93 protein-coding genes and 2 pseudogenes (1 of these 95 cut by a window edge) are annotated in these 95,985 nt (G+C 64.6%); 43 read left to right on the top strand and 52 right to left on the bottom strand.

Going from position 1 to position 95,985, the window contains the following annotated elements; translation table 11 throughout:
• Positions 1-92 precede the first annotated feature (92 nt).
• Both ACFC25_RS06745 and ACFC25_RS06740 read right to left on the bottom strand, forming a co-directional pair.
• Positions 93-815, bottom strand: coding sequence for a ThuA domain-containing protein (locus tag ACFC25_RS06745; protein ID WP_376044543.1), 723 nt, complete (start codon positions 813-815; stop codon positions 93-95).
• Positions 816-899: 84 nt separating this feature from the next.
• Complete coding sequence (locus ACFC25_RS06740) at positions 900-2,162, bottom strand: ROK family protein (RefSeq protein WP_337345316.1); 1,263 nt, start codon at positions 2,160-2,162, stop codon at positions 900-902.
• A gap of 106 nt (positions 2,163-2,268) precedes the next feature.
• Between ACFC25_RS06740 and ACFC25_RS06735 the strand changes: the two genes are divergently transcribed.
• From ACFC25_RS06735 to ACFC25_RS06720, 4 genes are all read left to right on the top strand, one after another.
• Positions 2,269-3,309 (top strand): Gfo/Idh/MocA family protein, encoded by a 1,041-nt coding sequence (locus tag ACFC25_RS06735; protein WP_376044542.1) that lies wholly within the window; start codon positions 2,269-2,271, stop codon positions 3,307-3,309.
• Positions 3,306-4,124 (top strand): hypothetical protein, encoded by an 819-nt coding sequence (locus ACFC25_RS06730; protein WP_376044541.1) that lies wholly within the window; start codon positions 3,306-3,308, stop codon positions 4,122-4,124. Before ACFC25_RS06735 ends, ACFC25_RS06730 begins: the two co-directional genes overlap by 4 nt.
• 140 nt (positions 4,125-4,264) lie before the next feature.
• Positions 4,265-5,767 (top strand): MFS transporter, encoded by a 1,503-nt coding sequence (locus ACFC25_RS06725; protein WP_376044540.1) that lies wholly within the window; start codon positions 4,265-4,267, stop codon positions 5,765-5,767.
• Between the two features lie 21 nt (positions 5,768-5,788).
• The gene (locus ACFC25_RS06720) at positions 5,789-7,369 is read left to right on the top strand and encodes a GMC oxidoreductase (RefSeq protein ID WP_376044539.1); all 1,581 of its coding nucleotides are present in this window, start codon (positions 5,789-5,791) and stop codon (positions 7,367-7,369) included.
• A gap of 21 nt (positions 7,370-7,390) precedes the next feature.
• On the opposite strand, the gene ACFC25_RS06715 is transcribed toward ACFC25_RS06720, so the two are convergent.
• Positions 7,391-7,762 carry a lipopolysaccharide assembly protein LapA domain-containing protein gene (locus ACFC25_RS06715; RefSeq protein ID WP_337350596.1) on the bottom strand — a complete coding sequence of 124 codons (372 nt, stop codon included), beginning with the start codon at positions 7,760-7,762 and terminating at the stop codon, positions 7,391-7,393.
• Positions 7,763-7,923: 161 nt separating this feature from the next.
• Positions 7,924-9,108 carry an ABC transporter substrate-binding protein gene (locus ACFC25_RS06710; protein WP_376044538.1) on the bottom strand — a complete coding sequence of 395 codons (1,185 nt, stop codon included), beginning with the start codon at positions 9,106-9,108 and terminating at the stop codon, positions 7,924-7,926.
• A gap of 193 nt (positions 9,109-9,301) precedes the next feature.
• On the opposite strand from ACFC25_RS06710, the gene ACFC25_RS06705 reads away from it, so the two are divergent.
• Complete coding sequence (locus ACFC25_RS06705) at positions 9,302-9,886, top strand: TetR/AcrR family transcriptional regulator (protein WP_337345323.1); 585 nt, start codon at positions 9,302-9,304, stop codon at positions 9,884-9,886.
• A 107-nt stretch (positions 9,887-9,993) separates the two neighbouring features.
• Here the strand turns inward: ACFC25_RS06705 and ACFC25_RS06700 are convergent, their stop codons facing one another.
• The 5 genes from ACFC25_RS06700 to ACFC25_RS06680 all read right to left on the bottom strand — a co-directional run bounded on the left by ACFC25_RS06700 (position 9,994) and on the right by ACFC25_RS06680 (position 15,290).
• Positions 9,994-10,251: a hypothetical protein gene (locus ACFC25_RS06700; RefSeq protein WP_376044537.1), complete on the bottom strand. Its 258-nt coding sequence runs from the start codon at positions 10,249-10,251 to the stop codon at positions 9,994-9,996.
• Between the two features lie 205 nt (positions 10,252-10,456).
• Positions 10,457-10,837: a universal stress protein gene (locus ACFC25_RS06695; protein WP_376044536.1), complete on the bottom strand. Its 381-nt coding sequence runs from the start codon at positions 10,835-10,837 to the stop codon at positions 10,457-10,459.
• A 45-nt stretch (positions 10,838-10,882) separates the two neighbouring features.
• Positions 10,883-12,910 (bottom strand): tripartite tricarboxylate transporter permease, encoded by a 2,028-nt coding sequence (locus tag ACFC25_RS06690; protein ID WP_337350599.1) that lies wholly within the window; start codon positions 12,908-12,910, stop codon positions 10,883-10,885.
• Positions 12,911-12,918: 8 nt separating this feature from the next.
• Positions 12,919-14,127: a Bug family tripartite tricarboxylate transporter substrate binding protein gene (locus ACFC25_RS06685; RefSeq protein ID WP_376044535.1), complete on the bottom strand. Its 1,209-nt coding sequence runs from the start codon at positions 14,125-14,127 to the stop codon at positions 12,919-12,921.
• 83 nt (positions 14,128-14,210) lie between these two features.
• Entirely contained in the window at positions 14,211-15,290 is a 1,080-nt protein-coding gene (locus ACFC25_RS06680; RefSeq protein ID WP_337350601.1) for a PrpF domain-containing protein, read from the bottom strand.
• A gap of 277 nt (positions 15,291-15,567) precedes the next feature.
• Between ACFC25_RS06680 and ACFC25_RS06675 the strand changes: the two genes are divergently transcribed.
• Together ACFC25_RS06675 and ACFC25_RS06670 are read left to right on the top strand one after the other, a co-directional pair.
• Positions 15,568-16,482, top strand: coding sequence for a LysR family transcriptional regulator (locus tag ACFC25_RS06675; RefSeq protein ID WP_376044534.1), 915 nt, complete (start codon positions 15,568-15,570; stop codon positions 16,480-16,482).
• Between the two features lie 99 nt (positions 16,483-16,581).
• The gene (locus ACFC25_RS06670) at positions 16,582-17,784 is read left to right on the top strand and encodes an MFS transporter (RefSeq protein ID WP_376044533.1); all 1,203 of its coding nucleotides are present in this window, start codon (positions 16,582-16,584) and stop codon (positions 17,782-17,784) included.
• A gap of 139 nt (positions 17,785-17,923) precedes the next feature.
• On the opposite strand, the gene ACFC25_RS06665 is transcribed toward ACFC25_RS06670, so the two are convergent.
• Positions 17,924-18,676 carry an amidohydrolase family protein gene (locus tag ACFC25_RS06665; RefSeq protein ID WP_376044532.1) on the bottom strand — a complete coding sequence of 251 codons (753 nt, stop codon included), beginning with the start codon at positions 18,674-18,676 and terminating at the stop codon, positions 17,924-17,926.
• A gap of 115 nt (positions 18,677-18,791) precedes the next feature.
• On the opposite strand from ACFC25_RS06665, the pseudogene ACFC25_RS06660 reads away from it, so the two are divergent.
• Positions 18,792-18,983, top strand: a pseudogene (locus tag ACFC25_RS06660) (Ldh family oxidoreductase); the annotation flags it as partial.
• A gap of 141 nt (positions 18,984-19,124) precedes the next feature.
• Here ACFC25_RS06660 and ACFC25_RS06655 read toward each other — a convergent pair.
• The 8 genes from ACFC25_RS06655 to ACFC25_RS06620 all read right to left on the bottom strand — a co-directional run bounded on the left by ACFC25_RS06655 (position 19,125) and on the right by ACFC25_RS06620 (position 26,374).
• Complete coding sequence (locus ACFC25_RS06655; protein ID WP_337345346.1) at positions 19,125-19,571, bottom strand: VOC family protein; 447 nt, start codon at positions 19,569-19,571, stop codon at positions 19,125-19,127.
• A gap of 19 nt (positions 19,572-19,590) precedes the next feature.
• The gene (locus ACFC25_RS06650; protein WP_337345347.1) at positions 19,591-20,454 is read right to left on the bottom strand and encodes a sugar phosphate isomerase/epimerase; all 864 of its coding nucleotides are present in this window, start codon (positions 20,452-20,454) and stop codon (positions 19,591-19,593) included.
• 235 nt (positions 20,455-20,689) lie between these two features.
• Complete coding sequence (locus ACFC25_RS06645; RefSeq protein WP_376044531.1) at positions 20,690-21,925, bottom strand: sugar MFS transporter; 1,236 nt, start codon at positions 21,923-21,925, stop codon at positions 20,690-20,692.
• Between the two features lie 312 nt (positions 21,926-22,237).
• Positions 22,238-22,816, bottom strand: coding sequence for a flavin reductase family protein (locus ACFC25_RS06640; RefSeq protein ID WP_376044530.1), 579 nt, complete (start codon positions 22,814-22,816; stop codon positions 22,238-22,240).
• Between the two features lie 203 nt (positions 22,817-23,019).
• Positions 23,020-23,868, bottom strand: coding sequence for a catechol 1,2-dioxygenase (catA, locus tag ACFC25_RS06635; protein WP_337345350.1), 849 nt, complete (start codon positions 23,866-23,868; stop codon positions 23,020-23,022).
• 166 nt (positions 23,869-24,034) lie between these two features.
• On the bottom strand, positions 24,035-24,313 hold the full coding sequence (gene catC / locus ACFC25_RS06630; protein WP_376044529.1) for a muconolactone Delta-isomerase: 279 nt from the start codon (positions 24,311-24,313) through the stop codon (positions 24,035-24,037).
• A 52-nt stretch (positions 24,314-24,365) separates the two neighbouring features.
• Entirely contained in the window at positions 24,366-25,466 is a 1,101-nt protein-coding gene (locus tag ACFC25_RS06625) for a mandelate racemase/muconate lactonizing enzyme family protein (protein WP_376044528.1), read from the bottom strand.
• On the bottom strand, positions 25,463-26,374 hold the full coding sequence (locus tag ACFC25_RS06620) for a LysR substrate-binding domain-containing protein (RefSeq protein ID WP_337345353.1): 912 nt from the start codon (positions 26,372-26,374) through the stop codon (positions 25,463-25,465). The genes ACFC25_RS06625 and ACFC25_RS06620 overlap by 4 nt, the downstream gene beginning before the upstream one ends.
• 569 nt (positions 26,375-26,943) lie before the next feature.
• Between ACFC25_RS06620 and betA the strand changes: the two genes are divergently transcribed.
• The 6 genes from betA to ACFC25_RS06590 all read left to right on the top strand — a co-directional run bounded on the left by betA (position 26,944) and on the right by ACFC25_RS06590 (position 34,062).
• On the top strand, positions 26,944-28,656 hold the full coding sequence (gene betA, locus ACFC25_RS06615) for a choline dehydrogenase (protein WP_337350604.1): 1,713 nt from the start codon (positions 26,944-26,946) through the stop codon (positions 28,654-28,656).
• 31 nt (positions 28,657-28,687) lie between these two features.
• Complete coding sequence (locus ACFC25_RS06610) at positions 28,688-30,241, top strand: aldehyde dehydrogenase family protein (protein ID WP_376044527.1); 1,554 nt, start codon at positions 28,688-28,690, stop codon at positions 30,239-30,241.
• Positions 30,242-30,361: 120 nt separating this feature from the next.
• Complete coding sequence (locus ACFC25_RS06605) at positions 30,362-31,960, top strand: APC family permease (RefSeq protein ID WP_376044526.1); 1,599 nt, start codon at positions 30,362-30,364, stop codon at positions 31,958-31,960.
• Positions 31,961-32,093: 133 nt separating this feature from the next.
• On the top strand, positions 32,094-32,912 hold the full coding sequence (locus ACFC25_RS06600; protein ID WP_337345357.1) for an HAD family hydrolase: 819 nt from the start codon (positions 32,094-32,096) through the stop codon (positions 32,910-32,912).
• 96 nt (positions 32,913-33,008) lie between these two features.
• On the top strand, positions 33,009-33,254 hold the full coding sequence (locus ACFC25_RS06595) for a hypothetical protein (protein WP_337345358.1): 246 nt from the start codon (positions 33,009-33,011) through the stop codon (positions 33,252-33,254).
• Between the two features lie 64 nt (positions 33,255-33,318).
• Positions 33,319-34,062 carry a glycerophosphodiester phosphodiesterase gene (locus tag ACFC25_RS06590; RefSeq protein ID WP_376044556.1) on the top strand — a complete coding sequence of 248 codons (744 nt, stop codon included), beginning with the start codon at positions 33,319-33,321 and terminating at the stop codon, positions 34,060-34,062.
• Positions 34,063-34,101: 39 nt separating this feature from the next.
• On the opposite strand, the gene ACFC25_RS06585 is transcribed toward ACFC25_RS06590, so the two are convergent.
• Entirely contained in the window at positions 34,102-34,524 is a 423-nt protein-coding gene (locus ACFC25_RS06585) for a hypothetical protein (RefSeq protein ID WP_337345359.1), read from the bottom strand.
• A 130-nt stretch (positions 34,525-34,654) separates the two neighbouring features.
• Here ACFC25_RS06585 and ACFC25_RS06580 point away from each other — a divergent pair, with 130 nt between their 5' ends.
• Complete coding sequence (locus ACFC25_RS06580) at positions 34,655-34,885, top strand: DUF6480 family protein (RefSeq protein ID WP_376044525.1); 231 nt, start codon at positions 34,655-34,657, stop codon at positions 34,883-34,885.
• Positions 34,886-34,928: 43 nt separating this feature from the next.
• Here ACFC25_RS06580 and ACFC25_RS06575 read toward each other — a convergent pair whose 3' ends face one another.
• The 3 genes from ACFC25_RS06575 to ACFC25_RS06565 all read right to left on the bottom strand — a co-directional run bounded on the left by ACFC25_RS06575 (position 34,929) and on the right by ACFC25_RS06565 (position 39,331).
• On the bottom strand, positions 34,929-35,993 hold the full coding sequence (locus tag ACFC25_RS06575) for an EAL domain-containing protein (RefSeq protein WP_376044524.1): 1,065 nt from the start codon (positions 35,991-35,993) through the stop codon (positions 34,929-34,931).
• Between the two features lie 173 nt (positions 35,994-36,166).
• Positions 36,167-37,702 carry an EAL domain-containing protein gene (locus ACFC25_RS06570; RefSeq protein WP_337345362.1) on the bottom strand — a complete coding sequence of 512 codons (1,536 nt, stop codon included), beginning with the start codon at positions 37,700-37,702 and terminating at the stop codon, positions 36,167-36,169.
• 21 nt (positions 37,703-37,723) lie between these two features.
• Complete coding sequence (locus ACFC25_RS06565; protein ID WP_376044555.1) at positions 37,724-39,331, bottom strand: ATP-binding protein; 1,608 nt, start codon at positions 39,329-39,331, stop codon at positions 37,724-37,726.
• A gap of 241 nt (positions 39,332-39,572) precedes the next feature.
• Here ACFC25_RS06565 and ACFC25_RS06560 point away from each other — a divergent pair, with 241 nt between their 5' ends.
• A complete protein-coding gene (locus ACFC25_RS06560; protein WP_376044554.1) occupies positions 39,573-40,382 on the top strand; it encodes a class I SAM-dependent methyltransferase in 810 nt (269 codons plus the stop codon).
• Between the two features lie 9 nt (positions 40,383-40,391).
• On the opposite strand, the gene ACFC25_RS06555 is transcribed toward ACFC25_RS06560, so the two are convergent.
• From ACFC25_RS06555 to ACFC25_RS06545, 3 genes are read right to left on the bottom strand one after another with little or no spacing between them, the layout of a single operon-like run.
• Complete coding sequence (locus tag ACFC25_RS06555) at positions 40,392-41,375, bottom strand: ribokinase (RefSeq protein ID WP_376044523.1); 984 nt, start codon at positions 41,373-41,375, stop codon at positions 40,392-40,394.
• Positions 41,372-42,799: an MFS transporter gene (locus ACFC25_RS06550; protein ID WP_376044522.1), complete on the bottom strand. Its 1,428-nt coding sequence runs from the start codon at positions 42,797-42,799 to the stop codon at positions 41,372-41,374. Before ACFC25_RS06550 ends, ACFC25_RS06555 begins: the two co-directional genes overlap by 4 nt.
• A complete protein-coding gene (locus tag ACFC25_RS06545; RefSeq protein WP_337350609.1) occupies positions 42,800-43,861 on the bottom strand; it encodes a nucleoside hydrolase in 1,062 nt (353 codons plus the stop codon).
• Between the two features lie 234 nt (positions 43,862-44,095).
• Between ACFC25_RS06545 and ACFC25_RS06540 the strand changes: the two genes are divergently transcribed.
• Both ACFC25_RS06540 and ACFC25_RS06535 read left to right on the top strand, forming a co-directional pair.
• Complete coding sequence (locus ACFC25_RS06540; protein WP_376044553.1) at positions 44,096-45,073, top strand: LacI family DNA-binding transcriptional regulator; 978 nt, start codon at positions 44,096-44,098, stop codon at positions 45,071-45,073.
• Positions 45,074-45,224: 151 nt separating this feature from the next.
• Entirely contained in the window at positions 45,225-46,349 is a 1,125-nt protein-coding gene (locus tag ACFC25_RS06535; protein WP_376044521.1) for a glycerate kinase, read from the top strand.
• A 49-nt stretch (positions 46,350-46,398) separates the two neighbouring features.
• Here the strand turns inward: ACFC25_RS06535 and ACFC25_RS06530 are convergent, their stop codons facing one another.
• From ACFC25_RS06530 to ACFC25_RS06505, 6 genes are read right to left on the bottom strand one after another with little or no spacing between them, the layout of a single operon-like run.
• Positions 46,399-47,619 (bottom strand): fumarylacetoacetate hydrolase family protein, encoded by a 1,221-nt coding sequence (locus ACFC25_RS06530; protein WP_376044520.1) that lies wholly within the window; start codon positions 47,617-47,619, stop codon positions 46,399-46,401.
• A complete protein-coding gene (locus tag ACFC25_RS06525) occupies positions 47,616-49,085 on the bottom strand; it encodes an aldehyde dehydrogenase (NADP(+)) (protein WP_376044519.1) in 1,470 nt (489 codons plus the stop codon). Before ACFC25_RS06525 ends, ACFC25_RS06530 begins: the two co-directional genes overlap by 4 nt.
• 30 nt (positions 49,086-49,115) lie before the next feature.
• Positions 49,116-50,303, bottom strand: a complete 1,188-nt coding sequence (locus ACFC25_RS06520) for a mandelate racemase/muconate lactonizing enzyme family protein (protein ID WP_337350613.1) — start codon at positions 50,301-50,303, stop codon at positions 49,116-49,118.
• A 7-nt stretch (positions 50,304-50,310) separates the two neighbouring features.
• The gene (locus tag ACFC25_RS06515; RefSeq protein WP_337345370.1) at positions 50,311-51,144 is read right to left on the bottom strand and encodes a carbohydrate ABC transporter permease; all 834 of its coding nucleotides are present in this window, start codon (positions 51,142-51,144) and stop codon (positions 50,311-50,313) included.
• Positions 51,144-52,130: a carbohydrate ABC transporter permease gene (locus ACFC25_RS06510; RefSeq protein WP_376044518.1), complete on the bottom strand. Its 987-nt coding sequence runs from the start codon at positions 52,128-52,130 to the stop codon at positions 51,144-51,146. The genes ACFC25_RS06515 and ACFC25_RS06510 overlap by 1 nt, the downstream gene beginning before the upstream one ends.
• The gene (locus ACFC25_RS06505; RefSeq protein ID WP_376044517.1) at positions 52,127-53,389 is read right to left on the bottom strand and encodes an ABC transporter substrate-binding protein; all 1,263 of its coding nucleotides are present in this window, start codon (positions 53,387-53,389) and stop codon (positions 52,127-52,129) included. The genes ACFC25_RS06510 and ACFC25_RS06505 overlap by 4 nt, the downstream gene beginning before the upstream one ends.
• Before the next feature lie 111 nt (positions 53,390-53,500).
• Here ACFC25_RS06505 and ACFC25_RS06500 point away from each other — a divergent pair, with 111 nt between their 5' ends.
• Positions 53,501-54,244, top strand: coding sequence for a FadR/GntR family transcriptional regulator (locus ACFC25_RS06500; protein ID WP_376044516.1), 744 nt, complete (start codon positions 53,501-53,503; stop codon positions 54,242-54,244).
• A 52-nt stretch (positions 54,245-54,296) separates the two neighbouring features.
• On the opposite strand, the gene ACFC25_RS06495 is transcribed toward ACFC25_RS06500, so the two are convergent.
• Positions 54,297-55,337, bottom strand: coding sequence for a LacI family DNA-binding transcriptional regulator (locus ACFC25_RS06495; protein ID WP_376044515.1), 1,041 nt, complete (start codon positions 55,335-55,337; stop codon positions 54,297-54,299).
• A gap of 232 nt (positions 55,338-55,569) precedes the next feature.
• On the opposite strand from ACFC25_RS06495, the gene ACFC25_RS06490 reads away from it, so the two are divergent.
• The 11 genes from ACFC25_RS06490 to ACFC25_RS06440 are packed head-to-tail and all read left to right on the top strand — an operon-like array spanning position 55,570 to position 67,144.
• Entirely contained in the window at positions 55,570-56,901 is a 1,332-nt protein-coding gene (locus ACFC25_RS06490; RefSeq protein WP_337345375.1) for an extracellular solute-binding protein, read from the top strand.
• On the top strand, positions 56,898-57,836 hold the full coding sequence (locus ACFC25_RS06485) for a sugar ABC transporter permease (RefSeq protein WP_337345376.1): 939 nt from the start codon (positions 56,898-56,900) through the stop codon (positions 57,834-57,836). Before ACFC25_RS06490 ends, ACFC25_RS06485 begins: the two co-directional genes overlap by 4 nt.
• A 1-nt stretch (position 57,837) precedes the next feature.
• Positions 57,838-58,743 (top strand): carbohydrate ABC transporter permease, encoded by a 906-nt coding sequence (locus ACFC25_RS06480; protein ID WP_376044514.1) that lies wholly within the window; start codon positions 57,838-57,840, stop codon positions 58,741-58,743.
• Between the two features lie 30 nt (positions 58,744-58,773).
• The gene (locus ACFC25_RS06475; RefSeq protein WP_376044513.1) at positions 58,774-59,964 is read left to right on the top strand and encodes a Gfo/Idh/MocA family protein; all 1,191 of its coding nucleotides are present in this window, start codon (positions 58,774-58,776) and stop codon (positions 59,962-59,964) included.
• 27 nt (positions 59,965-59,991) lie between these two features.
• Entirely contained in the window at positions 59,992-60,996 is a 1,005-nt protein-coding gene (locus ACFC25_RS06470) for a sugar phosphate isomerase/epimerase (protein WP_337350620.1), read from the top strand.
• Positions 60,997-61,045: 49 nt separating this feature from the next.
• A complete protein-coding gene (locus ACFC25_RS06465; RefSeq protein WP_376044512.1) occupies positions 61,046-61,744 on the top strand; it encodes a ThuA domain-containing protein in 699 nt (232 codons plus the stop codon).
• Entirely contained in the window at positions 61,729-62,853 is a 1,125-nt protein-coding gene (locus ACFC25_RS06460; protein ID WP_376044511.1) for a Gfo/Idh/MocA family protein, read from the top strand. Before ACFC25_RS06465 ends, ACFC25_RS06460 begins: the two co-directional genes overlap by 16 nt.
• Positions 62,854-62,855: 2 nt before the next feature.
• Positions 62,856-63,854: a sugar phosphate isomerase/epimerase family protein gene (locus ACFC25_RS06455; RefSeq protein ID WP_376044510.1), complete on the top strand. Its 999-nt coding sequence runs from the start codon at positions 62,856-62,858 to the stop codon at positions 63,852-63,854.
• 46 nt (positions 63,855-63,900) lie between these two features.
• Positions 63,901-65,670, top strand: coding sequence for a dihydroxyacetone kinase family protein (locus ACFC25_RS06450; RefSeq protein WP_376044509.1), 1,770 nt, complete (start codon positions 63,901-63,903; stop codon positions 65,668-65,670).
• The gene (locus ACFC25_RS06445) at positions 65,667-66,155 is read left to right on the top strand and encodes a ribose-5-phosphate isomerase (protein ID WP_337350625.1); all 489 of its coding nucleotides are present in this window, start codon (positions 65,667-65,669) and stop codon (positions 66,153-66,155) included. The genes ACFC25_RS06450 and ACFC25_RS06445 overlap by 4 nt, the downstream gene beginning before the upstream one ends.
• Before the next feature lie 2 nt (positions 66,156-66,157).
• A complete protein-coding gene (locus ACFC25_RS06440) occupies positions 66,158-67,144 on the top strand; it encodes a 3-hydroxyacyl-CoA dehydrogenase family protein (RefSeq protein WP_337350626.1) in 987 nt (328 codons plus the stop codon).
• A gap of 28 nt (positions 67,145-67,172) precedes the next feature.
• Here the strand turns inward: ACFC25_RS06440 and ACFC25_RS06435 are convergent, their stop codons facing one another.
• From ACFC25_RS06435 to ACFC25_RS06425, 3 genes are all read right to left on the bottom strand, one after another.
• Positions 67,173-67,499, bottom strand: a complete 327-nt coding sequence (locus ACFC25_RS06435) for a LuxR family transcriptional regulator (RefSeq protein ID WP_337345386.1) — start codon at positions 67,497-67,499, stop codon at positions 67,173-67,175.
• Positions 67,500-67,559: 60 nt separating this feature from the next.
• The gene (locus ACFC25_RS06430; protein WP_376044508.1) at positions 67,560-68,222 is read right to left on the bottom strand and encodes a DUF6766 family protein; all 663 of its coding nucleotides are present in this window, start codon (positions 68,220-68,222) and stop codon (positions 67,560-67,562) included.
• Between the two features lie 73 nt (positions 68,223-68,295).
• The gene (locus tag ACFC25_RS06425) at positions 68,296-68,790 is read right to left on the bottom strand and encodes a DUF6328 family protein (protein WP_376044507.1); all 495 of its coding nucleotides are present in this window, start codon (positions 68,788-68,790) and stop codon (positions 68,296-68,298) included.
• 219 nt (positions 68,791-69,009) lie between these two features.
• On the opposite strand from ACFC25_RS06425, the gene ACFC25_RS06420 reads away from it, so the two are divergent.
• The 4 genes from ACFC25_RS06420 to ACFC25_RS06405 all read left to right on the top strand — a co-directional run bounded on the left by ACFC25_RS06420 (position 69,010) and on the right by ACFC25_RS06405 (position 72,328).
• Positions 69,010-69,909 carry an SDR family oxidoreductase gene (locus tag ACFC25_RS06420; protein ID WP_337350629.1) on the top strand — a complete coding sequence of 300 codons (900 nt, stop codon included), beginning with the start codon at positions 69,010-69,012 and terminating at the stop codon, positions 69,907-69,909.
• A gap of 49 nt (positions 69,910-69,958) precedes the next feature.
• Positions 69,959-70,465: a hypothetical protein gene (locus ACFC25_RS06415; protein ID WP_337345390.1), complete on the top strand. Its 507-nt coding sequence runs from the start codon at positions 69,959-69,961 to the stop codon at positions 70,463-70,465.
• A 178-nt stretch (positions 70,466-70,643) separates the two neighbouring features.
• Entirely contained in the window at positions 70,644-71,462 is an 819-nt protein-coding gene (locus ACFC25_RS06410) for a GAF and ANTAR domain-containing protein (RefSeq protein ID WP_376044506.1), read from the top strand.
• The gene (locus ACFC25_RS06405; protein ID WP_376044505.1) at positions 71,459-72,328 is read left to right on the top strand and encodes an SGNH/GDSL hydrolase family protein; all 870 of its coding nucleotides are present in this window, start codon (positions 71,459-71,461) and stop codon (positions 72,326-72,328) included. The genes ACFC25_RS06410 and ACFC25_RS06405 overlap by 4 nt, the downstream gene beginning before the upstream one ends.
• A 17-nt stretch (positions 72,329-72,345) precedes the next feature.
• Here ACFC25_RS06405 and ACFC25_RS06400 read toward each other — a convergent pair whose 3' ends face one another.
• On the bottom strand, positions 72,346-73,698 hold the full coding sequence (locus tag ACFC25_RS06400; protein ID WP_376044504.1) for a uracil-xanthine permease family protein: 1,353 nt from the start codon (positions 73,696-73,698) through the stop codon (positions 72,346-72,348).
• Positions 73,699-73,971: 273 nt separating this feature from the next.
• On the opposite strand from ACFC25_RS06400, the gene ACFC25_RS06395 reads away from it, so the two are divergent.
• A complete protein-coding gene (locus ACFC25_RS06395) occupies positions 73,972-74,577 on the top strand; it encodes a malonic semialdehyde reductase (protein WP_337345394.1) in 606 nt (201 codons plus the stop codon).
• Between the two features lie 29 nt (positions 74,578-74,606).
• Here ACFC25_RS06395 and ACFC25_RS06390 read toward each other — a convergent pair whose 3' ends face one another.
• Complete coding sequence (locus ACFC25_RS06390) at positions 74,607-75,029, bottom strand: response regulator transcription factor (protein WP_376044503.1); 423 nt, start codon at positions 75,027-75,029, stop codon at positions 74,607-74,609.
• Positions 75,030-75,319: 290 nt separating this feature from the next.
• On the opposite strand from ACFC25_RS06390, the pseudogene ACFC25_RS06385 reads away from it, so the two are divergent.
• Positions 75,320-75,993 (top strand): annotated as a pseudogene (locus ACFC25_RS06385) (metal-dependent transcriptional regulator).
• Between the two features lie 74 nt (positions 75,994-76,067).
• Here the strand turns inward: ACFC25_RS06385 and pgm are convergent.
• Positions 76,068-77,726: a phosphoglucomutase (alpha-D-glucose-1,6-bisphosphate-dependent) gene (pgm, locus tag ACFC25_RS06380; protein WP_337345397.1), complete on the bottom strand. Its 1,659-nt coding sequence runs from the start codon at positions 77,724-77,726 to the stop codon at positions 76,068-76,070.
• A 238-nt stretch (positions 77,727-77,964) separates the two neighbouring features.
• Between pgm and ACFC25_RS06375 the strand changes: the two genes are divergently transcribed.
• Both ACFC25_RS06375 and ACFC25_RS06370 read left to right on the top strand, forming a co-directional pair.
• Positions 77,965-78,852 carry a nuclease-related domain-containing protein gene (locus ACFC25_RS06375; protein ID WP_376044552.1) on the top strand — a complete coding sequence of 296 codons (888 nt, stop codon included), beginning with the start codon at positions 77,965-77,967 and terminating at the stop codon, positions 78,850-78,852.
• A gap of 71 nt (positions 78,853-78,923) precedes the next feature.
• The gene (locus ACFC25_RS06370; RefSeq protein ID WP_337345399.1) at positions 78,924-79,556 is read left to right on the top strand and encodes a DUF4190 domain-containing protein; all 633 of its coding nucleotides are present in this window, start codon (positions 78,924-78,926) and stop codon (positions 79,554-79,556) included.
• Positions 79,557-79,576: 20 nt separating this feature from the next.
• Here the strand turns inward: ACFC25_RS06370 and ACFC25_RS06365 are convergent, their stop codons facing one another.
• The 5 genes from ACFC25_RS06365 to ACFC25_RS06345 form a co-directional block, all read right to left on the bottom strand.
• Positions 79,577-79,936: a hypothetical protein gene (locus ACFC25_RS06365; protein ID WP_376044502.1), complete on the bottom strand. Its 360-nt coding sequence runs from the start codon at positions 79,934-79,936 to the stop codon at positions 79,577-79,579.
• Between the two features lie 126 nt (positions 79,937-80,062).
• Entirely contained in the window at positions 80,063-80,266 is a 204-nt protein-coding gene (locus tag ACFC25_RS06360) for a hypothetical protein (RefSeq protein ID WP_337345401.1), read from the bottom strand.
• Between the two features lie 95 nt (positions 80,267-80,361).
• Entirely contained in the window at positions 80,362-80,580 is a 219-nt protein-coding gene (locus tag ACFC25_RS06355) for a hypothetical protein (protein ID WP_337345402.1), read from the bottom strand.
• A gap of 153 nt (positions 80,581-80,733) precedes the next feature.
• Entirely contained in the window at positions 80,734-82,182 is a 1,449-nt protein-coding gene (locus tag ACFC25_RS06350) for an amidase (RefSeq protein WP_376044501.1), read from the bottom strand.
• The gene (locus tag ACFC25_RS06345) at positions 82,175-82,918 is read right to left on the bottom strand and encodes a Type 1 glutamine amidotransferase-like domain-containing protein (protein ID WP_376044500.1); all 744 of its coding nucleotides are present in this window, start codon (positions 82,916-82,918) and stop codon (positions 82,175-82,177) included. The genes ACFC25_RS06350 and ACFC25_RS06345 overlap by 8 nt, the downstream gene beginning before the upstream one ends.
• A gap of 110 nt (positions 82,919-83,028) precedes the next feature.
• Here ACFC25_RS06345 and ACFC25_RS06340 point away from each other — a divergent pair, with 110 nt between their 5' ends.
• The 3 genes from ACFC25_RS06340 (at position 83,029) to ACFC25_RS06330 (ending at position 84,703) form a co-directional block, all read left to right on the top strand.
• Positions 83,029-83,355, top strand: coding sequence for a rhodanese-like domain-containing protein (locus tag ACFC25_RS06340; RefSeq protein ID WP_337345405.1), 327 nt, complete (start codon positions 83,029-83,031; stop codon positions 83,353-83,355).
• Positions 83,356-83,436: 81 nt separating this feature from the next.
• Positions 83,437-84,417, top strand: a complete 981-nt coding sequence (gene pheA, locus ACFC25_RS06335) for a prephenate dehydratase (RefSeq protein WP_337345406.1) — start codon at positions 83,437-83,439, stop codon at positions 84,415-84,417.
• Between the two features lie 85 nt (positions 84,418-84,502).
• Positions 84,503-84,703: a hypothetical protein gene (locus ACFC25_RS06330; protein ID WP_337345407.1), complete on the top strand. Its 201-nt coding sequence runs from the start codon at positions 84,503-84,505 to the stop codon at positions 84,701-84,703.
• A 32-nt stretch (positions 84,704-84,735) separates the two neighbouring features.
• Here the strand turns inward: ACFC25_RS06330 and ACFC25_RS06325 are convergent, their stop codons facing one another.
• Positions 84,736-85,797: a diacylglycerol kinase family protein gene (locus ACFC25_RS06325; RefSeq protein WP_337345408.1), complete on the bottom strand. Its 1,062-nt coding sequence runs from the start codon at positions 85,795-85,797 to the stop codon at positions 84,736-84,738.
• Between the two features lie 89 nt (positions 85,798-85,886).
• Here ACFC25_RS06325 and serS point away from each other — a divergent pair, with 89 nt between their 5' ends.
• Positions 85,887-87,167 (top strand): serine--tRNA ligase, encoded by a 1,281-nt coding sequence (serS, locus tag ACFC25_RS06320; RefSeq protein WP_337345409.1) that lies wholly within the window; start codon positions 85,887-85,889, stop codon positions 87,165-87,167.
• A gap of 38 nt (positions 87,168-87,205) precedes the next feature.
• Here serS and ACFC25_RS06315 read toward each other — a convergent pair whose 3' ends face one another.
• On the bottom strand, positions 87,206-88,228 hold the full coding sequence (locus ACFC25_RS06315; RefSeq protein WP_376044499.1) for a hypothetical protein: 1,023 nt from the start codon (positions 88,226-88,228) through the stop codon (positions 87,206-87,208).
• Positions 88,229-88,489: 261 nt separating this feature from the next.
• On the opposite strand from ACFC25_RS06315, the gene ACFC25_RS06310 reads away from it, so the two are divergent.
• Complete coding sequence (locus ACFC25_RS06310; protein WP_376044498.1) at positions 88,490-89,350, top strand: HAD family hydrolase; 861 nt, start codon at positions 88,490-88,492, stop codon at positions 89,348-89,350.
• Positions 89,351-89,452: 102 nt separating this feature from the next.
• Here the strand turns inward: ACFC25_RS06310 and ACFC25_RS06305 are convergent, their stop codons facing one another.
• The 7 genes from ACFC25_RS06305 to ACFC25_RS06275 all read right to left on the bottom strand — a co-directional run.
• Positions 89,453-90,202 carry a ThuA domain-containing protein gene (locus ACFC25_RS06305; protein WP_337345412.1) on the bottom strand — a complete coding sequence of 250 codons (750 nt, stop codon included), beginning with the start codon at positions 90,200-90,202 and terminating at the stop codon, positions 89,453-89,455.
• Complete coding sequence (locus tag ACFC25_RS06300; protein WP_337345616.1) at positions 90,202-91,296, bottom strand: Gfo/Idh/MocA family oxidoreductase; 1,095 nt, start codon at positions 91,294-91,296, stop codon at positions 90,202-90,204. Before ACFC25_RS06300 ends, ACFC25_RS06305 begins: the two co-directional genes overlap by 1 nt.
• A gap of 88 nt (positions 91,297-91,384) precedes the next feature.
• Positions 91,385-92,299: a carbohydrate ABC transporter permease gene (locus tag ACFC25_RS06295; RefSeq protein WP_376044497.1), complete on the bottom strand. Its 915-nt coding sequence runs from the start codon at positions 92,297-92,299 to the stop codon at positions 91,385-91,387.
• On the bottom strand, positions 92,296-93,258 hold the full coding sequence (locus ACFC25_RS06290) for a carbohydrate ABC transporter permease (protein ID WP_376044551.1): 963 nt from the start codon (positions 93,256-93,258) through the stop codon (positions 92,296-92,298). Before ACFC25_RS06290 ends, ACFC25_RS06295 begins: the two co-directional genes overlap by 4 nt.
• Before the next feature lie 2 nt (positions 93,259-93,260).
• Positions 93,261-94,550 carry an ABC transporter substrate-binding protein gene (locus tag ACFC25_RS06285; protein WP_376044496.1) on the bottom strand — a complete coding sequence of 430 codons (1,290 nt, stop codon included), beginning with the start codon at positions 94,548-94,550 and terminating at the stop codon, positions 93,261-93,263.
• 142 nt (positions 94,551-94,692) lie between these two features.
• Complete coding sequence (locus ACFC25_RS06280) at positions 94,693-95,691, bottom strand: LacI family DNA-binding transcriptional regulator (protein WP_376044495.1); 999 nt, start codon at positions 95,689-95,691, stop codon at positions 94,693-94,695.
• A gap of 143 nt (positions 95,692-95,834) precedes the next feature.
• A protein-coding gene (locus tag ACFC25_RS06275) for a histidine phosphatase family protein (RefSeq protein WP_376044494.1) crosses the window boundary here: on the bottom strand, positions 95,835-95,985 show its 3' end. It continues 434 nt past the right edge of the window; only the last 151 of its 585 coding nucleotides appear in the window; its start codon lies off the right edge, out of view; it ends in the stop codon at positions 95,835-95,837.

Below are 95,985 nucleotides of genomic sequence, written 5' to 3'. Positions count from 1 at the left end.
TCCCAAATGGGACGGGGACTTCTTCGAAGGGCCGGTCCTTGGCCGCTAAAGTGGGACCCGCACATTAAGGAGTCCAACTTTTGGGGACCAGTTCACTCCGCGCTCCGTGGGAAGAGCGCGCGGAAGGCGGGGTGGCCGATCGCCTGCACGTTGTGGCCGATCCCGATGGAGACTGAGCGGCCCTCGCCGTACTCGACGGCCCAGGCCACCGGATGCTCCTCGCCCATGCCCGGCAGGCTGCGCCACTGCGAGGGAACCTGCGTGTAGCGCAGGGGGTTATCCCAGCCTTGCAGGAGGACGGTTTTCTTGACGCCCTCGGGCCATTTGAGGCCGACGTAGAGGTCGTCGTTGTAATGCGGAAACTCGGCCGGCCAGCCGGCTGTGATGGGGTGGGGCTCCGCAGTGTGCAGGAGGAAGTCGTTGTTTGGAGCCCGTCGGGAGGTGTCTTCGCGCATCACGCCGCCGAGCAGGCGCTCGTATTCCGGCTCCCAGCCCACGCCGCCGGCGAGCGTGGGGTGGTAGGCGATCAGGCCCTTGCCGCGCGCCACAAAGTCGAAAAGCGCCTGCTCTGCGACGGGGCCGAAACGCTCCTCCGGGACATTGCGCCACGGGTCGGTACGGCCATAGTAGTTGAGGATGACCAGGTCGTAGGGCTCAAGGGTTGCTGCGGTGGCTCCGCGGAACTCCTCGGTGACGCGCACCTGGAACCGGCCTGTCCCTTCGAGCAGTTCCTTCAGCGCCGGCGTTGTCTTTCGCCAGTCGTGGTGGACATCGGTCATGCCGGTGATGATCATCGTTTTGATGGGTGTGGACATGGTGCTGGCACTCCTTCGTGGCGAGACTTATGATCCGAAGATACATGCTTAAGTCGAAATCAGGAAGAAGTGTTGACGGAAACCCTAAGCCAGAACAGTTGCCCGTTCCGGTGAGGGCCGGCCCTCCGCGAACCAGCGCGGGAAGGTGACGTCGAAGAGCTGCTCGCGGGCCAGTTCCGCTCCGCCACGCAGGGGCTCGCGTTCATCGTTGACCGAGAGGGTAATGGTGAGGTCCCGTGTAGCGAGCGGCAGTGAGAGTTCGTAGACCCGTTGGCGCACCTCTGCCAGGAATACCTCGCCGGCGGAGCCCATCGCACCGCCGATCACAATGATCCCCGGATTGAACATGTTCACCAGGGCTGAAATGGTCTCGCCTGCCACCCTCGCCGACTTCTGGACGAGGGTTATGGCGAGCGAATCCCCGGCCTGGGCTGCCAGGGTGATCTGTTCCAGCGTCAGCGCTCCCTTCTTCGCACTGACTGCCAAGGAGCTTGTGGCACCTTCCTTGATGGCGAGTTCGGCATCCCGGACGAGCGCCCAGCCGCCGGCCACGGCTTCCAGGCAGCCGATTTTGCCGCAGCGGCATTGTGCATCTGAGTCGGATACCCGGACATGGCCGATGTCGCCGGCGGCCCCGTTCGCGCCCCGGTGGATCCTGCCCTTGGAGAGCAGGCCCGCCCCAATCCCCGAACCGATCTTGCAGTAGATCAGGTCCGCCAGGGAATCGCGCCGCCGTGCGCGTTCCCCGAGGGCAAGCAGGTTGGAATCGTTGTCCACCCAAACCGGTGCATTGAAGCGTTCTTCAAAGGGAGTGCGGACATCGTAACCGTTCCACCCCGGCATGATCGGGGGCGCCACAGGCTGCCCCGAAGCAAAGTCCACCGGTCCCGGAAGCCCTACCACCACACCCCACACGGGCACCTTGGGGTCCTTCTTCAGTAAGTTCTCGACCAGGGACATGACGGCATCGATGGTCTTCTCCGGACCCTGTGCGATATCCCAGGTGCGGTGCGTGTGTTCCAGGATGTCGCCGTCGAGGGCGGTAATGCCAACCCTCATATGAGCCGCTCCAAGGGCGCAGATGATGATCCGTCCCTGTTCCGCCCGGAAACGCAGGGTCCGTGGCGCGCGACCGCCGGAGGAGGCTCCGAACTCGCCATCGCCCAGGAAGCCAATATGAATGGCCTGGTCCACGCGTTGACTGACTACGCCCCTGCCTAGGCCGGTGACCTTGCCGATTTCCGGCCGGGTGGTTGCTTCGCCCGTGCGCACCAGGTTGACGATCCGTAAAAGGCTCGTCACTTCATCCGTTTGGGCTCCAAAGCGGAGTGTGGAGTCTGTCGTCATGGTCACAATTCTCACACATTGACACCCACTAAGGTGTCGTGTGGCGCGACTATAGCCAGAACGGACCTGACTTATGAATAATAGAGACATAAGAAGGGGGGCGACGATGCCTTGGAATGTAGGTGTGCTGGGCGCCGGTCCGGGAGTTGCTGCGCTTCATCTTGCAACCCTGGGCCGGCTCGGGGAGTTGTTCAACGTGGTGCACATCGCTGATGCCGGCAGCGGGCGCGCCCGTGGCCTCGCGGAGGGGCTTGGTGCCCGCTGGTCGCAGGGTGATTCGGATCTTCTTGCCGACCCGGACGTGGACCTGGTGGCGGTGTGCAGTCCGCCCGCAGAGCATGGACGCCAGGTCCTCGCCGCCGTGGCCGCGGGAAAGCGGGCTATCTTCTGCGAGAAGCCGCTGGCCACCAGTCCGGAAGAAGCTGAAGAGGTGGTGGCCGCCTGCCGTGCGGCGGGGACGATCCTCCTCGTCGGCACGAACCACTTGTTTGATGCGGCGTGGGGCCATGCCAGGCATCACCTCGTGGCACTTGAAGGCCGGGTGCAGGCGGTGTCTGTCACGTTGGCGCTGCCGCCGAACGAGCGCTACCACCGGCTCGTGGCTGAGGGAGGGCCCTTCCTGCCTGCGCGGCGGGGCAGGCCGGACCTGACTGACCCCGCCGTGGCAGCGGATGTCCTGAGGCAACTGCTGACGGGGCTGGCCATCCATGATCTCCCGGCGCTGCGGGACCTTGCGCCCGACATTGAAGAAGTGGTGTATGCGCGGCTGGTTCCGCCGATCGGCTATGTGGTGGGCTACCGTGCGAGCGGAGTCCTGGTACAGCTTGCCCTCACCATGCTTCCGGCAGGGCCCGATGCCCTGTGGCGGATGAGCATCTCCACGTCGCATGACCGCATCGAGGTGGACTTCCCGCCGGCGTTTGTCCATGCGGGAAGCGCCGCCACGCGCGTCCGCACCCCAGGCGGGCGTTGGACGGCCTACAGCCGTGATCCGGAAGACGGCTATGTGGCGGAGTGGCGCCTGCTGGCTGCGCTCCTTGAGGAAAGAGTGCCCGTGGAATACGACGAACTGCTTGCGGACTCCCACTACGTCACTGCCCTGGCTGACGGCGCTTCCGCAAAACTGCTCGAGGGTGTGCACGTATGAGCGGGGCGACACTGCGGAGGGGTGTCTGCGCCGTCCTGCCCGACTATCGGGCCGCCGTCGCCGAACTCCCTGTCAGTGCAGCATTGTCGGAAAGCCCTCGCGGTTCTGTGGTGGTGGTGCCCGGAGTTGGCGTGTGGTGGGACCGTGCGCTCGCAGCCCAGGCCGCGGGTGCGGCAGCCATCGTCGTCGCGAACCCGCAGGACCTGCCCCGGGAGGCCCGGGAGGTCCTCCTGGCGCTGACAGACATCCCTGTCATTGTTGAGCGTCCCCGCCTAAGGGCCGATCTGGTTGACGATGCAATCCAGGGACGGGCAGGTATTCCAGCCAGCATTATCGCCGTCGAGTGCGCCGCGCCCGCATCGGAACTTATCTCGGTGATCCGTGATGGATTTGGGTGGGCAAGGGTCTTCGCGGGTGGGCCGCTGGGCCTTCTTGCAGGTTCTGCCACGGCCCAGGCCCGGGTTGCGCTCCTGGAACTCCGGAAAGGGCAGGGCGGTCCGGCCGTCACCGTGGCAGGCAACGTTGAAGCGGGGCACGGCTCGGGAGGCCTGGTGCGGATCCTGGCGCTGGGGGAGGTGAGGTCTGAGGTGACGGTGGACCAGCCGGCAGGCCTGGCTCGGGTTGAGACCTGCACGGAGGAAGGCGCGTTGGCTGCTCCACGTCGGTTTGAGGCCTCGGCGCGGCTGGCGCTCCGGCGGGCTTTCGAGGCTTGCTCCACAGGCAGGGCCGTGAACGACGTCGGGGATTTCCTGGACGACTGCGCACTCGGGTGGGACCTGGCTGCACTCGGAGCGGCGGGGAATGTCAGTGTTTGATCCAGTCATTCTTTTGTTGCTTTCAGACTAAAGTGCGCTATGATGATGGTGGCGTCGGGGTCCCCTCCGGATCCGTTCTCTGTCGTGATGGTGCGGCGGAGGCACAACACGTCGCGTCGATGGCCCGATCGTTCGGGTAGATGACTATGCCACTTTCGCCTTTGAGATTCCGTCTCCTTGTTATTTCCCTGCTCACGGTCTCCTTCCTCGGGGCCCTCGACCACACCGTGGTGTCCACGTCGCTGGCCACGATTGCCGGAGAACTGGGCGCCCTGAAACTCATGAGCTGGGTTGTGGTGGGGTATACCCTCGCAAGCACGGTGCTGTTGCCGGTGCTTGGCAAGCTCGGCGACGTCCTGGGAGCCCGGCGGGTCTTCCTGGTGTCGCTGGTGACGTTCCTTGCCGCTTCCCTGGCCTGCGGCTTTGCCCAGGACATCTCCTGGCTCATTGCCGCGCGTGTCTTGCAAGGGATGAGCTCCGCCGGACTGCAGTTGATGTCCCAGACCATCATTGCCCGCGTGACCACCCAGCGGGAACGGCCCCGTTACATGGCCATTATTGGGGCGGCCTTTCCCATCGCGATCCTGGTGGGTCCGGTGCTCGGCGGGGCCATCACCGACTACTGGGGCTGGTCGTGGGTCTTCTGGATCAACATTCCGGTGGGAGCAGTTGCCTTGGGCCTGGCACTCATCGCGATACCTCACCTGGAACCGGGAACCGTTCCACGGCATTTCGACGTCGCCGGAGCCGCCATCTTCACGGCCTCCCTGGTGTCCTTGGTGTTGGCTGTGTCCTGGGCGGCCGAGCGAACCGCGGGCACTGCCACGCTCGCTGCGCTCGCCGTGAGTGTCGCAGGTTTCGTTGCCTTCTTCATCGTGGAGCGCCGTGCACCGGAACCCATCGTGCCCCTGAAGCACTTTGCCAACCGCACTATTGCGGCGGGCACCGCGCTGTCGGCGATTATCGGCGTCGGGCTCTTCTCCATCACCGCCTACCTGCCCACGTATTTTCAGATGGCTTACCAGACCACGGCAACGGTGTCCGGGCTTGTTCCGATCGCCACCGTGTTCGGCATGCTGGTCAGCAACCTCCTCTCTGGCTATCTGGCAAGCAGGACGGGCCGTTACCGGGTGTTCCCGATCATTGGGACGTCGCTGGGAGCCGCCGGTCTTTTTGTTATGGCCATGCTGCCTGCCGGGCTTCCGCTCTGGGTCCCGATGATCGTGATGGGTGTGGTGGGAATTGGTACAGGTGCTTTTATGAGCCTGATTATCGCCGTTGTCCAAGGCGCTGCCCCGGCCAGCCAGACAGGCACTATCACGGCGACCGTCAACCTGGTGCGGCAGGTGGGGTCAACGGTGGCGACGGCGATCATCGGCGGGGTGATCGGCTTCGGTGTGGCCGCCCTCCTTCCGGCGGGCCTAGACCCTGCCACCCTGACCCCCCAGTTTGTCCATGGGGCAGCGCCCGCCGTGCAGGCGGACATCGCCCGGATTTACAGCACAGTGTTCGTCCCCATTTTCATCGCCTTGGCGGCTACCTACGCCGTCGGCATTGTCGCAGCCGTGCTGCTTCCCCACGGCCGGCTTTCGGATGAGCCCGTTCCCGCCGCCCAAACAACGTCCGAGACCCAACCGGTCTGACCCTTTGTCGAAGGAGACACCATGTCCACCAACCCCACCATCGCCGTCGTCGGCAGCGGGCCGATTGGCTCCACCTACGCCCGGGTGCTCCTGGAACGAGTCCCCGGCGCGCGGGTGGTGATGTTCGAAGCAGGACCGCAGCTGACGGACCGTCCCGGCGAGAGCGTCCGCAACATCGCCGATCCCGGCCAGAAAGCCCGTGCGCGGGAGATGTCACAGGGGCCGCAGGCCGGCGCGTACCGTGAGTCGCTAGGCATTCCGGCCGGAACCGTCACCGAGGGCATGTTCACCGCCCGCCAGGGCACACACCTGCTCGATTACGGCGGTGCCGGCTCCGCCCACGCCACCAGCTTCCCCGCCGCGGCTGCGGCTACCAACGTTGGTGGCCAGGGTGCCCACTGGACGTGTGCGACGCCGTCGCCGGCCTTCAGCGAAAAGATCCCGTTCATCGCGGACGACGAGTGGGACGAACTGATTGGTTCCGCCAAGGAACTGCTGCACGTGCAGGGGGCCGCGTTCGCCGATTCCGCGGTTGGGGCAGCCATCAGGGCGCTCCTCGATGAGGAGTTCGGCGCTGAGCTCCCGGAGGGCTACGGCGTGGACACCCTGCCCGTTGCTGGCGACCCGCTGCCGGACGGCTCGATCCGCTGGGCAGGCGCCGACGTTGTCCTCGGCCCGCTCCTCGATCCGGAGAGCCCCCTCTCGCAGCAGTTCGAACTCCGTGACCTGACTCTGGTCCGCCGGGTGGAACTGGACGGCAGCCAGGTCACCGGGGTCACTGTCGAGGATCTCCGCACCCACGAAACGTCTTTTGTTGCCGCGGACATCGTGGTGGTTGCTGCGGATGCCTTCCGCTCACCGCAACTTCTGTGGGCTTCGGGCGTCCGGCCCCAGGCCCTGGGCCACTACCTGACCGAGCACCCCGTAGTCATCTCCACGGTTGCGTTGGATGCCGGAAAGATGGAGCGCTTCGCCACCGAAGAGGACCTCGATGCCGAGCTGTCCCGACGCGCCCTGAATCCCGCTGACCCTGTGGCGGCCGTGAACCGGATCCCGTTCTCGGAGCCGGAGCACCCCTTCTCCGTCCAGGTCATGTACTCCGAATCGACTCCGTTTCCGATGGAGCCCGGAGCGCCCTACGCCGAGAACCGCTGGGGCTACGTCAACATGGGTTATGGCATGCGCAAGCACCCCCGCTACGAGGACGCCGTGACCTTTGACGACAGCGAACCGGACTACCGGGGCTTCCCGAACATGACGATCGAATACGCACTCACCGAGCGGGAGAACGCGGAGATCGCCGACGCCACCGAGCGGCTGCGCCGGGCAGGCAAGGCGCTCGGAGCTTTCGTTGCCGAGCCGCGCCTGATGCCGAACGGTTCCAGCCTGCACTACCAGGGCACCATGCGCATGGGGGAGTCCGACGACGGCACCTCGGTGGCCGATCCATGGTCGCGGGTGTGGGGCTACAGCAACCTTGTGGTGGGCGGCAATGCGCTCATCCCCACCGCTACGGCCATGAATCCCACGCTGATGAGCGTCGCCATCGCCGTCCGCGGCGCACGGAAAGCCGCGGAGGAGTTGGGTCAGGGGAAAGCCTGAGGGCAGCCGTGGGCGGCTGCCCTACAGGTTGGTGACCCGGCGCCGCCGTTTTTCGTTACGGCGCAACTGGAGGATGCGCGCACCGCCTGCGATTGCCACGAGTATGCCGCCGCCGACCGCGGCGATGAAGAAGGCCACGCCCTGGGCAAGCCTGCCTTCCCAGCCGAGGAACTTCACCGCAACCATGTCCTGGTTCTGGATGAAGAAGATGATCAGCAGCACCAGCACCACGAGGCTGACCGCAACGGCACTCCAAATCACCGCTGCACGGGTGACGCGCGTGGAAGTCGGTTTACTAGCAGGTGGAGGGGCAGGCTCGGCGCGCTGGACCGTTGGGCGGGAATCCGGCGTGGGCGGTACGGCGGCGGGTGGCAACGGTTCTTCTGTGCTCATACCGCCATTGTCTCTCTGCACGGGAACTTTGGCGGGACCTCCGTGAGCGATTTAGGCGAACTCAACACGGCCGTTAACCCGCTCATCCGCCCGGAACTGATTTGCAGTTCCGGGCGGATGAACGGGTTGCGTGAAGAAAAGGTCTCAGCAGCGCGGTGCTACTACTTACCCAGCCCTGCGGCCGAGGTCTTCTCCCCTGTGACTTCGTTAAGGGCGGTGAGGTCGAAGATGCCGTTGATGTCCGCCTGCTTGGTGGTGCCGGCTTCAACGCCGTCCTTCAGCAGCTTGGGGTAGGTTCCGGCCAGCGGATCCACGGTGAACACGATGTTCTTCAGGGACCGGTCGATCACGTCGGCCTTCAGCTCAGCGCCGGCGGCTTCCTTCAGGGCGGCGTTGATGACCTTGGCTTTTTCATCGGCGGCGGCGCTGTTCAGCCACTCCACGGACTTCACGTGTCCCTTCAACAGGGCCTTCACGGTGTCCGGGTGCTCTGCCGCAAACGTCTTGCTCACGATCAGGATGGTGGTGGGGAATTCGCCGGCCTTGCCGGAGAGCGAACCGTCCCAGAGGTCCTTTTCGTCCACCAGGACCTTGGCTCCGGCCTGGAGCACCAGGCGGGAGGCCCACGGCTCAGGCAACCACGCGCCGTCGAGCTTTCCGTCCTGGAACAGTTTGAGCGTCTGCGCGTTTTCGGTGGGGTTGATGGCTACATCGCCGCTGCCGTCAACGTTCGTCTTGTAGCCCTGCGTGGCGAGCCAGGCGCGGAGCGCGACGTCCTGCGTTCCGCCGAGCTGCGGCGAGGCGAGGGTCTTGCCCAAGAGGCCCGCGGCGGAAGTGATTTCCGGCCGGACCACCAGCTGCGCACCGCCGGCGGCGGCACCGGCGATGATGTTCACGGACTCCCCGCCGCTCTTGACGAAGGAGTTGATGGCCGGGTTCGGGCCGATGTACGTGGCGTCGATGGCTCCGGCGTTCAGGGCTTCGATTGCGGCGGGTCCGGCGTTGAAGACCTGCGTGGTGAGCTTGGTGTCACCCAGTTCCTCGGCGATGTAGCCCTGGCTGACGCCAACCAGTGCCGGGGCGTGGGTCACGTTGCCGAAGTAGCCGAGCTTCAGCTCCGCGGCGGGGTTGCCGGCAGGCGCTGCAGCCTCGGCCGAGGTGCCGGTGCTGGACGAGTTGCTGGAGACGGCGGAGGCGACGGCCACGCCGCCGCCCACCAAGGCGAGGATGCCGGCCACGATGCCGATCTTCAGGCCGAGCGGACGCTTGGGCGTGGGGGACTGTCCAGCCACGATGCGGGTAGAGCCTTGCGGGTTCTGCGGACCGTTGTCCTGAGGTGTTGCCATGGAAATTCCTTTGTTGGGGCGGGTACTGGAGTTGAGATTACGGACGGCCCAACAGCGCCACAACGGGGCAGGACATGGACGTTCACCGGACGTAGCGGACGCTCAACAGAACGTAGCGCGGCGTCAAATAACGTCGCGGGGCGTCTTCTTTGGCGGAGATGCACCATCGCGGCTTTCGCCATAGTCTGGCCAAGTGGATACAAGCATCGTGAATTCAGGCGAACAGGTTGACAGGCAGTCGCGCATCCTCGAAGCGGCGCTGGCCCTGCTGTCCCGCCACGGCATCTCGGGGGTCAACATGCGCGCGGTGGCTCGCGAAGCCGGCGTCGCACTGGGGCTCGTGAATTACTACTACGAAGACAAATCGAGCTTGATCCGAGCGGCCTTGAATCGAATTGACGAAAGCGACCTCAGGCTGGTCGCCCCCGACCCGGGGTCGCCACCGGACGAACAGCTCCAAAAGGCCCTCCGGCGCGTTGCGGACCCGGAATTCCTGACCACACAGTATCTGTCCCTGCGTCTGCACCTTTGGGCGCTTGCGCAAGCCCATGAAGACTTTGCGTTGATCAATGCGGCAGCTTTTGAGCGGTATCTCGACGGACTCGCGGCGCTCATAGGAAATGCCAAGCCCGGGCTTTCCGGCGATGAATGCAGGGAGCGGGCAGCTGACATCGTCGTCGTCCAGAACGGGATGTGGTTGACGGCGCTCCTTGGCGTAGACAAGGCGTCCATCCGGAGAAGCATCGCCCGCACTGAGGAGATCGCTTTCGCCGCGTAGACCCGCTTGGGCTTGGGCTTGGGCTTGGGCTTGGGCCTGGGCCTCGGCCTTGGGCCCGGGGGGCGGGTGCCGGGGGCGTCGCGCCAACCGGTGTTCGGAGGGGCGGCTCAGCTTTGCTTGACTAGTCGCCGGTACACGCGCAGTCCGTCACTGTGCAGGAACAGTGCCCTGCCCTTTCCGTCGTCCTGCTGAAGCCAGAGGACGCTGCCGTCCATGGCGAGCATATCGATGCAGCCTGAGGTAATGACTTGTCCGTGATTGTGGATCTCTACTTGGTCGGCCCGGGAAAGTGTGGACCAGTTGGGAATGGGTTCGGCCCTCGGGGATCCGGTGTGGGGCGTGATTTTGCGAGAGCGGCTGTTCATTTCGGTTGTCCTTAATCTGGGGCGGTTCGGGCGAATAGTTCTTCTGGTAGTTATGGGAGGAGGCAGGGTGACCGTTTGGTCACCCTGCCTCCGTTTGCGTGCTGCGCTGTCCTCGCGCCCGTCCGTCGGGCTTACCTGTTGCGATGGAGTGCGGGAACGGCAGCACACGCGCCGGACAATGTGTCCGGCAGTCAGTAGCGCCGGGTCAGAGTTTGTCGGCCCGGACTGCGAGTACCGGACACGTCGCATCCAGCAGGATGCGCTGGACGGTGCTTCCCAGGATGAGCTTGCCCACCATCGACCGGTGCCTCAGCCCAATGACAATCACTTCGACGTTGCGGTCCTGTGCGATCTGGATGACCGCGTCCCCCGGATCGGACAGGATTGAGGATTCGAGGGTCAAGGCCAGGCCGGCCTTGGTCAGTTGGCTCTCCAGCTCCTGCAGTTCCTGTGCGTCCAGGTCGTGGTGGCCGCGGCCGATATTGACGATGAGCAGGTCTGACTTCCGCCGGTGGGCTTCCTTGATCCCCTCGGTCAGTGCCTCCCTGCCTTCGGGGGCGGATGCGTAGGCTACGAGTATCGTCATTTTCTTTGATTCTCCAATGGCGTTCTATTTACGGGGTGTCCGGTGCTAGACGAGGGTGTTGAGCCAGCCCTGCGGCAGGTCGATCGGCAGCAGCGAGGGCAGTGCCAGGAGCACGATGTACAGGACGCCGGTGTAGATGATAGCGACCTTGAGCCGTGCTCTTGCGACTATCAGGAGGAAGGCCGGGATGAAGATTGTGACTGCAATCAGGTATCCGAAGGCGGCCGTGAGGGCCAGGAATCCTGTCATCCATAGGAAGGTCTTCAAGGCGAACTTTGCGTCAAGGGTCCAACCTGCTTTCGCGGGCTGTGTGCCAAGGATCCCCTCTGCCTCGTCAGAGATGGTTTGGTCTGCATTCGGGGTTCTGGCGCGAAGCCTTCTCCGGATCTCAATGAAGAGCAGGATGCCGGAGAAGATCAGGCCTCCGGTGCTCACCAACTGGGGGACCAGCCTGGCTTCCGGTGAGAACGAAGCGGACGAGATGAAGGCGGCCGCGAACGCGACGAAGAAGATGCCTGATGCGGTGAGGGACCAGGTTGAATTCTTCAGCGGAGCTTCGTCGTCCTCAGGCTGTTCATCCCGGTGACCATCGTCAAGGTTGGTGTGTCGGCGGGCGCGAATGAACTTGATGAATGCCCATATCATCGGCAGGATCAGGATTGCCAGGAAGACCATGACGCCAGGGCGTGCCATCCAGTCGAATCCTTCGTAGAGGCTGTCGGTGAGGAAGTAGTAGCGTTCCAGCGGGATGGCCAGGACGAAGCCGATGAGGAACGGTGCCCGGGGGAATCCGGTTGATTTCAGCAGCCAGCCGAAGGCGCCGAGGATGATCATGATCCAGAGGTCGCCGAGCTGGCCGCCTTCCTGGAATGAGCCCAGGAGCATGATGGCTACGAGGCCTGCTGCCAGGACGGCGAAGGGGACCTTGGTCAGTTTTGCGAGCTGTTTGACGCTGAGGAAGCAGAGCAGTGCGCCAAGGATCGAGGCGATCGCGAAGGACCAGACGATCAGGTACATCAGGTCGAGGTGTTCGGTGATGATGGAGGGGCCTGGCTGGATGCCGTATGTGAGGAGCATTCCCAGGAGCATCGCTGAGGGCACGCCGCCGGGGATGCCGAAGAGGAGGGTAGGGATCAGGTCGCCGGCTTCCACGGAGTTGTTGGCGCTTTCGGGGCCGACAATGCCGCGGGGGTCTCCCTTGCCGAACTGGCGCTTGTCTTTGGCGGTGGCGACGGCCTGGCCGTAGGCCATCCAGGTTCCAGCGGTGGCGCCGACGCCGGGCAGGACGCCTGCCCAGATTCCGATGAGTGCTCCACGGATGACCTGGGTCCAGTGGGTGAGCCATTCCCGGATGCCTTGTCCCCAGCCTCCGCCGAGGGTGATGTTTTCCTTCTGTCCTCGGCGTTGGCTGGCGCGGGACGCAATCTCGGCGAGTCCGAAGACGCCAAGGGCTACAGCTACGAGCGACAGGCCGTCGCCGAGGAACAGGCTGCCGAACGTAAAGCGCTCCTCCGCCGTAGTCGGTGACGTCCCGACCATCCCAAGGATCAGGCCAAGGAGGCCTGCCGAAACTCCCTTGATGATGTTTCCCCGTGAGAGGACTGCGGCCAATGAAACACCGAGGACGGTCAGCATGAACAGTTCGGGACTCGCGAAGGAAAGGACCAAGGGCCGGGCCAGTGGGATCGCCAGGGTCAGACCGACCGCGCCGATGATGCCTCCGGCCATGGAGGAGAGGAACGCCAGGGTCAGCGCGCGGGCTGCCTGCCCCTTCTTGGCCATGGAGTAGCCGTCGAGCATGGTGACGCTGGCTGATGCTGAACCTGGGGCGCCGAGCAGTACCGCAGAGACGGTGTCGGAGGTGTGAACGACTGCGAGGGCACCGATGAGGAGCGCCAGGGCCTGGGGCGGTTCCATGCCGAAGGTGATCGGCAGCAGGATCGCGACGGCGCCTGTGCCGCCCAGGCCTGGGATGAGGCCCATGATCAGACCGGCGACAGTGCCGATCAGGAGCATGATGAGGAGGGAGGGGTCAGCGAGGGATGCCAGCGCTGCCATTGCGGAGTCAAGCATGATGGTCCTTACTCAACGTGGATGTTGTATTTGCTCGCGAGCAGCCCTGTGACATAGGACCGGACGGAGCCGCTGACTTTGTAGGCGTCCCGGACGCGATCGGCCACTCCGGGGTCCGCAACAAGGGGGTAGCCGCCGAGCACTTTGGCGGCCTTCTCTTGGAATCCTGCGTCCATGCCGAGTTTTTCGCTGGACTGGCGCAGCAATGTGTAGGCGTTCTCCGGCGTCTCCTGCGGAACCCAGAGTCCTTTTTGATAGGTGTAGGTGAGCCCGAGCAGGGTCTTGTAGGCCTCGTACTTTTCCCCTGACGGTTTCTTTCCGTGGAGCGTTTCGTAGGCTTCTGCGACCGTGGGCACGTCGGGAAAGTTCGGGTCACGGATGACGTCCCCGGCCTCGTTCAGCTGGCCGAAGGACATGAGGACGACGGCTTTGCCTTCCTTCACGATGCCGGCTACGGCTGAGCCGTAGGCTGAGGTCGTCTGGTAGTCCAGGTCGATTTCCCCGCGCTGCAGGGCCAGGTTGACCGGGCCTCGGCCTTCGAAACCGAAAGTGCTCGTCACGTCTGCTTCGAGCAGGTCGAAGGCTACCAGGGTAGTGATGTCCAGGCCTGTGGCGCTGATCCCGCCGAACTCAAGCGGCTGGTCTCTGTTGATCAGGTCCTGAATACCTGCAACCCCGGCTTCGGCCCGGGCATAAATGACTCCACCGGTGCCGTTCACAACTACAGGTTTGAGGTCTTCGAAGGAGTACTTCACGGCCGAGCGTCCCAGGACCCAGGGCACGACGGTGGATGCCGTGCCGACCAGGATCTCGGTGCCGTCGGTCTTGGCTGAGCGCGCGAACCTGTTGGTGCCCAAGATACCTTCGCCGCCAGCCTCGTTTACGGGTGCAAAACCGGGGCGGCCGGGGACGTAGTTAGTAAGTTCGGTGCCGATGAACCGGGCCCAGGTATCGGTTCCACCGCCTGAAGCCAGAGGAATCAGGAATTCGAGGGTTTCGCCGCTGAAATCGCCGTCTTCGGTGCTGGAGGGTGGGTTAAGCAGGCTCCCACCCAGGATCGTGGTTGCCGTTCCCAGCAGTGCGAAGGCTCCGACGGCCGTGAGGATGGTGCGCCGGGAGTGCTTGGGCGGATCGGGCTGTTCGCTTAGCTCGGTCTGCCCGTCGGTGCCTTCCGGGAAGAGTCCGGGCGGCTCCAAGGATGACTTGTTACTCGTCATTGAGGAATCCTTAGGTAGGGCCTACCTCAATGCAACACCACTCCGGCGTCGATAGGAGGACAGGCTGTTTGTTTGTGTTCCGCTTACCAGGACTCTGGAAGCAGCAGTTCGGCGTCCGCGATGCGGCGGGCGCTTCGAATGGTTCCGACGACGGGCACGCCGTCGCGATATTCCGCCCATGTCTGGACGATGCCGGCCGGGGTGCGCATGACCAGCCCTGAGGACGGATCAGTTGTGAGAAGGTCCCGGACCACGGTGCCTTCGTGCTGGGCGGCCATGGTGAGCGCCACGCTTCCCGTGATGGCCAGGGCAGGGTGGAGCCTTCCCATGGACAGCATTCTGACGTTGAGGTCGGCTTCATCGTCCTGGGACGCTTTGCCGACCAGGGCCAGCTTCGGTATCGCTCGAGCGGCCTCAGCGCGCGTGGCTGCAAGACCCATGCGCACGGCGGCATCTCTGCGGACGTCGTCCAGATGCACAAGGAGTGCAGCCTGGCTGTCGATGTCCGCGGCCGTCTCTTTGCCGGTGAGGCCGATGGACTCAGCGTCCAGAATGATCAGAGGAGCGCCGGCATCGATGAGAGTGGCTGGCACTTCCCGTCCGTCGAAGGTCACCTTGTCCAGCGGTTCGCCGGTAGGGAACAGTTTTCCGGTGGTTCTCCCGGCGGGGTCAAGGAATCCCAGGCCGACTGCCATTCCGGGGAACGGAACGCCGGGAATCATCTGGGTGCCCGGGTCCTGAAGTTCGCCGTCCGGCGTTGGAACCTTCTGCAGAATGAGCTGGTCTGTGTTGGTATTCAGGGTCCGGACCGTTGTGGTCTCCTGGCCGGGAGTCACCCATCCCCGTTGGATGGCATACGGGGCGACGACGGCGGAGCAGTTCCCGCAGTTGCTGCCCCAGTCCACCTTCTGCTCGTCGATGGCCACCTGTGCGAACGTGTAGTCGACATCGGCCGCGTCGCTAAGGGAGCGGGACAGGATGACTGCTTTGCTCGTCGTGGACGTTCCGCCGCCCACGCCGTCGATCTGACGGTTGTCGGGGCTGCCGAAGAGACGCAGAAGAACTTCGTCCACGCTCTTGCCCGGGACTTGGAGGTTGTCCCACTCGAACACCCAACACTTGCTAGTGCCGCCCCGCATCCACGCTGCTGGGATCTTAAACATGATTGCTTTCACACCTTCCTGGGCCCTTCTTTGGGCCTTGCAAGCCTTGCCGGCTGATCTAAGTGTGATCCGAACCTCAAATGAATTACAAACGCCAAATAATGCAGCTGTATGCACTTGTACTTCAATCACGGGCGTTAGAAATAGGGTTAGCAAGGACTCTTCGTTAGGATTCATGACGCCTGGACCTGACTGACGCCCGAAATTCCGCTTTCGATGAAGCATGAGCCTAAGATTGTTTAGGGGGCTTAAGTAACACTTCAAAGGAGGCGCGGCTGTGTTGAACATTCGAAGGCTGGAATTGCTGTTGGATGTGGTCGAGCTTGGATCGATCACCGCTGCTGCAGAAAAGCATGTGTACTCACCGTCGGGAGTCTCGCAGCAGCTACGGCGTCTGGAAGCTGAAATCGGGCAGCCGCTTCTTCAACGGCAGACCCGTGGCATGGTCCCCACCGATGCCGGGCACGTTCTGGCTGCGCACACCCGCCGTATCCTGCGCCAGATGGCCGCCGCAGAGGCGGATCTGGCAGAAATCGCCGGACTCCACCGGGGCAGCCTCACCATGGGGACCTTCCCCACCCTGGGCGGATCCTTTCTCCCGCTCGTGATCAGCAGGTTCAAGAAGGAATACCCGGCCATCGAACTGCACGTCCGAAGCAGCCGCTTCGAGGACTTAGTTGAAATGCTGGAAAACGGCCAAGTTGGAATGTCTCTTCTCTGGGACTACGAATGGAACCGGATTGACCCTGGCGACTTTGCGCTCACGACTGTCTTCGAAGACGCAACCGCACTCATAGTCGGAAAGGATCACCGGCTGGCCCGCCGTAAGCAGGTGGACATGGCAGATTTGGCCGCAGAAGAATGGATCGTTCGTGGTGATGCGCATCCTGTGGTTGAAGTACTGCAACGAAGCGCAAGCGCGGCAGGGTTCACTCCACGGATCGCTTTCCAAGCCAACGACTACCAGGAGGCCCAGGCCATGGTCAGTGTTGGCCTGGGCATCGCGCTTGCTCCGCGAACCGCAGTGGTGAATAAGCATCCCGGTGTCAGCATCGTTTCACTGGGTTCGAGTGCACCGTCGCGAAGGGTGCTCCTCGCTCACCGCCACGACAGGGTACGTGCTGCCGCGGAAATGGCCTTCCAAGCGACGCTCCTGCAGGTAGCCAAAGACACGACAGCGGACTTCCGGTGATGGGCTGCCTTCGAGAAGCCCAGCGCCGGCAGTGAGGCACTTCGTGTCGGTATCGCTTCTGTTGGCATCGGCTGACTTGGCCGCACCAAAGGGGGAGGGGTGAACGAAAGCAAGTCGATCCGTTGGTTATGGATGCTGATTGGAACCGCGGTGCTTTGCCAGATCGCTCTCAATCTGGCAAGGCCGCTCATCTCTTACAAGGTGTTGGCCCTGGGCGGAGACTCGGTTGCAGTCGGCCTGACCTCTGCCTCCTTCGCCCTCCTTCCGGTGGTGATCGCCCTCTGGCTGGGTCGAATGTCCGACCGCCGCACGTCCATGAAGAGCATCACCGTGGCCGGGACGCTCTTGCTCGCGGCCAGTCCGTTCCTGCTCTCGGCCGCCCCATCTCTTTTGCTCGTTGGTGTGGCCAGCGCGGTGCTGGGCGTAGGGCACCTGTGCTTCACGATTGCCGGGCAGCCCGCCATCGCACGATTTGTTCCGCTCAGCAGGATGGACGCAGCCTTCGGCTGGTTCACCGCGGCATTCTCCCTAGGCCAGCTCGTCGGTCCGCTGGTTGCAGGTCTGGCCATGGGAGCTGCAGGAAACGCACCAGCCGACACCCGGCTCATGGACGCCAACGCCGCATTGATACTCGCCGGGGCAATAGCGGTCCTGGCCATCCCGGTCGCTTTCGGAGCATCAACGAAGCAACGTGCGAACGCTCCAAAAACAGAAGCAGCTCCAGTGAAGGCCCCGGCCTCGAAGTCTGTGGCCCACCTTCTGGGTATCCCAACCGTGAAGACCAATATGCTCGCCAGCCTGGCATTGTTGGCGACAACCGACATCATCGTTGCATTCCTCCCCCTCGTTGGGGAGGAAAACGGGATCGCCCCCATCGGAATCGGCGTCCTTCTGGCCATCCGGGCAGCCGCCTCGATTACGTCCCGACTGCTCCTGCCCACGATGCTGTTCCGGTGGAGCAGAACCGGGCTCATCACTGCCAGCCTCGTTGGGGCAGGTACCACCTTGGCGACCCTGCCGTGGCTGTTCGGGAATCCTGTCCTGGCGGCGATCCTCTTAGCCATCATTGGATTCTTCCTCGGTCTCGGACAACCGATCACGATGACGCTCATTACCCAGGCGGTTCCTCCTGACGCACGCGGCGCCGCACTGGCGCTGAGGCTCCTCGCAAACCGCCTCGGACAGGTTGCCTTGCCGATCGGGGCAGGGTTGCTGGCAGCTCCAGCCGGACCGGGGGGAGCCTTATGGATGTCGTCAGCAGTTCTCTGCGTTGCATCCATAAGATGGCCAAGGAAGCACTGAGCTGCCACCCATCAGAAAAGCTACCTTGGCCGCGGTCGGACCAGGGTTACTCCTCCAAGGACAGGATGACGCTGTTGGCGCCCGGGCGGAGGTCGGCTGTTGAGCTCAACGACGGGCAAACCAACCGCAAGGTTGGGGGCTACGCAGTCAAACCGTAAAAGCGTGCCGCGTTGTCGTAAAGGGCGAGGCTCGTGTCGTCGGCAAGAATGTCCGCAACGAGTTCCAGGTCGTGCCGATGGAAGGGCACTGGAGCCCTGGTGCTGGGGAGATCGGTTCCGAACATCAACGCCTCGGGGTTCTCTTGGTGGATCTCCCGAATAGTTGAAGTCACGTCCAGTTGGACCCGGCCGAAGCCTGTGGCCTTCACGCGTACGCCACGGGACACGAGCCGGAGCAGAATATCGCGATGCACCGAAGTCATGCCCAAGTGGTCGATGCTCACCTTCGGAAGTGCTGTAATGACCGGTTCCAACTCAACGAGGTCATTCGCGTCGAGGTAGAACTCGACGTGCATGCCCGCAACATCCCATGCTCGGCGCCCAAGTGAGGAGACACTTTCAATTTCTGCCGAGCCGCCCCGGTAGAGATTGAACCGAACGCCGCGGACTCCCGCTTCAGCAAGACGAAGAAGTTCCTCATCGCTTGTCGTCTCGGCAATGTTGGCAACGCCCACGAATTTCGGGCCGAGTGTTGCAAGTGCGTCGGTCAGATAGGTCTGGTCGAAGGCCTGGAATGAACCCGAAACCACTGCGCCGCCCGTAACTCCCAGGTCTGAAACGGCGCGCAGATAATCCGTTGCGGTGAACTCGGGTGGCAGGTATCCGTTGTTTCGCACGAGCGGAAAGCGGGAATCGATGATGTGGAAATGGCTGTCGAAGATCTGTCGAGTCACTGTGGTTGCCTCGCTTAGTGGATTGTGCGCCTCCAACCCTCATTCTGTCAGGTTGCCACATCCCTACTGAGCGACGACGGGACCAACATCAACGGCACAATCTTGGCGTCGGACGAGGCGCGCAGCGGCCGACGGGTGCGTGTCTATGCTGACCACCAATGCTTCCCCCGCCATGGCGCCCTGGGGCGGGCGCGAGAAAGTCATCGGCACGAATCCCTGGTCCATTGCCGCCCCTTACGGCGATACGGCTATCGCTGTCGATATCGCCAACACGCCAGTCGCCCGAGGCAAGATCTACCTTGCACGCCAGCGAAGACCACGGTCGCGCGAGACCGTGGTCTTCGAGGCGAGCGCGTACGGGCTTCGGTCTGATCGCCGGCCGGTCGGCCGGCGACCAGGTGCCGAGTCACGCACGTGCCCTTTGACTGCAGACGAGAATTCGCCTTTCTTAGTCGAGTACCTCGACGAGCTCGAGAATATTTCCCTCCAGATCCCAAAAGTGCGCACACCGCATCTTGAGTTCGTCGTAGTCGGCGACATCCCAAGCGAACTTCACGTCGCGAAGTTTGAGCTCTGCAACGGCGGCGGCGCAATCGTCCACGGTGAAGGCCATGTGGAACGGGCCATTCTTAATGGCCATACCGGGCGGGTCACCCCACTGGGTTGATGACGGCGAGGATTCGTTCATCGAGACAAGCTCAAACGAGAATCCATTGACAGTCACGATCCGGACGTGAGCTCCAAGTTCCTCCGGGTCCCAAGCTCCGGTTACCACGGCACCGAGCTTCTCCTGGTACCAGGCAACCATTGCGTCCATATCGCGCACGGAGATCGCATAGTGGTGGCCACGGGTGACCTCGCCAAGCGGGTATTGCATTCGACCATTGCTGGACATTGTTGACTCCCTACAGTTATTAGGCGAAATCAGCGCTTCGTTTGAGCACGTCATTCATTGCGGTGAAACCGATCGTGGCTGCCTCCTCGACGGGGCGCAGCCAAACGTCATGCGGCGAGAATAGCTCTGCGTCCGCCCAAGTGTCGTAGCCGTGCTTGCGGAGTGCACCCAGGATTTCCACAGTTGGTGAAGCGCCCGTTCCCGGCACCAGGCGGTTGGGGTTTCCGGCAGGTGCCCGATCACACACGTGCAGACCGATGACGCGATCCCCGTGAGCCTCGATGTCCTCGAACAACGTGGGTGAATCCCCAGAATGCCACGTGTCGATTAGAATGCCAACGGCGTCCGCGACCCCAGCATCGTCGATAATGTGGGCCGTCTCAGCGATGGACTGACCCAGCGTGTGGATGATCGACGGGTGAATCGGCTCGATCGCGATTCGAACCCCACTTTTCGTCGCCACATCCGCGATGCGGCGCAGACCATCTCTCAGCGCAGCTTCAGCGGCTCGAGCGCTATCGAAGCCGTCCGGCGAGCCAAACGACACAGTCACGGACGAAGGCTTGTACGGTCCGAGGCGCCGGACGGCGTCGCAAATCAGGCGGATACGGGTCTCGGTGTCCTCGGGACCTTCGAAGTCGATGCCCTTCCAGTCTCCCTTCGGCAACACCACTCCTTGCAAGGGCAGGATCGAGAGGACGCTTACGATGCAGTTCGACACCTCGAAGCCGTACTTGTCCAGCAGGCGGCGGTTGTTGTTGTCGTCTTCGGGCAGTTTCATCTCCAGAAGGCCAATGGCTTCGAACCCCGCTGCTGCATATGCGGGCAAATCCTCTTCGAATGTGGCTTGCATGGTCGAGATCTGGTTCATGGCGGGTTTCATGCTGAGACTTCCTTTCGCGGGGCCGCTAAGTGCCCGAGGTGGTGAACATAGATCAGATGTACGGAGCGTGAGCAGGACAGGTGACGGGCGCCGTCCCATTGCTGGGCGGGCTGGCCACCTATGCCTGGGAGCTGAACTGATAGTCCTTCACGCCGACATTTCCCTCTGTGTGGTCCAGCTGAACGAGACGCGAGCGGCTGCTGACACAGGTTTCCTTTTGTGCTGCTTCACGTAGTTATAGTGCGACGACGTACGAGTCAGCGGCGGGCGCTGAATGCACCTTCTTCGTTGCGATGACCAGCATGATGGCGCAGAGAATGACTAGCGCCGGGATGACCAGAAAAGCGAGGAATGTGCCGGTGACGTCCGACAATGCCCCTAGGATGATGGGGAAAGTACCGATCGCGATGCCCTGTCCAATTGAGATGCGCGACTGTGCCTTGGTTTCCTCTCCCGGAGAGACTGAGAACAGGGAAGCAGCTGTCAAGGGCTGCAGCGGGCCGATCCCCAGGCCGGCGATGAATAGTCCTACGACGGCAATGAGAGGGACGCTGGCAGTCCAGAAGATAAGCCATCCCAACGCAGTAACGCTGAGGGCAACCAGCAGCAAAGGCCTGAGCGTCCATCGCGTACTGAGACGCGATGAGATCGATCGGGCAATCAGTTCACCCAGAACGAGCGCGGAGGCCGAGGACGCGGCTGCCCCCAGGCTCATGCCAGCACGCTCCGAGAAGAGCGCCGGAACCCAGAACAGGGTGGAGAATTCCAAAGCGATACCGCAAATGCAAGCCACCCAGAGGAGCCAGAATACGCCAGTGGTTTTCGACGGGCGGGCTGCCGATGGGTGAGCGGCGCTTCGCAGGCGTCGTCCGTCAAGTGCACCTACTCGTGGCATCCCCGCCAGGAAGAGGCATGCGATCACGAGGAGCACAACGGTTGTGGAGATGCCGACCCTCCATCCCCATCCCGCCGAGATACTCAGACCAACGAGGAACGGTGATGCCAGGCCCGCGGCCGCCCCAATCGCGGCGCCCTCACTCAACGCGGCTGGAGCCATGGCCTGGTGATGCACTGCGAGGCCCGGGAGCACTGAGGCGATAATCAACTCGGCCCCGAAAGCACACACAAAGGTCGCGGCGACAGTCAGTGGGAAGGAAGAACTCAAAAGGAGCCCAATAACGCCAACAGTCAGGATGGTGCTTGCAGAAAAAAGGACCCTCTTGCGGCCCAAACCGGCTGTGCTTCGGTTGATCGCGAGTGCCCCCAGAATAAGTCCCAAGGCGAGAGCCGGTCCTATCAGCCCCGCTTGGCCATTTGAGATATTCTGCTCCTGGGCGATGATCGGAACGCACGGAGAGAACCCGAGCATGAACCAACCAAATGTGCAGAAGTAGGCGTATAGCGAATAAGTGACGCGGTTTCTCACGAATTTAGGTTTAGCGGAAACGGCGACGATGGGCTCAGCGGACATTGCCTGCTCCTGCCATCGTGTGTAATGTTTTCGTCATTGTCTTATCTCCTTTGATAGCAACAAACTTCAGAATCTGGATGAAAAAGGATGCCCAATTCATTCACGGGCACGCGCAAAGCACGCGGCCCGTTCTCGGGTCTGACTTTCACGCCTGACGGCGCAAGAGTGCACGAGCGATCGGAACGCCTTATGCAAGCGTCTGGAAAGAGCGCGTTGTGTTCCGGCTACTTGGAACTGCCAGTCGCTGCCATCCGGCACTGAACCGACGGACACCGGCAGGCGGTCCGGCCGTGCTGCCGGGATAAATCTCGGCTAGGGGCTGCGCATCCGTGTGAAAGTACTGGAGCCGGCGAACCAGCCCGATTCGGGAGCGTCGCCGGGGTGGTCCCACGGAGCGCCCTCGACCAAGCGCCCGATCTCCCGGAAGTCCCCGCCGAAGAACAGGAGCGGCTGGCGATCGGTGATGTGCATGGCGACAACCTCGCCCACCACGATGATGTGGTCGCCGCCGTCATAGATATTCCAGGGCCGGCATTCAAGCGTAGCTGCATTCTTCAGCAACACCGGAACGTTGCCGGCGAGGGTCCACTCGGGCTCTTCGTCCAGCACCTTGCCGCCGAAGTGCAGCGCGACGTCTCTCTGCTCGAGCGAGAGGATGTTGATCGCGAAGGGGGTGCCTTCGAGGTACCGGGCGGCCCGTGAAGTACGGGTTAGCGTCACCAGGGCAAGTGGTGGGTCAACGGACACTGCGGTGAAGGCGTTGACGGTGGCACCGTGCGGGACACCGTCGGCCGCGCGGGTGGTGACCACCGTGACTCCGGTAGCGAACCTGCCGAACGCGTGCCGCAGGTCGAGGTTATCAACGCCGGCTCTGACTGCTCCCTGAGTCATCGACCTCTCCTGTCTGGTGTGGGGTTGTGTGAGCACTGAATGATGGGTTTTATGGGGCAGAAGGAGCGTTTTTGGCAGCGCGCCATCGCGGCACGTCTGCTGTGTGGATCGACGGCGGTACGGTGCCGCCGTGTGCGGTGTTTGGTTAGGCCCGTGGCCGTCCCCGTGCCTAACGAGTACCAGTCCTGGAACTGGTAGCGGGCTTAGTCCTCGGGGTCGAGGATGAAGTCGTAGGTGACTTCGCGGCCCTGGCCGTCGGCACGCCGGGTGGGGGCGAGGATGAGTTCGGGCTTGACGGCAGAGGCGATGTCGTCGCCAACGTGCTCGCCGCCTTCGAAGTAGAGCTGGGTGGTGATGGGCTGGTGCCCGGGAGCTGAAACCTTGAGGTGCAGGTGGGCGGGGCGCCAGGCGTGCCAGCCGGCCGCGGCGATGAGGGCACCGCAGGCGCCGTCGGTGGGGATCTGGTACGGCGCGGGCTGGATGGTGTTGATCTCGAAGTTGCCCTCGCCGTCGGCGATGACAGAGCCTCGGAGGTTCCACTCCGGCAGCCCCGGGGCGAACTGGGAGTAGAAGCCGAGGTCGTCGGCGTGCCACAGCTCAATCAGCGCACCGGCCAGCGGTTCTCCGGCGACGTTCTTCGCCTGGCCCTGGAAGAGCAGCGGAGTGCCGGGCTCATCCTCGCGCATCGGCAGGGTTGCCGGAGTGTTCTGTGTGGGCGCGTCCGGGATGTAGTACGGCCCCTCGATGGTGCCCTTGGTCCCATGCCGGTTGGCGTTGGCAACCTCCTCGACCGAATGCTCCACCCAGACGTCCAGGAACAGCGGCCATTCGCCGTCCTCGCCGACCTGGATGAGCCAGGCCTTGAAGGCGTTGTACTCGTCGTAACTGACCTTCTCGTCAAGCACGATGTCATTGACCGCCTTGATGAGTCGGCCGGCGAGGGTGTTCACTCGCTCCTGGCTCGTGCCAGTGGCAAGCTGCTTGTTTTCCCTGAAGCGGGCGGTGGCGCCAGCGCCCGAAGCGGCCGCAGTGGCATGTGTTTCCGTGGTCATGATGACTCCTTTGTCGATTCACGGTTGGGGTTCCGGACCGTTGTGCGCTGCATTGTGCTGGGCCTCACGTTCCTTGTTGTTTCAACAGTAGGCCCGGCATTGATTGTTGAGAAATACCTATCTGCCGCTGATTGAGAGGTGGGGTATATGAATCCGCATCCGACCGCTACCCGATGGCAGAGGGGTGCTTGGCGAGCGGAGTGACCTTGATGTCCATATACGGAAATAGCGGCAGGCCTGAGAGGAGGGTGTGTAGCTCGTCGTTGTCCGCGACGTCGAACACCGAGTAGTTGGAGTACTCGCCCACGATCCGCCACAAATGCGGCCAGCGGCCGTCGTACTGGAGCTTTTGGGAGTACTCCCGTTCCTCCGCCTTGATGGCGTCGGCGCGTTCTTTGGGCATGTCCAGCGGGATATCTACATCCATGCGGACCAGGTAGAGCATGAGATTCTCCTTGTTGTGTGGGGTTTCTGGGGGCAGGCGTGGGCGGGGCGGCCTAGTCCTGGCGGTACTTCTGCAGCTTGTCGGCATCGATGACAGCACCGACGCCAGGGAACTCGCGGACCCGGATGGCGCCGTCGTTGATTTCGAGCGGCTCCGCGAGCAGGTCATCCGTCATGTCCAGGTAGTTGGAGAGCTCCCCGGCCCGCCGGCTGCTGGCCTCGAAGGCCGCGCCGAAGGTGACTGTGGCCAGGCTTCCGACTTGGGTGTCGATCTGGTTTCCCATCGTGACGTCCACACCCAGCCCCTCGCAGAGGCTGAGGATCTGCTGGGCCTCGGTGAAGCCGCTGCGGGCTGTTTTGATGCAGATGGCGTTGCTGCCGCCGGAGAGCAGCTCCCGGGACACGTCGCCGAGGGTGGGGACGCTTTCATCGCCGACGATGGGGATGCGTGACTGCTGCACGAGCCGGCGTCGGCCCATGGCCTCACTGGCGTCGCACGGTTCTTCCAGCATGGACAGTCCCAGGCCTTCGGTTTGGCGGAGGACCTCCATGGCCTCGTTCGCCGTCCAGCCCCGGTTGGCGTCGAGGTAGATCTCGGTGTCCGCACCGAGGCCCTCCCGCAGCACATGGCAGGCCTCGACGTCCAGGGAGAGCGGCCGCCGGCCGGTCTTGAGCTTGAAGGTGTCGATGCCGTACGTTTCGCGGAACCCCAGCGCTTCCTCGAGGAGCTCGGCGGCGGGCTTGAAGCCCAGCATGTGGGACACGCGCATGCTGTCAGTGAAGCCGCCAAGCAATTTGTGCACGGGGGTGTCCAGGGAGATGCCGATGATGTCCCACAGGGCGATGTCCAGGGCCCCCTTGGCCGTGGGGTTGTTGATCGTGCGGCGGAGCACCTGCTGGACCTTGGAGCGGTCCATTGGGTCCAGCCCGATCAGCTGCGGGGCAAACACATTGGTCACCACAGCGACGATGGATTCCTGCGTTTCGCCGTACGTGTAGGGGCGTGGAGGAGTGTCGGCCACGCCGCAGATGCCAGTGTCCGTATGGATCCTGACCAGCACGTGTTCCGCGGCCGCGACTTCTCCGCTCGCGAACTTCAAGGGACGGGCGTAGGGGATGGAGTAGGGGATGGCCTCAATACGTGCGATTTTCATGCGGAGATGTCCTTTGCGGCGGCTGCTGGCTGTGAAGTGGGGAGGGCGTCGAAGAGGCCCAGAAAGCTCCGGATCAGCGGTGTCACATTGTTCCGGTTCCAGGCGACGGCGAGGTCAACCGGCGGCGGGTCCCGGAGCGGGCGGAAGGCGACGCCTTGGAATGAAAACATCCGGGCGGTCATGGGCACGAGTGCGACGCCCATGCCGGCGGCCACGAGCGAGAGCAGGGTGGATGTTTCCTTGGACTCCTGCACCAGGCGAGGTTGGAAACCGGCCTTGCGGCAGGCTTCAGCGGAGATGGTGTTGACGGCGGAGTGCGCGGAATAGCCTATAAAGTCCTCGTTGGCCAGATCGGTGATGTCCAGTGTGCCGCGCTCCGCGAGGGGCGAATCGGCAGGAAGCGCAGCCACCAGCTGGTCCTGTTCAAGCAGCCTCAGCTTGAGCTCGCCGGAGCGGACCGGCGGACGGAGGACTGCCACGTCCAGCCGGCCCTCTTCGAGAGCAGCCTCCATCTGTGGTGTCAGCATCTCGCCTTGCACGGTGATCCTGAGCCCGGGGAGGGTCCGGCGTGCTGCCTGAACGATGCTGGGCATCAGCCGGTACGTCGCCGTTCCGGTGAAGCCTACCCGGATCACGCCGGTGGCTCCTGCCCCGACCTGCTGGACGTCCTCCACGAGGGCGCTGAGGTCCTGCAGCAGCACGCGTCCGCGGTCCAGCAGGACTTGTCCGGCCGGGGTGAGCTCAACCTTGCGGGTGGTGCGCACCAGCAGGGGCGTGCCGAGATGCTCCTCGAGCTGTCGGATCTGCTGCGACAGCGGCGGCTGCGCCATGTGCAGGCGGAGGGCTGCCCGGCCGAAGTGTCTCTCCTCGGCCACGGCAATGAAGTACTTCAGATGCCGAGTCTCCATTGACGCTCCTGGCAGATCGAGGCAGGGCACGGTGCCATGCTCCGACCAGCTTAGGATCCCCGATTAGTAAGGGGAAATACTTATTTCGGATTCATTAGGACGAATCCGATACTAATCTTCTTGCGCGGTCCGCGGGTAGTGCCGGGGGAGTGGCTCCCCAACGATGACTGAATCGATCGGCCCACATGCACCCGCCCAAACGGCAGGATGAGCGAGCCATGTTACGCCCACGTAAATTTTGAACACTTGTCCAGTCGGGCTATTGAACACTTGTTCAAGGTGCACTATTCTGCATGAGTATGACCTACACCACACCAAGCGGACATGAGGGGGCGTCAACGCCGACCTCCCTTCGCGGCCCAAGGAAAATCCGGCGAGGCTGCAGTTCCAAGGCCACGTCGGCAACCTCCGCATCCGGCTAGGTAAATACCCTGCCGGCGCCGTGCGCCAGCAATTCCAAAGATCCAACAAATAGTTTTCCCGGGCATCAAGAGGCTTTGCCCGCTTCCGGAAGAAGGACGACCGCCCTCAGCGGCTGGTCGGCACCAGGTAGAAGGAGAGTTTGCAGCATGACCAAAACCCACTACGACTATGTCATCGTCGGAGGCGGAAGCGCAGGTTCCGTGCTCGCCAACCGGCTCAGCGAGGGCGGCCACAACAGCGTCCTGGTTCTTGAGGCCGGACGGAGCGACTACCCCTGGGACCTTTTCATCCAGATGCCCGCCGCACTGACTTTCCCCAGTGGCAACCCGCTGTACGACTGGCGCTACCAGTCGGATCCTGAGCCGTACATGGGCGGCCGCCGTGTGGCCCATGCCCGCGGCAAGGTCCTGGGCGGCTCCAGCTCCATCAACGGCATGATCTTCCAGCGCGGCAATCCCCTCGACTATGAGCGCTGGGGTGCCGACGCCGGCATGGAAACCTGGGACTTCGCCCACTGCCTTCCCTACTTCAACAAGATGGAAAATGCCCTGGCCGCGGATCCGGACGACGAACTCCGCGGACACGACGGCCCGCTGGTCCTGGAACGCGGCCCGGCCACCAACCCGCTCTTCCAGGCGTTCTTCAAAGCCGCCCAGGAAGCCGGCTACCCCCTCACCGACGACGTCAACGGATACCGTCAGGAAGGCTTCGCGGCCTTTGACCGCAACGTCCACAAGGGCCAGCGCCTGTCAGCTTCAAGGGCGCACATCCGTCCCAACTCCAACCGGCAAAACCTCACAGTGCTGACCAGGGCGATGGTCACCAAGGTCAACTTCAAGGGCACCACTGCCACGGGCGTCACCTACCGCCGCAACGGCAAGCTGCACACGGTCAACGCCGGTGAAGTGATTCTGTCCGGCGGCGCCATCAACACTCCCCAGCTGCTCCAGCTCTCCGGTGTGGGCGATGCCGAGCACCTCAAATCGCTGGGCATCAAATCCGTGGTGAACCTGCCCGGCGTCGGCGAGAACCTGCAGGACCACCTGGAGGTCTACATCCAGCACGCCTGCACGCAGCCTGTGTCCATGCAGCCGGCCCTGGATGTTTGGCGCATGCCGTGGATCGGCCTGCAGTGGCTCTTCGGCCGTAAGGGCCCGGCAGCCACCAACCACTTCGAAGGCGGGGGATTCGTCCGCTCCAACGAGGACGTGGCCTACCCCAACCTCATGTTCCACTTCCTGCCTGTCGCCGTCCGTTATGACGGCCAGAAGGCAGACGCGAAGCACGGCTACCAGGTGCACATCGGCCCGATGTACTCGGACGCCCGCGGCAGCCTCAAGATCAAGTCCACGGACCCGACAGTCCACCCGTCGATGGTCTTCAACTACCTCTCCACCGAGCAGGACCGCCGCGAATGGGTGGAAGCCGTCAGGATCTCCCGCGACATCCTGGGCCAGCAGGCCATGGGCCCGTTCAACGGCGGCGAGCTGTCTCCCGGCCGCAGCGTGCAGACGGATGCTGAAATCCTGGACTGGGTGGCCAGGGACGCAGAAACCGCCCTGCACCCCTCCTGCACCGCCAAGATGGGCCCGGAATCCGACCCGATGGCAGTGGTCAACCCGCTGGACATGTCCGTCCACGGCACCAAGGGCCTGCGCGTCGTCGACGCCTCCGCCATGCCCTATGTGACGAACGGCAACATCTACGCCCCGGTGATGATGCTGGCCGAAAGGGCCTCCGACCTCATCCTCGGCAAGGCGCCCCTGGCCGCGCAGCACACGGAGTTCTACCGCCACGGGATCAGCCCGCTGGAGCGTAACGCCGCTGATACTGCAGCTGCCCCGGCGGCTGGGGCCTAGGCATGATTGATGGACTGGAGAAGGAGAAACCATGACCGCCACCGTTGAACAAATCCACCACGCCGGGAAAGGGCAGGACCCCATTAAGGGCCTGTACATTGACGGCTCATGGCACCAGGCATCCGACGGCGGGACAACAGTTGTGCGCTGTCCGGCGGACGGACATGAGGTAACGGTTGTAGCCTCGTCGACCGTCGAGGACGCTGAGCGGGCAATCGCGAGTGCACGGGCAGCGTTCGACGGCGGTGCGTGGCGCCGGCTGACGGACATCGAACGCGGCGAGGTGCTGCTTCGCATCGCCGGGCTGCTTGAGCGGGACAAGGCGGCTTACGCCCGGGCCGAGGCGCTGGACACGGGCAAGCGCCTCGTCGAGGCCGAATACGACATTGACGACATAGCCGCATGCTTCCGCTACTACGGAAAGATAGCGGGCCTCGATGCCGGCAGGGTTATCGATACGGGCCGGCCGAATGCCATCAGCCGCGTAGTCTACGAACCGCTTGGCGTCTGTTCCCTCATCGCACCATGGAACTACCCGCTCCTCCAGGCCGCCTGGAAAGTGGCACCGGCACTTGTCGCGGGAAACTCCTTTGTGCTCAAGCCCAGCGAGCTCACGCCGTCCACCTCCATCCTGCTCATGGAAACACTGGCAGAGGCCGGGGTTCCCGCCGGAGTCGCGAACCTGGTCACGGGATCCGGGTCGAGGGTGGGTCCCGCGCTGAGTTCGGACCCGCGCGTGGACCTCGTCTCCCTGACCGGAAGCCTGGCTACGGGCCAGACCATCATGGCGGCCGCCGCGGAGACCGTGAAGCGCGTCGCCTTCGAGCTCGGCGGGAAGAACCCGAACGTCGTCTTCGCGGACGCGGACTGGGACGCCGCCGTCGACAACGCCCTGACAGCTGTTTTCCTGCACTCCGGCCAGGTCTGCTCGGCCGGGGCGCGGCTTGTCGTCGAGGAGACCATTGCGGAGCGCTTCGTTGCCGAGGTGGTTGAGCGGGCGAAAAAGATCCGGATGGGCGGGCCGTTTGATCCCGACGCAGAAACGGGCCCGCTGATTTCCGCCAAGCACCGCGAACAGGTCCATGCCTACGTCAAGGCCGGCATCGCGGAGGGCGCCGAGCTGTTGTGCGGCGGCTACATCCCCGACGAGGGGACGCTTGCGGACGGATTCTTCTATCCGCCCACCGTGCTCGGCAACTGCCGCTCGGGTATGAGCGTGCTGCGGGAGGAGTCATTCGGCCCGGTGCTGACCGTCGAGACGTTCCGGACCGAAGCCGAGGCCGTTGCCATAGCCAACGACACGGAATACGGCCTGGCGGGAGCGGTCTGGACATCGGACGCATCGAAAGCGCAGCGCGTTGCGGGCGCCCTCCGGCACGGAACAGTATGGATCAATGACTACCACCCGTACGTCCCGCAGGCGGAGTGGGGCGGATTCGGCAAGTCCGGCATTGGCCGTGAACTTGGCAGCGCGGGCCTCAACGAATACCGCGAGGCAAAACATATCTGGCAGAACATCCAGCCCGCACCCAGCGGCTGGTTCGGTTCATCTTCGGACGGAACGGGGGCGGTTCCGGCCGAATAGGCAACGGCAATGGGGGAACGGCCGGGCGCTGCCGAGCGCAGTGCCCGGCCCTGATATAAACCCGCGTCCAATGGCGGCCGCGGGTCATCACCATCGTGCTTTTCTCACTTAGGAGCTCGGATGTTAGAACCCACAAAGCGTGCAGACGCAAGTGGCATGGACGAATTCGGCTATGCCCAGACCCTGGACCGCAGCATCGGCAAGTTCGCCAGCTTCGCGGCAGGAGTCAGCTACATCTCCATCCTCACCGGCGTATTCCAACTTTTTTACTTTGGCTTTTCCATGGCCGGCCCCGCCTACGCGTGGTCCTGGCCCCTCGTTTTCGCCGGCCAGCTGATGGTAGCCCTCTGCTTCGCTGAGCTGGCAGGCCGCTACCCGGTGGCCGGCTCGGTGTACAACTGGGCCAAGCGGCTCTCGTCAGGGACGTTCGCCTGGCTGGCGGGCTGGCTGCTGCTCATCTCCTCGATCGTTGCGCTCGGGGCCGTGGCCCTGGCACTGCAGCTCACCCTGCCCCAGATCTGGTCCGGTTTCCAGATCATCGGCGACGGCACGGGCACCTACGATTTCGCCCTCAACGGCGTGCTGCTCGCCAGCATCATGATCTCCATCTCCACCATCATTAACGCCTTCGGCGTGAAGCTGATGACCAAAATTAACAGCATAGGCGTCTTCGTGGAGCTCGCTGCTGCCGTGCTCCTCATCCTGGCCCTTGCCTGGCATGTGGTGCGGGGGCCGGAAGTCCTTTTCAGCACCGCAGGCTACGGCATGGACCACGACCTTGGCTTCTTCGGGGTGTTCCTCATCGGCGCCATGGCCTCCGGTTACGTCATGTACGGCTTTGACACCGCCAGTTCCCTCGGCGAGGAGACGAAGGACCCGAAAAAGACAGCCCCCAAGGCCATCCTGCGTGCAATCACGGCATCCTTCGTCCTGGGCGGACTAATTCTCCTTGGCGGACTACTGGCCGCCCCCGACCTCAACGACCCCAAGCTGGGCGCTGCCGACGGCGGCCTGCAGTACATCGTGCTCTCCGTGTTGGGCGGCCCCTTCGGTAAGGCGTTCCTGGTGTGCATCGTCGTGGCAGTGATCGTCTGTACCCTGGCCGTTCACGCCGCCGCCATCCGCATGATGTTCGCTATGGCCAGGGACAACAACCTGCCCTTTAGCGGCCAGCTCAGCAAGGTGCATCCAGAGCGGAAGACGCCCACGGTGGCGGCCATCGTCATCGGACTCATCGCCATCATTCCCCTGATCGTCAACGTCTCCCAGCCCGCGATCTTCACCATCCTTTCGAGCATCAGCATCGTCCTGATCTACCTCTCCTACCTGCTGGTCACCGTCCCGATGCTCCGCAAGCGGTTCCAGAAGAAGTGGCCGCTTGCGGACGACGACACCGAACCGGGCTTCAGCCTGGGCAAGTGGGGGCTGCCGGTGAACATTGTGGCGGTGCTTTGGGGCGGCGCCATGACCGTGAACCTGATCTGGCCCCGCCCGGAAATCTACAACTCAGTGCCCCCGTTTGAGTGGTACCTGCAGTGGGGCGGCGTCCTGTTTGTCGGTGCCGTCGCCGGCGGCGGCGCCCTGCTCTATCGGCTCAAGATCAGGCATCAGACCGGTGTGCTTGCCGCGCATGCGGCGCCCGCCGCAGAACGTTCGTCGGGGGGGCCGGCCCAAACGGAACCTCCGACGGCCACCGAACTGGTGTCCGTTCCTGACTGAGCAGGACGCCGGGAAGAGCCGGCAGCCATGGAAGGGTATCCCTTCGCCAAGCTCCACGGTGAAGGGATACCCTTCCGGCAACCGGCTTCAAAGATGAGGCGAGCGGTCCAAGCAACCCACGTAGACTGGCAGGATGCGGCTGGTAGCAAGTGACATTGACGGAACCATTCTTGGACACGACGGAAAGATCAGCGACCGCACCGTCCGTGCCTTCCACGCCTGCCGGAAAGCCGGCGTCGAACTTGTTTTTGTCACCGGCCGTCCGCCGCGCTGGCTGCACCCCCTCGAAGAACAGCTGGGCCACACCGGCACCGTGATCTGCTCCAACGGCGCCGTGGTGTGGGACCTGGAGGATAACCGGCTGGTCTCCGCCCGGGCCCTCAGCATCGAATCGGTCCTGGAGATCCGCCGGATCATCAAGGAATTGCGGCCCACCGCACTCTTCGCAGCGGAAACCCTGACCGGCTTCCACCTCGAGCCCGGGTTCATCGAGAACGGATCCAGCGAACTGCTCGCCGAGTTCACGCCGGCACCGCTTGCTGACACGCTCACCCCGGACGACCGCGTCATCAAATTCCTGGCCATCGTCCGGGAAGGCACTCCGGACAGCTTCCTCGCCGAGGTGAAACCCGCCGTCCAGCACTTGGCCGCCGCCACACACTCGTCACCAGGGGTCTCCATGCTCGAGCTGTCCCTGCCCGGCGTCAACAAGGCCGTCACCCTGGCCGAATACGCCAAATCCCTGGGCATCGACGCCGCCGACGTGGTGGCCTTCGGCGACATGCCCAACGACATCGAGATGCTCCGCTGGGCCGGCCACGGCTACGGGATGGCCAGCGGCCACCCGGAGGCCATCCTTGCCGCCGGCCAGCAGGCGCCCCATTTCGACGACGACGGCGTGGCCCAGATTCTTGAGGCCCGGCTCACCTCGCTGGGGGTAAAACTTCCCTAGCTTGACGCCCTTTTTCACAGCTGGCGCTCACCTGCCGTTTACCTTGCCGCCCTAGCGTAGGAAGTGGACAACCGATCCGCGGCTCAAGGGGACATCATGGCAAGGAACGTCAAGCACGATGCGGCCGAAGCGCCGCTGCGTCCGGCGGTACCGGCGGCCCATTGGAAAAAGCTCAAGCAGGGCGACCGCGTCCTGGTCCGCCTCGCACCCGGCTTCGAAAGCGGCGGCCTCGTGGATGCCATCACGTGGGACCACACCGCCATTTGGGTGGACCTCGATGGCGGCCGCGGCCGCATGCTGCTGCACTGCAGCGATGGCGTGGAGGTTGTCCCGCAGGAGTAGCCGGTACGCTCGCATTGTGACTGCATCCTCGCCGTTCCTGCACAACGCCGGACGTCCGGTGGCCATGGCCCACCGCGGCTACTCGCGCGAGGGCCTTGAGAACTCCATGGCCGCGTTCCGCGCCGCCGTCGACCTCGGCTTTACCTACCTGGAAACGGATGTGCACACAACGTCGGACGGCGTGCTGGTGCTGTTCCACGACGAGACACTGGACCGGGTGACGGACGCCGTCGGCCGGATCTGTGAGCTCACCGCTGCCGAGGTGGCTGGGGCCCGGATCGGTGGCCACGAACCGGTGCCGCTGTTCGACGAACTGGTGGCTGCCCTTCCCGGGGTCAGGCTGAACCTGGACGTCAAGGACTGGAATTCGGTGCGAAGCCTCGCCGCCGGCATCGAGCGGCACAGCCTCCATGACCGTGTGCTGGTGGCCAGCTTCTCGGACCGACGACGCCGGGCGGTGCTGAAGCTGCTCAGCCGCCCCGTTGCGTCGTCGGCCGGGATTGCCACGAACACGCTCTTTTTCCTGTTGCGGCCCCTGCCCGCTGCTTGGCTCCGGCTGCTGCTCCGAGCCCCACTGAAGGACGTCCAGGCGCTGCAGGTCCCGGTCAGCTATGGCGGGTTCAGGGTGGTCACTCGCGGTTACGTCCGGCGCGCACACGCCCTGGGCCTGATGGTGCATGTGTGGACCATCAATGACCCCGCCGAAATGCGAAGGTTGCTGGACCTTGGCGTGGACGGCCTCGTGACCGACCGGGCAGAACTCCTCAAGCAGGTGCTGCTGGAACGCGGGGAGTGGCCGGAAACCTGAGCCCGGGAACCCGAAACGTCCGAGTCGCTTGTCAGACAGTCAGCTGCGGCCCAAATCCCTGGAGGGGTCCTGGTCGCCCTCGCCCGGATCGGCGCGCAAGGAGTCAGGGTCGCCGTCCGGCAGGCCCGCCGGACCCGGAACATCGCGGGGGACACCCCCGGCGTCGTCAGCGGACTGGCCAGCGCCTTCCGCTGCGCCATCGCCTGAGGGGCCAGGAGCAGTGTCCGGCTCCGCCGGATGGGAAGAAACCGGTCCTGTCGCAGTGCCGGGTTTGAGTCCGGGCGCCTTTTCCTTCTCCGCCTCCATCGCGTTGGATCCTTCACTGATGGACGAATGGACCTCGACGTCGCTGTTGGGATCCGTGGGTTCCGGAACCCGGGTGTTCTCCGTGGGCGATGAGGTCCCCGCCAGGTCTTCCATGGCGTTTTCTGCTGCCTTGCCGATGCTGTCGCCGATGCCCATGTCAGTGCTCCTTCTGCTCGGGGGGACGGCCTGTCCTGCCATCCCGGAACCCTTCCAGAATTATCAGCATGCTTACAATTAGTCCAGAGCTGAGGAAGAGTCCGCAGCCATCCAGGAAGGAACCAGCACTATGAGCAGCTACCATCCGGAAAAGGATCCCGCCAACCCGGACAGGCCAGGCGCGGAAACGGCCGACGCCGGCACGGATCAGGCGCGCCCAGCAAAGGACTCTGCAGGAACGGCCAATCCCGATCCGCAGGAGGGAAACATCACCGGCCTCGAACCGGGCGGCGGCGTCCCGCCGGGGGAGACCCCTCCGGCCGAGGACCAGATGAGCGGGGACCAGGGGCACAGCGAGTAGGCGGCCGCTGTTGCCCAAGGCTTCAGGGCAATGCGGCTCGCACTCAGTGCTTGTCGGCTGCCCCTGGTGAGCCGTGGGCAACGTTCTCCGCCTCGGAGAGCTGCCTGATCAGGCCGTCCGGGTCCTTGGCGGTGTTCCAGGCCGCCCAGTCCTGGGGCCGGACCGACGGCCGGCCCAGCAGGTAGCCCTGGCCGGCGCTGACGCCAAGATCCGTCAGCACCTGCAGTTCCTCGCGGGTTTCCACGCCTTCGGCTACCAGCACTGTGCCGATCTGCTCGGCGAAGTCCACCATGCAGGCCGCCAGCGCCTGCTGGGTTGAATCGCTGTCCACGCCGCTGATGATGTCGCGTCCCAGTTTGATGAAATCGGGGCGCAGGTGAACCATCCGGCTCAGTGCGCCGGCTCCGGAGTGCGAATCGTCGATGGCAATGCGGAGGCCGCGCTCACGCAGCGGGGTAATTGCGGAAACGAAATGCGGGTATTCGTCATCCGGAATTCCCTCGGTCAATTCGAGCACAATCCGACTCACTGGCAGTTCGATGTGGTCGAACAATTCGGGCAGCCGCGGGTCAATGCAGGACGTCGGTGAGACATTTAGGGAAACGTAGAGGTGTGGGGGGAGATTTGCGGCGGCGGCCGCAGCGGAGCCCAACGCGGAGAATTCCAGGTTCGCCCCCAGCCCCACGGACGCGGCCTCGGCAAACCACAGCTCGGCGCCTGCGCCGTCGTCGCTGACGAACCGCGAGAGTGCCTCCACGCCAACAACGCCCTTGCTCGCCAGGCCGTAGATTGGCTGGAAAGCGGTCATCAACATCTGGTTCTCCAGCAAGGCGCTGATCCTTGAGAGACTGCGGATGGCATCCAGGCGTTCGAGCAGCTGCGGGGGCATGGCGTCGCGGGGGAACGGCACTCGGGCGGTGTCCGGGGTTCCGCTGCCCATGCTGTCCTGTTGCCGGCTTTCCAGCAGATGCTCCAGAAGGGCCCTTTCGGGTACTCCCGGATTCTCATCAAGACGGTCGCTAAGACGCTGACGCGTGGCTGCCTGGGCAGGATCCGAACCTGCCAGCACAGCAGCAATTACTCCCCAAGCCTGTACTCGAACCGACATTAACTACGCCCCCAGTTGACGAAGTAATGACCCGTTGGCCCCGTAATTGTTCAATTTCCAGATACCTTCGGAATCAGCCACTTCTGAATATGTCCGATCTCCCATGCAGTGTAATTCTGACACCGCATCATGATCGTATATCGGGCAGGGCAAAAGTACAGCCCTTTTCCGCACTATAGGCCCACATTCCCGGCCGGGAACGCCGCCGCCACCAGGGCGGGGATATCCTCGGCGGGCAAGGGCCTGCTGAAGAAGTAGCCCTGCGCACTGAGGCAGCCCAGGTTGCGCAAGTGCTCAGCCTGCTCAGCCGTTTCCACACCTTCCCATACAGCCTCGAGCCCGCAGGCCCGCACCAGTTGCAGGACTGCGGCCACCAGGGCGGGCTGGGTGGGGTCCGTTCCCAGTCCAACGATCAGGGAACGGTCCACCTTGACCCGATCCACCGGGAGCCGCCGAAGGTAGCTGATGGATGAGTAGCCCGTCCCGAAATCGTCGATTTCGATCCCAACGCCCAGCCCGCGCAGGCCGCCCAGCGAATAGCGGTCCAGATCATTGCCCTTCACGATGGCCATCTCGGTGAGCTCCAGGACAACCTGCTCGGGACGGACACCCGTCTCCTTAAGGACTCCCCGGACATCCTCGATGAACTGGAGGCTCTGCAGGTCGGTGGCCGAAATGTTGATCCGTACCGAGAACCTGCTGTCCACCGCATCTTCGTCGACCCACTGGCGTAGCTGCTCCACGGCGGTAGTGAGGACCCAGCGGCCAAGCTCCGAGATCAGGCCGGCCTCTTCCGCCAGGGGGATGAATTCATCGGGCATGATCCGTCCCCGGGTGGGGTGGTTCCAGCGGATCAGTGCCTCCACACCCTCCACGCGGCCTGTGGCCAGCTCCACCACAGGCTGGTAATGGAGCACCAGGCCTTCGCCCTTCAGCGCGGACCTCAAGTCATCCACCAGCTGGCTGCGGAGCCGGCGCACCAGCAGGAGCCCGGGCTCGAAGAAGTGGAGCCGGTTCAGGCCCTCGGCTTTTGAGGCGTACATGGCCACATCGGCCTGCATCAGCATTTCTTCGGGGCCCTGGCCGGCATCCCCGACGCTCAGGCCCAGGCTTGCGGCGCAGCGGATGCTCCGGTCGGGAAGCTCGATCGGTTCTTTCAGCGCTGCCAGGATCCGTTGTCCAACGACGGCGGCCTGGTCGGCTCCCGTCGCCGGCATCACGATGGCAAACTCGTCTCCGCCCAACCGGGCCACGACGTCGGTGCTGCGGACTGCATTCCGGATGCGTTCGGCCACGGTGATCAGCACCTTGTCCCCGGCGGTGTGGCCCTGGGTGTCGTTGATCGATTTGAAGGCGTCCAGGTCCAGCAGCAGGATGACGGGTGAGTCTGCCGTCCCGTCGGACTGCGCCGACTTCAGCGCAGTCAGGAGCGCTGAACGGTTGGCCAGCCCGGTGAGCGGGTCCTGCATGGCCATTTTCTGCATCTCCAAGTGGGCCTCGTGGAGCAGCTTGGTCCTGACCTCCACCCGCTGTTCGAGTTCCTCGTAGATAATCTGCAGGTCTTCGGCGAGGAGGTTCGTGCCCATGATGATGGCATCGAGCTCGTCCCTGGCGGGGGACACTTCAATCCTCGAGTTGAGGTCGCCGGAGGCCAGCCGGACGATGCCCTCCAGCAGCTGCGAGACCCTGGGGTCATTGTCAGCAAACACCTGGATTGCTCCTTCCGGCGGTCAGCTCGCCCGGGCCTCATGGGCAAGCGGCAGGGTCACGGTGACCGTGGTGCCTGCTCCCAGCTCCGAGGCAACATCAATGTGGCCCCCGTGCCGGCTCACGATGTCCTTCGTGATGGCCAGGCCCAGGCCGGTGCCCGGGACCGCCCCGGCCATTGCATTGGAAGCGCGGTAGAAGCGCGTGAACACATGGGAGATTTCCTCACTGGAAATGCCTATCCCGGTGTCCGTCACGCGGACGGTTGCCCATCGCGTGCCGTCAGAGTCGGCATGGGCAGCACTTCCCACGTGGATCTTTCCTCCGCTGGGAGTGAACTTGATGGCATTGGAGACCAAGTTGGTGAAGACCTGCTGCAGTTGAACCTCATCCCCCATGAGTTCAGGATCCTCCTGTGCGGGTTCCAGCGCTATGGTGACATCCTGCAGCGTGGCCAGCGGGCGGAGGGCACCGGCCACGATTTCCAGCGTACGGCCCAGCCGGACCGGCGTCAGGTGAAGCTGGCCATCCCCGCCACCGCTGCGGGAAACGCTCAGCATGTCCTCGATGAGCATCCGCAGCCGTTCCGTGTTCCGGACCACGATGTCCAGCATCTGGTGGACCTCCGGCGACACGGGATCCGCCGTGCTCTCCTGGATCATGTCCAAGTACGCCATGATCGACGTCAATGGTGTTCGCAGTTCATGGTTGACCGTAGCGAGGAAATCGGTCTTGGCCTTGTCCAGCTCCTGCAGTTGCTTGACCACCTGGAGCTGGCTGCTGATCAGGTGGCTTTGGATCAGTCCATGGGCTGCATTGCCTGCCACATGCTGGATGAGCCCCAGTTCGGCGCGTGACCACGCCCGCGGGCTGTCCAGCAGGGCGATCCACAAAATGCCCAGGGAAGAGTTTCCTTCTCCCATGGGCACCACCACAGATGCCTTCGCGTGCAGGTCCTCCAGCGACTTGGGGAGCCTGATGGAACCGTCTGAGCCGTCAGAGGTCAGCACTTCAGCCCTGGCCCACAGCTGGTCGGCCGTGGAGCGGGCTGTGGCTTCATCCTCCAGCGGGCCCGCCCGCAGCGGATCCAGGCCGGGCCGGCTCCACTGAGCGGTGATTGGGGGAACACGCTCATCTTCGAACGTGGTCAGCCACACGTGGTCGGCGCCAAACGTTTCGCCAAACCCGGTTACGACGTAGTCGGCGATTTCCTGCGGATCATTGGTTCCCCGCACAGCAGCCGAAACCAGCCTGAGCTGCTCGCGCAAGGCCTCGGCCTCCTGCCGTGCCCGGGTGCGCCGCTCCACGAGGTTGATCAGGGCAGTTGCGCGGTGCACAAGCTCTTTGGCAGCCGGAGGCTTGGCGATGCAGTCACGGACCCCCGAACCTTCGATGGCGGCGATCTCGTTGGCATCGTCCAGGTCCACCAGCACCAGCACCGGCACGCGGGACTCCCGCGGAGAGAGGGAACTGTCAACCACAAGGACCGATGGCCGGCCGCCCTCGAGCAGCGTGAACAGGGTCCCGGCGTCCTCTGCCATGTGGACCAAATAGCCGGCGTCGCGGAGGGCTGCGGCGCTGGACGCCAGCCGCCCGCCGTCGGGGTCGGCCACCACAGCTGTGCGTTGCATAGCTGTGACAAAGGGTGTGTCCGCTGCCACTATGCTCCCTTCGCTCCTAATTGAGTACATTCTAGGGGGATGCGGCACAGCTGCTTCCGAATCGTCGCGTGTACCGACGCACCGGGGTTGAAGCTGCCCGGGCTTGCACGTTGGCCTGGCTGAGGACAGATACCCGGCAGTAACCGACGTTAACTGAAGAATTGTTGCCTGCCCGACATATATTTGGACCGTGTCTTCCCCAGCGAAAACCATGCGCTCCGCCCTGCGGAAGTACCTCATGGTCCCCAAACTCATCAGGCTGTCCCGCTCCGCGCCGAAGGACAGGACTGTTGCCTGGGACCGGTACTGGGCCGGAATAGCCCAAACCGGTGCGCAGAGCGAAGTGCTGTGGGACTCCGGAAGCGATCACGAGTTGCTTGGCTACGTTGCCGTGCTCCAGCGGCACTTGGATCCGGCTTTGCCGGTGGTGGACGTGGGATGCGGCCACGGCAGCTTCACCCGTGCCCTGGCACCGTCTTTCCCGAGGGCAATCGGCGTGGACGTGTCCTCGCACGCCGTGGAGCGGGCCCGGGAAGAGTCCGCGGGAATCGACAATGTCACCTTCCTGGTGCGCGACATGACCCAACCGGATGCCGGTGCCGGTCTAGCCGGCGGGACCGACGCCAACGTCTTCATCCGTGGCGTCCTGCACGTGCTGGAACCGGCCGAGCGGAGGGCCCTGGTGGAGAATCTCCGGCAAGTGGTGGGTACGCGCGGCGCGGTCTTCCTGGCCGAAACCAACTTCCAGGGCAACGCTGTTGAGTATGTGACACATCTTGGCGCCACGAGGGAAGCTATCCCCGCGCCACTGGAACGGGCCATCCGCGAACTGCCAATGCCCGGCCACTTTGGCCCGGCAGAGCGCAGCAGGGCCTTGCCGCCGGAGACCTGGGAATTGCTGGAGGACGGACCCACAACCATCGAAATAAACCCGATGACCGGGGACGCGGCCGCCAGCCTCGTCCCCGGCTACTTCGCGGTGTTGAAGCCCCGAAACCAGTCCCTGCAACCCCCGGGGTAAGCCGCGGCCCTAGTTCCGGGGATCCAGCAGTCGCTCCACGTCTCCGATGTCCGCGTAGGCAGCCTGCGTGCCCTTGCGCGTGGTGGCCAGGGCAGCCGCCACCGAGGCGAACCGGGCAGCAGCCGCCAGCGGCTGGCCTGCGGCCAGGCGTGCGGCCACGGCCCCCGTGAACGCATCCCCGGCGCCGGTGGTGTCCACAGCTTTGACCGCTGTGGGCGCAATCTTCGTGACTTTCGGACCGGCCGCCTCTGAGTCCAGGACCACGGAACCTTCCGCGCCGAGGGTGAGAAGGACCTTGAGCAGCCCGCGCTCGGCGAACCGGACCCTGATCCGGTCCCAGTCGGCGTCGTCCGCTGCGGCGTCCGGCATCCCTCCTGAGCCAAGGAAAAGTGACGCCTCGTGGGCGTTGACCAACAGGACGTCCGTCAGGCCCGTCAGTTCGCGGTTGATCGCCGCGAACGGCGAGAGGTTCAGCAGCACGGTGGCGCCGGCGTCGTGCCCGGCCCGCGCTGCGGCCTCCACTGTTTCTGGGCTGACTTCCAGGCAGAGGCAGACCACCGCGGCGCCGTCGAACTCCTCCGCTGACGCCGCGACGTCCGTGGGGGACAGCGTGCCGTTGGCGCCGGCGGAGATGATGATGTTGTTCTCGCCGTTTTCGTCGACGGCGATGACAGCCACACCCGTAGCCTCGGACGCGGACGAGCGAACCCGCGAAATGTCCACGCCGGCGCTGGCCGCGGACGTCAGAAGCATCTCGCCGTTGGCGTCATTCCCCACGGCGCCGACGAGGCTCACGGAGCCGCCCAGCAGGCTCGCCGCAACGGCCTGGTTGGCGCTCTTGCCGCCGGGATTGACGGCAAAGCCGGTGCCGTGCACCGTTTCGCCCGGCAGCGGGAGCCGCTCGCAGTAGATGGTCAGGTCCGCGTTCAGGGACCCGACGACGACGATCCGGCCGATCTTTTCGACGGCGGTGCCTGCGGTTCCGGTGCTCATTCGGCCACCTCAGCCTCAACCGGCTTCGGGATCAGGAGCGAGGCCGCAAACGCCGCAACCGTGATGACCAGCCCGGTGACCACGACGGTCAGGTAGGAAGCCTTTGCGTCCCCGAGCGCCGACGTCGCCACCAGCACGGCAGGGAGCACCAGGAAGCTGAGGCCGGCACCGAGGTTGAAGGCCCCTGCGTTCATGCCGGGCAGGAAGCCGGGGTTGCCGGCAGGGGAGAGCACCACACCGAGGCCGTTGAGCATGATGTTGACCGTACCGGCGTACATGATGCCCAGCAAGACCGTTCCGGCGATCATCAGCGGCAGGCTGCTGAGCCCGAAGAACGCGATGATGGCCAGGGCCGCGACGCTGCCCAGCATGCCGATGCGCAGCACCTTGGTGTAACCAAACACGGGTGCCAGCTTGCCGCTGAGGGGTCCCACCACCCAGCCGAGAAGGGCGTACGGCGTAAGGATGATGAGCGACATTTCGGTGGGGCCCACGCCGAACCCGGGAGCCGCGGCCTGCACGTAGGCGGGAATGATGCCATTAATGACGGCGAAGATGCCGGTCATGGTCAGGGTAGTGGTCAGCAGCGGCGCCCACGTGGAGCGCTGGCGCAGGTGAACGGTTTCCACCATGGGCTCCTTCGCCCGCTTTTCCACCGTCCAGAACGCATAAAACGCGACGGCGGCAACGGCCACCAGGCCGATGGCCAGGATGAGGGTGCCCGCCGAGAACGCGCCCACCAGCTTGGAGCCTTCGTTCAGGGCCGTGAGCAGTGCGCCGACGGCCACCACGATGAAGAACACACCCAGCCAGTCCATGCTGGTTCCGGCAGCCGGTTTGCTTTCGCCGGCAAGGAAGGCGATCAGGGCAGTGGCTACGACTGCAAGGACCACCATCAGCCAGAAGATGCTGCGGAAGCCGTAGTGCTCGGCGAAGTAACCGCCCACGAAGGAGTCAACGCCCGCCACTCCGCCGTTGACTGCAGTGATGAGGCCCATAAGCGTGCCGTACTTGCGCGGGTTGGCGACGGCGGAGCGCAGCATGATGAGGCATAGCGGCACGGTGGGGCCGCTGACGCCTTGGATGATGCGGCCCACAAACAGCCACGTGACGTCCGGGGCCAGTGCCGCGATGACGGAACCGACCGCCATCAGCAGCATCATGCCGATCAGGATCTTCTTGCGGCCGATGATGTCGCTCAGGCGCGGCAGGAAGAGTGAGAACAGTGCGGCCGCAGTAAAGAACCAGGTCTGGGACAGTCCGATGACGGCCTGGTCGGTGTTCAGTTCGTTGCCCATGGTGACCAAGGCGGGGCTGAGCATGGAGGCGTTGAGCTGGAATGCCACGCAGGCTGCCAGCAGGGCGACCATGAGGGCGGTGACGTTGCCGCTGGAAGTCTTGGTTTCGGTGAGTGTGGCGGTCATTTACTTGATCCCTCCGATGGTGACCTGGGCACGTTCCTGGCGTTCGACGTCGGCCGCGTTGGCGTTGGTGCCCTTCTCGCCGGTGAGCGGTTCGCCGATCCGGATGAGCGCGTCGGTGACGAGGTCCCAGAACCGTCCGTGGTCCAGGTCGACGGCGACCGAGGTGTTGCAGTCCGCGGGAGCCGGTGCTCGGAAGTCAGCCACCGTCATTCCAAGGGTCAGCCTGCCCTGGAGCTCGATGTCAACGGGCACCCTGCGCGTGGTGACAATGCTGGGGTCGATCACGTAGGCCACGGCGCAGGGGTCGTGCACTGGCGGGTAGTCGAAGCCCTGGGCATCTTTGTAGGTCCGGGTGAAGAACTCCATCAGTTCCATCACGAACTTCGCCGGTTTGGTGCCCACTGCGTCGATCTTCGCCACGACTTCCGGGGTGGCGAGTGCCTGGTGGGTGAGGTCAAGGCCCACCATCACCACGGGCCACTTTTCGTTGAACACGATGTGCGCTGCCTCGGGGTCGATGATGATGTTGAACTCAGCCACGGCGCTCCAGTTGCCTACGTGGTAGCCGCCGCCCATGAGGACCACTTCCTTGACACGCTCCACGATGCGCGGTTCCTTGCGGGCAGCCATGGCGATGTTGGTCAGTCCGGCGGTGGGGACCAGGGTCACGGTGCCCGGTTCGTGGGCCATGACGGTATCGATGATGAGGTCGACGGCGTGGCGGGGGTCCAGCTCGATGGCGGACTCGGGCTGGGCGGGGCCATCCATGCCGCTTTCGCCGTGGATGTCCGGCGCTGTTTCGATGGTGCGCACCAGCGGCCGGTCGCAGCCGGCGGCGAACGGAACACCCGTGATGCCGGCGATAGTCCCTACGGACAGGGCGTTGCGGGTGACTTTTTCGAGGGTTTGGTTGCCCACCACGGTGGTAACAGCCAGGAGCTCGATATCCGGGTTGCCGTGCGCGAGCAGCATCGCCACGGCGTCGTCATGGCCCGGGTCGCAATCCAGGATGATCTTTTTGCGGCCGGGGGTGGCGGGGTTGGGGTCCACGTTTGTCTCCACGTCATTGGGGCCTGCCAGGGCGGGGCACCGGCAGGGCGCTAAAGCAATCAAGGGAGATCATGGCATCCGGGACGCCGGTGCGTCAAGCGCTTAACGTAGATTGAGTCAAGCGCTTGATGCCTTGGGGTGTCTGGTGACGCCGAGTGGGCCACCAGCGCCGACTACCATCGAGGTATGGAAACCGCGGAGCACACCCAGCAGCAGCCGGGCCGGGGAGCGCGGGTCACGGCAGCCATGGTTGCCGCCCGGGCCGGCGTCTCGACGGCGACTGTTTCCCTGGTGGCCAATGGCAAAACCCGGGGCCGCGTATCCGAGGACAACATCACGCGCGTGCGGGACGCGATCGCTGAGCTTGGCTATGTGGTGGACAGTGTGGGCAGCTCGCTCGCCAAGGGCGTGAGCTCCATTGTCATCCTGGTGGCGCCGGATATCTCCAACCCGTTCTTCGCCAAGGTCATCGCCGGAGTCAGGGACTCCCTGGGCGCGGACTACCAGCTCCTTTTGTCCGTGACGGATGCAGGCGAGTTTCCCCAGGCCCACGACGTCCGCAAGCTGATGGCACTGCGCCCGGCCGGCCTTCTCGTGGACGCCCCGAACTCCGACTTCCTTGAGGACCTCTCGGCTGCCGGGCCGCTGGTGCTGCTCGACGCCCCCGGGCTGGAGTCGTACGCGCCCTCAGTGAACCTTGACGTGGCCTCCGGGGCACGCCAGTTGGCAGCCCATTTGGCCGAAGCCGGGCACCGGACGGTGGCCTACGTGGACAGCGTGACCGGCACCGCCACCTTCGATGTCCGGCGCACCGCCTTCCTGGAAGAAGCCGCACTGCGGGGGATCTCGGTGCCTTCCGGCTGCATAATCAGCACCACGATCGACGTCGGTGCGGCGGCGGCCGCCTTCACGCAGGCGTGGCCGCTTTGGCAGCGGGCCGGGGTGACCGCCGTCGTCTGCGGTACCGATACCCACGCCTACGGTGTGCTGCAGGAGGCCCGGGTGGCAGGCGTCCGCATTCCCCACCAGCTTGCCGTTGCCGGCTTTGACGACCTCCCGTATTCGGCTACCAGCAATCCCGGCCTTACCAGCGTGCACCTGCCTGCGACGGCGCTGGGTCAGAAGGCAGGGGAGCAGCTGCGGGCCCTCATGGAGGGCAGGCCGCTGGAACAGGCTCAGCTGACCTTGGCGAGCTCCCTCGTGGTGCGCGGCTCCACAGCCTGACTGTTCCCCCACCCAACTAGGTAGCAGCAGATGTCGTTTTGAGCCCTGAAAACGACATCTGCTGCTACCTAGTTGGGCAGCCGGCCGAGTACGCGTCCGTATTACGGATCTGGCAAGCGCGTTCCGGAGCGTGGCTGGCATGATGGACCGCATGCGCATTCTCATTGCTCCGGACAAGTTCAAGGGCTCGCTGACGGCCGCCGAGGCGGCCGCCGCCATCGCCGAAGGGGCGCTGCGCGTCTACCCGGACGCAGTGGCCACCCAGTTCCCCGTGGCCGACGGCGGCGAGGGAACCTTGGAGGCGGCCGTCTCGGCGGGCTACGAAGAGCGGCTCAACGCAGTGGTTGGCCCCATCCTGGCTCCCGTCGGGGCAGCGTGGGCCATCCGCAAAACCGCCTTCGGCGGCGCCACCGCCGTGATCGAGACGGCGCAAGCGTCCGGGCTGGCCGAAATGGAGCCCACCCCCGAGAACTCGCTGCGGGCCCACAGCTACGGCTGCGGGCAGTTGGTGGCCGCGGCGCTGGATGCCGGGGCCACGGAAATCGTGCTGGGACTTGGCGGTTCGGCCATGACCGACGGCGGCAGCGGCGCCCTGCGCGCGCTCGGCCTCAAGCCGCTGGACTCCGCCGGAAACGTAGTGCCGCTCGGTGGCGGGTCACTCGCCGACGTGGTCGCTCTGGATACCTCAGAGCTGGATCCCCGTTTGTCCGCAGTGCAGTTTCGGATCGCCGTGGACGTCCGGAACCCGCTGTACGGGCCCGAGGGTGCCGCCCACGTTTTCGGCCCGCAGAAGGGCGCCGACGCAGACGCCGTTGAACTGCTCGACGCCGGCCTGCGGAACTGGGCATCAGTGCTGCGGGAATCGACCGGCCGGGACGTCAACATTCCGGGCGCGGGCGCGGCAGGCGGGTTCCCGGCGTCGTTCCTTGCCTTCACCGACGCCAAGCTGGAAGGCGGCTTCGCGCTGGTGGCCGGGCTCACCGGTCTCGCCGAGCAGCTGGGGGTCTCCGACCTGGTGATTACCGGTGAGGGTTCCATGGATTCCCAGTCCTTGACCGGGAAGGCGCCCATCGCGCTTGCCGACGCCGCCCGTGAACTTGGCATCCCGGTCATTGTGGTGGCCGGACGCATCCTGGTGACGCAGGAGGACCTCGCCAAGCACGGCGTGGTGGCCGCTGCCCAGCTCCTCGATGTCGCGGCGAGCCCGGAAGACGCCGTCGCCAATGCCGCCAAGTACCTCACCTGGGCCACCACACAGGTGCTCGAAGGGGCCTAACAGTCCAACGCCAGGACTGGATGGCTGCCCTCGTGCCGGGTCGAGTCGTTCACCGGGCCGCGTTATCCACCTGCTCTGGAGCTGCGCCGGCAACGCCTGCGGGGGTGCCCGTCGCCAGCTGAGAGAGATAGCTGAACAACGCCCCAATCCCGAAGGTCCACGGCTCTATGTCCTCGGTCCGCTGCGTTTGGTTGACGAGCGTCCCGAGCCGCGGGCTGCTGATGGTGACGATGTCGCCGTTCTTGTGTGTGAAGCCGAGGCCTTCGGTGTCGCGGTCCTGGGTGGGGGCGAAGAGTGTTCCTGTGAAGAGGGCGAAGCCATCGGGGTATTGGTGATGGTTTCCGCGGGCTGCCCTGATGAGTTCTTCGAAGGGGCGGCTGATGCGGGCCAGGCTGTTGCGCCCCGCCATTTGGTAGCCGTCCAGGCCTTCTACAGTGAGGGTGATTTCTTCGGTCCGTAGGGACTCGAGTGTGAAGTCCTGGTGGAAGAGCCGGATCAGTGGACCGATGGCGCAGGATGCGTTGTTGTCCTTCGCCATTCCGAGAAGGAGTGCGCTGCGGCCTTCCACATCCCGCAGGTTGACGTCGTTACCAAGCGTTGCGCCCCGGACTTGGCCGGCGGAGTCGATGATGAGGACGAGCTCAGGTTCAGGGTTGCTCCAGGAGGAGAAGCTGGGGATCCCTACGTCGGCACCAAAACCCACGGAGGAAAGGACGGGTGCTTTGGTGAATACCTCCGGATCGGGGCCTAGCCCGACTTCCAAATACTGTGACCACATGCCTTGGGCACCCAACAACCGCTTGGCCTCCCGGGCCTGCTCTGATCCTGGACGTATGGACTCCAGGCTGCTGCCGAGGGCTTGGGCGACAGCCTGGCGGACTTCCGCGGCGCGGTTGAAATCGCCGCCGCAGCGCTCCTCGATGACACGCTCGATCATGCTCTCAACGAACGTCACGCCGCAGGCTTTGATCACCTGAAGATCAATGGGGGCAAGCAGGTGGGGCCGGCTGCGGTCCCGGTCCAGCGAAGCCTCTGTTAATTCCGCGAGGCTCCAACGGCGGGTGGCGGCCGTATTGAGAACAAGCTCCAGTGGGTTCTCGTGGTCCATAAGCTCAGCGACCGTGCGGACTTCGGGGGTCAGATCGAAAACATCTTCGCTCCGGACACAGACCACTCTTGGACCGCCGGAGGCGGGGTCCCAGACGCGGCCGATGAGGACCGCTTCTTGGGAGTCAGTCGGAACGATTTGCCGTGAGGTCATGTTGATCATTTGGCGTTCTCACCTGCAGTGGCTGATTCGTAGAGTCCGTTGACCCGCCGCCGGATGCCCCAAGGGTTGTCGTCCCGCAGCGGCTCGGGCAATTGCGCGGGCGGGAAGGAGTCGTATGCAACGGGACGCATAAAGCGGCCGATCGCTGCGGTTCCGACGGATGTGGTGGTCGCTGTGGTGGCGGGGTAGGGGCCTCCGTGGTGCTGCGCATAGGTTACCGTCACCCCCGTTGGCCAGGCGTTCCAGACCAGGCGACCAGCCCGCTCCCTCAGTTCCGTAACCAACTCAGTGACATCTTCGTCGGGATCCGCGTGGACCGTGGCCGTCAGCTGCCCCTCCAGGAGGCGGGCAAGCGAGGCCAGGTCTGTCCCTGGCCTGTACGCGATCACCAATGTGGCGGGGCCGAATATCTCGCGTTCCAGGATTTCCGGGCGCCGGCGGATTTCATCAGCGGTCGTGAGCAGGATCGTGGGCCGGGGTGCCTCCGATTCGTCCCCGGGCACCAGGACTTCAACGCCGGGAGTAGCCCGGACCGTGTTCAGTGCTTTGTCGTACCCCTCCCGCAACTTCGGGCTGAGGAGGGGGTGTGCGGATTTCGAGGCCAGTTCGCGGCGAAGAATCCCGGCGATTTCGTCGCCGTCGGTGAACGGTGCGAACAGCAGTCCTGGTTTCGTGCAGAACTGGCCCATGCCCATGGTGAAGGACGTGGCGTAGCCGGCAAGGATCTCCTCGCGCCTGGCGCTCCATGCCCGTTCGGTGACAAAGACCGGGTTGATGCTGCCCAGTTCGCCGTAGAACGGGATGGGAGCAGGGCGCCGGGAGGCCCGGTCGAAGAGGGCCCTCCCGCCGGCCGTCGATCCGGTGAATCCGATGGCCTTCACCAGTGGATGGTCAACGAGCAGTTCCGCTGCCTCGCGGCCTACGACCGTGGAAAAAAGGCCAACGGGCGCGCCGGCCCGTTCGAGCGCTTCCTGAACTACGGCACCGGTCCGCACGGCTAAGTGCAGATGTCCTTCATGGATCTTGTGTACGACGGCGCAGCCCGCTGCCAGGGCAGATGCGCTGTCGCCGCCCATGACGCTGAAGGCAAACGGGAAGTTTGAGGCCCCAAAAACACCAACCACACCCAGCGGCACGGAAAGTCGCCGGATGTCCGGTCGCGGGCCCATACCCCACGATGGGTCGGCGTGATCAATGGTTGCTTCAAGGTGTACACCTTGGGTGATTTCGGCCATGAACAGCCGAAGTTGAAACACGGACCTCCTGAGCTCCGAGCGGAGCCGTCCTTCTTCCAGGTGCGTTTCCTGGCGTCCCAAGGTGACCAACTCGTCAGCGTGGGCTTCCAATGCGGAGGCGACCTCTTCCAGCCAGCGGGCGCGTACTTGTGGCGCGAGGTCTCTGGCCTGCTCATAGGCGCTGTGGGCGGTAACGATACGGTTCTGTGTCTCATCGCGTGATGTGGTCATCGCTTGTTCCTTCCGGGGTTCTCCCGTTGCTCAGATGGCCGGTGTGCGCTCAAGGTTGAAGTAGGAGCGGGCATCCGGAGGGCGGATGTCCGCGACGGCATCATGGAAGATCCGCATCGGGTGCGGCGTGTACGGGTGTTCGGCGATCGCTTCGAAGTCGAGTTCGATGCCCAGGCCGATGCCTTCGGGGATGAGGATGTCACCCTCCCCGGTCAGCTGGAGGCGCTCGTTGGAGATCTCGCTGCGCCACGGCACGTCCGAGGCCATGATTTCCAGGTAGCGGAAATTGGGCAGCATCGCGCCCAACTGCAGGGTGGCCGCGGTACTGAGTGGTCCGCTCGGGTTGTGCGGTGCGAACGGAATGTAATGGGCCGCCGCGAGCGTAGAGATGAACGACAGCTCCAGGAGCCCGCCGGCGTGCGTGACATCGGGCTGGATGTAGTCCACCGCGTTCCGTGAGAGGGCGGGGACAAAGGTGTTGCGTCCGAACCAGCGTTCCCCGGCAGCGATCGGTACCGGCGATTTGGAGCGTATCTCCAGGAGCGCATCGATCCCGTCCGGCGGGCATGGTTCTTCGAAAAACACCGGCTGGAACTGCTCAATTTCGCGCGCGACCCGAATGGCTGTCGGGACATCGAAGCGGCCGTGTCCTTCAATGAACAGCTCCACGTCGTCCCCCACTGCCTCGCGGACAGCGGCGACGGGCTCGAGCATGCGCCGCAGATCCCGCGGTTCGAGGGTGAGGTCAGCGGCTTCGAAGGGATCCCACTTGAGTCCGCGGAAGCCTTGGGCGACCGTCTGGACGGCGGCCTCGGCGAAGTCCTCAGCCGTTTTGGCTCCGGAGAACCAGCCGTTGGCATAGGCCCGGACTCTGTCGCGGACCTGTCCACCCAGCATGCGGTGGACAGGGACGCCAAGCGCGCGGGCAGAGACGTCCCACATCGCCATTTCGAGGGCGCTGAGCGCTGTCATCGAGACGGGCCCTCCACGCCAGTAGGCATCGCGGTTGAGCTCGTAAATGGTTTGGGAGATCCGGGTGGGGTCCTTGCCGCGGACCGCGTCGGCGAGCACGGCGACGGCGCCGCGGACCGCGTGTTCCTGGCCTTCGAGGGTTGCCTCGGCGATGCCGGTGAGTCCCTCGTCGGTGCTGAGCCGGACGAAGATGAGGTTCGTCCGGTAAAAGTCGACAACGACGGTGTCGAGGTTGGTGATTTTCATTCGTGGATCATCCTTTAACAGCGCCCGCGGTCATCCCGCTGACGACATATCGTTGTGCGAACAGATAGAAGGCGACGGCCGGCAGCGTGAACAGGAGGCCGACGGCCATGATGGTCTGGATAGAGGTGTCCTGCTCACCGATGAACCCGGCGACACCGACTGAGGCCGGCTGCAGGGACTTGTCGAACACGAAGGTGACCGCGAAGACGTACTCGTTCCAGGCGCTGAAGAAGGCGATCACTGCGGCGGCGGCTATCGCCGGGGCTATCAGTGGCAGGATGATGCGGGCGAGGACGGTGGGCGGACGGCTGCCGTCGACCCTCGCGGCCTCGTCCAGCTCGCGGGGAACGCCATCTATGGCCCCCTTGAGAATCAGTGCCACCACGGGCAGTGTGAATGCGGTGTCGGCCAGGATCAGCCCGTGCAGCGAGTTCAGCAGGTCGAATCGCCGGAAGATAGCAAACAACGGAACAACCAGCAGCGCCTCGGGGAGCATCTGCGTGAACAGCAGCGCCAGCCCAACTACGGCCTTGCCGCGGAAAGTGAATCTCGACAGGGCATAGCCGAGGGGGATGCCCAGTCCGATGGACAGGACAGTTGTCCCGGCTGCAACGATGAAGCTGTTGAGCAGCCAGCCGACCACCTGGCCGTCCGCCAGTGCATCTGCGAAGACGCCGAAGCGGGAGAAGTCGGGAAGCAGGTTTATTGATGATGACCCGAAAAGGGCCTCGTCAGGGGCCAGAGCGGTCACAAACATCCAGTAGATGGGGAAAATTGAAATCCCGAGGACGAAGAGAACGGCGAGGGTACGGGCCGTCACTCCCAAACGTATGCGGCGCATTATGCCTCCTTGGCGGCCGCGCGGGCGACGAATCGACTGCCGGCGATGACGATCAGGGAGATGACAATGCCCACCATGCCGATGGCCGCGGCCGTCCCCAGCTGCTTTGATTCAAACGCCTGGGCGTAGAGGTCGATCACGAGGGTGCGCGTAGAGCCCAGTGGTCCGCCGCGGGTCATCAGCCAGATCAGCTCGAAGCGGCGCAGTGACCAGATGGTCATCAGTACCGCGACCAAACCGATCGTCGGCTTCAGAACCTGCCAGGTCACCACCCGGAAGATCATCCAGCGTCCTGCTCCGTCGACCTGGGCGGCTTCCACCAGCTCCTGCGGAACGCCTTGCAGGGCCGAGAGGAGCACGACCGCCACGAACGGCACCAGCTGCCAGATTGTGGTGACAAGGATTGCCGCGAGTGCCAGCCTGGGGTTGTCGAGGATACCGTTGGGACCCGGGTCGATTCCTATTCCCCGAAGTAGGCGTGTGAGGATGCCGAACTGCGGGTTGAACATCCATGTCGCAATGAGTGCGACGGCAATTCCAGGTGCCGCCCAGGGCACGGTGACCAGCGAGCGGGCGACCGCCCTGCCAGGGAACCGGCCGTTCAGCAGGAGGGCTACGAGCAGGCCAAGGCCCACTGCGCCGATGACGCATGCCGTGACGTAGATGAGCGTGGTGAGCAGGGTCTGGCGGAACCCGGGGTCTGCCAGGACGGACTGGTAGTTCGCCAGCCCGACCCAGATGTTGTTGTTTGGGTTGAGTAGGGTGGTCCTCGTAAAGCTGAGCCAAACCTCCTGCAGGAGCGGGACCAGTTGGAAGACGATGATGTAAAGGGCTGCGGGGGCAAGGAAGAGGTACGGGGTCCAAGGGCTCCCGGCCGGGCTCCTGCGGCGTCGCTTGTTTCCTGTGCGACGGGTGTCGGGGGCCGGCGTCCCAGCCGGCCCAGGGGGCCGTGCCAGAAGGCGCGGACCCTTGCTTTGGTCTGTCATCGCCCGACCAGCTCCTCCGCCTGCTTCTGTGCCTTCTCCATCGCAGTCGCCATATCCTGCTGGCCCTGGAGTGCGGTCAGCACTTCGGTTACCACGATGTGGCGGATGTCTGCAGTCTGCGGACCGAAACCGTTCACGATCTGAGGGACTCCCGAGTCGGTCAGCTCATCAAGCGTCAGAAGGAACGGGAATTTCTGGAGGCTTTCGGCGCTGCGCTCTGTCGGCGTTGCCACGCTGCTGGCGCCGAGCACTTCCTGGAGCTTGACCTGCTGTGCGGGCTGGAGCATCCAGTTGATGAAGTCAAGCGCCGCATCCTTGTGCTTGCTGTTGGCATTGACGGTGATTGGAGCCAGCAACGCCCCCTGCTTCTTTTCCGGGAACGGAATGCGGGCCACACTGAAGTTGAGGTTCGCGTTGGCAGACTTGGTGGCCGTCACGTAGCCGCCGTTGTTGAGTTCCATTCCGACCTTGCCGTTGGCAAACATTTTGCGGAACGTAGCGGCGTCGGCGCCCTTCGGAATGACGTTCGCGTCGTAGAGCTGCTTGTACGCTTCCAGGCCATCAATCACCTTCGGCGAGTCGAGGGTGAGCTTTTCGCCGTCTGACCAGTCACCCCCAAAGCCAAGGACATAGTTGAAGATGTCCTGCCAGACGCCGGCCTCTTCCGCCTGGGTTTGCCGGAAGGCGAGACCGTAGACATCGCCCTTGGTGGTGTCCTTGGCCGTCTGGGCAAACTCCTCGAATGTCTTTGGGGCTTCGGGGATGAGGTCCTTGTTGTAGAACATGCCGTAGTTCGAGTTCTCGAAGACCACGCCGTATCGGTGATCATCGACGGTCAGGTACTTGTCCGGGCCGGGAATGAGCTTCAACTTTTCCGCGTCGATCTTGTCGTCGAGGGACTCGAGCAGGCCGGAGGACGCTGCCGTCGAGAATTCCGGCATGTCGAAGCGGACCAGGTCCGGACCTTCACCGCCGCCCATCTGTGTCAGTACGGTCTGGCCGAAACTGGGGTATGGCACTGATGCCGGTTCTACCGTGACGGTGTCCTGGCTGGCGTTGTACTCATCAATCAGCTTCTGCAGGCCGGGCCCACGGCCCGGGTCACCGAGCGTCGAAGCCGCAAAGGTAATGGTTGCAGGCTCCGGGCTGGCCGACGAGCCGTTGGATGCCGGCGAACATCCAGCGAGTGCCGTGGCGCCCGCTGCCAGGACGGCAAGGATCGAAATCGTTCTCGAGGGGCGGGATAGGCGTGATGACATAGCTACTCCTTCGTAAGCAATCGTGTGGTGACCTTCGCCACATCAATACTTATATTACTAATAATAGGTATAAAGGCAATAGTGGACGCGAAGCGGGGTAAAGTTGTCTGCATGACCAATCTGCACTCGGGCCTCGTTGACATGCTTGGGCTCCGCATCGTCCGGGGCGACTACCCTCCGGGAACCCGGATCGACGTCGACTCCCTCGAGCCCGAGTTCGGGGTCAGCAAAACCGCTATCCGGGAGGCCTTGCGCGTTATCCGCGAGAAGGGGCTTATCGACTCCTGGCCAAAGCGCGGAACGATCGTGAACGACCGTAAGGCTTGGAAGCTGCTGGACAGCGACGTCATTATGTGGCGGCGCTCCGCACGGCGGGACGATGACCGTCTCCTGGCGGAGCTTTCGCAGTTGCGGGACGTCATTGAACCGGCCGCGGCGAAGCTGGCTGCACAGTATCGGAAGCCGGAAGATATTGAGGCGCTGAGGCGATCGTTCGCCGAGTTCGAGATGGCGGGGCATGACGTCGAACGGCTCGCTGCGGCGGACCAGGACTTCCACCTGCACCTGCTGCGGGCGACGCATAACGAACTGATGATGCGTCTTGACGTGGTCATTGTGCACGCCCTTAATGCCCGAAACAGGATCCAGCACCATCCCGGCGCGGCCTGGCTCGATCCGGTCCCGGACCATCGTCGGGTGCTCGATGCGGTCGAAGCGGGCGACCCCCAAGCGGCAGAAGCGGCCATGAAATATGCGATTCGGGAGTCCGACGTAGACCTCACCAGCGGAGAGCCCGTGTTTGATGAGCCGGTTGCCCGCCCCAGCTTCAGCACTGACGGATCAACAGCCCGTTAGTGACCCCGACCCCTGATGCGCTGAGGCCCCCCTGTGGCTTGGTGCGGGGCGCTCACGCCGGGGGTGGTGCCGTTGAATCGCGGACGATTACATGGGTAGCCAGTTCGACGCGGTGGGAATCCGGGACTTCCCCGCGGGCCTGGCGGAGCAGGGCACGCAGCGCTGCGCGCCCCATTTCCTCCAGTGGCTGGGCAACTGATGTCAGCGCCGGTGTGGATTCCTCGCCTTGCTTTGTTCCGTCGAAGCCCACAAGGCTGAGGTCCTCAGGAATATTTATGGCGTGGTGGCCTGCTTCGCTGATAACACCCAGCGCAATGCTGTCGCTTCCGGCAAAGATTGCCGTGGGGCGATAATCCAGCTTGAGCAGCGCCCTGAGCCCCGTTATGCCGCTCTCCCTTCGGAACCTACCTCCGGAAATAATGTACTGGGGATCAATGGGCACGCCCCGGGCCATTAGCGCGGCCATGTAGCCGTGGAGCCGAGCCTGGTTGCATTCCGCCCCCTCGATGCCGCCTATGTAGGCGATGCGGCGATGCCCCAGCTCCAGCAAATGGTCTGTCGCTGCTTTGCCACCGGCCCAATTGGTCGCTCCTACGCTGACCACGTCGGCCGAGGGCGCATTGAGCGGATCAATCACTACGACGGGAATATGCCGGCGCCGGAACGCATGCAGCTGGGCCTCGCTGAAAGCGGACGTCACCACGATCATTCCCGCCCTGCCCTCGTCCAGCATGCGCTGTGCGCGACGTTCGGGGCTGCGCTGGCCCATCGGCGCCGCGCCTGTGACGCTTACCAAAATCTCGACGTCGGCACCCGCAGCAAACTGCAGTACGCCATTGAGAACCTCAACCATGTAGGCGGAATCGAGCACGTCGATGACCACCTCAACGACCGTGCCGGTCTCTCCGGCTGCACGTCGCTGCAGTGGCGACTGGTACCCTGCCTGTTCCAGCGCGGCCAAGATGCGGGCGCGTGTGGCCGGCGCAACGTCCTCACGGCCGTTCACGACTTTCGAGACTGTAGGTGTTGAGACCCCGGCTTGCCGCGCCACGGTGGCCAGCGTCGGTTTAGCCTGGCGCGTCTTCTGTGCCATGAGGTTCGCAACCTTTCGATAGTTTCGGTAATTGCATTCTTCAGAACGTCGCTGTCAGGGTCAAGCGTACTTGCATAGATCGTACGAAACTTTCCGAAACCTCTTGACGGCGCGGCTTTCATGGACTTAGTTTAGACCGTGACCTAAATCACGGATCCGAAACATTTCGAAACACATCAGGCGGCCCACGCCCGTCGGATGGCTCAAAGAAGCACTTTCAGATGGAGAAGCAATGAAGCAACCCCAGTCCTCCCGGCGCTCTTTCCTCGCCCTTGCTGCCCTTACTCCCTTTGCTGCCATGGCGGCGACTGCCTGTGGAACGTCAGGACCGGGGACCTCCAACAGCGGCGGAGGCGGTGCCACCATGTGGTACCTGTCCGGCGAACCGAACCAAACCACGATGCAGAAGGCGGTGGACGCATTTAGTTCGGCCAACGCCAACGACAAGATCGCGGTGACCTACTTCCAAAACGATGCCTACAAAACCAAGATCAAAACCGCGATCGGCGCCGGCCAGGCGCCCACCATCATCTACGGCTGGGGCGGCGGGACGCTGAAGACCTATGCCGAGGCCAACCAGGTAGACGATCTGACCGGCTGGTTTGAAGAGAATCCGGACCTGAAGAAGAAGTTCTTCCCGGCCTCCTTCGGTGCAGCCACCGTCAACGGGAAAATCTATGCGCTGCCCAACCAGTACGTCGCGCCGATCGTCCTGTTCTACAACAAGGAACTGTTCGCGAAGGCCGGCGTCCAGCCGCCAAAGACCTGGGATGACGTCATGTCCCTGGTGAAGACCTTCAATGGCATGGGGGTGGCGCCGTTCTCCCTTGGTGGGCAGTCGCGCTGGACCTCCATGATGTGGCTTGAATACCTGCTCGACCGAATCGGAGGCGCCGAGGTATTCAAGGCGATCTTTGAAGGCAAACCCAATGCCTGGAAGGATCCGGCCGTGATCGAGACGGGCACAAAGATCCAGGAGCTCGTCTCGGCAGACGGCTTCATCAAGGGCTTCTCCTCCATCGCCGCTGACTCCAATGCTGACCAGGCGCTTCTGTTCACGGGCAAGGCAGCCATGATGCTGCATGGTTCGTGGACCTATGGCGCCATGAAGAAGGGCGGCCAGAACTTCGTCCAGGACGGGAAGCTGGGCTTCGTCCAGTTCCCGACCGTTGCCGGCGGCAAGGGCGACCCTAAGAACGGTGTGGGGAACCCAGCGCAGTACATGTCGATCTCCTCCAAGGCCACAGACAAGGAAAAGGAATCGGCGAAGAAGTTCTTCAAGGACGGCATCCTGACCGAGACGGTCATCGATACCTACATCAATTCCGGATCCGTTCCGATTGTCAACGGCATCGAAGACAAGCTCAACACGTCGGCAGACAAGGATTTCCTGAATTTCGTCTACGATCTGGCCAAGAACGCGCCGAACTTCCAGCAGTCGTGGGACCAGGCACTGAGCCCCACCGCCGCCGAAGCCCTGCTGAACAACATCGACCAGCTGTTCCTCAAGTCGATCACGCCCCAGCAGTTCGCTGAGAACATGAATGCCACCCTCGGGAAATGAGTAACGCCGTCTCCACCGCCCGTGGGACCGGGGCCAACGCCAGAACTGACGCTGGGCAAAGCGGACAGCGAAATACGGCCCTAGCGTGGCTGGCAATTCCTGCCCTGGTCTTCTTCCTGGTCTTCGCCGTCGTCCCGCTGGCCGGTGTCCTTATCCTGAGTTTCGCCAGTTGGGACGGCATCGGTGCCATCGGTTCAGCGGGGCTGGGCAATTGGTTCTCGGTGCTTGCGGACCCGGGGCTGTACAGCTCCCTCGGACTGACTTTCCTGATCATGATCGCCTCGTGGTTGGTCCAGACGCCCATCAGCCTCCTTTTGGGGGTCTTCACCGCGGGAAGCCAGCGCTACCGGGCCGCCCTGGCGGTGCTGTATTTTTTGCCGCTGCTGCTCTCGTCGGCCGCCGTCGCGATCGCCTTCAAGGCCCTGCTGGACCCGAATTTCGGCCTGGCCACAGGCCTGGGACTGCCGTTCCTGGCCCAGGACTGGCTGGGAGTCCCGCATCTGGCATTGGGTCTGGTGATCTTTGTGATTGCGTGGCAGTTCGTGCCGTTCCATACGCTCATCTACCAGGGTGGAGTGCGGCAGATTCCCAAGTCACTGTACGAAGCAGCGGAGATCGACGGGGCGGGGATTATCAAGCAGTTCTTCCACATCACCCTCCCGCAGTTGAAGTACACCATCATCACCTCGTCCACCCTGATGGTGGTGGGATCCCTGACGTATTTCGACCTGATCTTCGTCCTGACTGGCGGCGGCCCGGGCAACTCCACCCGGATCCTGGCCCTGGACATGTACCTGCGGGGGTTCCGGGCCAACCTTATGGGTCCTGCCAGCGTCATCGCCGTCATTCTCGTACTCATCGGCCTTGCACTCGCCCTGTTCCTCCAGCGCCTTGGAGGCAAGGACAAGCAGGGCAGCCAATTGGAAGGTATGTAGGGTGAGCACTGTACTGAAAAGCAGCGCGGAGGAAACTCCCGCCGGTTCGCGGGCCAACCCGTCCGCCGTCAAGCGGGGGTTCGGTTACCGGATGAGGCGGCTCAACGTCCCTGCTGGCCTGGGCGGCTGGTTCTGGCTGGCCATCATCATCATTCCGGTTTACTACGTAGTGATCACCAGCCTGAAGACGCAGGCAGGCTACTTCGGCCAGAATCCGTTGGCCCTACCCACGGAGCCAACCCTGGAGAACTACCAACTGGTCCTTGAGAAAGACTTCGCCAAGTACTTCATGAACAGCACCATCGTCACACTCGGTGCCGTCATCCCCACGGTGCTTGTCTCCTTCATGGCCGCATTTGCCATTGTCCGGGGCAAGGGCAGGTTCCTGAAGATGGTCAACGGCATGTTCCTGATGGGACTGGCCATACCCCTGCAGGCAACGATCATCCCGATCTACCTGATGATCATCCGGCTCAACCTGTACGACAGCCTGCTGGCGCTTATGCTCCCCTCCATCGCCTTCGCTATCCCGTTGACGGTCCTGATCCTGTCCAACTTCATCCGTGATGTGCCGAACGAACTGTTCGAGTCCATGCGGCTGGACGGCTGCAGTGAATGGCAGACCATGTGGCGCCTGGCCTTGCCGCTGACCCGCCCTGCGATCGTGACTGTCGCCATCTACAACGGCCTGCACGTATGGAACGGATTCCTGCTGCCGCTGATCCTTACCCAGAGCCCCGGCTTGCGCGTCCTTCCCCTAGGTCTGTGGACCTTCCAAGGGGAATACAGCGTCAACATTCCGGCCGTGCTTGCCTCGGTGGTGCTCAGCACCCTCCCAATCCTCGTGCTCTACGTGGTGGGCCGCCGTCAGTTGCTCAGCGGCCTGACCGCCGGATTCAGCAAGTAACAACCAGGAACTTCACGAAAGGACAAACACATGACCTCCGCACGGCCCCTTCGCGTCGGCATGGTGGGTTACGCCTTCATGGGCGCAGCACACTCCCACGCCTGGCGCACCGCACCACGGTTTTTCGACCTGCCGCTGCAGCCCCGGCTCACCGCTGTCGCCGGCCGGAACGCCGATGCCGCCAGGGCAGCCGCGGACAAGCTGGGCTGGGACTCGGTGGAGACGGACTGGCGCCGCCTGATCGAGCGCGACGACATCGACCTGATCGACATCTGCACACCCGGCGACACCCACGCCGAGATCGCCATCGCAGCCCTCGAAGCCGGAAAGCACGTGCTGTGCGAGAAGCCGCTGGCGAACTCCGTGGAGGAAGCCGAGCGGATGACCCTCGCTGCAGAGACCGCCGCCAAGCAGGGAGTCATGTCCATGTGCGGCTTCAGCTACCGCCGCACCCCGGCGCTGGCGCTGGCTAAACGGTTCGTGGAGCAGGGCCGGCTGGGCGAGATCCGCCACATCCGGGCGCAGTATCTGCAGGACTGGCTCTCTGATGCCAACGCCCCCATGACCTGGCGGCTGGACAAGAGCAAGTCAGGGTCCGGGTCCCTCGGCGACATCGGTGCGCACAGCATCGACGCCGCCCAGTGGGTGGCCGGGCAGAGCATCACAGGCGTTTCGGCGCTGCTCGAAACGTTTGTCCCGGAACGCCCGCTGGCCGGCGACCTCGTGGGCCTGGGCGGCCACGGCGACCTCAGCGGCGATGCGCCCCGCGGGAAGGTCACCGTGGATGACGCCGCCATCTTCAGTGCAAAGTTCGACGGCGGCGCTTCCGCGGGTGCGATCGGCGTCTTTGAAGCTACGCGGTACGCGCTGGGCCGGAAGAACGCCATGCGTTTGGAACTGAACGGCACCAAAGGCTCCCTCGCCTTCGATTTCGAGGACATGAACGTCCTGTCCTTCTATGACGCGGCAGAGTCCCCGGACGCCGGCTTCCGGAAAATCTTCGTCACCGAACCGGAGCACCCGTACGTCGGCAACTGGTGGCCCACCGGCCACGGCCTGGGCTACGAGCACGGCTTCACCCACCAGGTGGTGGACCTGGTCACCGCAATCGGTGAGGGCCGCCAGCCGGAACCGTCCTTCGCCGACGCCCTGCAGGTCCAGCGGGTCCTGGCGGCCGTGGAGGCCAGCGCCGCCAACTCCAGCCAATGGCAGAAGGTCTAGGAACGTGAACACAGGAGAAGGAACGCCATGACACGACCAATCACGCTTTTTACCGGCCAGTGGGCCGACCTGCCGTTCGAGGAGGTGGCCCGGCTCGCCGGCGAGTGGGGCTTCGACGGGCTCGAGATCGCCTGCTGGGGCGACCATTTGGACCCCCGCCGGGCGGCGGAGGACGACAACTACCTCCAGGGCCGGCTGGACATCCTGGAGAAGAACCACCTGAAGGTCTTCGCCATCGCCAACCACCTCACCGGCCAGGCCGTGTGTGATGACCCCATCGACGAACGCCACCAGGGCATCCTGTCCTCGGAGATCTGGGGCGACGGCGACCCAGAGGGTGTGCGCCGCCGGGCCGCGGAGTCCATGAAGGACACAGCACGGGCCGCCGCGCGCCTGGGAGTCAAGACAGTGACAGGCTTCACCGGCTCGTCCATCTGGAAGGCGGTGGCGATGTTCCCGCCCGCCTCCGAGGCAATGATCGACGCCGGCTACCAGGACTTCGCGGACCGCTGGAACCCTATCCTGGAGGTCTTCGACGAGGTGGGCGTCCGTTTCGCCCTTGAGGTCCACCCGTCCGAAATCGCCTACGACTACTGGACCGCCAAGCGCACCCTGGAGGCGATCGGGCACCGCAAGAGCTTCGGCCTGAACTTCGACCCGTCCCACTTCATCTGGCAGGACCTGGATCCGGTGATGTTCCTCCAGGACTTCGCGGACCACATCCTCCACGTGCACGTCAAGGAATCAGTCCGCCAGCTCGATGGCCGCAACGGCCGCCTGGGCTCCCATCTGGCCTGGGCGGACCCCCGGCGCGGCTGGGACTTCGTCACCGCCGGGCACGGGGACGTCCAGTGGAACCGGATTTTCCGCACCCTGAACGCCATCGGCTACACCGGGCCCACCAGCATCGAATGGGAGGACGCCGGCATGGACCGGCTCGTCGGCGCACCGCAGGCGCTGGCCCTGGTCAAGGACCTCGCCCGCATCGCCCCGCCGGCAGCCGCTTTCGACGCCGCCTTCTCCAGCCGCTGACCCATACTTTCCGGCCCCGGCCGGCAGCCAAACAAAAGGAAACCCCGACATGACAGAACGCAAGAACGCCCTGGTGGTCCGCGGCGGCTGGGACGGCCACCAGCCGTACGAGGCCACGGAACTCTTCATCCCCTACCTCAAGGACAACGGCTACGACGTCCGCGTCGAGGAATCCCCCAAGGTCTATGCCGACGCCGAGTACATGGCCGGAGTGGACCTGATCATGCAGTGCATGACCATGACCACCATCGAAAAAGACGAGTTCGCCGGGCTGCGGGCCGCCGTCGAAAACGGCACCGGCCTGGCCGGCTGGCACGGCGGCATCGCCGATTCGTACCGCAACAACTCGGACTACCTGCACCTTATCGGCGGCCAGTTCGCCTGCCACCCCGGCAAGCACCCGGACGAGTGTGTCGGCGAGCAGTCGGACAACTACGTTCCCTACACAGTCAACATGCTTCCGGCGGCCGCGGAGCACCCCATCACCCAGGGCATCTCCGACTTCGACCTTGTCACCGAGCAGTACTGGGTGCTCTCCGACGACTACATCGACGTCCTGGCCACCACCACCCAGAAGGTCCGCGAGTGGGACCCGTGGAACCGCGAAGTCACCTCACCGGCCATCTGGACCCGCCAATGGGGCAAAGGCCGCATCTTCGTCGCCACCCCCGGCCACCGGGTCGAAATCCTCCAGGACGCCAACGTCCGCACCATCATCGAAAGGGGCCTGCTGTGGGCAAGCCGTTGAAAGTCGGAATCATTGGCTGCGGAGCCATCATCGCGCAGTACCTGGCGAACTTCCGCAAACTCGGACAGATCGACCTCGTGGCCGTAGCGGACCTGGACCCCGCACGTGCCCAGGCCGTGGCGGATGCCTACGAAGGTGTCCGCGCCATTTCCGTCGAGGAACTCCTTGCCGCGGACGACGTCGAACTGGTCCTGAACCTGACCATCCCCGCTGCCCACGCCGAGGTGGCGCTGAAGGCCATCGCCGCCGGAAAGAGCGTGTACGGGGAGAAGCCCCTCGCCGCCACCACGGCCGAGGCACGCCAAGTGCTGGATGCGGCGCGCGAGGCGGGCGTCGCCGTCGGCTGCGCTCCTGACACGGTACTGGGGACCGGCATCCAGACCGCGCGCAAGGCGATCGATGACGGTCTGATCGGCGCACCTATCTCGGCCTCCGCCACGATGGTGACCCCGGGCCACGAGCGGTGGCACCCGAACCCGGACTTCTACTACCAGCCCGGCGGCGGCCCGCTCCTGGACATGGGCCCGTACTACGTGACCGCCCTGGTCACCCTGCTGGGTCCCGTCGTCTCGGTCATCGGCGCCGCCAGCCATACCCGCAACGAACGCACCATCGGTTCCGGCCCGCGCCTGGGCGAGAAGGTCCCCGTTGCCATCGATTCCCACGTCACGGGCGTCCTGGTGCACGCCTCAGGCGCGCTCTCCACCCTTTTCATGAGCTTCGACGCCGTGAAATCCAAGTCGCCGAACATCGAAATCCACGGGGAGCGCGGATCCCTGGTGGTCCCCGATCCCAACTACTTCGACGGCGACGTCCAGCTGTTTTCCCTCGGGGCCGAGGACTGGGAAACCCTTCCGGTGTCCGCCGGGTACGTTGACTCCGGGCGCGGCTTCGGCATTGCGGACCTGGCGTCCACCCCGGCGGGTGCCGAACCCCGCGCGGGCGGCGCCATGGCCTACCACGCCCTTGAGGTCATGGAATCCGTCCTCGAATCAGCCCACAGCGGCGCGGCCGTAGCCATCCGGAGCACCGTGGAACGGCCTGCGGGCGTCGAGCTGACCGTCCTTGCCGAGGATCTGGACAGGCTCCAGACGCAGGAAGCGGTCTAGGGATGGCCTTCACCGCCGAAAACTGGCCCATCACAGCGGCCCTGCTGCCCTTCCCGGGCACCAGCGCGCAGGGAACCCACATCAACGATGCTGATCCCTCCGCCTGGGCAGAGGTGCTGACCGAGGTCAAGGACGCCGGGTTCGCCAACGCGGACCTGACCGACAGTTGGGTCCGGCCCGGCGACCTCAGCCCGGACCGGCTGGCCGACTTCAGGCAGACGGCACAGGACGTGGGCATCGGCACCCCTGCCATCTCCGCCATCCGCCGCAGCGTCATTGACGGGCGGAACTGGGAAGCCAACCTGGCGTACAGCCACCGGACCATTGACGCGGCCGCGGAGCTGGGCTGCGAGGTTGTCTCCTTTGGCCTCCACCAGGCCATCACGCCGGAGCAGCAGAAACAGCTCTGGTTCTGGACGGTTGAAGGCCACAAGGACCCGGAGGGAGACCGGGAAACTTGGGGCAACGCCGTTTCACGCCTCCGGGAACTCGGCCGGCACGCCGCTGAGGTGGGCCTCCTGCTCTCACTCGAAATGTACGAGGACACGTACCTGGGCACCGCAGATTCTTCCGTGCGCCTTGTCCAGGACATTGGGCTCCCCAATGTGGGCCTCAACCCGGACCTTGGCAACCTGATCCGGCTGCACCGGCCGGTGGAGGACTGGCGGGAACTGGTGGCCAAAACCCTGCCGTACGCCAACTTCTGGCACATGAAGAACTACCTCCGCGACGAAGACGTGGCCCGCGACATGTATGTGGCCATGCCGGCCCCCATGGAAAGCGGCCTCATCAACTACCGGGAGGCCTTCAAGATGGCACTGTCCGCCGGCTTCCAGGGGATCCTGTGCACCGAACACTACGGCGGGGACGGACTGAGTGTTTCGGCCACCAACCAGGACTACCTCCGCCGGCACGTCCTCCCCAAGACCGGCGGATACGCCCTGGGCAGCAGCCAGGTGGCCCAGGTGCGGCAGCAGCCGGCGCAGCCCGCCCGCGTGTAGGCGCGGCATCACGGCGTTTTCAACCCAAGGATTCGATGAGGAAACCATGACCCAGATCTTTGACAACCCCGCCGACTTTGCGCAGGAGGCACTGGACGGCCTCGTGGCAGCCAACCGCGGCTACGTGGCCAGGGTGGACGGCGGCGTGGTCCGCTCCACCGAGGTGCCCGCCGGCCAGGTGGCCGTGGTGGTGGGCGGCGGCTCCGGCCACTACCCGGCCTTCGCCGGCCTGGTGGGGCCAGGCCTCGCCGCAGGCGCCGTGTGCGGCAACATCTTCACGTCGCCATCCGCCGGGCAGGCGTACCGGGTGGCCAAGGCGGCCAACGCAGGCGGCGGCGTGCTGTTCAGCTACGGCAACTACGCCGGGGACGTGATCCATTTCGGCGAGGCGCAGCAGCGGCTCAACGCCGAAGGCATCGAGACCCGCACCGTCCTGGTCACGGATGACATTGCCAGCGCCCCGCTGGACCAGATCGACAAGCGCCGGGGGATCGCCGGTGACCTGACCGTCTTCAAGATCGCCGGCGCAGCAGCCGAAGCGGGACTTGACCTGGACGCCGTCGAACGGCTCGCCGTGCTGGCCAACCACCGCACGCGGTCCCTCGGCGTGGCTTTCGACGGCTGCACCCTGCCTGGCGCTGCCGAACCGCTGTTTCACGTGCCGGCCGACGGGATGTCGCTCGGGCTGGGCATCCACGGTGAACCCGGGATCTCCGACCATCCCATGCCTACGGCGTCCGAACTGGCCGAACTGCTCGTTTCAGGCCTGCTCCGGGAGAGGCCCGATGATGCCGGGAACCGCGTAGTGGCCATCCTCAACGGCCTCGGCAGGGTGAAGTACGAGGAACTGTTCTTGCTGTTCGGCAAGATCGACAAGCTCCTCACCGCCGCCGGCCTGACCATCGTGGAGCCGGAATGCGGCGAGCTGGTCACCAGCCTGGACATGTCCGGCCTGTCCCTCACACTGCTGTGGCTGGATGACGAACTGGAGCGCTTCTGGACTGCCCCGGCCGACACCCCCGGGTACCGTAAGGGCAGCCTGGCACCGCGGTCTCGGCGGGAACTGGCCGCACCGGAAGGTGCCCTGGCCACCGAGGAGGAAGATACGACGGCGGCAGCAGCCGGGCTTGGCCGGCTGGCAGCCGCCGTGCTCGCCCAGGCGAGGGACGCCGTCGTCGTCCATGAACGCGAACTGGGCAGGCTGGATGCCATTGCCGGCGACGGCGACCATGGCGTCGGCATGCGCCGGGGCGTGGACGCCGCGGTGGCAGCGGCCGGGGAAGCTGTTGGCGCGGGATTGTCGGTTCACCGCGTCCTCACCGCGGCGGGCGAAGCGTGGAGCGAGCGCGCCGGCGGCACCTCGGGGGCGCTCTGGGGATCCGCCTTGACGGCGGCCGGGCGGGCCCTCGGCAACAAGGACTCCTACAGCGGCGGGGACGCAGCGGCCGCAGTGACCGCCTTCGCAGACGCCGTCACCACGCTGGGCAAGGCTGATGTGGGCGACAAGACCATGGTGGACGCACTGCTTCCCTTCCGGGACGCCTTCGTGACTGCGTTCGACGACGGCACGCCAGTGACCGGGGCGCTGACCGCCGCGGTGACCGCCGCCCGGCAGGCGGCCGACGCCACCGCATCCCTGCGCCCGCTGAAGGGAAGGGCGCGGCCGCTGGCCGAAAAGAGCCTGGGCCATCCGGATCCCGGAGCGGTGTCCTTTGCCCTGATCGCCACCCGGGTATCTGATTACTTCGAGTCGCCACCACCCCTGTCTTCTCCCAGGGCGGCCGCGTTGGTGGCCGGAAACGGGGCTCAGGCATGAGCGCCGGTGATGCGGCAGGATGGCGGATCGTTATCGGGAACGACGAGGCCGGCGTCGAGTACAAGGACGCGCTGAAGGCGCTGCTCGAAGCTGACAGCCGCGTTGCGTCCGTTCTGGACGTGGGCGTTGGTGCCGGCGACAATACCGCGTACCCACACGTCGCCGTCGACGCAGCCCGCAAGGTGGCCAGGGGTGAGGCGGACCGCGCCCTGCTGATCTGCGGCACCGGACTGGGCGTGGCCATCGCGGCCAACAAGGTCCCGGGAATCCGGGCGGTCACGGCCCATGACGGGTACTCGGTGGAGCGCTCGGTGCTGAGCAACAACGCGCAGGTCCTCACCATGGGCCAGCGCGTCATCGGCCTGGAACTGGCCAAGAAACTGGTGGGCGAATGGCTCGGCTACCGGTTTGACGAGACCTCGGCCTCCGCCGCGAAGGTGGACGCCATCTGCTCCTACGAACCCGAATCCACGAAAGCAGTCTGATCATGACCAAAAATTCATCCCACCCAACCAGCACCGGCGGCGCCCGGAAGATCGCCATCGTGGGCTCCGGCTACATGGGCGGCGGGATCGCGCAGGTCCTGGCTCTGGGCGGGGCCCGTGTGGCTCTCTCCGATGTGTCCGCCGAGGTGGCCCAGGGAAACTACGACCGGCTCCTGGTTGAGTCCGACCAGTTCGTGGCCGATGGATTGTTCCCAGAAGGTTCCACCGAGATCCTGAAGCAGAACCTGTGGGCCGCGAAGGACATCGAGGAAGCGGTGGCGGACGCGGACTTCATCGAAGAGGCGGTCCCCGAAATCCTGGCCATCAAGCACCAGACGCTGGCCCGCATCAGTGCAGCGGCCCGGCCGGACGCCATCATCGGCTCCAACACCTCCACCATTTCCATCGCCGAACTGTCCGGGCCGGTCAGCAACCCGGAGCGGTTCCTGGGTGTGCATTTCTCGAACCCGTCGCCCTTCATTCCCGGTGTGGAGATCATCCCGCACGCCGGAACATCCGCCTCCACCGTGGGCGCGGTCCGTGAGCTGGTCCACGCAGCCGGCAAACAGACCGCCGTGGTCAAGGACACCACCGGGTTTGTGCTCAACCGCCTGCAGTATGCGCTGTTCCACGAGGCGGCGCAGCTGGTGGAGCAGGGCATTGCGACGGCGGACGACGTGGACACCCTGGTCCGCACCACCTTCGGCTTCCGGCTGCCATTCTTCGGCCCGTTCGCCATCGCCGACATGGCCGGCCTGGACGTGTACAACTTCTGCTACAAATCCCTGCAGAAGGAGTTCCCTGAACGGTTCGCCACCCCGAGGATCCTGAGCGACCTGGTGGAGGCCGGAAAGCTTGGCACCAAGACCGGCGCCGGCTTCCTCAACGTCCCCGCGGAGCGCACACCAGAGCTGATCGCCTACCGCAACAAGGCCTATGTGGCCATGCAGAAGCTGCTTGATGAGCTGGGTCCGGCGCCTATTGGATGAAAAGCGAAAGGCCTCTGACCGGACGCCGCTAGACGATGGTGGTGTTCCTCCGGCGGCGCCAGATCAGGACCACCACCAGGGTGACCAGGGCGACGGCGCCGATCACCCACGGTGCGTAGTCCACCCGCGTCGCTTCGGCGTCGCCCGTTTCACCCGTGCCCGGGTTGGCCGGGCCGGTTGAGGCCGGATCGGTGGGGGAGGGGCTGGCGGTGGAAGCAGGTACTGCTGCCTGCGCCTCCAGGGCTTTGGCCTCAACCCCTTGGGTTGCCATTGGCGTGGCATAGGCCGCCGCGGCCAGCGGTGCAGCGGTCAGCACTGCCAGCGCCACGATGATGGTCCTCAGCATTCTTCGCATGGAACTCTCCTGTCCAGGTCCTGTTCGGGATGGGTGTTTCCAAAGGTCCGAAAGCGCGGCTTACGCCCCGGTCTCGTAATGCGGCTCGGCCACCGGCTTGGACTCCGGGGAGCCCTTCTCGCGGAGGTACACGGACGTTCCCACCAGGACGGCTACGGCGAGGAACTCGCTTTGCCAGTTCTGGAAGGACTCGAACCAGAACTGGCTGGTTCCCAAGTACTCCAAGACCGTAACGGTGGACTCTCCATGGCTGAGCTGTTCCTCGTTGTACGCCGACGTGCCGCCCAGCGCGTGCATGGTGAAGGAGAAGACAAAGAGGGCCAGGAGGAGCAGTGACAGTGAGTGCTCATAGATCTTGAGCACCAGGCCGCCACGCTTCACCGGCCAGGGAGTGGCGTCCTTGATGGTCGCATCGCGCGGATCCTGGTCCTGCGGCGCCTTCTTGCCCATCGGTTTGGACTCCGAGGAGCCCTTCTGGAACAGGAAGACCGTCAGGATGACGTACATGGCCATCTGCAGGAATTCCGATTCCCAGTTTTCGAAGGTGGCCTCCACGAAGTTTCCAGTGGACAGGTACTCAAGGATGGTCACCGCCTGCTGGCCATGCGCCGCCTGTTCCTCGCTGTACGCAGCTGCGCCGGACAGGATCATCCCGCCGAAGAACACCACGAATAAGCCGGCGTTGGCGAGCAGCAACCCGTGCTCTTTGGCCCATGTGCGCATTGTTGCTCCACCTTCTGAGGTTTGCTGATCGTCTGGTCTTGCCGGGACTGGCTTAGCGCGGTTAGGAGCCTGGCTAGCGTTCCTTGGCGCGGTGGTTCAGCCGCAGTGGGACGTAGATCAGCAGCACCAGCAGGATGGCCAGCAGGATTCCGCCGGCAGTCAGGCCCGCTGAGCGGCCCGCAGTGACATCAAAGACCAGGGCTGCCGTTCCAACGCTGAGCATGGCAACCCCAGCCAGCGCGATCTTGGTGATGGAATCGGCGCTTGAGACCAGCGTCGCCTTGAGGCGCTGCCGGAACAGCCGGCGATGCACGCTGACGGGAAGCAGGATAAAGGCAGTGGTGAGCGCGGCGATGACCACGTTGACAAGATAGAGGGTGACTTGGAAATCGTCGAGGTGTTCGAATCGCTCCTGGAAAGGAAGGGTCAAAAGAAAGCCTGCGAGAATCTGGACACCGGTCTGCAGCACGCGGAGCTCTTGCAGGAGTTCGGCCCAGTTGCGGTCCAGTTGCTCCTCCCGGGTCTCGTTGCGGCCTGTGCTTCCGGTGTAGTCCTCCACGTCAGACATGCCTTCTCCCTCTCCGCCCGGTTGCTGCCTCGCCGCAGGGATCCTCCCGCGGCGCCGCGTGCTCCAAAACTAGGCTGAAGTTGCGCCAAGATCAACATTTGATAAGTTTACTGATTATTCAGCCTGAACGGTGGACTTTGCTTCGCCCAGCGGGATAGTTTCGAAGAACCGGCGCAAGCAGGAGCCCTTCGAAAACCGATTGACGTGAGTAGGTGGACTATGAGCGATACGCAGAAACAGACCGACCCGCCCACCGACCCCAGGGGCGGCTACCACTCCGGGCCTTTCCCGGAGCAGGAACAAAAACAACCCGGCCTCACAGCACCCATGGACCCGAGGCCGGACCACGGCGAGCACAGCTACGAAGGCCATGGCGCACTGGAAGGCAAAGCTGCGCTCATCACCGGAGGCGACTCCGGTATCGGCAAAGCGGCGGCCATTGCCTTCGCCCGTGAGGGGGCCGACGTCGCGATTTCCTACCTCCCGGAGGAGGAGGACGACGCCCAGGACACCGCCGACTGGATCCGGAAAGCTGGCAAGCGCGCCCTGCTGCTGCCCGGCGACGGGCGACAGGAGGAATTCAGCACCCGGATCGTGGAGGATACGGTGGCTGAGTTTGGCGGCCTGGACGTCGTGGTGCTCAACGCGGCATACCAGAAGAACCGCGAGAGCTTCGAGTCGCTTCCCACTGAGGAGTTCGACCGGGTATTCCAGACCAACCTGTACTCGTTGCTCTGGACCGCGCGCGCCGCGGTTCCGCACCTGAAAGCCGGTGCTTCGATCATCACCACCGCCTCCATTCAGGCTTTCAATCCCTCGCCGGGGCTGATCGACTATGCGATGACCAAGGCGGCGCAGGTGGCCTTTACCAAGGCGCTTGCCCAGGAACTGGGGCCAAAGGGAATCCGCGTGAACGCGGTGGCCCCGGGCCCTATCTGGACGCCGCTGATCCCGGCCACCGAGTGGCCGGACAAACTGCCCAAGTTTGGTCAGGACACCCCCCTGCAGCGCGCGGGGCAGCCCGCCGAACTCGCAGCGGCCTATGTTTTGCTCGCCTCCGACCAGGGGTCCTACATTTCGGGTGCCGTGCTGCCAGTGACCGGCGGCAAGGGGCTATAGCGAAGAAGTTTGCACGTCAGATTCATCCACATCCACAACAGGAGGAACCATGAGTCAGGACAACCAGCCGGAAGAGGAAGTCGGGGGCTACGGCACGCCCACCGCGGAGCAGGAGATGGGCGGTGCCGATAACAAGCAGTTCGCGCAGCCCCGCGAGGAAGAGGACTTCGACGCCGCGGGTCTGAACCAGGACAGCACCTCGGGAGAAACCTTCCCCACGGGCACGCCCAACCTCGGTCACCTGGCCGAAGAGGACCAGGACAGTGCCGGCGAGCCCGGCGCCGGACGCTTTGGCGGCACGGACGAGCAGTACCACGCCGAAACCGACACCAACGATCCCGGATTCGAGCCCGGGGAGCCGCCGGTACCCCGCGATGCGGATGTGCCCTCCGCGGAGGCCGAGATCAACGAATCCAACGCTGATGAGCAAGGCTCCGAGCCGTTCTCGTCTGAGTCCGGGCAGGAGGCGGCCGGCCTTCCGGACGGAAGCGGGAACGATCTGCCCGCGGACAAGGCGCCAAAGGACGACGACGACGAGAGTTTCGACGCCGGCTAACCTGCCGGTGCCGCCCGGCGTCTGCCCGGGTGCCGTTCGGCTCCGTGCCGGACGGCACCCTTTTCGTGCCGCGCACCAGTTACTTTCGGTCTGGAACCGGCCTGTAGGGCCGTTCGCGGACGTATCCTAGTAACAGGCTTTGAAGTGGGCCGGCTCGTATCGTAGCGAGGCGTGGACCATGGTTGCGGAGACCCCGGGGGATGCAGGTTGGGAGTCACTCCCAGCCTCCCAGGATGTGGTGTTCGACAGCAAGGAAGTGGAGAGCTTCCTTGGTGAGGTCACCCATGAGTTCATGCGGCGCATCGATGGCCACCGCCGCGGCATCAGTTGGGCCGCCACGTTTTTCCGCCTCGGGGACGCACATACCATCGCTGCAGGCAGCGACGTGGCCAGGGCCGCAGACCAGGAGCAATGCTCGTTCGAGGACGGACCAGGTCTGGAGGCCATACGTTCAGGCGAATTTGTCCACCTGGCCGACACCGCGCGGGACAGGAGATGGCCAGGCTACGCCGCCGCCGCTGCTGACCACGGCGTCAGGTCCCTGCTCTGCATGCCGATCGTATCAACGGCAGGATCCAGCGCAGCGATCAACCTTTACGCCTCCACGCCGCATGCCTTCACCAGCGAGGACATCGTCCTGACCCGCGCGTACGCACGGGAAGTAGCCAGGGCGCTTCGCGTGGTGCTGCGGGTAGCCGAACGCGCGGAGGCCAGTGCCGAACTTGCCGTAGCCCAAAGCTCCATGGTGCTGATGGACCTCGCCATCAGCGCCCTGATGGCCGACTACGGGCTCAGCCGTGAAGTAGCGCTCCAGTACCTCCGAACCGTCGCGAAGCACAACAATCAGGGGCTTCGCGACGCTGCCTTGAATATTGTGGCGGCCTCGCGCCGGGACCCGGTAACCCCGGGCCTGGACGATGCAGGCTTCGCCGGACTCATGGCAGTGGAATCACCGGCCCGCAAAAAGGGGCCTTACAAGACAGGGAGTTCGGCATGAACGTCTGGAAGCAGGAACGGCCATCCCGGGATGGCCCTGCGGACCCTGCACCGCATCCTTGGCACCGGTTCGTCGCGCTCGGGGACTCGTTCACCGAGGGAGTGGGGGACCCTGAACCGCTCAGTGAAGGAGGGCTGCGTGGCTGGGCAGACCGCGTGGCCGAAGAACTCAGCACCAACCAGCCGGATTTCGCCTACGCCAACCTCGCCGTCAGGGGCCTGCTGGTGCAGCAGATCCTCGACCAGCAGGTGGAACCTGCCCTGGCTCTAAAACCGGACGTGGTGACGCTGTCCGCCGGCGGCAACGACATCGTCTTCCGGCGGAGTGACCCTGACCGGCTGGCGGAAAAAATCGACGACGGCGTTGGCCAGTTGGCCAGATCCGGCGCCACAGTGGTCCTCTTCGCCGGACCGGACTGGGGAGCCACGCCGGTTTTCGGGCAGATCCGGGGGAAAGTGGCGATCTTCAATGAAAATCTCCATGCCGTAGCCGCCCGCCACGATGCCGTGATGGTGGATCTGTGGTTCCTCCGTGAGCTCTCAAATCCGGGGATGTGGGATCCTGACCGGCTGCACTTTTCTCCGCTGGGGCACCACACCATCGCGGCCGCTGTGCTGAATGCCCTGGGTGTCCCGCACACCCTGATGCCGCTGCAGCCCAAGCAGCTGCCGCCGCGCAGCTGGCGCCAGGCCAGGGCGGAGGACCTTATCTGGGCACGCGAGTACCTGGTTCCGTGGGTGCTCAGGCAGCTCAGGCCGCACACGGCTGAAGACGAAGGGCTGCACGCCAAACGGCCCGAACCCGGCCCGGTCTTTGGCATCGGCAGCCCGCCGGGACCGTTCATCGGCGGGAGCAGCGCCGCCTGACTGGAGCCTTGCCCGGGTCAGCGCTTCTTCGGTGCCCGCTTGGCCGCCGCATTGACCGCTGCTTTGACGGCCGGCGGCAGCCCTGACTGCTCCGTTTCCGGTTCCGCTGCCGTTCCCCTGGCCTTCGCGATCGCCTTCATGCCGTGGTAGATGACCAGGGCTGCTGCCGAGCCCAGCGCAATACCCGTGAACTTCAGCTCCCCGATGGTCCAGGTGTAATCGGCAATGCCGATGATCAGGGCCACGGCGGCCGTAGTCAGGTTCACGGGGTTGGAGAAGTTCACCTTGTTCTGTACCCAAATCTTGACGCCCAGGATACCGATCATCCCGTACAGCATGGTGGCAGCACCGCCCAGTACCCCGGGCGGCACCGTGGCGATCAGTTCGCCGAACTTTGGCGAGAAGCTGAGGACGATGGCGAAGGCCCCGGCAACCCAGTACGCCGCCGTCGAATAGACCTTCGTGGCGGCCATAACGCCGATGTTCTCTGCGTAGGTGGTGGTGCCGGATCCGCCACCAAGGCCGGCCAGGACAGTGGCCGCACCGTCGGCCATCAGCGCGCGGCCGGAGACGCCGTCGAGGTTCTGGCCCGTCATGGCTGCCACGGACTTCACGTGGCCGATGTTCTCAGCCACGAGTACCAGCACCACAGGAACAAAGAGGCCCAGGACGCCGAAGTGGAATTCCGGCGTCTGGAACTGCGGCAGGCCAACCCAGGCGGCGGCGTCCATCTTTTCGTAGTTCACTTCGCCGCGCACCATGGCTACCAGGTAGCCCACCACAACGCCCACCAGGATGCTGAGCCGTCCAATAATTCCGCGGAAAAGGACACTGACCAGGATGATAGTGGCCAGTGTGATGACGGCGGTGATGGGGGCGGCATCGAAGTTCATTTTGGCGGCGGGGGCGAGGTTCAGGCCGATCAGCGCCACGATGGCACCGGTGACGATCGGCGGCATCAGCCGGTTGATCCACCCCGCGCCAAACTTCTGCACAATCGCACCGATCAGGGCCAGTGCGACGCCGGCAAGCACCACTCCGCCCAGCGCGCCGGGCACGCCGAACTGCTGCTGGGACGCCATGATGGGGGCGATGAAGGCGAAGCTGGAGCCGAGGTAGCTGGGCACGCGGCCCTTGGTGATGACCAGGAACAGCAGCGTGCCGATGCCGGAGAAGAACAGGGTGGTGGCCGGCGGCATGCCCGTGATGATGGGGACCAGGAACGTGGCACCGAACATGGCCACCACATGCTGCATCCCCACCCCGATGGTCAAGGGCCACGCCAGCCGCTCATCGGGGCCAACTACGTGGCCGGGCCGGATCGACTTGCCGGTGCCGTGGAGCTTCCATTTCATTCCAAGCATGCTCATGGCGTGGGCCTTTCAAAGGGGGGGTTGCCGCAAGGTGGCAGGGATCTTCCGCTGCAAGAATACCGCGCTGCCTTCGGTTCCTAAGCGTGTCCGCGGTTCCTTGCCGTCAACGTCAGGATCTCCGAACAACCCTTGGTTCCGGGCCCGCATGCCCTGCTGTGGGCAACGTCACGTGGGGTCACGGGAAGAGGACCCAATCGCTTGAAGTTGCAACCATAGGAAGAGGAACAGACAGCCGCCGTCCGGCGAGGCTGCGCAGCGAGAGGTAAGCCAATGACTATTGCCCACGAAGAAGCGGCCATCGATTCGGCCGCCGTCGACGCCATCTTTGCCGAGGCCCGCACCGCCAACTCCTTCACCGGCGAGGTGACCGAGGACCAGGCCCGCGCCATTTATGAGCTCACCAAGTTCGGCCCCACCGCCTTCAACTCACAGCCGCTGCGCGTCACCTACGTCCGCTCCGATGAAGCCCGCGCCAAGCTCGTGGATGCGCTGTCCAACGGCAACAAGGCCAAGACCGCTTCCGCGCCGCTTGTGGCGATCCTCAGCTATGACACCGACTGGGCCGGCCAGTGGGATAACTTCCTCCCCGGCTACAACGCGCCCAAGGCCATGTACGACGCCTCACCGGAGCTTGCAGCTTCCACCGGCAACAACAACGCCCACCTCCAGGCAGGCTACTTCATCCTGGCCGTCCGCTCGCTTGGTTTCGCAGCCGGACCCATGACCGGAGCGGATTTCGGCGCCATCGACGCCGCTTTCTTCCCTGCCGGCGACCAGAAGAGCTTCCTGGTGGTCAATATCGGGCAGCCCGGTGAGGGCGCCTGGGGTGCCGCGAAGCCCAAGTTCAGCTACGACGACGTCGTCCGCACCGTCTAGCAGTCCGGGCGGCGACGCAAGAGGTACTTTTAGGTGCGTCGCTTCGCCAGTTCCCCGTGGTCGCCCGTGATTAACAGGGCGCCTGCGGGGTCAGGGCAGAGCTGGTTGGCGACATCCCGAAGTTCCTGGGCCCGGAAGGGCTTGGTCAGGTAGGCGGCGGCGCCCGAGGCCATTCCTGCAAGCAGGTCATCGTTCTCCGCCCGGGCAGTGATGAACAGCATCGGCGCGGAGCTCAGCGCCCGAACTGCCCGTGCCACGACGTGGCCGTCCATGTCCGGCAGCCCTAGGTCCAGGGTGATGAGGGAGACGGCCGGATCTGCTGCCCCGGCGATGCCTTCAGTGCCGGTGGCCACCGAACGGATCTCAAAACCGGCGCGTTTCAGCACCATCCCGATCAATCCGCGGATGTCGTCATTGTCCTCAATGACAAGACAGATGCGTCGTTTTTCCATGGAAGCCCCCGGCCGTTGCTACGACAAGTATAGGGGCGCCACGTTTCCCCAGGACGGGCACATCGCCGCAGACTAGGCCCGTGACGTGGGGTTACGCCTGGACCAGCAGGCCGCTGGCGAACATTACCGCCGCGTGCCGATGCCAAGCAGGAGGCAGAGAGTGACGGCTGGTAGGCCGTAACCCGGCGTGACGATTGCTAGGCCCTCGGTGGTGTTGTGGATGCTTCATTGCCAAAACAAATTTGTTCGGTGAGCCTAACAATCGGCTGCGGGTTGATACCATGGGCGTCATGCCGGTCTCTGATTTATCCTCCGCCGCCCAGGACTACCTGAAGTTGATTTGGTCAGCAACGGAGTGGTCCCCGGCCCCGATCACCGTCAGCGTGATGGCCGAACGGCTCGGTGTGCGGCCCTCCACCGTGTCGGACGGGATCAAGAGGCTGGCCGGACAGGGGTTGGTGACGCACGCGCCCTACGGCAGTATCGAGCTCACTGACGCTGGGCGGGCACATGCCGTCGCGATGGTCCGCCGGCACCGCCTCCTCGAGACATTCCTGGTGGACGTGCGGGGTACAGCTGGGATGAGGTCCACGATGAAGCAGAGGTCCTCGAGCACGCCGTCTCAGACACGCTGATCGAGCGGATGGACCGAAAGCTTGGCCATCCCACCCGGGATCCGCACGGCGACCCCATCCCTGGCGCCGACGGCCGGCCCAGCCTGCCGGAGGGGACCCGGCTCACAGCAACCGCCGCGGGGGACACGGTGGCCATCACGCGCATTTCGGATGCGGATCCGCAGATGCTGCGTTATTTCACCGAGCTGGGCCTCGCACCGGATACCAGGCTCACCGTCAGGGAGCACCGCCCCTATGCTGACGTGACCACCGTCCGGGTGCACGAACCCGAGCGGGACATCGACTTGGGGGCCTCGGCTTCTGACGCGATCTGGGTGGTGGCAGTCTAGGGCCCGGCCCGCGACATATCGCCGGCCGGCTCCCGCTGCCGCAGCCACGTAGCTCACGCAGCCTCGACAGTCCGCTAGGCGATGACGCCGTCCACCAGGGCCTTGGCCTCTGCCTGGACCTGCTTGAGGTGTTCCTCGCCCTTGAAGGACTCGGCGTAGATCTTGTAAACGTCCTCGGTCCCGGACGGACGGGCCGCGAACCAGGCGTTCTCGGTGACCACTTTCAGCCCGCCGATGGACGCACCGTTGCCAGGCGCCTCGGTCAGTTTGGCAATGATGGATTCGCCGGCCAGCTCGGTTGCCGTGACGTCCGACGGCGACAACTTGCCCAGTGCCGCCTTCTGCTCCCGTGTGGCCGCGGCATCGATGCGCGCGTAGACCGGGGCGCCGAACTGGTCCGTTAGCCCTTTGTAGAGCTGGGACGGGGACTTGCCAGTGACTGCGGTGATCTCCGAGGCGAGCAGCGCCAGCAGGATGCCGTCCTTATCGGTGGTCCAGACACTGCCGTCCTTCTTGTTAAAGGAAGCGCCGGCCGATTCCTCGCCGCCGAATGCGCCTTCTCCGGACAGCAGGCCGGGCACAAACCACTTGAAGCCCACGGGAACTTCCACCAGCTTGCGGCCCAGGCTCTCGGCCACGCGGTCGATGATGGAGGAAGAGACCAGCGTCTTGCCCACCACCGAGTTCGGGTTCCAGCCGCTGCGGTTGCGGTAGAGGTAATCGATGGCGACGGCGAGGTAATGGTTCGGGTTCATCAGCCCGCCATCGGGGGTCACGATGCCGTGGCGGTCGGCGTCGGCGTCATTGCCGGTCGCGACGTCGAAGGCGGCGGCAGCACCGCCGTCGGACATCCGCTTGATCAGCGAGGCCATCGCGGACGGTGACGAGCAGTCCATCCGGATTTTTTCGTCCCAGTCAAGGGTCATAAAGGCCCACTGCGGATCCACGGTGGGGTTCACTACGGTGAGGTTCAGGTGGTGGCGCTCGCCGATTTCGCCCCAGTAGTCCACTGCGGCACCGCCCATGGGGTCCGCGCCGATGCGGACGCCGGCGTCGCGGATGGCGTCCAGGTTCAGCACCGACGGGAGGTCGTCAACGTAGCTGCTGAGAAAGTCGAATTTTCCTGTGCTGTCCGCGGCGAGGGCGTCAGCCAGCGGGATGCGCTTCACGCCCCGGAGGTCATTTTCGAGCAGTTCGTTGGCCCGGTTGGCGATCCAGCCCGTGGCGTCGGAGTCGGCGGGTCCGCCGTGCGGAGGGTTGTACTTGAAGCCGCCGTCGGCCGGGGGATTGTGGCTGGGCGTGACCACGATGCCATCGGCCTCGGGCGCCCCGGGTAGCCGAGCCTTGTTGTAGGTCAGGATGGCGTGGCTCAGGGCGGGTGTAGGCGTGTAGCCGTGGCGGGCGTCGATCAGGACGTGGACGCCGTTGGCGGCCAGCACCTCAAGCGCCGAGTTCTGCGCCGGCTCGCTCAGGGCGTGGGTGTCCTTGGCCAGGAAGAGGGGGCCGGTAATGCCCTGGCCCGCGCGGTACTCCACGATGGCCTGCGTAATGGCGACGATGTGCTTTTCGTTGAACGATGCCTTGAGGCTCGAACCCCGGTGCCCGGAGGTGCCGAACGCCACGCGCTGGCCGGGGTCCCCCAGGTCCGGTGTGATGTCGTAATACGCGTCAAGGAGCGCAGTGATGTCAACAAGGTCCTGGGGTTGGGCAACTGTGCCCGCGCGGCTAGCCATGGCACCAGCATGCCAGACGGGGGCTGGAGTCCAAACGCCGGGTCCAAAATCCGGCCCCTATGACGAAAGAAAATCTGCTGCGACGGACGCGAAGCAAGTAGTCAGCCTGAGTACACAGGCCTAAAAGTACTTATATACCGGCCACCCGCGACGCTGTTACTTTCAAAAAACTCGTAAGGACAAGGACGACGGCGGGACTCACCGCAGCGTCGGGTGGCGGAAGAGTGGGGGAATGGTCATGGCGGCAGGCGACGGCGCAGCCGAGCAGTCCAGGCTGGCTGCGGAACGGGTGGCACGGCTCAGGCGCCAGCTCGACCAGGCGGAGCGGCAAACCAAATCCTGGGACGCGGGGGCGGTGGGGGAAAGGACCATCGCCGACAGGCTGAGCCAGCTGATCCCGCACGGCTGGTACGTACTCCATGACGTGCACTGGCCCGGGCGGCCCAAGGCCAACCTGGACCATGTGCTCGTGGGCCCGGGCGGCATCGTGGTGGTGGATGCCAAGAACTGGACCGGCGAGGTCCGGGTTTCGTCGGGCGTTCTTTGGCAGGGACGCTATTCACGGACGCAATCCGTGGAGGGCGCGCTGGCCCAGTGCGCGGCCGTAGCCTCCGTGCTGGCGCCTCCGCACAGGCGGCTGGTCCGGTCACTGATCTGCATGGCTGCACAGCCTCGCCTCTTCGGCATCACAAGCTCTGACGTGGCAGTGGCCGGGGTGGATCGCGTTGTTGCGGCGGTTAGGGCCCTCCCAACCGTCCTGGACCAGCAGACCGTAGTCGGCCTCTACGCGCACTTGGGGCAGATGCTGACTCAGGAGCAGGCCGAAAGTGCGCTGCTGGGGATGAGTGCCGCGGCTGTCACCAGGGCAGCGACTGCGGCGTCAGCTGATGGGCGCGCCGGGACGGGACCGGAAGAGACGGGCCGGGTTCACTCAGGCCGGGTTCAGTCAGGCAGGACCGCGCTTCGTCGGCCTGTGGCCGCCGGCCACGGCGGCAGGGGAACCACACGGACGGGCGGACGCAAGGCCAGGGCACACGATCACGCTGCCGGCAGCACGGCCAGGCTCGTCCTCCTGGGCGCCTTTGTGATCTTTGCCGTGTACGTCCTGCCTTTTTGGGGCTGGTAGTCCCGTCAACCGGTAGTCCCGCCATAGTGTCGGCGGTAGGCTGGGACCAAAGACTTTTGAGGGGGAAAATCATGAGTGAACAGCCAACGCCGCGCCCGGATTCACAGGGGTCCGGCACCCACGGTTCGGGAGATTCGCCGGCGGGCTACGAGCCACCGCAATTTGTGCCGCCGCAGGGCACGGAGATCCCCGCCCCACCCGTTTATGGCCAGAACCAGTTCGGCCAGACCCAGTATGGTGCGGGCCAGTACGGCCAGCCACAGTCCGAGCCGCCGCAGTTTGGCCAGAACCAATACAGCGCCGGCCAATATGGCCAGCCCGGCGGGCAATACGGTGGATCGTACGCGCAGCCGGCCGACCCGTATGGCCAGCCGCCCGGTGTCTACGGCCAGCCTTCCAGCCCCTACGCTCAGTCCAATCCGTACGGGCAGCCCGCTTACTACGGCGCGCCGGCCGAGCCCAAGGGGCTGAGCATCGCCAGCATGGTGTGCGGAATCGCCTCGGTCATCCTCGGGTGGTTCCTGCTGCCACAGGTCGCTGCGATCATCACCGGCCACCTGGCGCTCAAGCGTGAACCCTCCAGCAAGGGCCTGTCCATCACCGGGCTGGTCCTGGGGTACCTCTGCCTGCTGGGATACGGCGGCTTCTGGTTGCTGGTCGCCGTGTTCGGGGCCATGTACAGCACGTCCGGGTATTCTTACTGACCCACCCGGTCCAGCGCGGGCTACGTCGTGGCGATCCGCTTCGCCTGCTCGCTTTCCGCAGCGCTCAGCACCCCTGCGTGGCTGTCCCGCAGGGACCAGTTCGTCCTCACCCCGTCCGGACCGGTGAGGGAGCCCGAAGCCAGGGCCTTATCTATCCGGCGGCGAACTTCGGCTTCCCGCGCCGGTTCAACGGCGAAGACGATCCGCAGGTCCACCGCGGCACCGTTCCGCTCAGGGCTGGTGTGGTGCGGGGCCAGCGGACAGGGCGGTTCGTGGCTCCAGCTTCCGCACAATTCCAGGGTGACGGCGGCGCCCGGCGCTCCAGCGTCGGCGTCGGGGTCCATCCGAACTGAAGCCGCGTGCACGAAGTGTCCCAGCATGCAGCCATTCTCCCAGCAGGATGTGCTTCCGGATGGACGACGCCCGCCTGATTCTAAGGTGAGCGCCCAGCGGAAAGGCCTCCCCGGGGGGAGGCCTTTCTTCTGGGAGTTCCGGCCCCGCGGGGGTCAGACTCTCTCGTGCGTGCGGTCAGCAACCGGTTCTTCAGCTGCGGGTGTCTTCCGGCGAAGCGGGAAGGCCCAGAACTTGAAGTCCTGCGCCGTGTAGTGCGGCTCGGGACGGTCCGGCGGTGTTTCCTGGCGCGCTTCGGGCTTCCGGTCGGCTTCCTTCTTATAGCCCCACCCGAAGTCCTTGCTCGATGAATAGCACATCACAGACCTCCTCATAGTGACTGCCCTTTAATCGTCCTCCGGTCGCAGCCATCAGTCGACCCCCTATGCACGGCTATTCCACTCCGTGGGGGGGCTCAGCCGCGGAGGATGTCGTCCGCCTCCTGGGGTTTGTGGAACTCGCAGGGTCCGTGATGCCGGAGCGGCAGCAGGCAGGTCCGGCCGGTCGCCAAGTGGACGTTGGCGCAACGGCCAGCGCGGGCCAGATCTTCCCGGACATTGACATTGCTCAGGTCCGACCTGAGCGCCCCCGTTTCCCCAGCGCCGGTGAATGGGTGCTCAGCGTTCATGTCCATTGCAGTTCCTCTTTGAGTGCTTGCCGTCGGCGATTGCCGCTGATGTGAGACCTACCCTTTATTGTGCTCCTGGCCGGTTACCAATGGGTTACGTCGGCGCCAGTTTTTTTGGGAAGTTGACGGTGGGGCATCGCAAAGCCTGGTGCTTCGCCCTTAGTACCCCAGCTGTGCCGCCACCTGGAGGAGCAGCCGTTCGGAGCCCGCGGGCCCCACCAGTTGGATGCCCATCGGCAGGCTCTGTCCCGGGCCGCCGCCTGTCCAGTACACGGGTATGGTGATGGCCGGCAATCCGCAGACATTGACCATGGAGGACCATGGCGCGTATTCGCACTGTTTGCGGTAGTCGCCGTCGGCGTCCCCGGCCCATTCGGTGGCAGGCCAGCGGTCGTCGCCGTGGGCGGCACCAGTGAACCAGCCCACGGGACGGGGAGTTTGCGCGAGCGTGGGCATCAGCATCAGGTCCCACTGCCCGTACTGGGCGAGGGTGTCGCGTTCGAATTGCCGCAGGAATGCCAGGGCCTCATTGAGCTTGGCCGCACTGCGCTGCTGCGCCCGCCGCCGGAACGTCCGCGTCAGCGGGGCCAGCAGCGCCTCGCGGTGCGGGCTGATCCTGGCGGTGCCGACGGCGGCGGTCCAGGCAGTGGTGAACGCACCGGGGTAGCGGTTGTCGTACCGGACGGCAGCTTCGGTAACCCGGTGGCCGGCACGCTCCAGGAGTTCCATGCCCACCCGAAGGGCGTCGAGGGCTTCGGGTTCGGGGGTGAACGGAAAGGTAGTGGACCAGGGACTGTCCAAGGTCATGCCAATTCGCAGGGGGCCTGGCTCGTGCGCCACAGAGTCGAGGTAAGTATCTCCGGGCGTGGCCGACAGCGCATCCATCAGCAACGCTGCGTCCGCGGCGCTGCGTGCCAGCGGACCGGCCGCCACCAGCCGCGCCGGATCACCGGAACTCTCCCCGGAAGCTACCACTCCACGGCCCGGTTTGAGGCCCACCAGTCCGCATGCAGCAGCTGGTATGCGGACTGAACCACCGCCGTCGGACCCGGGGGCAAACGGAAGCAGCCCCGCGGCAACCGCGGCGGCGCTGCCTCCGGAGGAACCGCCGGAACTCCGGCTGGGGGCGTGCGGATTGCGCGACGGCGGGGCGATGCGGTTTTCGCTGTACGCGGTCAGGCCGAACTCGGGAACCTGGGTCTTGCCCAGCGATACGACGCCGGCCGCCTTGAGTGTGGTGACCAGGGCTGCGTCAGTCACTGCGGGTTTGTGGTCCAGGGCGGCGCTGCCGTGGGTGGTCACCACTCCCGCGACGTCGGTCAGGTCCTTGAACGCGACCGGCACGCCGTGGAGCAGGGGCAACCCTTCACCGGCCCCTGCCCCGGACGCCGACGCGGACGGCCCGCGCCGGAGCCGCGCGAAGGTTGCATCGGCGGCATCGGCGTCGGCCATGGCCTGCTCGGCAGTCACGTTGATAAAGGCGCCCAGGAGCCGGTTGCCTGATTCGATCCGGGCCAGGTAGTGGGCAGCTGTTTCCCGGGCCGAGAGTTCACCGGACCGCAGGCAGTCCCGCAGCTGGACAGCGGACAGCTCGTGGATTTCAGCCAAGGAAACGTGGCTCCAGGCGCTTCTCGGAAGCGGCCTTGGCGCCAGAGGCGTCAGTCTCAGCAGTGACGATGTACGCGCCTTTGCCGCGGACTTCGGTTACCGCCTCCACCAGTTCCGTTCCGTGATAGACCAGACCCACGCCGTCGTCAGTGCAATGCGTTTCCCCCAGGGTCCCATCAGCCACGAGACGGTGGACCAGCGGCCGTCGTCTTTCCTCGGAGTCATAATGCACGCCGTTGGCGAACGGCAGGAAGGCCAGTCCGTTGGTGACGGCACGCAGCTCCGGTCCAAAGGAGTCGGTGGTGCCGCCCCGGTACCAGCAAATGGACCCAGCCGAAACCCCCGCCAGCACCACGCCGTGCTGCCACACCCGGTGGAGGACGCTGTCCAGCCCGTGGGCGCGCCAGACAGCCAGCAGGTTCACCACGGAGCCCCCGCCCACCCACACCACGTCCTGCTCGAGGAGGTGCGCCTCCGGATCCGGGTGGTTGGGCATGGTGAAGAGATTCAGGTGGCTGAAGTCGAAGCCCGCAACCCGCGCGGCCTCGTCGATTTCCGCGCTGAACCAGCGTTGGTCCCCTGAAGCCGTGCCCAGGTACGTCACTCGCGGTGCCCGCCCGCTGACCCCGGAAAGATCGGCGGCGTGATGGATCAGGCGGGCAAATTCCAAGCGGGTCCGGACTCCGGGTTTGAAGCCTCCAGAGGTGGCCAGGATGGTGGGCTGTTCAGCGGGCAAGGATCCTCCTACGGGTCAGCAACAGCGTAACTTGTCCCAGGTTTCGGGAACGCGGCGAGCGGCTGGCGCTAGGCTGGAAGGAGACCCTGATTCTCCGAAAGAGGACTCCCATGAGCGATTTCGATTCCGTGCCAGTCAACGACATCCCGGCCGACGCCGTGATCCTGGACGTCCGCGAAGACTACGAATGGGTAGCCGGACACGCGGAGGACGCCCTCCACATTCCGCTGGACCAGCTCCCGTCGCGGCTTGGTGAACTTGATCCCGATGAGGACGTGTTCGTGATCTGCCGGACCGGCGGCCGCTCCTTCCGTGCGGCCCAGTGGCTGACCGGACAGGGCTACACGGCAATCAACGTGGCAGGAGGAATGGACCAGTGGCTTGAGTCCGGCCGGCCGCTCGTTTCGGACAACGGACTGAAGCCCCTGGTTCTCTAGCAAGCCCGCCTGTCCGGTGCTGAGTTGATCGAGCGGCCGGGATACTGGTTCCGCCAATTTATAACCCCTAAGGAATATTCGATGCCCGCGTCCCCCGTTACGTACACCTTCCTCGGGCCCGAAGGTACCTTCACCGAGGCGGCGCTGCTGCAGGTTCCCGGGGCTGACGCGGCAATCCGCATCCCGGCCTCGAACGTCAACGCGGCGTTGGACAAGGTACGGGAGGGCTCCGCCGATGCCGCCATGGTGCCGATCGAAAACTCCGTAGAGGGCGGTGTGACCGCCACCCTGGATGCCATCGCCAGCGGGCAGGAACTACGCATCATCCGCGAAGTCCTGGTGCCCATCAGCTTTGTCCTCGTGGCACGGCCCGGAGTTGCCGTCTCCCAGATCCGTCGGGTCTCGACCCATGGGCATGCCTGGGCACAGTGCCGGCTGTGGGTTGATGCCAATATTCCCGGCGTCGAATATGTTCCAGGTTCGTCCACCGCGGCTTCCGCCATGGGGTTGCTGGAGGGCGGCGCGCACTACGACGCCGCCATCTGCGCGCCCATCGTTGCCCAGGAGCAGCCGGGGCTTACCGTGCTGGCTGAGAACATCGGCGATAACCCCGGCGCCGTGACGCGGTTTGTCCTGGTCAGCCGGCCGGGAGCGCTGCCGGAGCGCACCGGCGCGGACAAGACCACTGTGGTGGTGCCCCTCCCGGAGGACCACCCGGGTGCGCTGATGGAAATCCTGGATCAGTTCGCAACCCGGGGAGTCAACCTCAGCAGGATCGAATCCCGGCCTACCGGGCAGTACCTGGGCCACTACTTCTTCAGCATTGACGCGGACGGTCACATCGGCGACGCTCGGGTTGCCGATGCGCTGGCAGGGCTCCACCGGATCAGTCCCGCCACACGCTTTCTGGGTTCGTATGAACGGGCGGATGCCCAAGCCGCGTACGTCGCCCCGCACACGTCCGACGAAGCATTCCAGGCTGCCCACGAGTGGGTGGGGGCCATCGTTCGCGGGCAGGCATCCCCCTCCGAAACCGTTTCCGGGGCTTCGCCCACAGCGTAGGTCCAAGTACTACCGCGCAGTTAATACAATGCGTATGCTTACTTGATCCACATTGGGGGACGGCCCCTAACGAAGGGAGCGGGTCATGAGCAGCACTACTGACAATGACGGCCAGGGAATGATTGTCAATCCCAAACCGACTGCCGATAACCAGGACTGGGACGGCGACGATGCAGACCGCGCTGACCGCCTGCGCTTCGAAGAAGAGCAGGCTATGATCCGTGAACAGTCCGAGGCCCGGGCTGCCAAAGCTGCCGCCGAGGCCGCCAAGAAGGCCACCGCCTAAGGCGCCACCAAATATCCAACGGCCGCCGGCGCTCAGGCCTGCGGCTGGCCCTTCACCCGGATCAGGAGGGACCTCGGCTCCACGCGCACGGTGACCTTGGTGGCTTCCCCGGCGGTGTCGCCGTCGAGCTGTGTGGGCATCGGCTCGGGGCACTTGATCACGATTTTCCCGGACCGGTACATCGTCATGATCGGCAGGTTCCCCCTGTGCCTGAGCAGGACCTTGCCGTACATGATGATCCAGCCAAGCGCGCTCCGCGGGCTCATGACAACCACATCAAGCATGCCGTCATCGATCATGGCCTGCGGGATGAAATCGATGCCCCCGGGCACCAGCCCGCAGTTGGCAAACAGGACGCTGCGGATGTTCCGGGCCTGTTCAGGGCCGTCGTCCAAGGTGATGGACACTTTCCGCCGCCTGCCGGGAAGATGCCGCATGCCGGCCTCGGTGTACGCCAGCCAACCCACCGCTCTCTTGAGGCCATCATTGGTGTCTGCAAGGATTTCCGCGTCCAGGCCGATTCCCGCGATCACCAGGAACGCGTGTTCGGAGGAGTGTCCAGTGCGGGAGTTCTCGATGCCCATTCGCGCTGTGTCGATATAGCGCTGCTGTCCGAACAGCGCCGTCTGTACATTGGACTGGAGGTCGTTGACGTCCAGGTCCACGTTGCGGGCCAGCAGGTTTCCGGTGCCAAGCGGGATGATGCCCATGGCGATATCGGTGCGGGCGAGGGACTCTGCCACCACCCGCACGGTGCCGTCGCCACCGCCCACCAGGACGACGTCGGGCTTGTAGTCCAGTGCCGCCCGGGCCTGGGTGTGGCCCGGGTCCTCCGCGGTCGTCTCGAGGAACAGGGGATCGTCCCAGCCCGCGGCAAGGCAGGCCCGCTGGATGGCTGCTTTGGCCTCCGGGGCGCGTGCTTTGACAGGGTTGAGGATCACCGCCACCCGCTGGTGGGTGAGGCCCGCCTCGTGCGAATCTTCGGCGACTGCACTTCGGATGTGAAGGGCTTTGAGCTTGCGCACGCCCCACCAACTGGAGACGGCGAAGGCCAGTGCCGCGGCACTCAGGAGGTAAAGCAGCCAGTCGCTCATGGTGGTTCAACAGTATCCCGGCAGGAGGGTCCGCGTTCCCGCCCTTTCCTTGGCCGCGCTGCCGCCGCGGGATTCGATACTCTTGTCTGGTGATCGACGTAAAAGACCTCAGCGAAAATCCGGACAAGTTCCGTGCCAGCCAGCGCGCCCGCGGCGCGGACGAATCCGTGGTGGACGCGATCATCGCCGCAGACTCCGCCCGGCGTGCGGCCCTGATCCGGTACGAAAACCTCCGCGCCGAACAGAACGTCTTCGGCAAGAAGGTCGCCCAGGCCAAGGGCGAGGAGAAGAAGGCGCTTCTCGCGGAGGTCAAGGAGCTCGCCAACACGGTCAAGGCTGCTTCCGCCGAGGCTGACGCCGCGCAGGCCAAGCAGGACGAACTGCTGCGTGCCATCCCGAACCTCATTGAGGACGGAGTGCCCGAAGGCGGCGAGGACGACTACGTTGTGGTCAAGACCGTTGGCACTCCCCGCGAGTTCCCCGACTTTGAACCGCGCGACCACCTCGAAATCGGCGAGCTGATCGGCGCGATTGACATGGAGCGCGGCGCGAAGGTGTCCGGCTCCCGCTTTTACTTCCTGCGTGGCGTGGGTGCCCGGCTTGAGATGGCGCTGCTGCAGATGGCCATGGAGCAGGCAATCGAGGCCGGCTTCATCCCCATGATCACCCCCACCCTGGTCCGTCCCGAGACCATGCAGGGCACCGGCTTCGACGTCAAGCACGACGCCGAGATCTACCGTCTCGCTGAAGACGACCTTTACCTCGTGGGAACCTCCGAGGTGCCCCTGGCCGGGTACCACGCGGACGAGATCCTGGACCTCACGCCAGGGCCCATCCGGTTCGCCGGCCAGAGCTCCTGCTACCGTCGCGAGGCCGGCTCGCACGGCAAGGACACCCGCGGCATCATCCGTGTGCACCAGTTCAACAAAGTGGAGATGTTCGTCTACACCACTGTCGAAGAAGCTGCCGCCGAACATGCACGCCTGCTCGCCTGGGAAGAGGAGATGCTGGCCAAATGCGAGCTCCCGTACCGCGTGATCGACACCGCCGCCGGTGATCTCGGCATGTCTGCGGCCCGTAAGTTCGACTGCGAAGCCTGGGTCCCCACGCAGGGCGCCTACCGTGAGCTGACGTCCACCTCCAACTGCACCACCTTCCAGGCCCGCCGCCTCAACATCCGCGAGCGGGTCTTCAACGAGGATGGTGCGCCGAAGGGAACCCGGGCGGTAGCCACCCTCAACGGCACGCTGGCCACCACGCGCTGGATCGTGGCCATCCTGGAGCACCACCAGAATGCGGATGGTTCGGTCAACGTCCCGGCAGCACTGCAGAAGTACATCGGCGGCCTGGAAGTCCTCCCGGTCCTCTAGCTTCCGGGAATTCCCCGTCGAGTGGTCCATTCCCCCGTCTACGCGAGGGGGAGTGGTCCACGCGGCGGGGATTTTCTCCTGCTAAGTCCGGCACCTTCGAGCTTTCGCCGCAGCACCTCCGGGTCAGTCACAGCTTTCCAGTCCCAGCGGACAACCGTGTAGCCGAGCGCCCGCAGCCGGTCCTCGCGCTTTTTCTCCGCCAGGATGGCCTCCCGCGTGCTGCGACCGCCCAGAAGTTCGTCGTCGAGATACTTGGCGTCGCCGTCGAACTCCCCAACGACGCCGTATTCGGGCCAAAAGAAGTCGGTCCGCGCTATGAATCCTTCGTGGTCGTAGAAGGAGTGCTGCGGAACCGGAGGCGGGTACCCCAACACATGGATGAGTGCCCTGCTGCGGGATTCCCCAACCGACTCCGCTGCTTCGTCAGCGAGTGACAATACTTCCAAAATCCGGCGGCGTTTGGCAGCCGACGCAAGGCCCGCCGATGCCTGCTCCAGGTCAACCCGGGTGAGGCTCTCGCCTTCAATGCGCCGGCGCCCCAGCACGTTGTCTGCAATGGCCACAGCCTCAGGAAGTTCCAGACGGACAAGACAATCCATCACCGTCTGAACGAGCGATGTCACGGCGAACCCGCGGACCTGGACGATGTTGGCTTCCCAGTGATGCCGGGCGACTCCGTAGCCGCGCACGTCTTCCAGGCCGGTGAAGCCAGTCTTGGGGTCCTTGGCGGCCCGGGTGGTCGATGGGAGTTTGCCTGCCTTGTGCGGGGACGACGTGATCATGTGGACGTGGTCCGGCACGCCCGGGCAGGGCAATCGCCATAGACGCAAAGCGGTCAGATAGCAGAAGCCTGCTGCGGGCTCCATCGCAGCAACCGCTGCCACTGTCGCCGAGTAGCGTTTCCAGGCCTTGACGGCGAGCCATGCAGGCTTGCTGCAGTAGACGCCCGCCCGGACGCGGACAAGCTCGCCGTTGGCGTAGGCGCGGCTCAGACTGCGGCTGCTGCCGGTGAGGACACGTCTGCGGCTGGCAAGGATCAGGACAAGGGGTTCGGATTGCATAGGTCCATGCTGGGCTGCTCCCCAGGGCGTATCCAGAGGCGGCCGCCCGGGTGTGGATAAGTCCACGCATATCCCCTTTGGGTGGACAATTCCCTGTGAAACGCGGAGGGGAATTGACCACCAGGCGGGGAGAACGGCTCAGCCCGCCGGGAAAGGTTAACACTCACACCGGGGATAACGCTGTGAGTATTTACCGCTTGTTCACTAGTGCTGTGGCGTGCGTCCTAGCAGGTGTCCGGGGGCGTCTGCTCTACTGGATGAATGACAACACTGACTGAACACACAGTCGCTGGCAACGATGACCAGCGAAACAACAACCCGGACGCCACTACCAAATTCATGGTTGCCCTGGATGTCGACGGCACGCTCGTGGACCACGACGGCCACATGTCCCCCGGAGTCCGCGAAGCCGCCCGCGCCGTGGTTTCCGACGGCCACGACGTCCTGATTGCCACCGGGCGTTCGCTCAACGCCACGCTGCCCGTGATTGAGCAGATCGGGCTGGACCGTGGTTACGCCGTGTGCTGCAACGGCGGTGTGACCCTGCGCCTGGACCCGGCCCTCTCCGCAGGGTACGAGGTTATCCACAAGGCCACGTTTGACCCCGCCCCCGCCCTCCGCGCACTGCGGGAAAAGCTCCCCACCGCGAAATACGCACTCGAGGACGAGGAAGGGAACTTCCTGTCCACCGAGCGCTTCCAGGACGCCAGCTTCGGCGTAGAGGCGGTTGGCGTCGACTTCCAGACCCTGCTGGAGTCCACCGCCGTCCGCCTGGTGGTGTTCAGCACCGAGAACACGCCGGAGGAATTCTCCACCACCATCCGCCAGATCGGCCTGGCCGGCGTAACCTACTCCGTGGGCTGGACGGCCTGGCTGGATATCGCCGCCGCGGGCGTCACCAAGGCCAGCGCCCTGGAGGCGCTCCGGGGCAGGCTGGGTACGCCGCAGCACCTCACCGTGGCGGTGGGGGACGGCCGAAACGACATCGAGATGCTCGGCTGGGCGGGTCGCGGGGTGGCCATGGGCCAGGCCCCGGAGGAGGTCATCGCCGCAGCCGATGAGGTCACGCACTCGGTGTACGACGACGGCGCCGCGCACGTGCTGCGCAGCCTCCTGTCGTAGGGGCTGCTGTCGCCCCTCCCGGACAGGAGTTTTGTCCAGATAATGCGGGCTAAGCGCCCTCAAACGCGCATTATCCGGACAAAACCTCGAGAGGGTCCTGGGCTAGGCGTCCTCGAACCAGCCCCGTGAAGGATTACTGACCTCCGGAACGGAACGGTGCAAGCCCGGCTGGGCCGCCCAGCGCACGCCGTTTGCGAGGACCCGTTGGATCTGCGGGTGGTGGTACACCGGGTATTCCTGGTCACCCGGGCTGAAGTAGAAGATCCGGCCCTTGCCCCGGGTGAACGTCACACCGGACCGGAACACCTCACCGCCGGCGAAGGAGCTGATAAAGATCAGGTCGTCCGGGTCCGGGATGTCGAACAGCTCGCCGTACATTTCCTGCTCGGGAATGACAATGGGGCTGTCCACACCCTCGGCGATGGGGTGCGAGGGCTTGACGGTCCACACGAGCTCGCGCTCGCCGTCGTTCCGCCACGCCAGCGAGCAGCTCGTGCCCAGCAGCCTGGTGAACACCTTGGCGAAGTGCCCCGAATGGAGCACGATGAGCCCCATCCCGCCCAGGACGTGCCGCTGGACGCGTTCGACGACGGCTTCGCTCACCTCGCCGTGGGCCATGTGGCCCCACCACAACAGGACGTCGGTGTCGGCGAGGATCTCCTCGTCAAGGCCGTGGTCGTCGTCCGTGGCCAGGACCGCCGTCGTGATCTCAGCGTCCGGGTAGTAGGAGCGCAGGCCGGCCGCGATGGCACCGTGGATGCCGTCAGGGTAGATCTCCCCGATGTGGGAAGGCTCATTGAGTGCCTCATGGACGCCCTCGTTCCAGACCCGGATTCTCAGCTTGTCGTTCATTAGAGACGAACCTCCCTCTGTTCGCGTGCCGAGAGGTAGCACGCATCGATAATTTGGGCGCGGTAGAGCGCCAGCGATCCGTCGTGCTCGCCCCAGACCCCCGCACCGGCCCGAACGGCCGTCACGAAGTCTTCCACCACACCATCGTGCGCGCGGCCAGGCAGCGCCGACGGCACATAGTCGGCATTTTCTCCGTCCTTTTCCGTGAAGACCCTCAGCTGGCCAACGGGCGCGAACGGTGCCCCCTGGACCTTGAGCTCGGCGCCGCCGTCGGTCCCGTAGACCGTGAAGTCCAGCAAGTCATCCGTTTCCCGGTACGTGGCCCAGCCTGCCTCGATCAGCAGCGTGGCGCCGCCCTCCAGGCGCAGGAAGGCGGAGGCGAAGTCCTCCACCTCGAACGCATGGCTGGTGGCCATCGCGGTGTAGCGGTCGTTGCCGCCCCGGCCGCGGGGACCCAGCTCCGAATGGGTGGTAGCGGACACCGCCACCACCTTCGGTTCGCCGAGCAGGTGCAGGGCGTAGTCCAGGGCGTGAACGCCGATGTCGGCAAGCGGGCCCCCGCCGGCGAGGGCGGGGTTGGTGAACCAGCTACCCAGCATGGGGATTCCGGAGCGGCGGAGCCAGGATGCCTTGGCGTAGTACGGGCGGCCCACGCCGCCGGCATCGATTACTTCCTTGAGCGCTTTGATGTCACCGCGCCGGCGGTGGTTGAAGGCGATGTCCAGGACCCGTCCTGCCGCGCGGGCGGCGTCCACCATGGCCTGGCCTTCGACGGCGTTGCGCGCGATCGGCTTCTCACTCAGTACATGAAGCCCACGCTCCAGTGCGGCGATGGCGATGGGCGCGTGCAGGAAGGTGGGCACTGCCACGCTGATCGCATCCAGGCCACCGTGCTCCAGCATCTCTTCCCAGCCGGCAAAGGCGTTCGGAATCGAGTATTCGGCCTGCAACGACTCGCGAAGGTCCTGTTCCATTCCTGCCAGCGACACGATGCGGACGCCGTCCAAGGAATCGTAGGCCTTCAGGTGCTGCTGTCCCGCCCAGCCAATGCCGACAACGCCCACCCTCAGTTCCTCGGCTTGTGGTTTCTCCAAGGCGGAAGCCTGCTGGCCTGGGGACTGCTCGTTACTCACTGATTTTTCCTTTTCATTTGGTTGGCGAATTCGTTGGTTTGGTTGAGTTTTAGCCCTTGACGGCGCCGGCAGTCATGCCGGAAACGATGCGCTTCTGGCAGACGAGCACGAGAATGACGAGCGGCACCGTGATGATCACGGACGCGGCACTGATGGTGCCCAAAGGCTGGTCAAACTCGCTGGTTCCGCTGAAGAACGCAATCGCAACCGGGACCGGACGGGCCTCCGGTGAGGTGGTCAGTGTGACGGCAAGCAGGAATTCGTTCCACACTGAGATGAACACGAGAATCGCCGTCGTGGCAAGGCCCGGGACCGCCAGGGGCAGGATGACCTTGCGGAAAGCGGTGAACGGCGTGGCCCCGTCCATATATGCCGATTCCTCGAGTTCACGCGGGATCTCCCGGAAGAAGGACGTGAGTGTGTAGATGGCCAGCGGCAACGCAAAAGTGAGTTTGGGGATGATGAGGCCCAGGAGCGTGTCATAGAGGCCGATTTCGCGCCAGATCGAGAACATGGGGGCTGCGATGGCGATGGCCGGGAACGTGGTGACCGAGAGGATCAGCGTCAGAATCAGGGCTTTGCGGCGCATCTTGAGCCTGGCCAGGGCGTAGGCGGCGAAGGAAGCGAACACCAGCGCCACCGTAGTGGTGACGACGGCGATGATCACCGAGTTGCGCAGGGCCAGGAGGAACTCGGGGTTCTGGAACACCACCAAGTAGTTCTCGAACGTGGGCTGGCTCGGGAAGAGTTCGCCCTTGGACAGGCTCACGCCCTTCTTCAAGGAGGTGTTGACCAGCCAGTAGAACGGAATGAGCGAAAAGCCCATGACGGCAATCACGAACACCCATACCACTGGGTGCAGCTTGGCCTCCCCCCGGAGCCTGCGCTTGGGTGACCGACGCTTCGGTGCCCTGCCGCGGGCGGCGGGTGCCGCCGTCGTACGCTGTGCAGTCAGCGTGCTCATTGTTCCTCCTTGGCGACTTCGCGAATGTTGCCCCCGGCGAAGCGGATGTAGACCACCGAAACTGCCATGACGGTAAGGAAAGTCAGGATGGACAGGGCCGATCCTTCGCCCACGAGCCGGTTTTCGCGGAGCTGGGTGTAGGCAAGCATCGACATGGACTCTGTGCCGTTGGCCCCGCGGGTGAGCACAAACGGCAGGTCGAACACACGAAGCGCATCCATGGTTCGGAAAATCGCCGCGAGCACAATGGCAGGACGGAGCAACGGCAGGGTGATGTTGACGAACGCCTGCCACTTGTTCGCGCCGTCGAGTTCCGCCGCTTCGTAGGTCTCGGCCGGGATGACCTGGAGGCCGGCCAGGATGATCAGGGCTGCGAACGGCGTCGTCTTCCAGACATCGGCGAGGACGATCACGGCCATCGCGTAGCCATGCTCGCCGAGCCAGACCACGTCGCCACCTGGCAGGCCCAGCGTCGAGAGGACATTGGTGACCAGGCCCAGGTTGGGCTGGAACATCGTCTCCCAGGTGATGGCGCTGACCACGGTGACCACCGCATAGGGCAGCAGGACCACGGTGCGTAGGAGCGCCCGGCCCTTGAACGCGAGGTTGAGCAACAGCGCCATAGCGGTGCCGAGCACCAGTTCGAGTGAGACCGAGAGCCCCGCGAAAAGGAAGGTCTGGCCGAAAGCGGCCCACCAGTGCGGCCCGCTAAGAGCGGTGATGTAGTTTTCCAGGCCGACGAAGCGGGACAGGCCTGCGGTGCGGACGCTGTACTGGTTCAGCGACAGCCAGAGCGCGTAGCCGATGGGGACGGCCGCCACCAGGGCCATGAGGACCAGGGACGGGGCGGTCATCCTGAACGCCAGCCGTCGCTCGGCCCGGTCGCGGCCGTTCACCCCGCGGCCGTTGGCACCGCGTCTCTTCACCCCGTGGCCAGGGGAAAGGGACTTGATAACCATCATCAGAAACTCGCCTTTGCGGCGGCGATCTCTTCGGCCATTGTCTTCACCGCGTCCTCGGTGGAGGCGGTGCCGGAAAGGACAGCGTAGACGTTTTTGTAGATCGCCTGGGAGATCTGCGGGTAGACCGGGGAGATCGGACGGGGCTTGGCGCCCTTGACCGAAGCGAGCAGTTCGGACGCGAATGGCATCTTCGCCAGGACAGCGGGGTCGGCGTAGGCGGCCTCGTTGACGGGGGCCTGCGAGAAGTCCATGGCCACGTGCTTCTGCCAGTCCGGTGTGGTGGCGAAGTCGATGAAGGCTACAGCCCCGGCCTGGTTCGTGGAGTGGGCAGAGATGGCCAAGTTCCAGCCGCCCAGGACGCCGGAGGCCTTGCCGCCTTCCCAGGCCGGAAGCGGAGCGACGCCGAAGGTGCCGGCAAGCGGGGTGGCATTGAGCAGGCGGTAGACATGCGGCCAGTTGCGCTGGTAGCCAAAGTTGCCGGACTCGTAGGCCAACCGGGCCGGGTCCTCGTTGTAGGTCAGGACCGCACGGTCTGCCGAGCCGTCCTTGAGGCCCTTGCTCATGAAGTCGAGCACCTCACGGGTCTCTGGCGAGTCGATCGCGATCTCGCCGGTTTCGTCCAGCACCTCTCCACCGGCGCTGTAGAGCATCTCCAGGAAGTTGACGGTGAGGCCCTCGTACTGTTTGCCCTGGTAGACGAAGCTGTTGCCGGGAGCCTCGGCCGCCTCAGCGTAGAGCTGTTGCCAGGTCTCCGGCTTGGCTACCTTGTCCTTCTGGTAGTACACGAGTCCCGCGTTGGTGAAGAACGGGGAAGCCCAGTACTTTTCCTCGTACTTTGCCGTTTCTACGGTGGAGGGGATGAGACGGTCCCGGTTGGCTTCAACGAGTTTGGTCTGGTCCAGCAGCCAGCCCTGGGAGGCGAACTCTGAGGTCCAGATGACGTCGGTGACGAAGATGTCGCATTCAGTGGACTTGCCTTCGAGCCGCTGCACGGCCTGCGTGCGGGCCTCGTCGGTGGTCGCTCCGATCTCGGTGTACTTGGCGGTGACCTTGCCGTTCGCTGTGGTGAAGGCCTCTGCCGTGCCCTTGTAGATGCCGGAGGCGTCTTTGCCGCCGCAGACATTGATACTGCCGGCAGCGTTGGCGGCCGACGCCGGATCGGCAGCCGCGGCGTTGTCCGCGCCTTGGGTGGCCGCGCCGCCACCACATCCGCTCAGGAGCAGGCCAGCGGCCATGGCCGCAGCCGCCATAGCAGTGGGTCGTGGTGAAGTACGTCGAGTTAAGTCCACAAGTGGCTCCTTTGCCTTGCCGGCGTCTTTTCGAGTGCAGGATGGAATCGATTCCAAAAGTGACCCAAAATGGGTGCCGTGGAGTGTTTGGAATCGATTCCAAAAGTGTGTCAGCCGCCACACGGAGCTGTCAACCCCTGCGTTAGTTCCTCGTCGAGTCCCGCACCACGAGCTCGTGGGGGAGGAACGTCCGGCCGCGGCGGTGAACCCCCGGCACTGTCATCCGCGCCAGGAGCTCTTCAAAAGCCAAACGGCCCATCTCATAGGCCGGCTGCCTGATCGTCGTCAGTTCCGGGACGCACATTTCCGCCTGCACGGAGTCGTCAAAGCCTGCCACGGCGATGTCGTCCGGCACACGCAGCCCGGCGTCGGTGATTTCGCGGACACACCCGGCGGCGACGGTGTCGCTGCCGCAGAACACGGCGTCGGGGAGGGGGGCGGAAGCCAGCAGTTTCCTGGTGAGGCTTCGCCCGGTGTGGAAGTCGAATTCACCTTCAACGAACAGCATCTGCTCCGGTGCCAAACCCGCTTCGTCGGCCGCCTCGCGAAAGCCTTTTTCGCGCAGCCTGCCGGAGCGGGCCGCCCGGTTGCCGATCATCGCCAACCGCCGTCCGCCGGTCTCAATGAGGTGCCGAGTGATGTCGAATGCGGCCTGCCGGTCATCGATGGAGACGCCAAACGCCGCCTCGGAGTCGGCGATCTCGCAGACCTGGACAACGCTGAGCTGCTCGGCCATTTCCTGGACGTCGTCATCAGGCATCGTCGGCGAAAACATGATCAGCCCGTCCACGGACCCGTTGCGCAGCATATCCACCAGCTGCTGTTCCCGCTCCAGGTCCCCGGCGGTCGGTGCGATGAGGCTGACATAGCCTGACAGTGCCGCGGCGTCGCCGACGCCGCGGAAGGCCTCGCTGATGACGGGCGAGTTCAGGTTCTTGGCTAGGGCCAGGACCCGCATGGTCCGGTCCCGCCGAAGATCGCGGGCAGAGGCCAGGGGACGGTAATTTAGGCGGCGGATGGCCGCGTTGACCTTTTCCTTGCTGGACTCGCTGACGGCCGGACTCTTGTTCAAGACGCGGGACACTGTCCCTACGGACACTCCTGCTGTCTTAGCGACGTCCTGGACTGTCGCTCGCGCCATTCGGTTGTCCTTCCGCGACCAGTGCTGATGGCCGTTGCCGCCATGCCCCTACCGGGCCGTGCTGCGGCCGGGTTTTCCTCAGCATAGCCGCACCCCGGCCGGCGCGCCGTCCTGCTGCCGATGGCCCTCAGCCGGTCACGCGCTCAGGCGTCAGCGGTTTCCATGACGGGTTCGCCGTTGAAGTACTTGAGCTGCCAGCCGTCAACCGCGTGGTGGTGGGCCAGATTGAGTACGGCGTTGTCCACGCTTTGAAGGGTGCGGCCGATAGCGCGGCTGAGGCTGACGCGAAGGAGC

Origin of the sequence: Pseudarthrobacter sp. NPDC055928 (genome assembly GCF_042270935.1) — a bacterium.
Classification (GTDB): domain Bacteria; phylum Actinomycetota; class Actinomycetes; order Actinomycetales; family Micrococcaceae; genus Arthrobacter.
The sequence above is the reverse complement of the archived record's forward strand: the minus strand, read 5'-3'. Positions and strand labels throughout refer to the sequence as shown.

What these genes read in the sequence shown, in the direction of transcription:
- ACFC25_RS06565 (WP_376044555.1), bottom strand. Translation starts at nt 39,331, where the DNA reads ATGCAACGCACAGCTGTGGTGGCCGACCCCGACGGCGGGCGGCTGGCG.
- ACFC25_RS06470 (WP_337350620.1), top strand. Translation starts at nt 59,992, where the DNA reads ATGACACGACCAATCACGCTTTTTACCGGCCAGTGGGCCGACCTGCCG.
- ACFC25_RS06425 (WP_376044507.1), bottom strand. Translation starts at nt 68,790, where the DNA reads ATGTCTGACGTGGAGGACTACACCGGAAGCACAGGCCGCAACGAGACC.
- ACFC25_RS06295 (WP_376044497.1), bottom strand. Translation starts at nt 92,299, where the DNA reads ATGAGCACGCTGACTGCACAGCGTACGACGGCGGCACCCGCCGCCCGC.
- catA (WP_337345350.1), bottom strand. Translation starts at nt 23,868, where the DNA reads ATGACCACGGAAACACATGCCACTGCGGCCGCTTCGGGCGCTGGCGCC.
- ACFC25_RS06575 (WP_376044524.1), bottom strand. Translation starts at nt 35,993, where the DNA reads ATGTCGGTTCGAGTACAGGCTTGGGGAGTAATTGCTGCTGTGCTGGCA.
- catC (WP_376044529.1), bottom strand. Translation starts at nt 24,313, where the DNA reads ATGCTCTACCTGGTCCGCATGGATGTAGATATCCCGCTGGACATGCCC.
- ACFC25_RS06340 (WP_337345405.1), top strand. Translation starts at nt 83,029, where the DNA reads ATGAGCGATTTCGATTCCGTGCCAGTCAACGACATCCCGGCCGACGCC.
- ACFC25_RS06505 (WP_376044517.1), bottom strand. Translation starts at nt 53,389, where the DNA reads ATGTCATCACGCCTATCCCGCCCCTCGAGAACGATTTCGATCCTTGCC.
- ACFC25_RS06600 (WP_337345357.1), top strand. Translation starts at nt 32,094, where the DNA reads ATGCGGCTGGTAGCAAGTGACATTGACGGAACCATTCTTGGACACGAC.
- ACFC25_RS06645 (WP_376044531.1), bottom strand. Translation starts at nt 21,925, where the DNA reads ATGTCCGCTGAGCCCATCGTCGCCGTTTCCGCTAAACCTAAATTCGTG.
- ACFC25_RS06410 (WP_376044506.1), top strand. Translation starts at nt 70,644, where the DNA reads ATGGTTGCGGAGACCCCGGGGGATGCAGGTTGGGAGTCACTCCCAGCC.
- ACFC25_RS06450 (WP_376044509.1), top strand. Translation starts at nt 63,901, where the DNA reads ATGACCCAGATCTTTGACAACCCCGCCGACTTTGCGCAGGAGGCACTG.
- pgm (WP_337345397.1), bottom strand. Translation starts at nt 77,726, where the DNA reads ATGGCTAGCCGCGCGGGCACAGTTGCCCAACCCCAGGACCTTGTTGAC.
- ACFC25_RS06605 (WP_376044526.1), top strand. Translation starts at nt 30,362, where the DNA reads ATGTTAGAACCCACAAAGCGTGCAGACGCAAGTGGCATGGACGAATTC.
- ACFC25_RS06325 (WP_337345408.1), bottom strand. Translation starts at nt 85,797, where the DNA reads ATGAGCGACTGGCTGCTTTACCTCCTGAGTGCCGCGGCACTGGCCTTC.
- ACFC25_RS06525 (WP_376044519.1), bottom strand. Translation starts at nt 49,085, where the DNA reads ATGACCACATCACGCGATGAGACACAGAACCGTATCGTTACCGCCCAC.
- ACFC25_RS06495 (WP_376044515.1), bottom strand. Translation starts at nt 55,337, where the DNA reads ATGGCACAGAAGACGCGCCAGGCTAAACCGACGCTGGCCACCGTGGCG.
- ACFC25_RS06650 (WP_337345347.1), bottom strand. Translation starts at nt 20,454, where the DNA reads ATGAAACCCGCCATGAACCAGATCTCGACCATGCAAGCCACATTCGAA.
- ACFC25_RS06745 (WP_376044543.1), bottom strand. Translation starts at nt 815, where the DNA reads ATGTCCACACCCATCAAAACGATGATCATCACCGGCATGACCGATGTC.
- ACFC25_RS06395 (WP_337345394.1), top strand. Translation starts at nt 73,972, where the DNA reads ATGACTATTGCCCACGAAGAAGCGGCCATCGATTCGGCCGCCGTCGAC.
- ACFC25_RS06730 (WP_376044541.1), top strand. Translation starts at nt 3,306, where the DNA reads ATGAGCGGGGCGACACTGCGGAGGGGTGTCTGCGCCGTCCTGCCCGAC.
- ACFC25_RS06530 (WP_376044520.1), bottom strand. Translation starts at nt 47,619, where the DNA reads ATGATCAACATGACCTCACGGCAAATCGTTCCGACTGACTCCCAAGAA.
- ACFC25_RS06655 (WP_337345346.1), bottom strand. Translation starts at nt 19,571, where the DNA reads ATGTCCAGCAATGGTCGAATGCAATACCCGCTTGGCGAGGTCACCCGT.
- ACFC25_RS06370 (WP_337345399.1), top strand. Translation starts at nt 78,924, where the DNA reads ATGAGTGAACAGCCAACGCCGCGCCCGGATTCACAGGGGTCCGGCACC.
- ACFC25_RS06590 (WP_376044556.1), top strand. Translation starts at nt 33,319, where the DNA reads ATGGCCCACCGCGGCTACTCGCGCGAGGGCCTTGAGAACTCCATGGCC.
- ACFC25_RS06415 (WP_337345390.1), top strand. Translation starts at nt 69,959, where the DNA reads ATGAGTCAGGACAACCAGCCGGAAGAGGAAGTCGGGGGCTACGGCACG.
- ACFC25_RS06595 (WP_337345358.1), top strand. Translation starts at nt 33,009, where the DNA reads ATGGCAAGGAACGTCAAGCACGATGCGGCCGAAGCGCCGCTGCGTCCG.
- ACFC25_RS06695 (WP_376044536.1), bottom strand. Translation starts at nt 10,837, where the DNA reads ATGACGATACTCGTAGCCTACGCATCCGCCCCCGAAGGCAGGGAGGCA.
- ACFC25_RS06620 (WP_337345353.1), bottom strand. Translation starts at nt 26,374, where the DNA reads ATGGAGACTCGGCATCTGAAGTACTTCATTGCCGTGGCCGAGGAGAGA.
- ACFC25_RS06375 (WP_376044552.1), top strand. Translation starts at nt 77,965, where the DNA reads ATGGCGGCAGGCGACGGCGCAGCCGAGCAGTCCAGGCTGGCTGCGGAA.
- ACFC25_RS06555 (WP_376044523.1), bottom strand. Translation starts at nt 41,375, where the DNA reads ATGAGCACCGGAACCGCAGGCACCGCCGTCGAAAAGATCGGCCGGATC.
- ACFC25_RS06430 (WP_376044508.1), bottom strand. Translation starts at nt 68,222, where the DNA reads ATGCGCACATGGGCCAAAGAGCACGGGTTGCTGCTCGCCAACGCCGGC.
- ACFC25_RS06440 (WP_337350626.1), top strand. Translation starts at nt 66,158, where the DNA reads ATGACCAAAAATTCATCCCACCCAACCAGCACCGGCGGCGCCCGGAAG.
- ACFC25_RS06305 (WP_337345412.1), bottom strand. Translation starts at nt 90,202, where the DNA reads ATGAACGACAAGCTGAGAATCCGGGTCTGGAACGAGGGCGTCCATGAG.
- ACFC25_RS06400 (WP_376044504.1), bottom strand. Translation starts at nt 73,698, where the DNA reads ATGAGCATGCTTGGAATGAAATGGAAGCTCCACGGCACCGGCAAGTCG.
- ACFC25_RS06740 (WP_337345316.1), bottom strand. Translation starts at nt 2,162, where the DNA reads ATGACGACAGACTCCACACTCCGCTTTGGAGCCCAAACGGATGAAGTG.
- ACFC25_RS06680 (WP_337350601.1), bottom strand. Translation starts at nt 15,290, where the DNA reads ATGTTTAAGATCCCAGCAGCGTGGATGCGGGGCGGCACTAGCAAGTGT.
- ACFC25_RS06700 (WP_376044537.1), bottom strand. Translation starts at nt 10,251, where the DNA reads ATGAACAGCCGCTCTCGCAAAATCACGCCCCACACCGGATCCCCGAGG.
- ACFC25_RS06735 (WP_376044542.1), top strand. Translation starts at nt 2,269, where the DNA reads ATGCCTTGGAATGTAGGTGTGCTGGGCGCCGGTCCGGGAGTTGCTGCG.
- ACFC25_RS06420 (WP_337350629.1), top strand. Translation starts at nt 69,010, where the DNA reads ATGAGCGATACGCAGAAACAGACCGACCCGCCCACCGACCCCAGGGGC.
- ACFC25_RS06610 (WP_376044527.1), top strand. Translation starts at nt 28,688, where the DNA reads ATGACCGCCACCGTTGAACAAATCCACCACGCCGGGAAAGGGCAGGAC.
- ACFC25_RS06455 (WP_376044510.1), top strand. Translation starts at nt 62,856, where the DNA reads ATGGCCTTCACCGCCGAAAACTGGCCCATCACAGCGGCCCTGCTGCCC.
- ACFC25_RS06445 (WP_337350625.1), top strand. Translation starts at nt 65,667, where the DNA reads ATGAGCGCCGGTGATGCGGCAGGATGGCGGATCGTTATCGGGAACGAC.
- ACFC25_RS06405 (WP_376044505.1), top strand. Translation starts at nt 71,459, where the DNA reads ATGAACGTCTGGAAGCAGGAACGGCCATCCCGGGATGGCCCTGCGGAC.
- ACFC25_RS06535 (WP_376044521.1), top strand. Translation starts at nt 45,225, where the DNA reads ATGCGCATTCTCATTGCTCCGGACAAGTTCAAGGGCTCGCTGACGGCC.
- ACFC25_RS06330 (WP_337345407.1), top strand. Translation starts at nt 84,503, where the DNA reads ATGAGCAGCACTACTGACAATGACGGCCAGGGAATGATTGTCAATCCC.
- ACFC25_RS06585 (WP_337345359.1), bottom strand. Translation starts at nt 34,524, where the DNA reads ATGGGCATCGGCGACAGCATCGGCAAGGCAGCAGAAAACGCCATGGAA.
- ACFC25_RS06490 (WP_337345375.1), top strand. Translation starts at nt 55,570, where the DNA reads ATGAAGCAACCCCAGTCCTCCCGGCGCTCTTTCCTCGCCCTTGCTGCC.
- ACFC25_RS06580 (WP_376044525.1), top strand. Translation starts at nt 34,655, where the DNA reads ATGAGCAGCTACCATCCGGAAAAGGATCCCGCCAACCCGGACAGGCCA.
- ACFC25_RS06280 (WP_376044495.1), bottom strand. Translation starts at nt 95,691, where the DNA reads ATGGCGCGAGCGACAGTCCAGGACGTCGCTAAGACAGCAGGAGTGTCC.
- ACFC25_RS06465 (WP_376044512.1), top strand. Translation starts at nt 61,046, where the DNA reads ATGACAGAACGCAAGAACGCCCTGGTGGTCCGCGGCGGCTGGGACGGC.
- ACFC25_RS06390 (WP_376044503.1), bottom strand. Translation starts at nt 75,029, where the DNA reads ATGGAAAAACGACGCATCTGTCTTGTCATTGAGGACAATGACGACATC.
- pheA (WP_337345406.1), top strand. Translation starts at nt 83,437, where the DNA reads ATGCCCGCGTCCCCCGTTACGTACACCTTCCTCGGGCCCGAAGGTACC.
- ACFC25_RS06710 (WP_376044538.1), bottom strand. Translation starts at nt 9,108, where the DNA reads ATGGCAACACCTCAGGACAACGGTCCGCAGAACCCGCAAGGCTCTACC.
- ACFC25_RS06310 (WP_376044498.1), top strand. Translation starts at nt 88,490, where the DNA reads ATGACAACACTGACTGAACACACAGTCGCTGGCAACGATGACCAGCGA.
- ACFC25_RS06540 (WP_376044553.1), top strand. Translation starts at nt 44,096, where the DNA reads ATGGTTGCCGCCCGGGCCGGCGTCTCGACGGCGACTGTTTCCCTGGTG.
- ACFC25_RS06435 (WP_337345386.1), bottom strand. Translation starts at nt 67,499, where the DNA reads ATGCGAAGAATGCTGAGGACCATCATCGTGGCGCTGGCAGTGCTGACC.
- ACFC25_RS06510 (WP_376044518.1), bottom strand. Translation starts at nt 52,130, where the DNA reads ATGACAGACCAAAGCAAGGGTCCGCGCCTTCTGGCACGGCCCCCTGGG.
- ACFC25_RS06550 (WP_376044522.1), bottom strand. Translation starts at nt 42,799, where the DNA reads ATGACCGCCACACTCACCGAAACCAAGACTTCCAGCGGCAACGTCACC.
- ACFC25_RS06360 (WP_337345401.1), bottom strand. Translation starts at nt 80,266, where the DNA reads ATGTGCTATTCATCGAGCAAGGACTTCGGGTGGGGCTATAAGAAGGAA.
- ACFC25_RS06485 (WP_337345376.1), top strand. Translation starts at nt 56,898, where the DNA reads ATGAGTAACGCCGTCTCCACCGCCCGTGGGACCGGGGCCAACGCCAGA.
- ACFC25_RS06720 (WP_376044539.1), top strand. Translation starts at nt 5,789, where the DNA reads ATGTCCACCAACCCCACCATCGCCGTCGTCGGCAGCGGGCCGATTGGC.
- ACFC25_RS06640 (WP_376044530.1), bottom strand. Translation starts at nt 22,816, where the DNA reads ATGACTCAGGGAGCAGTCAGAGCCGGCGTTGATAACCTCGACCTGCGG.
- ACFC25_RS06355 (WP_337345402.1), bottom strand. Translation starts at nt 80,580, where the DNA reads ATGGACATGAACGCTGAGCACCCATTCACCGGCGCTGGGGAAACGGGG.
- ACFC25_RS06365 (WP_376044502.1), bottom strand. Translation starts at nt 79,936, where the DNA reads ATGCTGGGACACTTCGTGCACGCGGCTTCAGTTCGGATGGACCCCGAC.
- ACFC25_RS06520 (WP_337350613.1), bottom strand. Translation starts at nt 50,303, where the DNA reads ATGAAAATCACCAACCTCGACACCGTCGTTGTCGACTTTTACCGGACG.
- ACFC25_RS06560 (WP_376044554.1), top strand. Translation starts at nt 39,573, where the DNA reads ATGCGCTCCGCCCTGCGGAAGTACCTCATGGTCCCCAAACTCATCAGG.
- ACFC25_RS06290 (WP_376044551.1), bottom strand. Translation starts at nt 93,258, where the DNA reads ATGGTTATCAAGTCCCTTTCCCCTGGCCACGGGGTGAAGAGACGCGGT.
- ACFC25_RS06715 (WP_337350596.1), bottom strand. Translation starts at nt 7,762, where the DNA reads ATGAGCACAGAAGAACCGTTGCCACCCGCCGCCGTACCGCCCACGCCG.
- betA (WP_337350604.1), top strand. Translation starts at nt 26,944, where the DNA reads ATGACCAAAACCCACTACGACTATGTCATCGTCGGAGGCGGAAGCGCA.
- ACFC25_RS06500 (WP_376044516.1), top strand. Translation starts at nt 53,501, where the DNA reads ATGACCAATCTGCACTCGGGCCTCGTTGACATGCTTGGGCTCCGCATC.
- ACFC25_RS06625 (WP_376044528.1), bottom strand. Translation starts at nt 25,466, where the DNA reads ATGAAAATCGCACGTATTGAGGCCATCCCCTACTCCATCCCCTACGCC.
- ACFC25_RS06315 (WP_376044499.1), bottom strand. Translation starts at nt 88,228, where the DNA reads ATGCAATCCGAACCCCTTGTCCTGATCCTTGCCAGCCGCAGACGTGTC.
- ACFC25_RS06515 (WP_337345370.1), bottom strand. Translation starts at nt 51,144, where the DNA reads ATGCGCCGCATACGTTTGGGAGTGACGGCCCGTACCCTCGCCGTTCTC.
- ACFC25_RS06685 (WP_376044535.1), bottom strand. Translation starts at nt 14,127, where the DNA reads ATGACGAGTAACAAGTCATCCTTGGAGCCGCCCGGACTCTTCCCGGAA.
- ACFC25_RS06690 (WP_337350599.1), bottom strand. Translation starts at nt 12,910, where the DNA reads ATGCTTGACTCCGCAATGGCAGCGCTGGCATCCCTCGCTGACCCCTCC.
- ACFC25_RS06475 (WP_376044513.1), top strand. Translation starts at nt 58,774, where the DNA reads ATGACCTCCGCACGGCCCCTTCGCGTCGGCATGGTGGGTTACGCCTTC.
- ACFC25_RS06725 (WP_376044540.1), top strand. Translation starts at nt 4,265, where the DNA reads ATGACTATGCCACTTTCGCCTTTGAGATTCCGTCTCCTTGTTATTTCC.